This is a genomic window from Maribacter cobaltidurans (genome assembly GCF_002269385.1).
GTDB lineage: Bacteria > Bacteroidota > Bacteroidia > Flavobacteriales > Flavobacteriaceae > Maribacter > Maribacter cobaltidurans.
In genome coordinates this window covers 2,724,871-2,840,213 of the sequence record NZ_CP022957.1, presented here as the reverse complement: position 1 = coordinate 2,840,213, position 115,343 = coordinate 2,724,871, and the positions used below count along the sequence as shown (strand labels likewise).

103 protein-coding genes, 1 tRNA gene and 2 pseudogenes (2 of these 106 only partly in view) are annotated in these 115,343 nt (G+C 41.3%); 29 read left to right on the top strand and 77 right to left on the bottom strand.

All coding sequences use genetic code 11. From position 1 onward, the window contains the following. The 9 genes from CJ263_RS12585 to alaS all read right to left on the bottom strand — a co-directional run. Positions 1-1,966, bottom strand: the 5' portion of a protein-coding gene (locus CJ263_RS12585) for a T9SS type B sorting domain-containing protein (RefSeq protein WP_094997599.1). Its footprint begins 5,552 nt before the window's first position; 1,966 of the gene's 7,518 nt are visible here — the first part of the coding sequence; it begins with the start codon at positions 1,964-1,966; its stop codon lies off the left edge, out of view. Between the two features lie 319 nt (positions 1,967-2,285). Then, entirely contained in the window at positions 2,286-2,909 is a 624-nt protein-coding gene (locus CJ263_RS12580) for a DUF4230 domain-containing protein (protein WP_094997598.1), read from the bottom strand. 67 nt (positions 2,910-2,976) lie between these two features. Beyond that, a complete protein-coding gene (locus CJ263_RS12575; RefSeq protein ID WP_094997597.1) occupies positions 2,977-3,633 on the bottom strand; it encodes a response regulator in 657 nt (218 codons plus the stop codon). Continuing rightward, positions 3,617-5,611 (bottom strand): tetratricopeptide repeat-containing sensor histidine kinase, encoded by a 1,995-nt coding sequence (locus CJ263_RS12570; RefSeq protein ID WP_094997596.1) that lies wholly within the window; start codon positions 5,609-5,611, stop codon positions 3,617-3,619. The genes CJ263_RS12575 and CJ263_RS12570 overlap by 17 nt, the downstream gene beginning before the upstream one ends. 28 nt (positions 5,612-5,639) lie before the next feature. Beyond that, positions 5,640-5,876 carry a hypothetical protein gene (locus CJ263_RS12565; RefSeq protein ID WP_094997595.1) on the bottom strand — a complete coding sequence of 79 codons (237 nt, stop codon included), beginning with the start codon at positions 5,874-5,876 and terminating at the stop codon, positions 5,640-5,642. An 85-nt stretch (positions 5,877-5,961) separates the two neighbouring features. Continuing rightward, positions 5,962-7,029, bottom strand: a complete 1,068-nt coding sequence (locus CJ263_RS12560) for a hypothetical protein (protein WP_094997594.1) — start codon at positions 7,027-7,029, stop codon at positions 5,962-5,964. Positions 7,030-7,103: 74 nt separating this feature from the next. Beyond that, a complete protein-coding gene (locus CJ263_RS12555; RefSeq protein WP_308423261.1) occupies positions 7,104-8,066 on the bottom strand; it encodes a GSCFA domain-containing protein in 963 nt (320 codons plus the stop codon). After that, positions 8,063-8,695, bottom strand: coding sequence for an alpha/beta fold hydrolase (locus CJ263_RS12550; RefSeq protein WP_094997593.1), 633 nt, complete (start codon positions 8,693-8,695; stop codon positions 8,063-8,065). The genes CJ263_RS12555 and CJ263_RS12550 overlap by 4 nt, the downstream gene beginning before the upstream one ends. Before the next feature lie 45 nt (positions 8,696-8,740). Then, positions 8,741-11,356: an alanine--tRNA ligase gene (gene alaS / locus CJ263_RS12545; RefSeq protein ID WP_094997592.1), complete on the bottom strand. Its 2,616-nt coding sequence runs from the start codon at positions 11,354-11,356 to the stop codon at positions 8,741-8,743. A gap of 104 nt (positions 11,357-11,460) precedes the next feature. Between alaS and CJ263_RS12540 the strand changes: the two genes are divergently transcribed. From CJ263_RS12540 to CJ263_RS12515, 6 genes are all read left to right on the top strand, one after another. After that, positions 11,461-12,438, top strand: coding sequence for a M23 family metallopeptidase (locus CJ263_RS12540; protein ID WP_094997591.1), 978 nt, complete (start codon positions 11,461-11,463; stop codon positions 12,436-12,438). After that, positions 12,438-12,767 (top strand): MerR family transcriptional regulator, encoded by a 330-nt coding sequence (locus CJ263_RS12535; protein ID WP_094997590.1) that lies wholly within the window; start codon positions 12,438-12,440, stop codon positions 12,765-12,767. Before CJ263_RS12540 ends, CJ263_RS12535 begins: the two co-directional genes overlap by 1 nt. Positions 12,768-12,835: 68 nt before the next feature. Further along, the gene (locus CJ263_RS12530; RefSeq protein WP_094997589.1) at positions 12,836-13,435 is read left to right on the top strand and encodes a LemA family protein; all 600 of its coding nucleotides are present in this window, start codon (positions 12,836-12,838) and stop codon (positions 13,433-13,435) included. Between the two features lie 7 nt (positions 13,436-13,442). After that, on the top strand, positions 13,443-13,880 hold the full coding sequence (locus CJ263_RS12525; RefSeq protein ID WP_094997588.1) for a TPM domain-containing protein: 438 nt from the start codon (positions 13,443-13,445) through the stop codon (positions 13,878-13,880). Next, the gene (locus tag CJ263_RS12520; protein ID WP_094997587.1) at positions 13,861-14,643 is read left to right on the top strand and encodes a TPM domain-containing protein; all 783 of its coding nucleotides are present in this window, start codon (positions 13,861-13,863) and stop codon (positions 14,641-14,643) included. The genes CJ263_RS12525 and CJ263_RS12520 overlap by 20 nt, the downstream gene beginning before the upstream one ends. 60 nt (positions 14,644-14,703) lie before the next feature. Beyond that, on the top strand, positions 14,704-15,162 hold the full coding sequence (locus CJ263_RS12515) for a hypothetical protein (RefSeq protein WP_094997586.1): 459 nt from the start codon (positions 14,704-14,706) through the stop codon (positions 15,160-15,162). A 110-nt stretch (positions 15,163-15,272) separates the two neighbouring features. Here the strand turns inward: CJ263_RS12515 and CJ263_RS12510 are convergent, their stop codons facing one another. From CJ263_RS12510 to CJ263_RS12490, 5 genes are all read right to left on the bottom strand, one after another. After that, complete coding sequence (locus tag CJ263_RS12510) at positions 15,273-18,059, bottom strand: outer membrane beta-barrel protein (RefSeq protein ID WP_094999236.1); 2,787 nt, start codon at positions 18,057-18,059, stop codon at positions 15,273-15,275. A gap of 135 nt (positions 18,060-18,194) precedes the next feature. Further along, complete coding sequence (der, locus tag CJ263_RS12505) at positions 18,195-19,499, bottom strand: ribosome biogenesis GTPase Der (RefSeq protein ID WP_094997585.1); 1,305 nt, start codon at positions 19,497-19,499, stop codon at positions 18,195-18,197. A gap of 56 nt (positions 19,500-19,555) precedes the next feature. After that, a complete protein-coding gene (locus CJ263_RS12500) occupies positions 19,556-20,269 on the bottom strand; it encodes a NeuD/PglB/VioB family sugar acetyltransferase (RefSeq protein ID WP_094997584.1) in 714 nt (237 codons plus the stop codon). Between the two features lie 194 nt (positions 20,270-20,463). Next, on the bottom strand, positions 20,464-21,348 hold the full coding sequence (era, locus tag CJ263_RS12495) for a GTPase Era (protein ID WP_094997583.1): 885 nt from the start codon (positions 21,346-21,348) through the stop codon (positions 20,464-20,466). Next, positions 21,335-22,699, bottom strand: coding sequence for an alanine/glycine:cation symporter family protein (locus CJ263_RS12490; protein ID WP_094997582.1), 1,365 nt, complete (start codon positions 22,697-22,699; stop codon positions 21,335-21,337). Before CJ263_RS12490 ends, era begins: the two co-directional genes overlap by 14 nt. A gap of 145 nt (positions 22,700-22,844) precedes the next feature. On the opposite strand from CJ263_RS12490, the gene CJ263_RS12485 reads away from it, so the two are divergent. Next, a tRNA-Met gene (locus CJ263_RS12485) sits at positions 22,845-22,917 on the top strand. Positions 22,918-22,959: 42 nt separating this feature from the next. Then, complete coding sequence (locus CJ263_RS12480) at positions 22,960-24,240, top strand: tyrosine-type recombinase/integrase (RefSeq protein WP_094997581.1); 1,281 nt, start codon at positions 22,960-22,962, stop codon at positions 24,238-24,240. A 73-nt stretch (positions 24,241-24,313) separates the two neighbouring features. On the opposite strand, the gene CJ263_RS12475 is transcribed toward CJ263_RS12480, so the two are convergent. From CJ263_RS12475 to CJ263_RS12375, 20 genes are all read right to left on the bottom strand, one after another. Next, a complete protein-coding gene (locus tag CJ263_RS12475; RefSeq protein WP_094997580.1) occupies positions 24,314-24,511 on the bottom strand; it encodes a hypothetical protein in 198 nt (65 codons plus the stop codon). An 8-nt stretch (positions 24,512-24,519) separates the two neighbouring features. Continuing rightward, positions 24,520-25,554, bottom strand: coding sequence for a relaxase/mobilization nuclease domain-containing protein (locus CJ263_RS12470; protein ID WP_094997579.1), 1,035 nt, complete (start codon positions 25,552-25,554; stop codon positions 24,520-24,522). Beyond that, entirely contained in the window at positions 25,551-25,892 is a 342-nt protein-coding gene (locus tag CJ263_RS12465) for a plasmid mobilization protein (protein WP_094997578.1), read from the bottom strand. Before CJ263_RS12465 ends, CJ263_RS12470 begins: the two co-directional genes overlap by 4 nt. Before the next feature lie 172 nt (positions 25,893-26,064). After that, entirely contained in the window at positions 26,065-26,550 is a 486-nt protein-coding gene (locus tag CJ263_RS12460; protein ID WP_094997577.1) for a hypothetical protein, read from the bottom strand. Next, positions 26,547-27,335 (bottom strand): hypothetical protein, encoded by a 789-nt coding sequence (locus CJ263_RS12455; RefSeq protein ID WP_094997576.1) that lies wholly within the window; start codon positions 27,333-27,335, stop codon positions 26,547-26,549. The genes CJ263_RS12460 and CJ263_RS12455 overlap by 4 nt, the downstream gene beginning before the upstream one ends. Positions 27,336-27,948: 613 nt before the next feature. Beyond that, a complete protein-coding gene (locus tag CJ263_RS12445; protein WP_225621182.1) occupies positions 27,949-28,977 on the bottom strand; it encodes a nucleotidyl transferase AbiEii/AbiGii toxin family protein in 1,029 nt (342 codons plus the stop codon). 11 nt (positions 28,978-28,988) lie between these two features. Beyond that, positions 28,989-29,591, bottom strand: coding sequence for an AbiEi antitoxin N-terminal domain-containing protein (locus CJ263_RS12440; protein WP_094997573.1), 603 nt, complete (start codon positions 29,589-29,591; stop codon positions 28,989-28,991). Between the two features lie 635 nt (positions 29,592-30,226). Then, complete coding sequence (locus tag CJ263_RS12435; RefSeq protein WP_158657149.1) at positions 30,227-31,027, bottom strand: PRTRC system ThiF family protein; 801 nt, start codon at positions 31,025-31,027, stop codon at positions 30,227-30,229. Then, positions 31,017-31,727 carry a hypothetical protein gene (locus CJ263_RS12430; RefSeq protein ID WP_094997571.1) on the bottom strand — a complete coding sequence of 237 codons (711 nt, stop codon included), beginning with the start codon at positions 31,725-31,727 and terminating at the stop codon, positions 31,017-31,019. The genes CJ263_RS12435 and CJ263_RS12430 overlap by 11 nt, the downstream gene beginning before the upstream one ends. Next, entirely contained in the window at positions 31,727-32,770 is a 1,044-nt protein-coding gene (locus CJ263_RS12425; protein ID WP_094997570.1) for a hypothetical protein, read from the bottom strand. The genes CJ263_RS12430 and CJ263_RS12425 overlap by 1 nt, the downstream gene beginning before the upstream one ends. 2 nt (positions 32,771-32,772) lie before the next feature. After that, a complete protein-coding gene (locus tag CJ263_RS12420; protein WP_094997569.1) occupies positions 32,773-32,988 on the bottom strand; it encodes a PRTRC system protein C in 216 nt (71 codons plus the stop codon). Positions 32,989-33,000: 12 nt separating this feature from the next. Continuing rightward, on the bottom strand, positions 33,001-33,486 hold the full coding sequence (locus tag CJ263_RS12415) for a hypothetical protein (RefSeq protein ID WP_094997568.1): 486 nt from the start codon (positions 33,484-33,486) through the stop codon (positions 33,001-33,003). A 319-nt stretch (positions 33,487-33,805) separates the two neighbouring features. Further along, positions 33,806-35,005 carry a hypothetical protein gene (locus CJ263_RS12410; RefSeq protein ID WP_094997567.1) on the bottom strand — a complete coding sequence of 400 codons (1,200 nt, stop codon included), beginning with the start codon at positions 35,003-35,005 and terminating at the stop codon, positions 33,806-33,808. Beyond that, positions 35,006-35,836 (bottom strand): serine/threonine protein kinase, encoded by an 831-nt coding sequence (locus CJ263_RS12405; RefSeq protein ID WP_094997566.1) that lies wholly within the window; start codon positions 35,834-35,836, stop codon positions 35,006-35,008. A gap of 5 nt (positions 35,837-35,841) precedes the next feature. Next, on the bottom strand, positions 35,842-36,543 hold the full coding sequence (locus CJ263_RS12400; RefSeq protein ID WP_094997565.1) for an AsnC family protein: 702 nt from the start codon (positions 36,541-36,543) through the stop codon (positions 35,842-35,844). Positions 36,544-36,919: 376 nt separating this feature from the next. Then, on the bottom strand, positions 36,920-41,935 hold the full coding sequence (locus CJ263_RS12395) for a helicase-related protein (protein ID WP_094997564.1): 5,016 nt from the start codon (positions 41,933-41,935) through the stop codon (positions 36,920-36,922). A 6-nt stretch (positions 41,936-41,941) separates the two neighbouring features. Continuing rightward, the gene (locus tag CJ263_RS12390; RefSeq protein WP_094997563.1) at positions 41,942-42,307 is read right to left on the bottom strand and encodes a hypothetical protein; all 366 of its coding nucleotides are present in this window, start codon (positions 42,305-42,307) and stop codon (positions 41,942-41,944) included. Positions 42,308-42,319: 12 nt separating this feature from the next. Next, positions 42,320-42,634, bottom strand: a complete 315-nt coding sequence (locus CJ263_RS12385; RefSeq protein ID WP_094997562.1) for a hypothetical protein — start codon at positions 42,632-42,634, stop codon at positions 42,320-42,322. Positions 42,635-42,637: 3 nt separating this feature from the next. Next, complete coding sequence (locus tag CJ263_RS12380; protein ID WP_094997561.1) at positions 42,638-43,897, bottom strand: hypothetical protein; 1,260 nt, start codon at positions 43,895-43,897, stop codon at positions 42,638-42,640. A gap of 10 nt (positions 43,898-43,907) precedes the next feature. Continuing rightward, positions 43,908-44,702 (bottom strand): M23 family metallopeptidase, encoded by a 795-nt coding sequence (locus CJ263_RS12375; protein WP_094997560.1) that lies wholly within the window; start codon positions 44,700-44,702, stop codon positions 43,908-43,910. A 98-nt stretch (positions 44,703-44,800) separates the two neighbouring features. Between CJ263_RS12375 and CJ263_RS12370 the strand changes: the two genes are divergently transcribed. The 8 genes from CJ263_RS12370 (at position 44,801) to CJ263_RS12335 (ending at position 53,095) form a co-directional block, all read left to right on the top strand. Next, positions 44,801-46,012, top strand: coding sequence for a hypothetical protein (locus tag CJ263_RS12370; RefSeq protein ID WP_094997559.1), 1,212 nt, complete (start codon positions 44,801-44,803; stop codon positions 46,010-46,012). 119 nt (positions 46,013-46,131) lie between these two features. Beyond that, complete coding sequence (locus CJ263_RS12365) at positions 46,132-46,944, top strand: hypothetical protein (RefSeq protein WP_094997558.1); 813 nt, start codon at positions 46,132-46,134, stop codon at positions 46,942-46,944. Between the two features lie 214 nt (positions 46,945-47,158). Next, positions 47,159-48,451 carry a hypothetical protein gene (locus tag CJ263_RS12360; RefSeq protein ID WP_158657148.1) on the top strand — a complete coding sequence of 431 codons (1,293 nt, stop codon included), beginning with the start codon at positions 47,159-47,161 and terminating at the stop codon, positions 48,449-48,451. 45 nt (positions 48,452-48,496) lie between these two features. Further along, a complete protein-coding gene (locus CJ263_RS12355) occupies positions 48,497-50,962 on the top strand; it encodes a type IV secretory system conjugative DNA transfer family protein (protein ID WP_094997556.1) in 2,466 nt (821 codons plus the stop codon). After that, on the top strand, positions 50,962-51,360 hold the full coding sequence (locus tag CJ263_RS12350) for a hypothetical protein (protein ID WP_094997555.1): 399 nt from the start codon (positions 50,962-50,964) through the stop codon (positions 51,358-51,360). Before CJ263_RS12355 ends, CJ263_RS12350 begins: the two co-directional genes overlap by 1 nt. Before the next feature lie 240 nt (positions 51,361-51,600). After that, the gene (locus tag CJ263_RS12345) at positions 51,601-52,275 is read left to right on the top strand and encodes a ParA family protein (protein WP_158657147.1); all 675 of its coding nucleotides are present in this window, start codon (positions 51,601-51,603) and stop codon (positions 52,273-52,275) included. 2 nt (positions 52,276-52,277) lie between these two features. Further along, positions 52,278-52,742, top strand: a complete 465-nt coding sequence (locus tag CJ263_RS12340) for a hypothetical protein (protein WP_094997553.1) — start codon at positions 52,278-52,280, stop codon at positions 52,740-52,742. Continuing rightward, positions 52,739-53,095, top strand: a complete 357-nt coding sequence (locus CJ263_RS12335) for a hypothetical protein (RefSeq protein ID WP_094997552.1) — start codon at positions 52,739-52,741, stop codon at positions 53,093-53,095. The genes CJ263_RS12340 and CJ263_RS12335 overlap by 4 nt, the downstream gene beginning before the upstream one ends. Positions 53,096-53,167: 72 nt before the next feature. Here the strand turns inward: CJ263_RS12335 and CJ263_RS20965 are convergent, their stop codons facing one another. After that, complete coding sequence (locus CJ263_RS20965; protein WP_158657146.1) at positions 53,168-53,341, bottom strand: hypothetical protein; 174 nt, start codon at positions 53,339-53,341, stop codon at positions 53,168-53,170. A 45-nt stretch (positions 53,342-53,386) separates the two neighbouring features. On the opposite strand from CJ263_RS20965, the gene CJ263_RS12330 reads away from it, so the two are divergent. The 9 genes from CJ263_RS12330 to CJ263_RS12290 all read left to right on the top strand — a co-directional run bounded on the left by CJ263_RS12330 (position 53,387) and on the right by CJ263_RS12290 (position 64,499). Next, a complete protein-coding gene (locus CJ263_RS12330) occupies positions 53,387-53,710 on the top strand; it encodes a DUF4133 domain-containing protein (protein ID WP_094997551.1) in 324 nt (107 codons plus the stop codon). Next, positions 53,695-56,301: a TraG family conjugative transposon ATPase gene (locus CJ263_RS12325; protein ID WP_094997550.1), complete on the top strand. Its 2,607-nt coding sequence runs from the start codon at positions 53,695-53,697 to the stop codon at positions 56,299-56,301. Before CJ263_RS12330 ends, CJ263_RS12325 begins: the two co-directional genes overlap by 16 nt. Further along, positions 56,298-56,927: a hypothetical protein gene (locus CJ263_RS12320; protein ID WP_094997549.1), complete on the top strand. Its 630-nt coding sequence runs from the start codon at positions 56,298-56,300 to the stop codon at positions 56,925-56,927. The genes CJ263_RS12325 and CJ263_RS12320 overlap by 4 nt, the downstream gene beginning before the upstream one ends. A gap of 8 nt (positions 56,928-56,935) precedes the next feature. Continuing rightward, on the top strand, positions 56,936-57,841 hold the full coding sequence (locus CJ263_RS12315) for a type IV secretion system protein (RefSeq protein WP_158657145.1): 906 nt from the start codon (positions 56,936-56,938) through the stop codon (positions 57,839-57,841). 8 nt (positions 57,842-57,849) lie between these two features. Next, a complete protein-coding gene (locus CJ263_RS12310) occupies positions 57,850-58,476 on the top strand; it encodes a hypothetical protein (protein WP_094997547.1) in 627 nt (208 codons plus the stop codon). A 64-nt stretch (positions 58,477-58,540) separates the two neighbouring features. Next, positions 58,541-59,509 carry a conjugative transposon protein TraM gene (gene traM / locus CJ263_RS12305; protein ID WP_158657144.1) on the top strand — a complete coding sequence of 323 codons (969 nt, stop codon included), beginning with the start codon at positions 58,541-58,543 and terminating at the stop codon, positions 59,507-59,509. After that, on the top strand, positions 59,506-60,489 hold the full coding sequence (locus CJ263_RS12300; protein ID WP_094997545.1) for a DUF4138 domain-containing protein: 984 nt from the start codon (positions 59,506-59,508) through the stop codon (positions 60,487-60,489). The genes traM and CJ263_RS12300 overlap by 4 nt, the downstream gene beginning before the upstream one ends. A 90-nt stretch (positions 60,490-60,579) precedes the next feature. Further along, positions 60,580-61,131, top strand: coding sequence for a conjugal transfer protein TraO (locus CJ263_RS12295; protein ID WP_094997544.1), 552 nt, complete (start codon positions 60,580-60,582; stop codon positions 61,129-61,131). Positions 61,132-61,142: 11 nt separating this feature from the next. Beyond that, entirely contained in the window at positions 61,143-64,499 is a 3,357-nt protein-coding gene (locus CJ263_RS12290) for a TraQ conjugal transfer family protein (protein WP_094997543.1), read from the top strand. A 43-nt stretch (positions 64,500-64,542) separates the two neighbouring features. On the opposite strand, the gene CJ263_RS12285 is transcribed toward CJ263_RS12290, so the two are convergent. The 6 genes from CJ263_RS12285 to CJ263_RS12260 form a co-directional block, all read right to left on the bottom strand. Then, the gene (locus tag CJ263_RS12285; protein ID WP_094997542.1) at positions 64,543-65,028 is read right to left on the bottom strand and encodes a hypothetical protein; all 486 of its coding nucleotides are present in this window, start codon (positions 65,026-65,028) and stop codon (positions 64,543-64,545) included. Between the two features lie 279 nt (positions 65,029-65,307). Further along, the gene (locus CJ263_RS12280; protein ID WP_094997541.1) at positions 65,308-65,793 is read right to left on the bottom strand and encodes a phosphatase PAP2 family protein; all 486 of its coding nucleotides are present in this window, start codon (positions 65,791-65,793) and stop codon (positions 65,308-65,310) included. A gap of 24 nt (positions 65,794-65,817) precedes the next feature. Next, the gene (locus CJ263_RS12275) at positions 65,818-66,624 is read right to left on the bottom strand and encodes a M90 family metallopeptidase (protein ID WP_094997540.1); all 807 of its coding nucleotides are present in this window, start codon (positions 66,622-66,624) and stop codon (positions 65,818-65,820) included. 85 nt (positions 66,625-66,709) lie between these two features. Continuing rightward, positions 66,710-67,354, bottom strand: a complete 645-nt coding sequence (locus CJ263_RS12270) for a GNAT family N-acetyltransferase (RefSeq protein WP_094997539.1) — start codon at positions 67,352-67,354, stop codon at positions 66,710-66,712. Between the two features lie 82 nt (positions 67,355-67,436). Next, positions 67,437-67,655, bottom strand: a complete 219-nt coding sequence (locus CJ263_RS12265; protein WP_094997538.1) for a heavy-metal-associated domain-containing protein — start codon at positions 67,653-67,655, stop codon at positions 67,437-67,439. Between the two features lie 23 nt (positions 67,656-67,678). After that, entirely contained in the window at positions 67,679-69,937 is a 2,259-nt protein-coding gene (locus CJ263_RS12260) for a heavy metal translocating P-type ATPase (protein WP_094997537.1), read from the bottom strand. Between the two features lie 335 nt (positions 69,938-70,272). Between CJ263_RS12260 and CJ263_RS12255 the strand changes: the two genes are divergently transcribed. After that, on the top strand, positions 70,273-71,538 hold the full coding sequence (locus CJ263_RS12255) for a thiolase family protein (RefSeq protein ID WP_094997536.1): 1,266 nt from the start codon (positions 70,273-70,275) through the stop codon (positions 71,536-71,538). 131 nt (positions 71,539-71,669) lie between these two features. Here CJ263_RS12255 and CJ263_RS21400 read toward each other — a convergent pair whose 3' ends face one another. From CJ263_RS21400 to CJ263_RS12085, 35 genes and pseudogenes are all read right to left on the bottom strand, one after another. Beyond that, positions 71,670-72,185: a PQQ-dependent sugar dehydrogenase gene (locus CJ263_RS21400; protein WP_308423258.1), complete on the bottom strand. Its 516-nt coding sequence runs from the start codon at positions 72,183-72,185 to the stop codon at positions 71,670-71,672. A gap of 3 nt (positions 72,186-72,188) precedes the next feature. Then, positions 72,189-72,959 (bottom strand): PQQ-dependent sugar dehydrogenase, encoded by a 771-nt coding sequence (locus tag CJ263_RS21395; protein ID WP_308423257.1) that lies wholly within the window; start codon positions 72,957-72,959, stop codon positions 72,189-72,191. A 55-nt stretch (positions 72,960-73,014) separates the two neighbouring features. Next, positions 73,015-74,352 (bottom strand): MBL fold metallo-hydrolase, encoded by a 1,338-nt coding sequence (locus CJ263_RS12245; protein WP_094997535.1) that lies wholly within the window; start codon positions 74,350-74,352, stop codon positions 73,015-73,017. A gap of 119 nt (positions 74,353-74,471) precedes the next feature. After that, positions 74,472-74,984, bottom strand: coding sequence for a DUF305 domain-containing protein (locus CJ263_RS12240; RefSeq protein WP_240467933.1), 513 nt, complete (start codon positions 74,982-74,984; stop codon positions 74,472-74,474). Between the two features lie 133 nt (positions 74,985-75,117). Continuing rightward, positions 75,118-75,348, bottom strand: a complete 231-nt coding sequence (locus tag CJ263_RS12235) for a heavy-metal-associated domain-containing protein (protein WP_094997533.1) — start codon at positions 75,346-75,348, stop codon at positions 75,118-75,120. A gap of 406 nt (positions 75,349-75,754) precedes the next feature. Further along, a pseudogene (locus CJ263_RS12225) lies at positions 75,755-75,886 on the bottom strand (helix-turn-helix domain-containing protein); the annotation flags it as partial. A gap of 18 nt (positions 75,887-75,904) precedes the next feature. Continuing rightward, positions 75,905-76,774, bottom strand: a complete 870-nt coding sequence (locus tag CJ263_RS12220; RefSeq protein WP_229702449.1) for a DUF4249 domain-containing protein — start codon at positions 76,772-76,774, stop codon at positions 75,905-75,907. A 5-nt stretch (positions 76,775-76,779) separates the two neighbouring features. Further along, positions 76,780-79,182 (bottom strand): TonB-dependent receptor, encoded by a 2,403-nt coding sequence (locus CJ263_RS12215; RefSeq protein ID WP_094997530.1) that lies wholly within the window; start codon positions 79,180-79,182, stop codon positions 76,780-76,782. Positions 79,183-79,334: 152 nt separating this feature from the next. After that, the gene (locus tag CJ263_RS12210; RefSeq protein WP_094997529.1) at positions 79,335-80,087 is read right to left on the bottom strand and encodes a methyltransferase family protein; all 753 of its coding nucleotides are present in this window, start codon (positions 80,085-80,087) and stop codon (positions 79,335-79,337) included. A gap of 72 nt (positions 80,088-80,159) precedes the next feature. Further along, complete coding sequence (locus CJ263_RS12205; protein WP_094997528.1) at positions 80,160-81,209, bottom strand: helix-turn-helix domain-containing protein; 1,050 nt, start codon at positions 81,207-81,209, stop codon at positions 80,160-80,162. Between the two features lie 92 nt (positions 81,210-81,301). Further along, a complete protein-coding gene (locus CJ263_RS12200; protein ID WP_094997527.1) occupies positions 81,302-81,868 on the bottom strand; it encodes a helix-turn-helix domain-containing protein in 567 nt (188 codons plus the stop codon). 262 nt (positions 81,869-82,130) lie between these two features. Further along, positions 82,131-83,950 (bottom strand): annotated as a pseudogene (locus tag CJ263_RS12195) (efflux RND transporter periplasmic adaptor subunit). Positions 83,951-83,987: 37 nt separating this feature from the next. Further along, on the bottom strand, positions 83,988-84,134 hold the full coding sequence (locus CJ263_RS20960; protein WP_158657143.1) for a hypothetical protein: 147 nt from the start codon (positions 84,132-84,134) through the stop codon (positions 83,988-83,990). A gap of 26 nt (positions 84,135-84,160) precedes the next feature. Next, positions 84,161-84,871: a PepSY domain-containing protein gene (locus CJ263_RS12190; protein ID WP_094997526.1), complete on the bottom strand. Its 711-nt coding sequence runs from the start codon at positions 84,869-84,871 to the stop codon at positions 84,161-84,163. Further along, positions 84,871-87,393 carry a heavy metal translocating P-type ATPase gene (locus CJ263_RS12185; protein ID WP_094997525.1) on the bottom strand — a complete coding sequence of 841 codons (2,523 nt, stop codon included), beginning with the start codon at positions 87,391-87,393 and terminating at the stop codon, positions 84,871-84,873. Before CJ263_RS12185 ends, CJ263_RS12190 begins: the two co-directional genes overlap by 1 nt. A 1-nt stretch (position 87,394) precedes the next feature. Continuing rightward, complete coding sequence (locus tag CJ263_RS12180) at positions 87,395-87,688, bottom strand: phosphoribosylpyrophosphate synthetase (protein WP_094997524.1); 294 nt, start codon at positions 87,686-87,688, stop codon at positions 87,395-87,397. An 11-nt stretch (positions 87,689-87,699) separates the two neighbouring features. After that, entirely contained in the window at positions 87,700-88,926 is a 1,227-nt protein-coding gene (locus CJ263_RS12175; RefSeq protein ID WP_094997523.1) for a permease, read from the bottom strand. 86 nt (positions 88,927-89,012) lie between these two features. After that, complete coding sequence (locus CJ263_RS12170) at positions 89,013-89,591, bottom strand: DUF2911 domain-containing protein (protein ID WP_094997522.1); 579 nt, start codon at positions 89,589-89,591, stop codon at positions 89,013-89,015. 6 nt (positions 89,592-89,597) lie between these two features. Continuing rightward, the gene (locus CJ263_RS12165) at positions 89,598-90,074 is read right to left on the bottom strand and encodes a YybH family protein (protein ID WP_094997521.1); all 477 of its coding nucleotides are present in this window, start codon (positions 90,072-90,074) and stop codon (positions 89,598-89,600) included. Between the two features lie 132 nt (positions 90,075-90,206). Beyond that, positions 90,207-90,764 carry a potassium channel family protein gene (locus CJ263_RS12160; RefSeq protein ID WP_094999235.1) on the bottom strand — a complete coding sequence of 186 codons (558 nt, stop codon included), beginning with the start codon at positions 90,762-90,764 and terminating at the stop codon, positions 90,207-90,209. Positions 90,765-90,900: 136 nt separating this feature from the next. Further along, entirely contained in the window at positions 90,901-91,500 is a 600-nt protein-coding gene (locus CJ263_RS12155; RefSeq protein ID WP_094997520.1) for a DUF4136 domain-containing protein, read from the bottom strand. 120 nt (positions 91,501-91,620) lie between these two features. Further along, positions 91,621-93,069: a ferredoxin reductase family protein gene (locus CJ263_RS12150; protein ID WP_094997519.1), complete on the bottom strand. Its 1,449-nt coding sequence runs from the start codon at positions 93,067-93,069 to the stop codon at positions 91,621-91,623. Between the two features lie 74 nt (positions 93,070-93,143). Continuing rightward, positions 93,144-93,695 carry a YceI family protein gene (locus CJ263_RS12145; protein WP_094997518.1) on the bottom strand — a complete coding sequence of 184 codons (552 nt, stop codon included), beginning with the start codon at positions 93,693-93,695 and terminating at the stop codon, positions 93,144-93,146. After that, positions 93,688-95,214, bottom strand: a complete 1,527-nt coding sequence (locus CJ263_RS12140; RefSeq protein ID WP_094997517.1) for an FMN-binding glutamate synthase family protein — start codon at positions 95,212-95,214, stop codon at positions 93,688-93,690. Before CJ263_RS12140 ends, CJ263_RS12145 begins: the two co-directional genes overlap by 8 nt. 10 nt (positions 95,215-95,224) lie before the next feature. Continuing rightward, entirely contained in the window at positions 95,225-95,899 is a 675-nt protein-coding gene (locus CJ263_RS12135) for a DUF2231 domain-containing protein (protein WP_229702448.1), read from the bottom strand. 12 nt (positions 95,900-95,911) lie between these two features. Next, the gene (locus CJ263_RS21120) at positions 95,912-96,052 is read right to left on the bottom strand and encodes a hypothetical protein (RefSeq protein WP_188669468.1); all 141 of its coding nucleotides are present in this window, start codon (positions 96,050-96,052) and stop codon (positions 95,912-95,914) included. 171 nt (positions 96,053-96,223) lie between these two features. Continuing rightward, the gene (locus tag CJ263_RS12125) at positions 96,224-96,763 is read right to left on the bottom strand and encodes a hypothetical protein (RefSeq protein ID WP_094999234.1); all 540 of its coding nucleotides are present in this window, start codon (positions 96,761-96,763) and stop codon (positions 96,224-96,226) included. A 151-nt stretch (positions 96,764-96,914) separates the two neighbouring features. Continuing rightward, a complete protein-coding gene (locus CJ263_RS12120; RefSeq protein ID WP_094997515.1) occupies positions 96,915-97,481 on the bottom strand; it encodes a DUF3347 domain-containing protein in 567 nt (188 codons plus the stop codon). Between the two features lie 22 nt (positions 97,482-97,503). After that, on the bottom strand, positions 97,504-97,959 hold the full coding sequence (locus tag CJ263_RS12115; protein ID WP_229702447.1) for a heme-binding domain-containing protein: 456 nt from the start codon (positions 97,957-97,959) through the stop codon (positions 97,504-97,506). Beyond that, positions 97,960-98,613 (bottom strand): DUF3347 domain-containing protein, encoded by a 654-nt coding sequence (locus CJ263_RS12110; protein WP_094997514.1) that lies wholly within the window; start codon positions 98,611-98,613, stop codon positions 97,960-97,962. A gap of 53 nt (positions 98,614-98,666) precedes the next feature. Continuing rightward, positions 98,667-101,105, bottom strand: a complete 2,439-nt coding sequence (locus tag CJ263_RS12105; protein ID WP_094999232.1) for a multicopper oxidase domain-containing protein — start codon at positions 101,103-101,105, stop codon at positions 98,667-98,669. 8 nt (positions 101,106-101,113) lie between these two features. After that, positions 101,114-102,913 (bottom strand): efflux RND transporter periplasmic adaptor subunit, encoded by a 1,800-nt coding sequence (locus tag CJ263_RS12100; RefSeq protein ID WP_094997513.1) that lies wholly within the window; start codon positions 102,911-102,913, stop codon positions 101,114-101,116. A 130-nt stretch (positions 102,914-103,043) separates the two neighbouring features. Next, a complete protein-coding gene (locus CJ263_RS12095; RefSeq protein WP_094997512.1) occupies positions 103,044-104,267 on the bottom strand; it encodes a TolC family protein in 1,224 nt (407 codons plus the stop codon). 1 nt (position 104,268) lies between these two features. Beyond that, entirely contained in the window at positions 104,269-108,105 is a 3,837-nt protein-coding gene (locus CJ263_RS12090; RefSeq protein WP_094997511.1) for an efflux RND transporter permease subunit, read from the bottom strand. Positions 108,106-108,211: 106 nt separating this feature from the next. Then, the gene (locus CJ263_RS12085) at positions 108,212-108,592 is read right to left on the bottom strand and encodes an HYC_CC_PP family protein (protein ID WP_094999231.1); all 381 of its coding nucleotides are present in this window, start codon (positions 108,590-108,592) and stop codon (positions 108,212-108,214) included. Between the two features lie 294 nt (positions 108,593-108,886). On the opposite strand from CJ263_RS12085, the gene CJ263_RS12080 reads away from it, so the two are divergent. After that, the gene (locus tag CJ263_RS12080) at positions 108,887-111,121 is read left to right on the top strand and encodes a TonB-dependent receptor family protein (protein ID WP_094997510.1); all 2,235 of its coding nucleotides are present in this window, start codon (positions 108,887-108,889) and stop codon (positions 111,119-111,121) included. A 63-nt stretch (positions 111,122-111,184) separates the two neighbouring features. Here CJ263_RS12080 and CJ263_RS12075 read toward each other — a convergent pair whose 3' ends face one another. Next, positions 111,185-111,769: an RNA polymerase sigma factor gene (locus CJ263_RS12075; RefSeq protein ID WP_094997509.1), complete on the bottom strand. Its 585-nt coding sequence runs from the start codon at positions 111,767-111,769 to the stop codon at positions 111,185-111,187. 115 nt (positions 111,770-111,884) lie between these two features. Here CJ263_RS12075 and CJ263_RS12070 point away from each other — a divergent pair, with 115 nt between their 5' ends. Together CJ263_RS12070 and CJ263_RS12065 are read left to right on the top strand one after the other, a co-directional pair. Then, complete coding sequence (locus tag CJ263_RS12070; RefSeq protein WP_094997508.1) at positions 111,885-113,036, top strand: FecR family protein; 1,152 nt, start codon at positions 111,885-111,887, stop codon at positions 113,034-113,036. A 104-nt stretch (positions 113,037-113,140) separates the two neighbouring features. Further along, positions 113,141-115,343 carry the 5' portion of a SusC/RagA family TonB-linked outer membrane protein gene (locus CJ263_RS12065; protein ID WP_094997507.1) on the top strand. 1,061 nt of this gene lie beyond the right edge of the window, so 2,203 of the gene's 3,264 nt are visible here — the first part of the coding sequence; it begins with the start codon at positions 113,141-113,143; its stop codon lies off the right edge, out of view.

The following is a 115,343-nucleotide window of genomic DNA, read 5'->3' as shown; positions in this document are numbered from 1 at the left end:
GTGTTAATGAAGTACTGAAAGCATTTTCGCTTGGTAATATCCGTAGCTTACCTGTAGAAGTAATAGTATTAGCTGAGGTCGTAAAGGTTATACTATTCGCTATTAAGTCGATATCAGCCGATGATGCCGCCAAAGGCGTAATACCTTGAATAGCTGTTGCAGAAGAACGTAAACCTAAATCCGTATTTCGAAATAATTGACCACCATTAACTCCAGTACCTGTTATATCAATCTTACCACTTGCTGATAGTATTTGCATATTATCCAAAACAATACCTTCATGCAGGGTTGAAATACCTGCGATACGTATTCCTCCCGTTCCCTCTGATTGCATAAGTGAGCTACCATTCCCTAAATTAAAAAATCCCCCATTAGCTGTTGCCGTAGTTGAACCATCAATAGAAATAGCAGTTTCAGCATTACTGGCCGAGCGAAGTGCGATATTTTGATTAGTAGAACCAAAACCCAGTTCAATTCCATTCCCAGTTTCTGAGGTACCCATAATCGAGATTGTACCACTTCCGGAATCAATCACTAAATTTTCCTGCGTTAATAAACCAGGATGACCCGAAGCATCACTCGTTTTTCCGCGTAGCAAAATGTCACCTCCGTTTGATAGTAGACTTATCAATGCAGGCCCAGATATTGCGCCCTCACCAAGAGATAACCCACCAAAATCAGGGTCACTTGTCTTTCGCCATGCGTAGCCGTCTGGAATACCGTCATTTGCTACACCTTCATTTGCACCATCATCAAGACCACCTGCCAAAACCAAATTTCCACCTTGTGTTGTTATGGCACCACCGGCATTGACGGTAATAAACCCACCATCAGCATTACTATCTGCCCAAAAAGTCACATCGCCACTATTGGTAGTTATCGACTTACTGCTTGCTATAGTAATATTACCTGTTCCTCTAAGTAAAATATCACCAGCAGCAGTACCTGCTGCTGTGTTTAGGTTTTCATTTACTGTAATATCACCCCCATAAACGGTAATAGGACCCGCTATGTTGGTATTACTGGAAATGGTTACTGGAGAACTATTATTGATGTTTACCCCACTCATACCATCATAAAAGCCTAAGCTTAACCCAGAAACACTAGCAATATTATTGATAGTGATATCATCAAAGGTACTGCTCATATTAAGGTTAGTACCGCCACCATGTTGCCAAGTAATAGTACCTGAATAACTACCACCATTTGGTGCCAAAACCAATTGCCCCGAAGTATTCAATGTAAGTGCCCCTACAGAATTAAAATTATCGGAAATAAGAATGATATCACCGCTACCCGTACTAATCGTTGATGAAGTATGAGGTTCGATACCCGCCAGGCCAGTACCCGTGCCATTACCGGCCCAAAACAATGCATCGCCACCTCCTGTATTTAAACTTACCGAATGGAAATCAAGGGCATTTTGGTTTGAGCTTGAAGCATCTACACTCGGCCCATTACCAACGGTTAAACCATTCCAAGTTGCTGTCCCTGCAGGTGTTGAACTACCTCCTGCCCAAAAGTGACCTCCATTGGTATCAATATTTGAAACAGTAGAGCCAAAAGTACTTCCTCCACCATTCGTATTATTATAGTCTGACCAAAAAACAAGATTTAATTTGCCTGAAGTAGAAACATAGTTTGCCGTATTGTTTATTCTACCGGAACCCTCTGAGCGAATCGTAAGCGTTGCATCCCCCCCAGCCGTTTTTTCAATGTCCCCTGTCTGAGTAATCATACCATCGGTGGAACGCACCAAAACGCTCACACCTGTATTCAAATACCCTTCAATAACAGAAGTATTAATACTGGCATTACCCGTCGCGGAAATCGTAACGGGATTAGTACCTGTTGTCGTCCAGTTGGTGCCCGAAGTACCTGTTTCACCCCCATTTTCAATAGTTAAGGTTTGTGCACTGGTAATTAAGGAAAACAAACCTAGGAAGATCACTGCTATTTTTTTCATGTGGTTTTTGATTATAAAAGGTTTTTACCCAAATCCAAGAATACTCTAAAACTTGATGTAAGCACCATCGCAAGTTTTAAACAATTGGGTCAATCGAGAAATGGCAAATTTTTAAGTTTAGGGTTATTAAAAATTAAGAGATCAAAAATGTAGGATTTAACTTATAAAAAATAAATTATGTTGTGAACTGATAACAACATGTGGTAATTCCTACATTTAGTAGGATTTATATTGTTAAAAAACTTTATCGAATAGGTTTATCAACTCTAATTTTGAAGTAAACGAAGAAATATAGAATGAAAAATTTCCTGGATGGCACTTAGGGCACTAGTGTATCCATTTTTTGTAGTTGACTTGCAGTATCTATTTTCTCACCTCTGTAGGTTAACTGCCAACCCAGTGAATTCGTAAGAATATAAAACTTTTGCAGTTCACTGATCAACCTATTCTCGGCGTTGGAAAGTAAAGAAGAGGCCTCTACCTTTTTCATTAAGGAATTGGTCACGGTCTTTTTTATTTTATTATAATCTGCTTCATCGAACTGGTTGAGATAATCAGCCGTTACATCGTAATATTCAAAATCGGGATTTAGTTTTATTTCGGGCTTAGGTATACTTTTTATCCGTAACGTTTTGGCTGCTTCATCAATTTCAAAATCGACTTTACTTAAATCAAAGGCCACGGTTACATCTGCATTTACCACTACCAAAGCTTTTTTTTCCGCCGTAAGCAAAGGCCCAAAAAGTTCCTTGGAATCCCTGTAATTGTATACCTCTGAAAAATGCCCTTCGGTAACGATCAATTTAGAAACATTCGCAATTTCTTGCTGTATGAGCATAGAATTTTCCTCAAGAATGGATTTGTTGTTTTTATCGGCCGCACAGGAACGGATTATAAAGACGAAAGTCAAAGTAATTAGGACACCGGCAACAAATTTTTTCATAGTAACGGATTCAATACATTGGCTTTATAGAAAGCTTATGTAATACCCAAAAGTATTGAATCTTTTATCAAATCAAATTGATTCGCTTCGCCTTTTCTATGGCCTCCAATTTATTATGTACCTGAAGTTTCGTGTAGATATGTTCAATATGCTTGCGCACCGTACTTGGCGAAACATGAAGATTTTCTGCAATTTTCGTATAACTCAAGCCACTGCTCAATTGCTCTAAAACCTCTTCCTCCCTTTTGGTAAGCACCACAGTTTCCTCATTGGGAAAATAATTTGTTACCATAGGATTTCTTAATAGTCTCAATGCCTTAAGCGCTATGGTCGGTGTCATAGCGGCACCTCCTGTCATGGTTTCGTGAATTCCCCGCATCAAACTTTCTGGATCAATTTCTTTCAACAAATAACCGTCTGCACCTGCTTTTATTGCATTAAAAATATGTTCATCATTATCAAAAACGGTTAACATGACAATTTTAATTTGGGGGTGTTTCTTCTTAACGATTTCGGTCGTTTCAATGCCATTCAAAATGGGCATCTCAATATCCATTAGAATCATATCCAATTGATGGTCAATAGCTAACATTTCTAAACATTTAGAACCGCTCTCTGCCTTCCATTTAATACTGATATTTTCAAAAAATGATAACTTATCCTCTATTGCCTTTATAAGAAAGGAATTATCATCTACAAGCGCCAATCTAATCTTTCTCTCCATATCGTGCAGGTATCTTTAAAATTAGGATAGTGCCCTTTCCGTCAGTCGCATTAATTTCCAATTCGCCATCAATCTCCTTGGCCCTCTTCTGCATATTCTTGAGGCCATTGCCCATGAGCACTTTTTCTTTGTCAAATCCAGATCCCGCATCCTCTATTTGTATATGAAAAAAATCATGGGTCCGGTAAATATGAACGGCTATCTTCCGTTGATCGATATCATCATCTTTAGTAAATGCATGTTTTAAAGCGTTGGTCACCGCCTCTTGAATTATTCGGTATATATGAATACCCTCATTTGCGGTAAAGGAATGGGTCTGATCAATGGCAGAGTCGACCACAAACTCAAAATGGACACCTTTTGAAGAGGTATCGGCCTGAGTCATAAACGAATTTATTCTGTAGTGCAAATCTTCGAAACTTATTGCCTCTTTATTCATGGCCCAAATCGTATCCCTCAACTCCTTAATGGTATTCTTTGCAAATTTGCTTAGCTGATCTAATTGAGACTTTACCTGTTGATTTCCATTTTTTAACCCGTAACCCACCGTATCAATTGTAGAAATGATAAACGTCAAATTACTCCCTATACTGTCGTGCAAATCCCTGGAGATATGTAAACGCTGATCCTGTAACCTGTTCTGCGTCTCAATACGCATTAAAGCTGCTTTCAGTTCTGCTTCCTTTAGCAACTGCTTGTTCTTGAGTCGCTGCTGACCGTAAAACAGATACCCGATAAGACCCAACAAAAAAGCAAGTGCCAAAGAGCCAAAAATGATGTTGTTCTTTCGTTTTATTTCCAACTCCCTTTTGGTCAATTGTTCGCGTTGCTCCAATAGCTCTTTTTCTTTTTTGGCCGACTCATATTTGGTTTCCATCTCGGCCAATGCCTTGGCATTCGTTTCCGAGAACAAAGAATCTTGCAAAACAACATACCTATCCAAGGATGCTCTTGCCATTTCGTTTTGATCGAGCATGAACAGCGTTTCAGCCCGGTTCAAATGGATATCTATGGCATACGTTTCAAGATTCGGATTTTCGTTTAAAATTCGTAGACCTTCTTCGATATAGTGCAAGGCTTTTTGGGGTTCGTTCATTTTATTGTACAGCGCAACCACATTATTATTGGTGCTCAATTCATCTCTAATATTGGAATGATTTGTTTTCCCGGCATTCAAAGCGGTAAGATAAGCTTCCAACGATTTTGGGAACTCTCCTTTCAATTGCAGCACATTACCAAGAGTGTCGTGCAACCTATAGAAATCCAAATAATTTCCAGAAGACTGCGCCAACTGAATCCCCTTATTCAGAACCTCGATCGCTTCATCTAACCTCCCTAGGCTTTTAAGACAAATCCCAATATTGTTCAATGAGGCTACTTGCTCTTTGGACATCCCATATTTTTCTCTTATTGCCAGTGCTTTTCGGTGGTATTTGAGAGCATCCTCGAACAAATACATTTCCAGATAGATCAAGCCGATATTGTTCAACGGATTGGCCGTTGCTTTTTCATTCCCCAAATCTTCATTCATTTTTAAGGAATCAAAAAAATAGGCCAAGGCTTCTTTGTAATTGGTTCTGTTCCAATGGAACATTCCCAAATTATTCAAGCATTTTGCTTCTATAAACGGAATTTTCTTTTCCCGACTTAGTTTTAGAGCTTTTGAAAAATAATAGTTCGCAGAATCTGATTTACCAATAACATCCATATAAATTCCATGGGTATTGGTCATTTGTGCAATCCCAAAAGAAAAATCATGATCCAAGGCAATTTGTTTACCCTCTTCAATTATTTTCTTTGCTTTTGATACATCTTTGAAAATAAATTCGAATGCAATTTTATTATAGGCCTCTATTTGGAGGGAGTCATTTTCCATTGCTCTAGTCGCACTTAACAAACTGTCCAGTTCAGACTTTTGAGCATAGATTTGTAGGCTACAAAAAGTAAAAACAAAATACAACCACGATATTTGCCTCATAAAACCATATGTTTAAGACAAGTATACATCAATTGGAATTAATCATAGGAAAAACCTCATCTAAATTATAAGTAGTGAAATCGTATCGATCCATACACATAAGCCGCTTCATCATTTTGTCTTTTAGCTCAACCATTTCCTCCAAATAAGATTGAGCCATTTCATTTTTCTCCATAAGAAAATTACGTTTCCAATTTACGAAAACCGAAATGGAGCCAATGGTGATCACCATTGTAATTCCAAGTATGAGTAGGGGTAGGTGCATCCACAAAATTTTATTATGAAAAAAAAGCCGAAGACCTTGAACGTCTCCGGCGATGTAAACTTGAACAAAAGAACGAGACCAAAAACTATTTCAATGCCTTGTTGAATTCATTTAAATGATATTCCAAGAATTTTTTACCTGCTGCCGTGACGCCTTCTATATATTTTTGAGGGTCCACATCTATTATAGTAGTTTTTGAAGATATTTTATTTTCAGCTCTATATGTCTTTCCAAAATAATTGGAGGTTCCTATAACATCTACAGCTCCTTGTGCATAACTTTGAATTTTCTTTTCATCCAACACTCCCCCGATGGTAAAATCCTTTTTTAAGGTACCGGTATACGTAGACTCTGCACTACCGCCTATCTTATATTTACCGGCTGCAAAATAAATACTGTTAATACCCGTCGCATACTCCACTTTCTTTTTAAACACGAAGCCCTTATCGCTTTTTGCGGAAACCGCTTCATTCGCTACCAAACTTAATTGAGTCTTGATTTTGATGTTCGCCGCATTCCCTTGAAAAGCATACAGATCTTTCATAAAGAACACATACAAATCAACATCTACAACAATTGCGTCGTCAAGATCTCTGGAAAGATTTTGCGGTGTTTTATCCAATGCCGCAAATTTATCCCCAAAAAACTTGCCTACTTTAGACTCTTCCTTGTAATAAAAGGAATAGCCTTCTGGGTAGGCGATAATCATACCCGGCATGGCCGAAATTTCAACCTTGGGGCCCGCATCCTTTGCCCAACCACTGTACGTTTCAGTTTTTCCGGCCGCCTCAGAAGATATAATTTCATACCCTTTACTATTAAGGTCGGCAACAAAGTCTTGATAAAGATTATTCGCAATGGTCTGGAAATCGGCTTCCGTAAGATCGCCCAACCCAACCATCAATTCTGCCGTGGCATCACCTCTTACTCCTTTGTCCCTAAACAAGGCACCTCCCTTTTTCGTCTTTTCCTTTTCATTGAACAATTGATAGTTTATGGAAAAATTAGAGATGTAAATCCGTTTATTGCTCGCTTTTAATTTCCCTAAACCAAAGGTCGCGTCTTTTGGCTTGAAATCTCCCAGTTGCTGTGCCTGAGCGCTAAAACCGATAAAGAGGAGAATACCCCAGATTAATTTAGAATTGATTTTCATTTTAGATTAAGTTTTATGATGGGCACAAAACTGACTAAAAAGAGTGCACAAGAAAATAGGGCAATTGCCGTATTTTATGAAAAATCAATAAAGGGTAATTTCTTCTGAAGCTCTTTAATTCTATTCTTCAGATTTTTTAAAAATAATTGATGCTTTTCCGAATCAGGAATAAATGGTCTGTGGGCCATACCCTGTCGAATACTCTTCACTTCCTGCATGGTTTCAAGGGAAGCTTCTGAAATAAAGACCTTTGAGAATTTTTCCCAGATATAATCCACGGCAAGCTCGTTTGGGTGCACCATATCTTTCTCGTAAAAGCGATAATCGCGCAGCTCATCCATCAGAATTTCGTACGAAGGGAAATATGCAAGTTCTTTCGACTGCGCTCGAGATGACAAAACGGAATGTATCGCAGTGATTAAATGCGCCTTGCTCCGTTGGTTTTCCACAAAACCATCTTTGATATGGCGAACGGGCGAAATCGTAAAGATAATTTGTGCATTGGGATTCACTTTTTGAATCAAGGCCATCACATTTTGAAGACTTAACTCAATTTCGGCTGGACTCAATAATTTTTTAGCGAAATCCTTTTGCGGAACCTTATGGCAATTTGCTACAATCGCATTCCTTTCCTTATGCTCATAGACCCATGAGGTGCCCAAAGTGATTATGATATGGGAAGACTCCTTTAGAGCCTTGGCGGTATGGAAAATAGCATCGTTCAAACCCTTTAACAATTCCTCTTTGAAGCCAGAACTTAATTCTGAATGCGCATCAAAGCAGCGCCAAATACCATCTCGTTCAAAAATCTCATCTTGCTGATACGCTTTTCCTTCAATGGTTCTTTGCACTAAATTTTCAATGGCCAAGGGATGAAATAAGATACCAAAGGGATTTTGGAACGTTTGAAATTTATAATACTCCAGTTTCTTTCCAATATTTTCCGAAAAACAAGACCCAAGCAAAAGTATTCTACTGGAATAATCTATTTGACCTGAAGCAGGTTCCAAAGAAATTTGGGTCTGGAGTTTCATCATTTTATTAAAGCAATCTTTTCATTTATAATTCGACTAATTTCTTTTGCCCTGTCAACAATCATGAAATGACCGCCTCCTTTTATAATTTCCACTTCTCCACTAGGAGGTATCAATCTATCGCTTGTTCCGTGAATTTTAATAACATTATCAATAGACGAATCATTTTTCCAATTAAGTAATTCATTTATCGCCCATTTTGCAAAAACCAAATCAGTATCTTCTAAGATATCCTTCAGCAGTTTAGTTTTTCTAGTTCCAAATAGATAATATAAAATCCAGTATGGGGGCTTAAAAAATTTTGTTGGAATTATCTGGGTTAATTTTGTTTTACCAAGAAATCTCAAAAAGGGACTTAATTCGTGTTTCGTTGCAACCGAAGAAATTAAAATCGTTAATTCCGGTTTTAAGAATCTGTTGATTTCCACAGCAACCAATCCTCCAAAGCTTACTCCTATTAAACAAAATTTTTCAGTTGTATCAATTATTTGGGACAACCTTTTTGCATATTCCGAAATAGATTCCTTTTTAAAAGGATCTATCCAATCTATTGGATAGAACTCCGAATCAAGGTCCAAGTATTCAAATACCCTTTTATCCGCTCCTAACCCACTTATTCCGTAAATTTTCAATCTATTAGTTTGGGTTAGCTATTATTGGTAAAATTAGGGTAATTGTTAATTTAAATATTCCTTGGCCTTTTCCAAAGCTTCCGGGATTCCTGCTGGATTTTTACCCCCGGCAGTAGCAAAAAAGGGCTGCCCTCCTCCTCCGCCTTGTATAAATTTGCCTAGCTCCCTAACTATGGAACCTGCGTTCAAATCCTTTGAGGCAACCAATTCTTTGGAAATATAACAGGATAGCAGGGCCTTTCCATCCTGCTCCGTGGCAAAAAGTAAAAAGAGGTCGGTTTGATTTTGACCCATTTCAAAGCTCAAATCCTTGATACCAGCGGCATCCAGATCGAGTTTTTTCACTAGAAATCGGACACCATTTTTCTCCTGCAATTCATTTTGCAAATCGCCTTTGAGATTTTTGGCCTTATCCTTCAAAAGCGCCGCTACCTGTTTCTTTAACTCAGCATTCTCTTCTTGTAGTTGACTCACCGCCTTAATGGTATCCTGTGGATTTCCCAATAACCCGACAATCTCATTTAAGGACTTATCGTTCTCGGCATACAAATCTTTCACGGCATCATTGGTAATTGCCTCTATCCTTCGAATTCCTGAGGCAACAGCCCCTTCCGACTTTATTTTAAAATGCCATAAATCCGATGTATTGTTGACATGTGTACCCCCGCACAATTCAATGGACTTTCCAAAACGAATGGTTCTTACGGTATCCCCATATTTTTCACCAAAGAGAGCCATAGCCCCATTTTCCAAGGCTTCGCTTACAGGTACATTGCGATGTTCCTCCAGGGGTAATTGTCCCGAAATCCTAGCATTTACAAAGTCTTCCACGGCTTCCAGTTCCTCTTTGGTCATTTTTGAAAAATGGGAAAAATCGAAACGTAGGTGCTTGGAATGCACCGCAGACCCCTTTTGCTCCACATGGGTTCCCAATACCTCCCTCAGTGCCTGATGCAACAAATGGGTAGCCGTGTGATTGGCCTCGGTTCTTCGACGTTGTTCACTATCCACGACAGCTTTAAAAGTACCCTCTAATTTTTTGGGCAAGTTCTTTGTAAAATGGACTATTTCATTGTTTTCCCTTTTGGTATCGATGATGTAGACCACATCTCCATCAGGAGATTCCAAATAGCCCTTATCGCCTACTTGTCCCCCACCTTCTGCATAGAAAGGTGTCAAATTAAAAACCAGTTGATATTGAACTCCTCGTTTTTTGGATTCGACCTTTCTATACTTTACAATTTTAACATCGGCCTCCAATCGGTCATACCCCACAAACTCCTGTTCTAAATCGGAATGTAAAATCTCCCAATCCCCCTTGGAAGTTTCCGAAGCCGTTTTGGAACGATTCTTTTGTTCCTGCATGGCAACATTAAAACCTGCTTCGTCCAATGAAAATCCTTTTTCATTCAAGATCAACGCTGTAAGGTCTATTGGAAATCCATAGGTATCATAAAGTTCAAAAGCCTTTCTTCCATCCACAATATCCCCTTTTGTTTTTTCAATGATGGAATCCAGGAGGACCAATCCTTGGTCCAAGGTTTTCAAAAAGCTGTGTTCCTCTTCCTTGATGACATTTTCAATAAGTTGCTTTTGCTCCCTAAGCTCTGGAAAGGCCTCTCCCATATTTTGGGTAAGCACATTTACCAAACGGTACATAAAAGGCTCTTTGGTCTCTAAAAAGGTAAACCCGTACCGAACCGCACGGCGTAATATTCTTCTGATGACATATCCAGCTCCGGTATTGCTCGGCAATTGTCCGTCTGCAATGGAAAAGGCCACCGCACGTATGTGATCTGCAATGACGCGAATGGCAATATCCGCCTCTTCTGTTTTCCCATATTTTGCATCGGTAATGATTTCAATTTCCCTGATCAAAGGTGTAAATACATCCGTATCATAATTGGATTTTACACCTTGCAAAGCCATACAGAGACGCTCGAAACCCATTCCCGTGTCCACATGCTTGGCCGGTAGGCTTTCCAAGGAACCGTCTGCCTTTCGATTGTACTGCATAAATACCAAGTTCCAGATTTCAACCACCAACGGATGATCCTGGTTTACCAAACTTGCGCCTGAAACCTTTGATTTCTCCTCATCGGAACGCAAATCCACATGGATTTCGGAACAGGGTCCACAAGGTCCTTGATCGCCCATTTCCCAAAAATTGTCCTTTTTGTTACCCATGATAATTCGGTCCGCAGGAACAATTTTGTTCCATATGGCATAGGCCTCGTTATCCTTTTCCAACATATCCGCATCCTCACTTCCCTCAAAAACGGAAACGTACAAACTGTCCTTTTCTATTTTGAAAACCTGGGTCAACAATTCCCATGCCCAGGTAATGGCCTCTTCCTTAAAATAATCCCCAAAACTCCAGTTACCCAGCATCTCGAACATTGTATGATGATAGGTATCTTTCCCAACCTCTTCCAAATCGTTATGTTTTCCACTTACACGAAGACACTTTTGCGTGTCAACCACCCTAGTATTTTTGGGTTCGTTAATACCTAGGAAAAACTCCTTGAACTGGTTCATTCCCGCATTGGTAAAAAGCAAGGTTGGGTCATCTTTTATGACCATAGGTGCAGAGGGTACAATTTTGTGTTTTTTACCTTCAAAAAATGCTAAGAACTGCTTTCGTATTTCCTTGGAATTCATCTAAAATGCTAAGCTTTTACAAATTTTAACTGTTTGTAGAAAACAATTTTTATATTTGTTTGTTATGTTAAAAATAAACTACAAAAATAGGATAAAATCCCTTCATGTCTAAAGTAAAGTACTATTACGATCCGGATACGCTTTCCTATAGGAAAATTGAACCAGAAAAATCCAAACGATTTAGAAACATTGGTTTTTTCTTTTTAGGTTCTCTCCTCTTTGGACTGCTTGGATTGATTTTACTTTTGAATACAAATATCATAAATACCCCACGCGAACTTTCCCTACAGCGGGAAGTAAAAAATTACGAACTACAATTTGAGCTTCTTAATAAAAAAATGGAGCAGATTGAAGATGTTTTGGCCAATATAGAGGATCGGGACAACAATATTTATCGCTTATATTTTGAAGCCAATCCCATACCCGAAGAACAACGACGTGCCGGTTTTGGAGGTATTAATCGATATAAATCCTTGGAAGGTTTCAACAATTCCGAAATGGTGATTGCCACTACCCAGCGATTGGACATTATTAAAAAACAAATGGCCATCCAATCCAAATCCTTGGACGAGATTACCAAGTTGGCAGAGGAAAAGGAAAAGCTTTTAATGTCCATTCCAGCCATTCAACCTATAAGCAACGAAGACCTTACCCGCATGGCATCCGGTTACGGATGGCGTTCCGATCCTTTTACCAAGGCTAGAAAAATGCACTACGGAATGGATTTTACCGCCCCCAAGGGCACGCCCGTTTATGCCTCCGGAGACGGAAAAGTAACTAGGGCGGACAATAATTCATCCGGATACGGAAAGCACATCCGTATTGATCATGGATATGGCTATTTAAGTCTATATGGACATTTGAGCCAGTATAATGTAAAAAAGGGACAGAAAGTAAAAAGAGGTGACCTTATTGGTTTCGTGGGTAGTACGGGGCGATCTGAAGCGCCACATTTGCATTACGAGGTATGGAAGGATGATGATCGCATCAATCCTATTAATTTCTATTATGGCAGTTTATCTCCAGAGGAATTTGAAAATATGTTGAAATACGCCAACCAAGAAAACCAATCCCTGGATTAATGCAAGTAGAACTTCCTGAAAAAAGATATTATGGAATTGGGGAAGTGGCCCGTGCTTTTGGGGTAAACACTTCCCTTATTCGGTTTTGGGAAAAGGAATTCGATGTATTGCAACCCAAGAAAAACGCAAAGGGAAATAGGAAATTTACTCCCCAGGACATTAAAAATCTGCAATTGATCTACCATTTGGTCAAGGAAAGGGGATTTACCCTGGACGGTGCCAAAACTCACTTGAAAGAAGAAAAACAAAAGACCTTGTCCAACTTTGAAATTATCCAAAAACTGGAACGCGTTAAGGCAGAGCTTATCAAAATAAAAGAACAGCTATAAAAAGCGTAACAAAACTTTTCTTTGGTATACTAACTATATAACCACCATAAACACTAAAACTATTGACAATGAAAAAAGGAATAATTGCTTTAATAGTACTGGGCGTTCTCGCCTTTGGAATTTATCAATGGGCAGTCAGTTTTAACAATACCGCCATTGCCCTAAAGGAAACTTCCACAAAAACGTGGGCGAATGTAGAAAGCGCCTACCAAAGAAGAAACGACCTTATTGGAAATTTGGTAAAAACCGTACAGGGTGCGGCAGACTTTGAACGCGGAACGTTAACCGATGTTATTGAGGCAAGGGCAAAAGCTACCTCGGTTAATATCGACCCAACAAATATTACTCCGGAACAATTGGCGAATTTCAACCAGGCCCAAAGTGGACTAAGCAGTGCCTTAAGCCGATTGTTAGTTACCGTAGAGCGGTATCCAGATTTAAAAGCAAATCAAAACTTTTTGGAACTACAGTCCCAATTGGAAGGAACGGAAAATAGGATCAATGTAGCGAGGGACCGTTTTAATGCTACTGTTGAACCCTATAACCTGCATATAAAAAAGTTTCCAAACTCCATTTTGGCAGGAATTTTCAATTTTGATGAATTGGCCTATTTTAAATCCGAAGCGGGTTCAGAGCAAGCTCCCGATGTAAATTTCGAATTTGACTGATAACCCAATGTCCAAAGTAGAGGATTTTTTGACCCAGACCGAAGAACAAGAAATTGTCGAGGCCATTCTGGAAGCAGAAAGAAATACTTCTGGGGAAATCCGTGTACACATTGAAGCCCATACAAGGTCTGACCATTATGAACGTGCCAAGGAAGTTTTCCATTTATTGAAGATGGACAATACCAAGGACGGGAATGGGGTTTTGATCTATGTTGCAGTAAACGACAAGAAATTTGTAATTTGCGGGGATAAGGGAATCAATAAGGTAGTTCCCAATGGTTTTTGGGATTCTACCCGAAATAGTATTGAGGCCCATTTTAAAGAAGGAAAATTTAAGGAAGGCCTAATTGCCGGAATTTTAGAAGCTGGAAAGGAATTACAGGACCATTTTCCTTGGCAACCTGATGATACAAACGAACTTAGCAATGAGATATCTAAAGGCTAGCCTTAGTTTTTTATTGTTTTTTAGTTTTCTTCATGTTTGGAGTCAGTTTGAGATACCTCCTAAACCTGATTTAGAAACAAGCGTTTACGATTACATAAATCTGCTACCTACGGGACAAAAAAGTTCTCTTGAACAAAAATTAATCCGATATTCAGATAGTACCTCTACCCAAATTGTAATGGCTATCATTGCCAGTACCGAGGGCGAAAACATTAACTATTTGGGTGCACAATGGGGTCAAAAATGGGGTATTGGTCAAAGTGGAAAGGACAACGGAATTTTGGTCATACTAGCCCGTGACGACCGAAAGATTGCCATCAATAACGGCTACGGCGTAGAAGGTTCCTTAACGGACGCTATGTCTCGCAGAATCATTCAAAATATTATCATTCCAGAGTTTAAAAAAGGTGATTACTACCAAGGCCTTAATCTGGGAGCGGATGCCATATTCGATGTTCTTACCGGCGAATTCAAGGAAGATAGGAGTTTTAATGAAAGTAAGGGGCCACCTTTCTCCACCTTTTTACCCTTTATTATTTTCCTTGTGATTCTATTCATCTTATGGAACCGTAAAGGAGGAAACAATGGTCGTGGAGGTAGAAGGCGTGGGCTTAGTCCGTGGGATGTTATCATCCTAAGCAATATGGGTAGAAGCGGCTCTTCCGGCGGAGGTTTTGGCGGTGGAAGCTTCGGAGGCGGAGGCTTTGGCGGCGGATTCGGAGGCGGCGGATTCGGAGGCGGAGGTGCTTCGGGAGGTTGGTAAAAAACTGAATTCCAAAGCAACCATAATCCTCAAATTACATCTTTCCTTCAAATTCCAATTATGAAAAAGTACTTTTTACTGCTTTTGGCCACAGGTCTATCTCTTAGTTGTGAAGAAAATAAAATTGATTGTAGCCTTGTTCTTTGTGAAGGCCCGCCAGTCTTTCTTTTTGAGGTTTTGGAGAATGGCGAAAATGTAATCGAAAATGACACCTATCCCATAGAAACTATTAGTATTGTTGGTACCGACTCTAATACTTTTATTCTCGAAATCCAAACTTGGCAAACCGGCGATGGTGAAAAAACGGGTGTAGTGGTCGATAATCAAAATTGGGAACCTAAATTATATGATATCGATTTGAACCTGGCATCGGATGTGAGTATCCCAATTCAAATAAATATGGGCCTTGGCGAAGCGGAAGGTTGTTGCGGGGGGATTCCAAGGGTAAGTGCCGTTTTTATTAATGGTGAAATTCAATCACCAAATAACCGCACTTTTTTCACCGTGGAAATAGACTGACACATTTAAAATTTAATCACCTCCATTGTCTAGTATAAATGAATCCTTATTAAGGTACTATTTTAGAACAATGGACCGGTCTACAATTATTTTTAGCCATTAGCTTTACGTTATAGCCTCATAAATTGTGGCCCTTTTTTCTCTGGTGGACCACTTCCCCCAAAAGAATCGAACTTGAGAGTAAAACTTGCCATAAAATATCTTCTGAGTACCGTTCCCTGATAATCCTGAATGAAATCCTGACCTGTGGTTCTTCGGGTGTTTATGTTTTGATTTAGAATATCATACCCCAATAATTTAACTGTGCCTTTATTTTTCATTATTTGTAGGCCCAGGCTCATATTCCAGAACACGGCATCCTTGTCAAATCCAGGGCCTACGTTCCCATTATAGGAGTACGTGATATCGTTGCCCCAAATGAGGTTTTTTGGCCAGTAGGTCGTTATTTTAAGGGCTAAGCGCTGCGTAATATAATTTATATCCTGCAGTCGGTCAAGGTTGTATTTGGTACTGTTAAACCCGTAGGTATATTCAGGTTCCAATTCCAGTTTTTCCTTGTAATTGAACGTTAAACCAATTCTTGGTGAGACCGTGAATTGATTAGCCTCCAGCTGGCTTCCGTTTGTAAAGCCGATATTTTTTTGGCGGTTTATATAAGGCCTTAGATTAATCTTCAAGGTATAAAGACTATCCTTTTTTATTTGTTTGGAATAGTTTATAGCCCCATAATGATTGTAAGCTCCATTAACATTGGCAAAGGTTGTGGTTCTTATTAAGTTTTCGTCCGTATCGGTAACGTTTACAATTTGATCCTGTATAAAGTTAAGGCCTGCATAGATGAAGAACCCCTCCCTATCCTTCCAGTTGAAATTATTGAAATTGAAGTAAATATTGTGATTTACCGTTGGAGAGAGATCTGGTTTACCAACTATTACATTTAAGGGATTTGTTACGTTTGGGACCGGCTGAATCTGATTAATGGATGGTATATTTAAATCTGAATCATAGGAAAGCCATAGACGGGTATTTTGTCCAAAAGTGTAACTAAGATTGGAATTGAACAACAATTTATTATAGTCCCTGGAAAAGGAAATGTCCTGTAAAAAGTCCCTATTTTTCAAATCTATCAAATTATACTCCGCACTTAATCTAAAACGAAGCTTTTTACCGTCAAGACGAAAAGCCATAGATGGGGTATGCTGACCATTAGTAAATTCAAAATCAGAACTTAACGTTTCATTGAATATGTCATAACGCCCTGTTATATCATCTAATCCATATACATATCTTTCATTCTTTTGGGTTCTATTTTCATAGTTATAATCCAAATCCAGAAAAACCTCCTTACCAATGGGTTGACGATACCTTACTCCTATTTCATACTGGTCGCTCAAGTTCTTAATGGTAGTTTCCTGATCTAGAATATTTTGGTCTGGGCTTACTCCAAAAAATTCACTTACGGATCTGAGGTTAGAAGTAGAGTTCCCCGCCCTATTATTATTTCTAAAGTTCAATCTAAAGTAACGTCCAAGCGTATCTAGCTTCTTCATGATTTCCATTTCGTTGGAAAAATTTCTTTGAAACCCATCACTGGTCTCTTCGGTAACATTAGTATTTATCAACTCCCCATCCTCATTGGTATTCAAGGTGTTTGAAAAATCCATGGAGTTAGTTCTACTTACATTCATTGTGGGTTGCGCCGTAATGCGAAGTGTTTCACTTAAATCGAACTCCAGATTAGCCGCGCCTTGATTGGAATTAGTACGGCCCGTAAAACTCGATTGTATGTCGGTAAAAAAACGATTGTCCGGTAAGAGATTCTCCCTAAAGGTTTTCTCTTTATTATAGGAGTCGCTATAGGAAAAGAAATAGTTACCATCCACCTCATATTCCTTTTCCTTTTTATTGGCATAACTGGCCCCCAATGTAGAAGATGTTATTATTCCTTGTCCAAATCCAAATGCCAGGTCACCGATAGAAAAAGCCCCATTGTTGTTGAAGCTCACTCCGCCCCTTCTTCCTGTGTTACCGACCATTTCATAAATTTCATCAAAGGAGAATCCAGAATTGTTAATATTATTACTACTGGCTAAAAAGCTTATTCTTTTCGTTTTATTGAAATAGTTCAAAAGGCCGTTGGCCTGATATCTTTCATCCTGGCCATATCCTCCTGACAATCTTCCCATATAGCCATCGGTCTTATCCTCCTTAAGTGTCAAATTGATTGTCTTGGTATTACCATCACCAGAATCTCCTGTGAACTCCTGTTCCTTGGTTTTGGAATCCAAAATCTGGATTTTACTTATGACTTCCTTTGGAAGGCTTTTGGTTGCAACCTTTGGGTCATTGCTAAAAAAGACCTGTCCATTAACCAAAACTTTATCAACCTCCTTCCCATTAACCGTAATTCTGCCATCACTATCAATTTCAACCCCCGGAAGCTTCTTTAAGACCTCTTCTACCGTTGCATCAGGCCTGGTCTTAAAAGAGTCCGCATTGAATTCCAGTGTATCTTTTTTAATCTGAATAGGGATTCTTTCCCCAACAACATTTACTCCTTTAAGTTCCTGTGCTTGTTCTTCCATTTTGACCAAGCCCAAATTCATAATAGGTTTTATATCAATCTTCCTAAGCAAGGTCTTGTATCCGTTAAAGGAAAAGAAAACATTCAATTGTCTATAAGCAGTATTACCCTCCAATTCAAAAGTCCCATCACTTTTGGAAATGGAATATGTAACCAAGGAACTGTCCCGAGGTACCTCTGCATATACCGTAGCCGCCTCCAATGGGGTGTCATCCAATACATCTACTATCTTACCGGTAATTTTAAACTCTTGAGCCTGTGAGATTGAAAAAAAAGAAATGCTAATGAGAATAGTTAAAATAACTTTCTTCATGCTATTGGTTAGTTTTTTGATTGATGAATTAATCTTTCCGAAGATACTCAATCAACTAAAACCTTAGTTAAGATTAACATAAGTTTATCATCCCTTTTGGCGACCAACCTAACCTATATATAATAAAGGGAATTGTTATTTCTTCCTCATAAAAACCTTAATAGGAACTCCCGTAAAATCAAATTCTTCCCTGATCTTATTTTCGAGATATCTTTTATAAGGATCCCTGACATACTGGGGCAGGTTGCAGAAAAAGGCAAATTGGGGATAGGGTGTAGGCAGTTGGGTACAAAACTTGATTTTCACGTATTTGCCTTTGTAAGCAGGAGGCGGGTAATTTTCGATTAAAGGAAGCATGACATCGTTAAACTCACGGGTTTTAATTTTCTTGCTTCTATTCTGATACACCTCCACGGCCGTTTCAATGGCTTTGAATATGCGTTGTTTGGTTAGTACGGATATAAAGAGAATGGGCACATCGGTAAAAGGTTCAATGGCCTTCTTTATTTTTTGAGTGTATTGTTTTATGGTATTGGTCTCTTTATCCTCTACCAAATCCCATTTGTTCACCAGAATCACAATACCCTTATTGTTTCTGGCCGCCAACCAAAAAATATTTTCAACCTGACCATCAAATCCGCGGGTAGCATCTAACAATAACAAGCAGACATCACAATTTTCAATGGCCCTTACGGAGCGCATTACTGAATAAAACTCCAAGTCCTCTTTAACCTTGGATTTCCTTCGAATTCCTGCCGTATCAACCAAATTAAATTCGAATCCGAATCGGTTATAGGTTGTATCGATACTATCCCGTGTAGTGCCAGCGATATCGGTAACAATATACCGCTCCTCACCTATCAATGCATTTATGAAGGAGGATTTACCGGCATTGGGCCTTCCGACTACGGCAAATCTGGGAAGTTCGCTTTCCTCCTTTTCGCCTTCCGGTAATTTCTCTACCAGAGCATCCAACAGTTCACCGGTACCACTACCATTTATACTTGACAAAGTATAATAATCACCCAAGCCAAGTGAGTAGAATTCAACCGCATCTTCTTCCCTCATGGAATTATCCACCTTGTTTACAGCCAAAAAAACCGGTTTATTGACACGCCTAAGAAGTTTGGCGACATCTTCATCCATACCCGTTACACCAGTTTCCACATCCACCATAAAAATAATGGCATCCGCTTCTTCTATGGCAAGTTCTACCTGCTTATCTATCTCTTGTTCAAAGATATCATCACTGCCCAAAACATATCCTCCGGTATCTATGAGCGAGAATTCCTTCCCGTTCCAATCGCTTTTCCCATAGTGGCGGTCACGCGTTACCCCACTCGAAGCGTCTACAATTGCCTCCCTTCGTTGAATCAACCGATTGAAAAAAGTTGATTTACCAACATTTGGCCTTCCCACAATAGCAACGATAGCACCCATAGCTTTAATTTGGCGCAAAGGTAGTAATTAAAGTATTCAGAAAAATGATAACAAGTTTATTGTTCCAACTTGTAAAGAGGAATAACGTCCATTTTATTTTTCCTGCCAGACATATATGGTTCGCCGATATCCCTAATCCTGATTTTCTTGGCTGGAGAACCGAAAGCGAGAATATTACTATCTAAATTACCCACTACCAAAGATCCTGCCCCAACAACGGTATGTTCCCCAATAGTAATGGAATCAATAACATTGACTCCCAAACACAAGGCGGAATACTTGCCCAAAATGAGATTACCTCCTGTACATGTCTTTGGGGCTAAACTAGAAAAATTTTGCATAAACCCATCATGCCCTAGTGAACTATTTGTATTTAAAAGGCAAAAATTTCCTATTACGGAATTCGCATTTACAATGACTCCAGGCATTATAACTGTCCCTACTCCAAATTGTACTTCCTTACCAACCTCAGCACTTGGGTGAACAACGGAAATGTAAGAAAAATTAGGTGAAATTTTATTAATACGTTCTACCATGGAATTTCGAATCCAATTATCACCAATGGCAACAATACCCCCACGAATATTATATTTATCGATTAGAAATGGCAAGTCAAATTCCGTGCCCAATATTGGATAACCATTTATGATAGTGCCTTTCTTTTTGAAAGAATCGATGAATCCAACCACCTTGTATTTTCCTTCCTTCTCAATACAATCCAGTACAACACTACCGTGGCCTGAAGCACCAAAAATGATTATATTTTGCATTTCATCGTATTTTTTTGCATTTCATCGATATTCAAAGATAAGTAAAGATCTCCATCATAACAGACGTAAAGCAATTTTTTCGATAAAAATTTTAATCCATAAAAGTGAAATTGATTGTTATGGTAAGTACATTTTACTCTTAAACGACTACTAAATAGAAAATTATAAAACAAGTAAAAAAATATTGACCAACATTAATTATTATACCCAAAACGTTTTAGCTGTCTACTATCGTTGCGCCAATTTTTGTTCACCTTTACATAAAGCTCAATATGTACTTGCTTGTCAAAAAACTGTTCCAAATCCTTTCGCGCTTCAACCCCTACTTTTTTCAATGCGCTACCTTTATGGCCTATAATAATGCCTTTTTGGGAATCTCGCTCGACCATGATTACCGATCGAATTCTAATTATCTCTTCATCCTCAAGAAATTCCTCGGTTTCCACCTCCACGGCATATGGAATTTCCTTTTTGTAATACAAGAGTATTTTTTCCCGTATGGTCTCGTTGACAAAAAAACGCTCCGGCTTATCCGTTAATTGGTCCTTGGGATAATAGGGTGGGGAGGCCGGTAGCAACTCTAAAATTCTTTCAAAAACACCCCGAACATTGAAGTTTTGTAAGGCCGATATGGGATGTATCTCTACCGTTGGTAACTGATCTTGCCAGTACTGAACCTGTTCTTCCAATAGCTCTTGACTAGCACCATCAATCTTGTTCAAAAGCAATAGCACAGGAATCTTAGAATTCTTGATCTTAGCAAAGAAATTTTCATCCTTTAAGGCTTTCTCTCCTATTTCGACCATATACAATAATACATCGGCGTCTTCAAAGGCTGACTTTACAAAATCCATCATTGAGGATTGTAAATCATAGGCAGGTTTTATAATACCAGGAGTATCCGAAAGAATAACCTGAAAATCATCTCCGTTTACAATACCTAAAATCCTGTGTCTTGTAGTTTGTGCCTTCGAAGTAATTATGGATAATTTTTCACCCACAAAGGCATTCATTAAGGTGGACTTGCCCACGTTGGGATTACCAATAATATTTACAAAACCAGCTTTATGATCTTTCATTCTTTAATTTTTCAAAATAAACCTTGGCGGCAGCATTAACCTTAGGAGTCAACAAAAGTACGGCAATCATATTAGGAATTACCATAAGGGCATAGGACAAATCGATAAGGTTTTTAACCAGTTCCAAAGAAGCAATAGCCGCAAAAACAATCATAATCACAAAATAAACATTGTACCATCTACCAATTTTGGCATTCGTCAAAAATGAAAGGCACTTAACTCCATAGTAGGAATATGTGAATAAGGTTGAAAGGGCAAAGGCTGCAACAATTACCATCAAAAGCTCGTCCCCAAACCCAAATAACGTTTTTTGAAATGCATTTAATGTCATTACTATACCACTTCCGTCCTCTAAATAAGCTCCACTTAAAATAATAACAACAGCAGTAAAAGTACAGACCAGTATTGTATCTATAAAAGGACCCAACATAGCCACCAACCCTTCACGTATGGGCTCATCGTTTTTAGACTGACCGTGGTACATGGGAGCGCTGCCCAGACCGGCCTCATTGGAAAACATAGCTCTCCGGACTCCAATAATTACAAGTCCCCAAAATCCTCCAGTAACAATGGACTTAAAGTTCCAAGCTTCCGTTATAATCATCTTGAGCGAAGGTATTACCTGGGATGCATTCATAAACATCACAAATAAAACAGCAACCAAATATACCATCACCATAAAGGGTACTATTGCAGTGGCCACCTTGGCTATTTTTTCTAAACCTCCAAAAATGACGAACGAACTAACTATGGCCAAAACAAAACCTATGGTCAATTTCCAGTTAAATTCACTCATTTGCATAATGGTTTCGGATGGATTTATAACACTCATGAATGTTTCCGTAAATTGGTTAGCCGTAAAAACACCTAAAAAACCAAAGAGTCCGGCTAGGGCAAAGAATATGGCCAAAGGTTTATATTTTTTACCTAGTCCATTGACAATATAGAACATAGGACCTCCCTGTAAATGACCTTCTGAGTCTTCTCCCCTGAACATTATAGAGAGACTGCAGGAGTAGAACTTAATACACATTCCTATCAATGCGGTCATCCAAATCCAAAAAACGACCCCAGGACCACCATCATGAATGGCAATGGCGACCCCTGAAATATTTCCAAGTCCAACGGTAGCCGCAACCGCCGCCGATAATGCCTGAAGGGAACTTACATCACCCTTTGCATTTTTATCGTCATATTTTCCCCGAGTTATTGCTAGGGCATGTCCAAAATAACGGTAAGGCAATAATTTGGAATACAGCATTAAAAATAGACCTCCTCCAATCAATAGAACAAACATGGGCCATTCCGTTGCGGAAATTGCCTGTATTAAAAAATCATTCAGTTGCTTCATGTGTTCTAAAGTAGCCAATAAAATTGAAAATATTGTTTTGGAACCTATAAGTGCAAGAAAGTCAAGATTTTTATTCCTTATTCAAAATGAAAGCGAATCATATTTGGAATTTACATGAAAACTATTGTATCTTTGTCGTCCATATCGCGGGATAGAGCAGTAGGTAGCTCGTCGGGCTCATAACCCGAAGGTCGCTGGTTCGAGTCCAGTCCCCGCTACTACATAACCCATTGATTAACAGCTTTTTAAAACTGTTGTCAATGGGTTCTTTTTTTGATATATTGCAAAGCGCATACGCTACCGCATACAAAAACGGATTGGAGAAGAAAAAATACACGGAACCGAAAATCTACCATGGCGGGGACAATTTTGACCTTTCCAAAAGGTGGTACGTCTATTTTGACTATGCCAGTCCGGACCTTTTTGACAAACTTGGAAATCCCGTGCTGGTCCGTCAAACGCCAGTAACAATGAGCGTCAATAAAAACTACAAGACAAAAAAAGAAAGATTATTTCATCTTGGGATAATCAAGGAGGTTTTGCTGGAAATGCTCAAAGAAGGGTATTCTCCTTACAAGGACAAGCTTAAGCTCAATTCAAAATCCCTGGAATATACGGCCGAAGCCGCATTGGATTATGCCTATACGCTAAAACTCAATGAACTTTCGGACACTTCCATCAAAGATTACAAAAGCCGATACAATCAGTTTAAAAAATACTTGAATAAAAAGAACTTGCTTGATAAAAGCATCCTTAGCATTACCAAGCAGACCGTCAACAATTATCTACAAAGTATAGTCAAAAAAAGCAGTGCAAGAAACAGGAACAACACCCGCATCGTATTAAGTTCCCTATTTGGTGAGCTTGAAGACAACGATATTATCCCGAGAAATTTTATCGAGAATATCAAAGTACTCAATACAAAATCGGTAAGCCATAAGACCTATTCGTTAGAAGTCCTGGAAGGTCTATTTGCCTTTATCAAGGAAAACGACCCACTTCTGTTGCTTTTCATAAAATTTGTCTCCTATAATTTTCTACGCCCCATTGAGGTATGCAGGCTAAAAGTCAAGGATATTTTTCTTGCTCAAAAGCTATTACGGGTTCAAGCAAAGAACAAACCTGAAAAGACCAAAATTATACCGGATATCGTCCACCATGAAATCAAGGATTTGGACTTCTCCGTACAAAATCATTTTTTGTTTACTCCTGCTGGTATTGGAGAATGGGAAGCTTCGGAATCAAGTAGAAGGGATTATTTTACCAAACGGTTTTGGAAACTTAAAAAGAAATACAACGCATATCTTCTGTCTCAAGGAAAAACGCTACAATTGGGCAGTGAATATACAATCTATTCTTTCAGGCATACTTTTATAACATTGCTTTTTAGGAAGTTCAGGAAAGAATTTACCTATACAGAAACTTGTGATAAATTGATGCTGATTACGGGGCATTCTACCTTAAAAGCACTTAAGTCTTATTTGAAGGATATCGATGCGGAACTCCCTGAGGATTATAGCGGTTTATTATCCTTAACCTAATTCAAGATTAACTGATAAAAAATACTATTGTAATAATTGAATTTTGTTTAGCTAATAACAGTGATTCCTATTTTTACAAGTGAAGCTTGCCCATGGAAATGAAGAGGTTTCTATAATGTTTTTTTAGTTTTTCTCTTTCAGTCATTGGTTTTGGTTTATGGTCAGCACATTCCTTAGCTATCTTCTGGGACATAATAGCTTGTAAATCTTCGACGGATAAGCTATCCACCAAGGCATTCAACAATTTATCGCTGACCAAGCCTCCCTCCATGATATATATTATAAACCCCTTTCTTTTTTCTTCTTCTTACTCCTGCGCTTCCTGCGGTCGAAATCTTCCAACTCTATCTTGAACGGAGTGAAGGATTCGTCATCTAGGCCATCCTTTTGAGTACCTCCCAAATCGTATTTTGATTTTTCACTAATTTGGATTGTCCCTCCCTCAGCATCTTTTGTTTCTCCGACAATGTTCCTTGATGGGCCTGAATCCGGAGCAACAACTCCTTTATTTCCTTGTTCTGCATGATTATTTTCGAGAATAACTGTACGGTCTCTGATTTGTTCATAATCGATTTGTTTTATGATGTTGTTCCATGAATATTTTCGGCCTAGGCTGCTGCCCTTATAAATCACTCCTTCATATTTGAAGGAGATACCGGAGACCCTTCCAGTGGTCTTGCTGATATTGAATTTTGGACGAATTTCTCTTGACCGTAATTGGTCTATAATCTCTTGTGTAGTAGCTGAACGTTTTAATGCCTCCCTCAATTGATGTTGAAGCAGGCTTTTAATCGGTGGGTTGCCCGTCCGGAGCGATTTCTCTATCTCTTTTTGGGTGAGTGCCGCCTCTCTTTCCAAGCTTGCGTCTGGCAGTTGTGAAAGACCATATTTCTTTTCCAGCTTTCGCACCAAGCGTTCGCTGCGCTCATAGTCTCTGCTATCACTGACCAATGCTCCGGATAGTTTTACCCTATTGGCAACGATATGGATGTGTTGGTGGCTTTGGTCATCATGGCGGTACATAATGTATTGGTTGTCATCGAATCCCATTCCGTTTAGATAGTCCAGTCCCATCGCAACGAATTCACTATCACGCATCTTATCGCCAGGCGGCAGGTTCAAGGAAACATGATAGACTGCTTTACCGAGCCTAGGGCGTAACTGCCGAATCAAATTGAACTCCTTGGTCATGTCAACAGAGCTGCCCAAATCTATATTCGCGTCCAGAACAACGGCCTGGCCCAGTTCCACCTTTTTTTGGTTGTAGGCCAACAGTCCATAAAAATCCTTTCCCTTTATCTGTTTGGCTATCATTTGTTGACAATTTTCGACTTTAGTTCCTGCAAAAGATGCTGTAACTCTCTTAAATGACTATATAGATTCTTAGGGGCGTGTATGCCCAAATGAGACTTTTTCGTAAGTTGGTTGATGTTGTTGCCGATCCGGCTCAGCTCAACGAACAATCTTCTATCCTCTGGCGTAACCTTGGTTCTTGGAAGTGGTCTGCCCGTTACCTTTTTTCGAATATAATCCGGTATGCCCATGCCTAAAGCGGCCGCATTTCCGGAAACGATAAGGTATTCATTGACCGTCATGCGTACATTGACCCGTATCGCCTTGAGTGATTCAATATCTTTTTTTGGCCGTGCCATAATTCAGGGGTTTGGGGAGGATCCCCAACAAGCCTCGCGAACAAAGTGAGCGGTTTTTGCTTGCAAAAACATGGCTTGCTACGTGACCTCCGATTAACTTAGGCCAAACCTAGAACATATCGCAAGTCAGTAAGGGCTTTGCCGTACACGGAGTGTTGTACGGTAAATGGATTTAGCAGAGTTCTACGTCCTCAAAAAGGATTTTGAGGGAGGCCTCCGCTTCAGGAACCTCAAAGTATCTATGGGATTCCAATACGAGATGCTTTAATGCGGATCTATAGCGTGCCTTGCCATGGGCGTTGTCCTCATAAAAAGTACAGGGGTCCTTGGGATGCACATCCGTAGGTGTGGTAAAGGATTTTATGTCCCTGTTCATATACTCGAACCGTTGGGATGCCCTTCTGTGGATACCTTGAAGGGTAAGATCTTTGGGATATTTAGGGACATTGTAATAAAGTTCTTCCAAGATTACGATAAAGGCCCTCCTGCGGGAAAGTTTCGGTTTCTGCGAAGCGATGCCGATGGCATTTTGTACATCGCGTACCAAACGCTCGGCCAATAGGACCTGTAATCGGGAATATTCCTTGCCGTTGACCTCGGGATGTTCCTTCTTGGCCAAATCTTCCAGATAGCTGAGCAGTTTTTCCGATGGAATCATAATTTAGGGCCGCCCCTGCGTCTGTTTATGGTTGGAGTTCGCTCTATAGCATTTACCAAAGCGTTGGCAAGTTTTTCGGACCGGAGGGAGAGGCCCAAAATGTGTTGTTGTGTTATCGAACCCGCCAATAAATAATCGGCCATGGTAGTCTTTTTTGGCCAGAGCTTGGCCTTTACGATAAGATGTAGCAGTAATTGTTCGTGGGCATCGAGACCATAGCGGGCATTTTCCAATTCCTTACCAAGACTTTTGAGATAACCTTCGGGAAGGAGCTTCTTTTCTTTCACGGTTTTCTCCATACTTTCCCATCCGACATGCTTCGATAAATGAGCGGCCATGTAAACTACGGAGAATCGGCCATATTCCCATTTCCGGTACGAGGTGGTCTGATCCAAGAGTTCCATTTCTACAAAATCCACTAGCGGTTCATTGGACAATGGCCGTTTAAAGTCATATTCGATATTTTTTAGTGCTTCCATCTGTAATTTCGCGGAATTACCCAGGTTGTTCATCAGATGTCTTCCAAAGGTTTGGGACAGGTCAAACAGCGGTTGTTTATCTTCCAGAATTGCCTTTAACAGCAGTTCCCTTTGCTCTTTGGGGACTTCGTCATAATGAAGTCCATACGTAAAGATGGCCGCGATAAGGGTTTTCAGTTGCCCTTCTGAAAGCGCAGACTTTTTGTGGGAAGGGGAATGACCATCCAGTTCACTAATGACTTCCCTGAACGACTGTCGGCCTATCGGCCGACTGAAATCCAGTACTTTATATAGGGTTTCCGACATGGTATAAATTTAATCAATGTAACGGAAAAGATTCAAATAATACATCACTTCGTTCTTGGCCGTATCCACCCTTTTGAAGAGAACATAAATAGCAGAAACTGATTATCGCAATTACCCTCCAAAAGATAGTCTATAACTTCTTCCTTATAAATGGGAAGACCGTACAAATCCATCAAGGTATTCTCCTTGCTATTTTGACTTTACCTGTATGGAAAATTCGTCTTCTGGCATTCCTATTCGTTTTAATTGCCTATTTGTACTTTTTTGGTTTTTCGAAAGAGAATAAAATTAACGGAACAATAATCATTAAAGTAATCATAACGAAAGTGAATGTTCTTATCATGTAGACCACTTTAATCTCATTAACCTCTAATTCAAAAACAAGTGGTGCGATCCAAGAACACAGCGACACGGACATTAATAGGGCGAATATCCTTAAGAAGGTGTCCGAATTAAATTTTTTAATTTTTCCCATAACTCATTGATTCTTTAATCGATAACAAAGATGATTAAATTTAGGTGTTCATATCAAACATCATCCATTATGGATTCCGATTATATAGTCTTTATTCCTATTTGATTCGTTTATATGGTTGTCCTGCCCAAATTGATCTCAACTTTTGGGTAAGGGAAATTCCACTCCCATTCTCCAATCCAAAACATTCATCTTTTCTAAAAATCCTTGGATTCCCTTGACCAAATTTTCATAGGCTGGGGAATCCCCATAAATCATTTGCTCTTGCATGGTTTTATAATCTGCCTTCCAATCGTCCTCATACTCAGGGGGTGGGATGGGCCGTATATCCTGAGGTCGATGCAGATTATAATCGACCCCACCAAGTTTTGTGAATACATATCTATGATTTACAATGGTTTCATATAAACCTTTGTCGTGGATGGCATTGACCGCAAATTCCGTTTTCGATAATTGGAAAATATCGTACAAATGACGGCTTAGCCTATCCACCCTTATCTTTTCCTTGGGACGTTGGAATTCCTCATGCAATAGAAAAAGTTTTTCTAAAAAAGTCCTTTCAGGGGTTACGGATGGAACCTTTACTGGAGGCGCTACAAATTCGGCATCGGGATATTCTTCGTCCACAAAGGAGCTTATCGGTTTTGATTGAAATGGTTCCCTTAGAGAACGACAGCCAATTTCAACTTGTACCCTTGGTTGGATGTATCCGGGGGATTTGGTCAGAAATGGATAATAGATTTCTATGATACGAGGGTCTTGGTCGCTTGATTCGGCCGGAATGATATTGAAACCCACATCCTTAAATCCATTGCTCTTAAATCGCTGCTGCAACTCTGGATAAAATTTCCCTGAAATATAGGAACTCGTTTCTTTCCTCAGCTTGGTCAGCTGTTTTTTTGATAGCTCCCCTGAATATCCAAAAAATCCCCGGTCAACGGCAAGGTCGATATCTTCGCTAAATCGATCGATCAGTTTCCAAGCCTTGCTTAGCGACGTCCCGCCCTTAAAGACCAAATGTTCCGCTATCCCCATTTCAAATATTATTCCCAATGTACTGACGACCCACCAGTCCTTTTCAACCGCAAAATCTGGTATTCCCGTTTTGCCTTCTACATTTTTAAAGATGGCAAGCCTATCTTCTTTGGGTATATCGTAAAATTTCATTTTATTCATTTTTATTCATTGTCCAAGCTCTTTTCCATAATTTTCCGAATCCATGCCGGGGCCAGTGCTATATCGTGAAGCAGGTCTTTTTGGTCTTCTTTTTTCAAGAGGGCTATTATTTTAGATTCTTCCTCGTCCGTTACTTGTTCCTTTCCAATCTCGCGAAGGGCCTGTATGACAAGTCTGCTTATCTCTCCCTTGGCCGATAAATTCTTGGGAGTGGTCTTCTTTAGTTTTATGCTTCGTTTCCCCAATTTTATTTCCCGGGGAGCTCCATCGGTAAGAAAGACAAGTTTCATGGGTACCTGTGTGCTAAGCCCCAATGCACTTAAAGCATATACCCCGGTAGGTACCAACCTGATCTTGTCCCTTTTGGCTATGGCCATGGCAATCTCCTCTGCCGTTGGCAATACCTCTCCCGCATATTTACTTATCTTGGGACGGACATAGATTCCTTGGGCCACTCTTTTTATATAACCTTCTTTTTCAATCCTGTGGAGGGCCAACCGTATAGCTTCAGATGAACCTAATCCCCGAAAATCATCGGGGAACACTAATTCTCCCCGCTCCTTTTTGGAAATGGATTTTTTTATTTTGGACTCAACACTCTGCATAACACATTCATCTTATCTGTAACAAATTTAGTAAATTTTTGTTACAAAATACTTTTGGGATAATTATTCTATTCCTACCATAATTGCGTTCCAACTTGTTTACCTAAAAAAATCGGCCAAATATCTTACACACAGAAATGGATGGTAAAAACATTGAACAAAAATCTTATACGAATGGAACTACAAAACACGTTCCGCAAAGGTATGGGACCCCGATAGGGGCTTCCATACTTTTGCATCCCGTTTCGAGGGGGTTGAAAATCAGTAGCCGGAAAGACGACCGAATGCGAGCCAGCGCAGCGTGCTCGCTCGGTCAGGCTTGAAGGTGGAGGGTTTTCAATTCCCGCAGAAACCATGGGGAGGGAGAGAAAAAGACGAACCAATAAGAACGATCATTCCAATGGTAAGATCAGGAATATGGCCTCGGCCATCTTTTAGCGATATAATATCCCCAGACCGATAGTTCCATTGCACCGAAGAGCCATACCAGATCTTTTATAAATGGAATGCCGACCATGATGAAAAGAAAAAGTAGAAACGGTATTCCCAAAAAACGTTTGAGCCTGAGAATTCCCTGTAAAATAATCCATATAAAAATAATGAATCCCAAAAAGGGAAGTTTTTCGTAAAGAATTTCAAGCGATAGCATGTATATTGGATTTTATGGGAAGCGGATTCGTCCTGCCCGTTTCAAGGTTTACGAATGCCCCGTGATATTTGATTTTTTTGTTCGTTAGTAGTTCATAAAGGCAATGGACGGCCATCGATGACAGGGCATCATTGATGAACAGCGATTGTTCCTGCAACTTGTCCGCATAGCTACATCCCATTCCCTGTTCGACCTCTTTTTCCATCGCCAATAGGTCGGGGAACAAATCAACGATATGATATAACTTTTGGTTTTGCACCTCCCCATTCGAAGGCCGATCATTGTGTTGCAGATTTCCGAGGACATACTGACCAAAGTATTTTCCGTTGCCCAGATCCAACCAATAATGTTGGTTCTCATAGGGATAGGAACTTGAGTGTGGGTGTTCCAAAACCTTTGCCAGTTCCAACCGAAAATCGGCACCGTCCACACAGCTAATGATCAAATTGGCGTGCAATCTTTTATCGTCCGCACCTATCCGTTCGGGAACGGCATCCCATTGCAGTCCGAAGGTATGGTTGACCTTGGTTACGGCACAAATGGCCTTGTTGCCCCCAACGTCCTGTGGGGCATAGAGCTGTCGGCCCACGTTCGAGGGCTGTACCAAGTCCCCGTCGAAAACGGTCACATAGAGGCCTGGATGCCCCAACTGCACCAAGGCATGGTCGAGCCTTGACAAACGTGCCAATATAAGGGAACCGTTGCCCCCTGCCCCGACCAATGCAATGGTAATGGGATGTGTGGGAGCGAAAAAATAATTCGGGGCGTAGTGAAAATCAGTTTTCATAGACATGCTGTAAAAGTTGGTGGTTCGCGAGTAAAAGGGACTCCTCGAAATTCTGTATTCCCTGCATTTGGAGCATTAACTCCGTGTAGTTTCCGTTGAGCAGATGGTCGTGGTTTGTATGGGTAAACACGGACAGGAAAAATTGCTTTTCCACAAAGGCCATGATGTCCTCATAAAAGTCCAAATGGCGATATTGCAACATCGCATCGCCCATGCACACCTTTCCAGAGGCATAGACGTTCATAAAAGGGGCATGGTAGAGTTCCGTGCCGTCATGGATCGGCTTTTTTCGTGTTATGGCAAAAACGAAAAGCGATTCCCCCGAAAGGGAAAATACCAATTTGGGTATGGGATATGTTCCCGTAGGTATGTCCAATTGCTCCTTAAAAAGAAGCCTTTCCGTGGTTCGGTCGCAAGACCAGACCAACTGCAACGTCCCCTTGTCCCTGAAATAGAGCAACTGTTTGGGCAACCGGCCCTTAAAGGAAAACTCACTTTGGTCCACATCGACCAATTTGAGCATGTCCCTTACCATATCCATGGTAAGCGGGGACCCTACCCCCAATTTCCCATTTCGAACGGTATGCCTTGAAAAGTAACATTCGTCCCGTCCGTAATACCCGTTTATGGCCTCATAACCTATGATGGCTATTTTGGGTTCAAAATGAAATTTCGGGTTGTGAAGGGTGCATTCTTCCATCAGAGTTTTTTTAAGAGTTCGTTCAAAAGATCCATAAAATTGAAAACGGCATTTACCTGCCCTTCCTCTCGCATTACAAAGGGTTTGATATCGTTCCCAAGGGTAAGGGATGTGTCGTAGATGGTATGGGAGTAGCCGTACTGTGCGATCTCGTTTACAAAGTTGATATAGCCATTCTCCAATTGGGAATCCTCCCTATCCAAAAAGACGATCAGGTCGTCCACTTCCATATCCATGTCATCTTCCAAAAAACATAGGTTGGCAAAGGCATTGAAATCAATGATAGGGGCTTCCAAAAGCAAATCCCGTATCATTTTGAACAAGGTGTTCTTTGGACGGTAGCCACGCATACAGGCCAGCCAATCGAAATCCTCGTACTCCGCATAATCGGAAGCATGGGCCTCGATAAAGCACAGGACGCATGGCCCCTCGGCACAACAGTCTGTCTCGGGGTCGGATTCGGATTCCGAAACCCCCAACGACCATTCGAACAAGCATTCCAAGAGGTAGCCCATCCGCTTGAATACATTGTCAAAGGGCAATGAATGCACAAAGGACAGCAGGCTAGCGAACAATTTTGGACTGCGGATTCGCAGCGAAAATATGGGGGCCATTGGAATCGCCCAAATATGGTGTGCCTCAAAAACGGGTTTCATGACAAGGATGCCATCATTTCCCTCTTGTGTACATACCTCCTTTACCAGTGCATCGGGAATTTCCATGTGCAATCGTTGCAATTGTCCGAAGAACCGCATTTCAGGCCTCCCTTCCGTCAAGGCGGATGCCTTGCCCGTAAGCGTATCCAATGCATTTTTCGTCAGGGTGCCTAGCATGTCCCATCGATTTTCGTCCCCACCGTCGAATACCTCGAATCGAGGCAAGATCGGAATGGTCAGGTCAGAAAAAAACGATCCCCTTGTTGGACGTGTTTGGCTCTTCGGGTTCCCGATGATGGCTTTGTCCGTGAATCCAGAATGCCGAACAAGGCCTTGTGGAAGTGCGACAGTTCCCTTTTTGATGGTATGTGCTTCTTTTTCATTCATCGCTATCCTTTGGTTCCCGCTATGGTCTTGAACATAATTTCATGACGCCCGTCGACAATGCCGTTATCCACGATCTTGGCGTTGGTCAGTTCGGGATACACCGAGGCATAGTGATCTTTGATCCGCTCCGGTGTCCAATTCAGGTCGATGTCGTCCAAGACGGATTCCCCCGAGACGTTTTTTATCATAAATTTTCGTTCCAATCCTAATACTTCCATAATGCTTGTGGGTTAAAAAAAGGTGGGTTGTTGATAGGCTTTCATATCCTCGATGGTCTTTTTTGCCAAAGCGTCGTTTTCATCGAGTTCCAGTACTTTGTTGGCCAGATTCACGGCCTTCCTGTGTTCAGCCATTGGGTTAAAGTTCTTGTCCTTCACCAGTTCCTTTAGGTCGGACAGCGCCTTTTTCTTTTTCTCCTTGCGGTCGTTCGCCATTTTGGTCTTTTCCTCGGCCTTTTTCAGGTTACTGAGATAGCCGTTGGCATTGTCGAACAGGACTTTTGTTTCCTGCATGGGTTTCCCCAACCGTTCCAAAAAGACGGTATCGATTTCCTCGATGCTGCCCTTGAGCGTGAAGGGCCGTATCGCTTTTAGGGCGTTATCCCCCTCCGATGCCTTTGGGAGTAGCGAGACCGCACAGTCCGTACCGTGAAAGGAGACCGATATGGAGAATTGCCCGATGCCCGTCTTGCCCAAAGATTTAAAGAATGTTTCCATAGATTTTGCTTTTAATTGTTGTTACAAGATACCCTCAAGAATCTTCTAATCATTGAAAATTAAGGATTTAAACCACAATCGACTTCTTCTTCCCCTCACCACAAAATACGCCCCGAAGGGGCGTTGGAACCGGTGTCCGCTTATTGGAGGCGGGCGGGAATCATTGCAAATTTTTGGATGGACTTTAGGTAACCGTAAAAATTTTTGCGGAAGTAGTTTACGGTATCTATGGCAGGCTGTGTTGCATACGAAGTAGGGCTTTCGTTAATTCATGCGCTTTTCGTAGTTGATAACTGAGATGTATAAATCCATAGGAAATTTAAATAGAATCCCATTTGTGACTTAAGACCATTCCTCTTAATCTGTGAAAAACATTTAAAGCAGAAAGGTTGGAGTCTACAACATCCGAAAAATCCCTGTCTTTTCCTCGTATTCCATTGTCATTAAAATATTTGGTAAGTCTATCGGCTCCTTCCAGTCTTAATTTAATGGATTCCTTAGTCTCAATATAAGATTCTTTCACGCTATTTTGGGCTTGCATTCGTAAACATTGTAGATAGTGCCGGAAAGACTCTCGGTCGCCATATTTGACAGTTGTTGGTTGCGCACCAGAAAAGAGAATATCGGCATAACCAGAAAGGTTTTCTGTATCCGTTCTTAAATCACTCAAAATACCCAAACGTCTCGCAATATCTAAAAACGGTATTTGATATTCCGATAGGCTCTGAGGACAATAGTACCATGTTGACCTCCTACTAACAGAATCCTCCGGATTGTTGAACTTATTGGCATTAAAGCTCCTAACATTGAGCCAATTTCCGGATGCTATTGCATCGGTTTTCGTAAGTGCCAAATTGAGCATTTGATGATTGGCGTAGCCAACAACAACCTGTTTACCTTGAAGTTTTAAACCTGCGGTTAAATCCATTAGATTGACAAGCCAATTTGGGTTGTCAACCAAATAGCGATTGTTAGATGGTTCTGGTACCACATAGCAGCCTTGCACATTCCAAGTATCCATATATTCTAAAACATCGTGAATTGCCTCCTCAGAATTCATAGCTTCTTGAGATAAACACAAAGTGAAATAAATGTTTTCATGAACATTTAAATTCTGTGCTTCATTGATAATTAAAGTATGGTAGTTATACCAATTATCATTGATTTCAGAGCTTCTGCTTCCCGGTAGGATGAAAAATGGCGTTTCATAAGGGCTATTATACTCGTCCCTTAATACTGCGAGCATTCTTCTGACGTCGACCGAATTAAAAAGAGCTGTTGAATAATCCGATGGCCAAAACGAATGGGATGTCAATCTTCCATGGTCAGCGTGCGGCACATAAAATTGAGGATCAAAGACAACTTGACCACCTAGTTTATGTATGTCCGGAACAAAACCGTTCATTTGATCTATGTCTTGATCCCTTGGACTCAAAATTACAGTGCCTGATTGCCAGTTCTTAATAAGGTGCTTGCAATGCGCCATCATTCCATATCCAAATTGAAGGTATAGTTCCATTTAATTTAAAGTAAGTGTTTCCTTTAAAGTGTCAAAAACAATTTTTGCCTCATTAGCCGTATTCGGCCTTCTATTTCTTCGATGGTCTCCTAAAAGACTAATAAAGGTAGAGAGTTGGAATTGTCCATCGCCTTCTATTCTCAGAGGCGGTAAAGATATATTCTCCAGTTTTCTAAGAACCTTAAAAATATCATTATCGACATCGACCATATAAAAATTTTGCCCCCTTAACAATTCATAACAAACCACCCCTATTGAAAAAAGGTCTGCGCGTATATCAATATCTTTTTTATAGTTTCTAAATTGTTCTGAGGATGCGTAACCCACTGTAAATAGGCCAAAGGGGTCATCAGACTTGGTTATGGATTCTAGATCAAGGTGTCTTGCTATTCCAAAATCAAGAAGCCAAAAGTTGTCATCATCGTCGAGGATAATATTCTCTGGTTTAATATCCCTATGCACCAGTTGTTTGTTTTCGGAATGAACAGCTATTTCGAGCATAGTGTCCAAAAACCGAACAATATCATTTATTAGGAACTTTCTGCCGTCATTTATGGCGTCCCTTAGATTTTGCCCTGAAATGTACTCTTCGACAATCCAAATAAATTCTGGGTCAGCTTCTTCGCAATTATGAGCGATGATTCTAGGTATATTCGGAGATTCGTCTAGTACGGATACCGCTCTTATTTCCCTTTTTGTTCGCTCTAAACTGTCAGAATTTGGAAAAACTTTCTTGAATACGATTTGACCATGTTCATCATGTGTACCTTGGAAAACTTCCTTTTGCCCCCCTTTTTTGATTAGATTTAAATCCTTTAATTCTTCTATCATAAAACTTACAAAGCTGATGCCAATTGACGGCCTATATATTCATTGATAATCCAAGAGAAATAAGACCCAGGTAGTTTGGCTTTTTTTGCCCTTACCTTCAATTTTGCGCCGTCTTCACTTTGAGATAAAATTCCAAGGTTGCCATTGATCGAAGACACTACATTCTCGGTTATGGTTTTATCAGGAAGCAACACATAAGAATGTGAGGAAAAGTTTTCATTTAACTGTGCTTGCTTAAACGCATTCTTCCAATCACTCATTTTAGCTTCGATGGAAATGATTTCACGTACAAAAAAGGAATTTTCAAAATCCTTTATTCTGGCAGTCATTCCGTTAAAGAATATAAGCTCTGCTTGCACCAGCTTTTTAAGGGATTTCTGAGCGGATTTTTCGGAGTACCCAAGTTGTTGAAGTATTCTTTTAAAACGGATACCTCTTTTACCATTTGAAGAAATATGGTGCAGGATTTTAATGTCTGTTTTATCGAGTTTGTTTCGCTTTGGCGACCAATCACTTTTATTAACATCTTCCCATACCACAATCAGAATATCTGGGATTCCTGTCTCAGCATAAACTTCCTTCAATATTTTAAACTTGTAATTTTTCTTCTCAAAGTTGTGAGTGTATTGATTTAGAAAAGTATTGACCAAGTCATTTTCAGGGCCTTCTTTTTCTTTCCTAAAGTTAAATTGCAAGTTATTGAGCATATAAATTTTGTTTTGAACAAAGATAACAACCTAAAGATAATTCCTTTTTTGTATTTGAACAGGATAATAAAAATAAAGAGTTTATCGCTCTTTGTTTTCAAAGAAAGTGCTAATAATAGGTTCTGAAAGGGTTAAATGAAATTTCTCCCTATTATATGCCGGACAAACAACTCCAATTTAATTTGAACTTCACAATCTCAGGAATCTCTGTAAGTTGCTTTTTAAAACAACCGCATAGCTATTGCCTAAGAAATATCCATTTTAAAGGGGCTAACTGTCAACATTCAACTACTTATTTATAAGGTAGTGTGGCTATATCTCACTTTAGGTGTGTTTACATTCTAAATTGGAATTTACGAAATAGTCTTTGCCGTGGTTAGACTTTGACTGCCCTTTTTCGTTTGAGCTCTTTGATATCCTGTCTTAATACCTGCATCTTGGCCGTTTTTTCCGGAGGGAAGCCAATAGCCGTTTTCTTTTTATGGGTTTCCATCGAACGCAGGTTATAGTCCAGATCGAATTTCTTGGAGCTGATTTCCCGTTTTACCTTTTGACATAGCTTGACGAGTTGCAGGGCCACTTTTTCCGGATCGAACCGTTGCTGTTTTCTGCCAGCGATGTGGATATTCCTGAACTCTAGCCGATAGCAATAGAGATAATTGTGGTTTGAGGGAACATATTCCGCTTGAAAGACCAAATTGGCGTTCAGGGTTTGCAAGCGGGCAACTTGCTTGTGCTTTTGTATGTTCAGGTTCAAATTCGACCGTTCGACCATCGCCAGGCCCAATCCTTTGAAAAATGTTTTGGGTTCCCTTATGTTATGGACACTCGATTCGAGTTCGGAACCCGAAACGAGACCTAGCAAACTTCTTTGCAACTGGCCCATGTCCTCGGGTTCGATTTCATCCATGGGCAGGTTCAGCTGGCTGATCGTATTTTGCGCCCTCTCCAAATCGGCCACTTGGGAAACAATATGTTTGTTTTCCTTTTCGATGCGCTCGATGGCTTTGAAGGAATTGGCCTTGTTGAGCTCGTGCAACCGCTTTTGCGATTGTAGAAACTTTAGGTCATCCGAAAGCTTGACGAGTTGAAACTGGTCCATATCCCCAATCAACGCGGCCTGCATCTGTTCATAGGACAGGCTCTTGTCATCGGGAACGAGGTCGTCATAAATGCGCTTGTTCGGATCGGCCTCCCTGATTTGTTCCCGGAATCTTTCTTTATGGGTATTCAACGAATAGGAAAAGATGTCCGTGGAGTCCTTGATGCCGTAGAATCGCTCCACCACCGAATTGCCGTAGATTTGGGCCACTTCATTTCCCTTGCGCAAGCCCCGTCCGGCCCGTTGGTCGAAGGCATCGGGGGAATAGGGAATGTCCATATGGAAGATGCCCACGACCCGTTTTTGAATGTTCGTGCCCGTACCCAATACCTGTGTACTGCCGAGGGCTACCCTAATCTCGCCCTTTCGTATCCTTTCCTGCATACGATCTGTTCTGTTCCTCGCCTTTTCCTCTTGGGCCAGGGCAATTTCATTTGCGGGAATCCCATAGTCTTCCCGGAGGATTTTGCGGACCGTTTCATAGGAGTTGTATTGTCCCGGTTTCCAAACGTTCAGGTCGGAGAACACTAGGCATACCCCTTTGTGTTCCGATGTTTTTTTATAAAGCCCCACAACATCCTGGCACAGGCGTTGAAGTTTGAACTGATCGAGTTCCGAAAATTCGATGGCGAGATTGTCCTTTGCCAAAGGGTCGATCAAAAGGGAGCGGTTGATATTGAGTGCTGTTATGTGTGCGGACTTCATTTGGTCCTCGTTGTAAATGGGAACCTTGAACAGGGCATTTTGGTTACGGTCCTTGGTAAACCTGAGCGAGGCCTGTTTGAGCTCTTCATAGGCCGGTGTCGATTCCAAAATGATAAATTCCCTGTCCACCTCAAGGTCATGGGTCCTGAAATGTTTGTCCCTGCAGATATGGGTAAAGGAGTTATACATCTTGCTCAGTTCGGGCAGGTTGGTGTAGTACCGAAATCGAGCGTGCATCCTCGGATCGCCAAAAATATTCGGTTCGATGCTAACGCTCTGCTTCAGGAAAATCGAGGCCCAGGCATCGAAATTGAAGATGTTCTTGCGCTTCAGTGCCGCAGGGGTAAGGTAGCGCTGGTAGGCATACAGTTCGGTGACCGAGTTTTTCAAAGGGGTACCACTATAAAAAAAGATATTTTTATCGGCACCCATGCGGTGATGGATGGACTTTATACTGATTTCGAGGTCCAGGTTCCTTTGACTGTCCGAATGGTTGTTGAGACCGGATACATTCTGGTGCCGGGTCGTGAAACCGATATTTTTGAAATAATGGGCCTCGTCGATCATCAGGGCCTCGATGCCCAAATCGGTCAGGGTCGTTTCCGTTTCCCCGGACCGTTCCTCCAATTTTTTTAAGGTCGTCTGTAGCTTGTCCTCCAAATGCTCCTTCCTTTTGATCAGGCCCTTGATCAGTTTCTTGGATTCCTTGATATTTCCATATTCCCTTGCCGTTTGTAGGTCCTGTTCGATCATATCTATTTTTTCGCCGAGGATATCCAGGACGAACTGCCTTGATTTGGGAATCTGCTTTAAGTGGCCGTGCTCGGCGATGATCAGGTCAATGGCCCTGTGGTTTTTAATCGTTTTCAAGGTCTTGGCCCTTTTGCCCTTGGCCATGTTCTTGGAACTCAATCGGAGGATGTTCAGTTGGGGAAAATTGGCCCTGATCTCGGCCTCGATCTGGGGAGCCACGCTTTTTAAGGTCAGTAGCAGGGTTCTCCTGCTCTTCCCGTGCTGTTTCAGTTTATGGGCCAGCATGGCCATGGAGAGGGTCTTGCCCTTGCCGACCTGATGATCGTTCAGGGCACTACCCCTAGTAAGACCGAAGAGGGTGGAGTCAATCTGATGTTGGTAGGGCGGGTAGACCAAGGTATCGGGAAAGGTGAGCCATCCCTTGGGCACCGTGATATTGACATCGGCCAAAAAGGCCTGGTAATAGTTGTTCTCAATGGTGGCCTTCAACTCTTGCCGCCCTTCGATAAAGGACTTGAAGTGGAGCTGCAGCTCCTCGTAAAGATTTTGGGCCATCAAGGTGGCATCCTTGTCCAATTTCCTAATGGTCTTTCCCGATCGGTCCTTGTACGAAGTGAAAATGACCGGATACCTATTTTCCGCGAAATGTTGCAATATCCGTTTATAGTTCGCCTTGACCTCATGGTGGAGCACCACACTGAAGCGTTCGTGGGCCTCTTGGTTAAAGTCCCTTGGGAACATCAAGGTCAAGGTGGAGTTGAACTGCGCCATATTGATCTGTACCTTCTCGCCTATGAGTTCCTCCAAAAAGGACTCTTTTGCGGAAATAGGAATAAAATGGCTTTCGAAATTGAACTCGATATCGTCCAGGTCCAACTTTGCGGGAAGCAGTTCCGTCAATGCCCGTTCCATTTTTTCCGTTTCGATTTCGAATGGTGGAGGATGGTTCCCGACATACTCGATCTTATCCTGGATATAGCCACTCGAAAATAGGAAATAGGGCACCACTGCATAGCCCGTTTCGGATTCCCTATCGGGCTCTAGAAAAAGGGAGCGGGTTTCCAGCCCGTTCAGCAACAGTTCCTTTTCGTTGGTCTTAAAGGCTCTTGTGATGGCTGCTATATCGAGCTGTCCGTTATGGTCAAATTGGTAGCGCGCCATTTGTTCGGGATTCTCGAATCTGGGTTCCTTTGAGTCGGATGTATCTGTGCCAATTTCAGCAGAAGCGGTTTCATCGGGTTTGGTTTTGGCGCGGGGAGCCTTTAGAAATCGTTTCAAGGTGAACGACGGATTTTTGCCATAGCCCTTTCCATCCTCCTTTTTCTCAAACTGTTGGCGGACCTGCTCGAAATAATGGTCGTCCTTCAGAAATATGAGATGCCCCTTTAGGAATCCCCACTTAAAATGGAAGGTGTCCAATTGGTAGTCCAAGTCCTGGAAGCGTCGGGCAACTTCTTGCTCCGGAAGTTCCCTTTTTTCGATATTGAGGTTGAGCAGTACGAGCTCGTTCCGCATACGGGCATAGTCCGCCACCAATTCCCTGATTTTATGGGGTACCTTTCTTGTGCGCTGTGGGTCGGTGTAAAACAAAACTTCGCCCTTCTTGTTAAAATTGTAGGTACCAAAAAACAATCGGGAGTATTGTTTGGCTTCTTTATCGTGCAAGGCAATCGGAGGTAAAACCGTATCGACGATAGGAGGCGTTGGTGGTGCTGCCGTTTGTTCCTCGGCTATGGCCTCCTTTGGCAAGGGTTCCGGTTTTTTCGGTATATCTAAAGGTGCCTGACCGACCTCGAACTTGAAACCATCGGATTGTCCTTCCAGAAAATTCGACAGGGATATTTCGTTAGGTTCAACAATAATGCTTGGCCTGTTGTGGAAAAAGCCGAGCTTGGGCGTACCGTGAACATTTCCCGGATTGTTCTTGAAAAAACGATTGGTCAGAAAGGATTGACCTTCCAGTTCAACGGCTTCGGTTTCCGCAAAATCCATTTCGTCGGCGGACAGCGTTTTTTTGTTGGAAGTCCTACGGTACAACAATAGATCGGATACGACCTTGGTGCCCTCGTTGGTGAACAAGTCCGTGTTGAAACGGTTGGCCAGGAGCAAGTCGTTATCCAATAATATAGACTCCCTAAAATCATTGTAGGCACTTCGCTCGGCAAAGGCGGAAGAGGTAACCAAGGCCGTGATTCCCCCATGGCGTACCATCTTTGGGGCATAAAAATTAAAATAATTGCCCACATTCTTGAGCGGACCTTCCGTCAGGTAATCGTGTCGATAGGCCTTGGTGATGGGAATGTCCCCAAAAGGGATATTGGTCATGACCAGATCGAAACGGGTCTTTTCCCCTTGATCCAGAAAAAAATCCTCAAAAGTGGTGTTCAGTACGGTTACACGGTCGTCTTTTTGGTTATTGGCCTTAAGGATTTCAAACGATAGGATATCGGGTTCCAAAGCCGTGATTTGGGCTTCGGGAAACGCCTTTTTCAATTCCTGCACATAGGCCCCATTGCCCGCCGAGGGCTCCAGTATGGTCTTGGGTTCGAACCCGTTCTTTTTTAGAAGACCGATTTTATATTCGATAAGGGTCTTGGGGGTATAGTAACTGGTCAGATGGTACCGCCGCAACGAAGCCAGAATTCCCCTGAAGGTCTCCGGGAAGGCCTGTTCAAGGGTTTGCAGCAATTGTTGCCCCTGTTTTTCCTTCCCAGATGCAGGATAGAACAACAGCTCCCCCAACTTGGCAAGTCCGGAATTGTTGATATAATAGTTTTTGGGATTCGATGCCTTTATCAAGGCAACGATCTGAGCCAAATGTTCCTGTTTCATCCCGAATTATTGAAGCGATTTCAGGATGGCCGCCTTTCCCTCGGGGTCTTTTTCGTTCAAGGCCCGATAGATATCCGACAGGGCTTCATTGGCATGCTCCAGCGCAAGGGGCCCAATGTGGCCGTCCTCAAGAAACTGCCCCTGTAATTTGGCGTGCAGGATATAGGCATTGATGGCAAAATCAAAACGGTATTCCGCAGCATCCAAACGGGCGGTCAGGTTCGGATAAGCCTCCAACGCGTAAAAACAAAAATGAAGGTCGGGACCACATTCCCCATTGGCAAGCTGGCGCTCCCAGTCCTTGATCGTTTCCGGATGTTCAGTTCGGAACCTTTGGGTTTCCGAAGTAAGTAAGAGTTCTTCCTGTGTCATGGATTGTATTTTTTAAGGTTTGTTTGACAGTATAAAATCAATTGTGCTTTCAATGTTTCGATTTGGAGTTTCGTTCAATTCGATAAGGTGTTCGTACAAGGCGTTCTTGAACAGTATCACGCCGTCAAGTGAATCGAAGCGATGGAAAACGTGTCGACCCTTTTCGCAGCGGATGAAAAGCTCAAAGGCCTTTTTCTCGGTGCTTTGGCTCAATGGTTTTAATACTTCTGAGGTAAAATCCATCAATGTGGTAATACTTTCCATAAGGAAAGCATCCCGTAGTAAGGGACGGCCATTTGTGTCCAAAATCGTTATCTCAAAAAGCATGGTTCAAATGGAAATTTTAATTTGTCTTTTTTTCTTTGTCCCCAATGGTTCCAAGACATTGGTACGGTTCATATATTCCCTATAGCTATGGTAGTATTCGGGATGTTTACTTTTTAGATTGGCAATGGGCCTATATTCCTTGAGTTCTGGTTTCTTGCCGTTTTTCGACAATGCAAAGTAGGTTTTGCCCGAACCGTAATGCTTTTTTAGCAGTAGGGTATCGTTGGTCTGCCGCAAGGGAATCTTGTCCACATCTATGAGATAGTCCTTCTTCTCAATAAGGTTTTTGACGACCTCGTACTTTAACCGTTTCGGGACGTTTTTGGATTCCAAAAAATCATCCAGCAATGTCCATTGCTTTAAAACATCGATACCTCCCACACTGTCCGTAGCCTTTAGGAATAATCTGTTCCCATGAATGCCTAGGGAAACGCCGTATTTGGTCTCGGCCAAAAAGGTTATTGATTTTTGTCCAAGTAATGTGCGGAATTCGCCTACCGAGAGATATAGGCGATTTTTTTCATTGGCGACTTTTAGATAGGGCACCAGTACGACAACGTTTTTTCCTAGGGTTGCAGGAACGAAAAGTCCATCCAAACCTTGTTCGACCTGAATAGGCAATGTTTTGGATAATTTCGGTAGTTTACCGACCGGGGGCACCATAGGCCGGATGCCATTTTGCAGATGCCGATTGTACGAGTACATATTTCGTAAAGTATCGTTGAAAAGGTGGAGCAGCCTGTTTTTGGTCTGCATATCCAAATGGTCGACATCCCTTTGGAAATACCTGTGCTTCATAAACAAATGATCGGATCTGGAAGGATACAGGTGTTGAACCCTTTCCTTTAGTAGCGAAATGGTATTGTTGTGCCAGACCGGACAATTGTTCACATGGGTAAAGGATATATAAGTCCTATTTTCTATCTTATGATATCCCAATAATAGTTTCATCAACTTATTTTCGTTTTCATGGATGGAAATCCGACCAACGGGGGTTATATTCCGGTCTTTTTGGAACAGCCGGTTTTCACTTTTTAAAAGGGCCAATTGCTCTTTCAGTGCCGTATTGATAAAACCCGATTCGGCCAATTTGAGATCGCGTACATATCGCAGTTTTCTGAGATCGTTCAATTGATCGGTCGGAACGGCCTTAAATTCAAATTCTTTAAATGTACTGAAGTCGGGATCCAAAAATTGAGACACCAAATTTTTGACCCTGTGGAAGAGTTTAACGAAATTGCGAATAGTACGGTACGATTTCATGGCTATCGTTTCAATCGATTTTTAAATTGGAATACACCTCATATTTCATATTGAAGGAAGGTGCTGGATTTATTCTGTTTCCGTCCTTAATGACCTCGTAATGCAGATGTGTCCCAGTGGAAATCCCCGTACTCCCAACGGTTCCGATAAAATCGTGGGCATCGAGTGCTTCCCCGAGTTCGACCGCCACGGATTCCATATGCCCGTATAGGGTACTGAAACCATAGGCATGTGAAATGATAACGTGCAGGCCATGCCCGTTGGGATCATTTTCGATATGGGCCACCCTTCCGGCAGCGGTACAATAGATCGGGGTATCCTTTTCCGCCGCCAAATCGACCCCAAAATGTTTCCTTGTGACCCGATGGATGGGATGGTGCCGGTTTCCATAGGAACTTGAGAGAACATAGTGCTCCCGGAACAGGGGAACCGTCGAGGGCACACTGTCCAAGATTTCCGGGCGCAAGGGCAAAAACGGTTTTAACCGGTCCATTTGCTCGAAATTTTCCAAGTCGTGCAATAATTCGTTGAGCCGTTGATAGATCAGGTCTTCCCTTGATTCCTCGGTCATGGGTTTCTTTATTTGCCTTGTTAGCTTTCCAAGGTCTTTGGTATTTTGGGGATTATTGTAAAAAAATCGATTGGCGGCGATACAAAGAAAGAACACCCCGACAAAAATCCAGTAACTGCTGTTCTGTGGGGTAAAATGACCGCTATCCGTGGAATTGGTGATGCCGCCCACTTTTTGGGCGTATCCCTTTATCCAACCGATCGAAGATTTTTTAATGTTCTTCCATGTGCTCATAACGAATTTATTGCGAAGAATCTTGACAAAATTTTGATTGTTACAAATTTTATTTATATTTGTAGTAATTATTGCAAATATATGTAATTTTTACAAATATGAATAACACATGGCGAAAATTTGATGCAACGCTGGATCTACCGGCCCTAATGGATTATTTTGGACTTGTGGTGCAGCGAAAGACGGGTACCTTTATATGCTACCAAATCGGGAAGGAGCAGTATATCGTCATAAGGACCGAGCTCGGATATCGATATTACAAACCGAGCGGACCCAAGACAAAACTGACCGCTTTTGACTTTATATTGGAACGGCTTTCCCGAACGGATGCAGAGGCGAGAACGGGTCTGTGGGCCAAAATCGAGGATTTCTATACAGAGCTTGAAAAAAAGCCGGAATTTTTTCTAAATAACGGCTCCAAAAATTCACTTGAAATTGTTGACATCGGTTTCAACCATTTTGAAACGCTCAACGAGGAACTTTCCCTAAGGCCGAAAAGCCTAGGGGGCGACAGTTCCGACATTTTCCAAGATCGTATCTACGAAAATGCGGAAGGCCAGTTGTATTTCCCTTATCGAAACTTGGCCAACGCCCTTACAGGGTATGCCATGGACAAGGATGGGAAACTTTCCCTGATAGCGGAAAGCGATATTTCCAAATCGGTTTGGTTCAGTAAGGTACCCGATACCATCAAGCATTTGGTGGTACTCCGCAACCCTATGGAGGCCATGGCCTTTCATCGAAGGTTCCGATTGGAGGATGTGGTCTATCTCACGGTATCCAACATCAATTATGACACCTCGAAATTACTGGTACAGATTCTGAAGCGTACGAAACTGAAAAAAATGGTGCTCAGTTTTACCGGATCATCCAAGATCGAAGGTTATATCCATGACCTTATGCTCATTTCCTTTATCAACGATTCGCGTTTTTTGTTTAGGGTGGGCAAGGACCATTTGGCCGTTCGGTTCGATCCCGAAGGGCAGAAACCGTTGGCCAAGCTGCACAATGAGGTACTGAAATACAACGGGAGCTTGGCAAAGGAGTATGTCAAATACAACAAAGTTCCCGACCAATCCCTTTTGAACAGGAAGAGCATCGTGTTGACCAAGGAAAAACAATGGGTATCCTGTCGCATTCCCTTTGAGGTCAACGCACTTCGCTATTTTCTCTGGAGCTATTACCGAAACTATATGGACAAGACCGTTGAGATCGTTAAGCCCGTACACGCCAATTGGAGGTTGGAGTTCGAAAAGAACGGGGTCTATGGTGGAACCGAAAAATTAAAGGCCTTTAGGATGGCCGTATAAATAAAGGGGGCGCTCCCGCCCCCTTCAATCCTTAATTCCGGACATGAAAAATGGAAATGTCATATCCAGAATTACAAAGTTAACAATTGTTTATTAATCCTTAATTTAAAACTTGAAAAATGGAAAAACAAGCAGAGAAGGTTTTCGTAAAAGTGAACCAACGGTGGCAGCGAGCGACCGTAACCGGAGAAAAGGACGGAAAAGTATCCGTTATGACCAATGATGGGCAGTCGTTCAAACTGACGAGAAACAAGAAATGGTTTGAACCCATCGAATCCATGGACCAGAAATTCGCCTATCGGGATGTCAGGGAACAATTGGAGGGGCAGTACATCAGTTATAAGAAGCTCGCCCCGAATGTACGCACGAATCTGACCGAGGGACAGGAGTATTTCCACGAGTCCACCTATATCTCCGAGGGCGAGCTCAAGGAAAGTGCCAAAATGATACAGATGGTCTATGACCGGAACTTGGGTACCAGATTGGACGTCCAGTACCGTAGAAATGAAAAGGTAACCTTGGACGATGCATGGGCCTATAACCATAGTTTCAGTGCCGATGAGTTCGAGCGCATGGTGGACAAAAAGGAGTTTGTCCTGTTCCAGGGAAGCACCAACGACGGCGAAGTGTTCCAAAAACTGGCTTATTACGAGCCAAAGCTAAAGGATATCCGTACCAAACCGGCACTTTCTACGAACACCAAATTTTATGGGTCAAAGTTGACCGCAAAACAGGCCGATGCGCTGAACAGAGGCCAGGAACTAGAAATGGTCATCAAGAGCAAGGTCCACGGGAACAAACCGTATTTGGTATCCTGGACCCCTCGCAGGCAGACCTTTATTACCAAAAAAGTCGAATTGGAAAAGGCCAAAAAGCTTGAGGTCAACCCCGGCGAAAAAAAAAAGTCACGCAGCCGAGGCATGAAAGTCTGACCGATTGACCAAACAAATGGCCGTCCATTACGGACGGCCTTCTTTTCATCTATACTATCCACTAAAGTAAACAACCTCCTGGGCAACCCTATGAGGCATTCGCTATGAAACGACTTGCAGACTTCGAGACAAGCCTCGAAGCTTTTAAATCTCGATTACCGAGCAAAGTTTGGGACATATCCGCATGGAATCCTCCCAGAAAACCCATGCTTATATGAAAAACTATACCAAAAATCCGGAGCACTACAAACGGTTGATCGCCCAGATCGATCGTGAGGTCGATTTTCCCGGATACCTGATCGCACAGGGCTACCAATTGCTCAAGAAAAGTTCGGGTTCACAGGAATTTGGCAAGGAGGCGGAACGCCTCGTCCTACAGACAAAAAGAGATCCCGTAACCTATTTCAATCGCAACGACTCTTCGGACAAGGGGCGATTTTTCAAATACCTCCACAAACGCTCCGCCAATTTTTACGAAGCCGTAAAACAGGGACTGGGCATCATCCAAAGGGATTATCCCGAACCAACCACCGTTAAGGTGAGCCAAAAGAACAACAAGCGCATCAGCTTGGAAGATCGTTATCGTATCGGTCCCTTAACCAGACCGAACTATTTAATGGAAGGTCGCGGACTCTCCATAAACACCCTCCAATCCGAAGCCTTCAAGGGCAGGATCTTCAATGCCTTCCACGTCAGTGACAACAAGGGCCGCATCGCCAATATCGCCCTTCCCAAATATGGATTGGACGGTAACATCAAGAACTATACGCTTTATAATAGGCCCTATCGGGACAGAAAGGACGGAAAGGTGAAAAAGTTCCGGTTGTTCCTCAACGAGCGTTATGAATACCTTTTCGTTTCCAATCCAAATATCAATGCGGAAAAAATAGTTTGTGTCGAGAGCGGTTTCGATGCCATGGCCTACCATGAACTACACGGTTGCCCAAAAATATTCTACATCTCCATGTCGGGCCATATCGACGAGCGGAAACTCGAACAGTTCCTCCAATGGAACCGTACGGTAGACCCTTCCCATACGCTCCCTCTTCTTTTGGCCTTTGACCATGATATCGAGGGGATGCGCTACGACCTTATTCTTTTGAGCCATTGGATCAATCGAAAGTCCAACCGGGTATTCATCGAAACGGATTGGAAACGCCCCGTGATGCGTTTGAAACTAAACTATCTTTCCAAATCCATTGCTATCATGGAACGGGATACCGATTACATTAATGAACGGATTTCCAGAGGTTCCCACGGAATGCCCGAAGGTCTTCTAAAAGCCATCTGCTATCGCGACAAGGTGCTTTGGGAACTGGATTTGGAAAGGATAGTCTCCCTCCCCCAACATTCCAGAACCTATTGGGGGCTGGCAGTGGAGGCACTTTCAAAATGCTTCGCATCGGGCATCCTGAAAATGGACAAATGCCCCACCATGAAGGATTGGAACGAGGAACTGATCTCGGTAAAAAAAAAGTCCAGTTGTCGGCTAGTGAATCTACTTTAAAGACTGTCATGGACAGACCGAGGAAAACCCAAAAAAGAAAAGGGCATGCAAGATAAGAACAAGGGCTATATGGGCATGTACCTATCCGCCTTCCACTTCACCATTATCCTGTTCCGGGAGCAATATGCCCTATACATATTCCACTACGGGCATCAGGGATTCTTGGATAGCATCCATTCCTTTCTGGTACGGTCCGGGCTACCGTCCCAAGGCATGGTCGCCCGTCTGCTCTTGTTGGGACTTCTGATGGGCGGTATCATGATGTACCGTCCGGTCAAAAAAGAGGAAGTCGGTCGCAGAAAAAGTATTACGGGCTTTCTCGTTTCCTTGGCCTTGCTGTTCGTTTCTTGGTGGTGCCACGGTGTTTCCGAGCTGGGGATGTGGGCCTCCATGATATTTCTTTCATTGGCCTACTTGGGATTGATGACCTTCGGGATGCGATTGTTCCAGTTTTTGGACTTCATGAACTTGGCAAAAAATGACCCCTTTAACGATACGAAGGAAACCTTCGAGCAGACTGGGGAGCGTATAGATACCCCATATTCCGCCAATATCCCATATACCTATTCGCACGATGGGAAACAACGGAAAGGATGGATTAATTTTGTCAATCTTTTCAGGGCGTTGTTGGTCATCGGCACTCCGGGGAGCGGCAAATCCTTTTCCGTTATCGAGGAGATCATGGCCCAGTTCATCGACAAGAAATACGCCATGGTCATCTACGATTTTAAGTTTGATACGCTGACCCGCAAGGCGTACGGTTATCTACAGGAGGCCATAAAAAAGCATGGGAACGATTCCGAAATGCCTTTCCCGAAGCTCTACCGAATCTGTTTTGATGACCTTCGGATGACGCACCGGAACAACCCCATGGATCCCTATGGGCTGGTCAATCAGTCGGATGCCATCGATACGGCCACGACCCTTATGAAAAACCTGAATCCCGAATGGATAAAACGGCAGGACTATTTTTCACGTAGTGCCATCAGTTATACAGGGGGCTGTATCTGGTATCTCAAGAAAAAATCGGAAGAAACGGGCAGGTATCTCTGTACCCCGGGGCATTTGGCCATTCTGACCACCGTAAAGATCGATATATTGATGGAAATCATGACCAAGGACGTAGAGGTACGCCAAATATTGGTTCCTTTTCGGGACGCATTGGAAAAGGAGGCCATGGAACAACTGTCTGGCCAGACCAGTACGGTCCAGATAAGCCTTTCTAGTATTGCGACCAAGGAAATTTTCTATGTGATGTCGGGCAACGACTTCAGTCTTGAGGTGAACGATCCCCGGTATCCCAAAATCGTATCGCTACAGAACAATCCCGAACGGAAGGAAGTCTACTCCGCACCCTTGGGCCTGTACATGAACACCATTCTCAAACGGGTAAACAAACCGGGCAAGCGGCACATGGCATTGCTTATCGACGAGGTACCCACCCTGTTCATCATGTTGTTGCGGACCATAATCGATACCGGGAGGGAAAACAAGATCGCCACCATTTTGGGGCTTCAGAGCGTCGGACAGCTGATCTTGGACTACGGCCGGGAACTGGCCGATGTCATCTATGACAACTGTGCGAACATTATCTGCGGTGCGGCCAAGGGCGAGACGGCCAAACGGTTGAGCGAGCTTTTCGGAAAGATCCATCAAGAAAAGGTCTCGAAGAACACGAGCAGTTCGGACGTAAGTACCAATCTGAGTACACAGATGATGGAGCTCTTGCCCAGGAGCAAGATCGCATCCATGTCCACCGGACATTTCGCAGGGTTGGTGGCCGATACTTTCGAGCATCAGATCAAGGAAAAGAAATGTTATGGCCAGTTGCTCCCCGACATCGAAGGCAAGCGAAGGGCCATGAAGCACAAGTTGCCCGTTGTCAACGATTTCAAACCGGAGAATTTCGGGGAACTTTTCCAAGCACAGATGAAGCTCATAGAGGAGCTGGATTTACCGAAGAATGTCTCGGGCCTGTTTACCAGGGAAATTGGGTACATCGAATTTTATGGAAAGCGTCTGGAAGAAACGGCCAAAAATGCATTTACCAATGGTACCAAACGCCGAATTTTTAAGGATGTGGTCAAGGAGCTTCGCCTGTTCGATTTCAGGGAGGATATTCTGGAACTGCTGAATACGGGTGTTAGGGACGCCGATTGGCAAAGGTTATTGGCCTATATTGTGGAGGAATTTTTGGTACGTACGGAAATGGACCGTGTGGCCCAGGCCGAATTCGACAAGATCATTAATGAAGTGGACAGCTTGGTCAAAGAAGAGTATAAAGCCCTTACGGGAAAAGAGCTGAAGAGTGCCATATTTGACGAAAAGAAAATAAATGGTGAAATTGCAAGATCAATCGACAACTCCGAGGCGGCCGTGGAAAAGTTCATGGACGATTTCGGGAAGGAACTTGATGAGTCCCTGTCCCAAAGTTTGGCAGCTTGGCAGGAAGAGACGGAGTATAATTTTGAAGAGGAATTTTCCTCGTATCCCATAGAAAATTTTGAATAATGGACAATGAATCGATCATCAATCTGGACTCCAAGGATTTGGGGTATATCGGGGAACGCTTAAAGGAAATACGTCTTGAACTGGTGGAATTGGACGATGTCGAGGACAAAAGGTTCAGTCAGTTTTCGATGACCAACCTAAGCGATTACCTGAACATGGACCGTACAACTTTGGCCAATGTGGAGCGCGGTTCCTCAATGGTCAATTCAATCAAGATCATCCTCTATTTCTACAGCTTGGGCTATAACCCCATTTGGATCCTGTTGCCCGATAACGAGTTCGTGCAAAAGCGTAATCTCGGGGAAAATATGGTCTATCAAGAAGGACTTCGCGAGAAATACCTTGAGCTGGAGGAACGGGTTTCAGAGGCCATGAAGGATTTCAAATCGTCCTTGTAAATTTTGCATTCGAAGTAATTTCTTGCCGTTAAAAAGATTTAGGTTCAATATCCCCATTATTGTCCGCAACAATCTACCTATGCTTTGTTCAATTGCTGTATAGCAATGTCCATAGCATTATAATCATTGCTATATAGCAACGTATAATGCAATAGATATTCAATGCTATATATGGATATAGTTTCAAATGTTCATAGTGTCATATGGCCATATGATACTATGGTTTTAAAAAGTATATTTATGGAAACAAAAATAATTTCATGTACGGGGGAAAAGGGCGGTTGTGGCAAGACGACCCTGAATATCATCTTGGCCACCAACCTTTTCCACTTGTACGGGAAGAAAGTAGTATTGATCGACATGGATAATCCCCAGTACTCGGTTTACAAAAAGAGGAACCGAGATCTTGGACAGGTAGGTTCGACCGAAATGCCGATGTTTCCCGTGGAGCGGGCAACGGTCCAGACCTTGGAACCGTTGATTAAAAAATATTATGGTACCGTGGATTTTATCATCGTCGATTTCCCCGGAAACCTTAACGAGGAAATGGTAAGGGGGCTGCTGTACGTCGAACATATCTTTATTCCCTTTTTCCTTGACGAACTGGAAATCGACAGTACGGCGGTGTTCTACAAAACACTGCAACGGAACTATCTATGGAACGAAAATCGGGTACTGCGGTCCGTCAACCTGTTCTTCAACCGCTACGAACTGGTCAAGGTCAATAAGTTCGATGCGGTGAGGAGAACCTTGGCAAAGGCGGGAATGCCCATGATGGAACAGGTCGTCATGGAACGGACCGTGTACAGGGAGCGATACCGGAATACCCTGATTCCCATTCCCCCGACAAAAGAGAACGGGGAACTGGGGCTAAAACGATTTTTGGAAGAGGTCATGAGAATTTCAAAAAATTAAAAATGGGCAAAAAAGTAAACGTTAAGGACTTGCTGGAATCGGCCATCCTAGAGAATACGGATACCAAGGAAGAGGTCGAGGGACTTAGGGAACAACGGCACGGCACGGTCGGAAAAGTTGGAAAAAGTCCAATCCGGAAAAACAAAAGAAACGATGACTACGTTAGAGATGGTAACACGCGTGGGGCCACGGGACGTACATTTCCCTTGGCAAAGTTAAGCCGTAGGGAACAAAAGAAGGTAACGGATTTCGAGACGTTGCTGAAGCAAAACAATTATATCGACAAAAAGGAGCAATTTATCTTTAGATTGAGCAAGACCTGTTTCGAGGACTATGAGCGACTGGCCAGCGCATGCAGCTACAAGTTGGAAAAAAAGGTCTCGCGCAACGATATCATGCGAAAGGCCTTGGAGCTTTACCACCAAGAAAACATTCGGGAACTTCAACGAATTATCGACAAGATTTGAATTGGCAGTGGGAACATATCGTCTATGCCGTCATCGGTATCCTGTGCCTGCTGTGGTACTTATGGATCTTTGTCATACTTAAAAAATCAAAAAACGAAAAAAATGTTCAGGAAAATGATTCATATATGCAAAAATCACATATATTTGTAAAAAACACATCTTCAAAGGATAAAGATATGGGCCAGTTACTCAACCGTGTCGATGAGAATGAAACCAGCTCCGAGCTGTTGGATATTTTCAATGCGTCCGATAAAGATGTTCAGAATGAATCCTTAATTCCAGAACATGAAAAATTCAAGATTATCAAAAACTCCGAGTCCCCTCCGGAACCGGAGGTGGACGACTCCGATTAACGTCTTCCTGACACTATTCCTTATTGTTGCTTTCCATTCGGCCGGCTTTGCCCAGATCGATGAACTGGTCGATCAGGTCAACGAGGCGGAACAGGGTACGGCACAGATAGGGAACAGTATTTTCCGTATCATCAAGATTGCCGCGGGCGTACTTCTGGCCATTGCGGCACTGGCCTTTCTCATCATTAGGGAACAGAACCAGGACATGGCCCGTAAAGTGGGCAACGCCATTGTGGGGCTGGTCATTTTCTACGGCCTTATCGAAATCGGGGAAAACTTGGCCAACTGATCATGGAAAACAAGCTGGTCAAAATTCCAAAGGCCCTGCAAAAGGACGTTTCCTTCTTTGGGCTTCGCGCCAAATATGTGGACCAAGCCTTTAAGGGCTCGTTCCTGTCCCTGATGGTGGGACTGTTCCTCAGTACGGTCATCCCGACCTTTCTTAGCCTTTTGCTCTCCTTCTGTACAGCGGCACTCTATATCGCACTCATGCTTTTCTATTCAAAGGCTTATGGGGAAAACGGTTTTATCAAGTCCCGAGCGGACAGAAAGGGGCCGGATACCATTAAGGGCCATGTCAACAAAAAAAAGCTGGTGCTATGGAAAAAAGATTGAATCTTCTGGATGCCTTTCCCATTTATGGCTATGAGGCACCGATCTTGGTATCCAAGGAACGGGGTTGCCTGAGCATTCCGCTGCAATTGGAACTTCCCGAAACCTACACTTTGGACAGCAAGGATTATCTGAACCTGAACCGGATGGTCTCGGGTATCTTGGAAATCCTGGGCGAGAACTGTCTTTTGCACAAACAGGACCTGTTCTTCGGGGAAACCTATTCCATGGACCGGCAGCGGTTGGAACGGGATTTTTTCGAGACCGAGGACGAATGCTATTTCAAGGACAGGCCTTTTTTGGAGCACCGGTGCTATCTGGCCATCCACAAAGTACCCAAAAACTATATCGGCCGAACGCCTATCGGGGCCAATTCCTTCCTAAAAAAGGAGCGCCGGTTCTATGGCCAAAGCTATGTTCCCGAAGAATACCTCGATGGGGACACAATGGCGGATTTCGAGGCCAGGGTCGGTGCCGTCAACGACCTTATCAACGATTCGGGCCTGATGAGCTCAAAAATCCTTGATTCCGAGGGGCTGTTTGGACGATCGGGCTATTACGATAGTTATCTGGAAGCGGGCTACGGGGAAGGTACGGGTAGGGATATCGACTTTTCCGACCACGGGCTGCGGGTCGGCGACAAACAAGGGCAATACTTCACTTTGGAAAATCTGGACCAGTTCTCCAAGGAGGATATGGCCTTCCACGAGTATTTCGGAAAATACAGTACAGGGGACAACCTCTTCCCCATAGGAAACCTGTTTTCCTTGGGGTTCAGGATTCCGCAGGAACATATTGTCAACCAATATATCTATATACCCGAAAAGGAGAAGGCCATGGCCAAACTTCGGTCGAAGGCGAAACGACTTGACAAATATGCCCGGAACCGCAAGGGGGACAAGAACAGCACCTACCGGGACCAAATCTATGAGTTCCAGCAGCATATCCTGAACGAGCATAAGGAACTGGTCTATTATCACTTGAACGTATTGGGCATTTCCAATTCCAAAAAGTCCTTTAGGTCGATGTGCAATTCCGTCCGGTCGGCCTTTCGGAAGCTGGGTATTCATGCCAAGGAAAATACCGTGGATCGGAAAAACCTCTTTTTTGGGGGTATCCTTGGCAACGGCATTGGGTTGAGCATGGAACTCTTCAGCCCCTTTTCCTCGGAGATGGCGGCCAGCCTTTGGTATTTTGAAGGGGGATATCGAAACAGGATGCACGGCCCCCACGGCCTGCGCATGGTCGATAGGGCCACGGGAAAACCTTTATTGGTAAGTCTCTACCGCGATCCCGAGGCAAAGGACTGGATCTTTAACCGGGGCATGCTCATCGCCTCCGGTTCCGGTGGCGGAAAGACCTTTTTTGCCAATGCCTACCTGTTCTCCGAATATCGCGAGGGAGCGGAAATCCTCATTCTTGAGAACGGGAATTCCTATGACAAGTTGCTGGACCATCTGGACGGGGTCGTCATAGAGAACGACGACAAAAATCCCTTTACGTTCAACCCCTTTATGCTGGATCCGGGGGATATGGTAGAAAAAGACGGCCAAAAGATGCTTACCGAGCACAAGCTGACGCAGCTTATCGCATTGGTCTATCTTCTATTGGGGCGAAAGGATACTACAACGGACGACGGTCATGACAGTGCCGTAATCCAGACCATTATCGAATTGTTGGTACAGGGATATTATAGGGACCAGTTCCTTAAGGATAATCCCGATAACTCCTTCAATACTTTTTATGGGTATTCGGAAAGGCATTTGGAGCGGCTTATGGATTCCAAGGGCATACGAAAGGAAGTCTTCGACCCCAATCTGTTTTTACTGCTCTTGGGCAAATATGCCCACGATGGCCCCAGGGCATACCTGTTGAACAGTAGGGACAAAAGGATAGCCCAATTGGGTCGTGAAAGGTTGGTATACTTCAAACTCGAAAACCTGATCGAAAACGAACAGCTCTTTCCGATCCTGGCGTTCCTAATGATCGATGTGTTCGACAAAAAACTGAAGGATCCAAAAAAACTTTCCCTAAACAAAATATTGGTCGTTGACGAGGCGTGGAACCTGTTCGACAATCCGATAATGGCCAATTATTTTGACGCCAAATCCAGAATGGCCCGGAAATATGGGGGCCAGCCCATTTTTATCTCGCAAAAAGTAAGCGATTTTGTCAAATCCAAATACATAGGCAATACCATCGTAGTCAACAGCCATATCAAGGTATTGCTTGACCTCGGCGAGTTCGGCAATTCCTTTGGGGAGATCCAACGGTTATTGGGCCTGAACGAGAAACAAAAGCAACTGATCCTATCCATCAACAAAGATTTGCCCATAGGCCGAAAGTTGCGGGAAATGGCCATTTGTTGGAAGGACCGCGTCAAGGTGTTCGGATTGGAGACTTCGTTGCCGACCAAATGTCTGTTCGAGACCAATCCCAACGAAAAAGCAAAGATCAACCGTCTCCATGAGAAACACGGTCGTGTTTGGCAAAGAACGGCCAACGCCTACAAACAGCTACAAAACGAACTGGTGGAATCCGGTTCTGGGAATTTGAACGGCATAGATTATAACCCTAAAAATAAAAAACGATGAAGTACTTAAAACCAAAAATTGTTTACCTAAGAATTTTAATCGGGCTACTCCCTTATTTCGGGTCCGCTCAGATTCCCGTGACCGATGTGGCGGCCAATGCCCAACTGGTAATCCTCAATCAAAATGTGGCCACATTGAATTCGCAACTGGTCACGTTGAACTCGACCATGGGCAAGCTTTTGGCACAGATGGAACGGAACGTTACCGCCAATTCCAGTGCCTCCAAGATCCTGAGCCAGGACCTTACGGCAAAACGGACCCCTGCCAGTTATGTCATGGGAAGTCCCGAAATGACCGAACTCTATAACCTGAAGGACAAGATCGTGGAAGCCTATAAGGGTACTCAGAAAAATCTGCGCTCGTTCGCCAATCTGGAAAAGGTGGAAAAGGAACGGGCGACCGAAGCGTTGGCCGATGCCCTCGTGCAGGTTACCTCCTTGGTCTCACAAGGGTCGCATATCGCCTCCACGGGCGAGATCATCGAATCGGCCGACCGGCTTTCGGCACTACGGTCGATCTTGGACAAAATGGACAGCGTGCTGGAAACCATCATAAAAGTCAACACCTCCCTTTTACAGAAAAACGAACACCGCAAAGCGGTCTATTCATTGATTAAGACCAATTGATGTACGTAATGCAATCGGATACAGGTTTTAGGGTAACGGTCAACACGATATTCGACCAATATATCGATGATGCCTTCGCGAATTTAGGCCCTACCTTGGGCATTGGCTTCCAAATGGCAAAGATCGGGTTGGGCATTTTCGCCATCATGCATTTTGTGGGCAATGATCGCGCCGATGTGTTCAAGGCCCTAAAGTGGTTTCCCTTGATGTTCATCCTTTTCAACTACTCCGAGTTTGCACACGCCATCTTTGAATTTTATAACAACCTCGGCTCCTCATTTGTCAGTACCCAAAAGAACTGGGATACCATCGGGCAAAAGGTGGCCTTGGCCCAAATCGATGTGGCAGCCAACAATGTGGTAGAATGGAACATGTTCAGCATGGATATCGATGCGCTACAATCCTTTGCCCTTACGGGTCTGGCAGGTTCCATAACGGCCTTCGCACATATTATCTCTACGCTGATTTTCGTGGGCATCAAGGCATTGGCCACCATTTACCTGTTCATCCTTATCATTTTCGGGCCGATCAATATCGGGCTTTCGTTCATTCCCGCCATTTCGGGCCTTTGGAAAGCATGGTTGCAAAAGTTCATGAGCCTCTGTCTTTGGCTTCCCATGTTATATGTAGTGGATATGTTTATGGTCAATCTTGTCGATGCGCTCGTGGACCATTTGTTGCGTAACAGTGCCTACGACCTCGGATTGATTTTGAGTTCCTCCCTCCTGGTCTTGATGACCTCCTTCTTCTATATCAAGGCCCCTACACTGGCCAACTTTGTAGTGCAGGGACTTAACATATCGGGTGGGGGCATCGTCTCCAAGCCCAAGCACTATGGCAAAAAAGCAATACAAACGGTCATCGATGCAAAGAGCGGCGGGGCCACAAAAGCGGTTAGGACACTTACGCAATAATTAGGATTATGAAAGGAAAATACGAGATATTCAATGATATCGCCCAAAGTAGAAGGCACAACAACAGGCTCGTCTATAGCTGCCTGATCTTGATGATAGCGGTCTTCGCGATCGCCATCTATTTCGTGGTATCGGCCCATGAGCGTGCCAACAATAACGCCTATGTGCTGCACGGGGGGCAACGCCTCCCCATGGTACCGATCAGGGATGCCAAGGAAAACCTCGAAATTCTTTGCGAAGGTCACGTCCAAAACTTTCATGAACTGTTTTTCTCGTTGGAACCCGATCTGAACCTGATCAAAAGAAACATAGAGGAAAAAGCCTTGTTCATGGTCGATTGGTCAGGCAACCGTTTATATGCCCGTTTGGTCGAAAAAAAATACTTCCATGATGTGGTAATGCGTGACTATCACTACTTTGTGGAACTTGATTCGATTCAAATCGACTATGCAACCTATCCGTTTCCGTTTACTTTTTACGGCAAACAGGCCATAGAAAAAGGCAAATCCACAACGTATAGGAACTTGGTCACTAAGGGGCACCTGAAAAAAGCGGGCATTACCCCAAACAACCTGAACGGAATCAAGATTATCGACTTTGAGGTCGTGGACAATTCCGATCTCGAGCGTAGGTAACATGAAATTCAGTGGCAACATAAAACGTTTGAAGCGATGGGTCGTAAGGCACAGAAATTTTGCTATGGCCCTACCTTTTATTCTGGTACTGACCAGTTTTTTTGTCATTGAGAACGTCAAGGATTTTCAAATGGGGTTCGGCGACACTACCGATCCTACGAATGGCTTCAATCCAGAACTTCCCGGCAAGGTTCCGACCTTGGAATCCGAAGCTATCGCCGAGCCTTGGAAATTAAAGGACTCAACTGAAAAGAAAAAGGTAGGGAAATCTTCGTCCTTACCGGACATGACCCAAATGAATGATTCGCAAAACGATTCTCTCCAGAAGATCTTGAAGCGATTGGAAGGACTCTCCCTGGATGCTAAACCACAGGAAACGGTGCAGGCCGAAATCCCCGATGGAAAGAAAACCGTGGAGAGGGAAAAGAAGAGCGCAATGACCGCTGAAGAGCAGAAGCAAAAATTCGTCGAGAACCGCTTGGCCTACCGTGAGATGCTGCTGGAGGGAAAAAAGAAAATAGTCGGGGAATCCTTGAGAGGGAACCGCAGGCCCCAACAGGAACGGATGCCCGTTACCAAAAAGCCAATCTTCTTTAGGGCCACCGTATATGGCGACCAATTCATCTTGCCCAATGAGAACGTAAGGCTCCTACTCATGGAAGATATGGTCCTTAGCGAAAAACGATTTTCCAAAAATACCTTCATCTACGCTATGGCTTCCATACAGGGAAACAGGGTGTATTTGGATATAGACAATATCGAGCACCATCCGGTCGATATCTCCGTCAGGGACTTCAACGATGGCAGGGAAGGAATCTACAACAAAAGGGCCGGGGAACTCTGGAGGGAGTACAAGGCCGAAATGGGAGGCGATGCACTACGAGGGGCCACCGACGAAATTACCAGCGGCGCACCGGATGTTTTAAAAGGCATCGCCCAAGGGTTGGGGACTTTCCTTCGAAAAAAAAGGTTACGGGAAAAAGAAAAAATCCTATTGATGGATGATTATGAACTCTTATTGGCAACACAATGAAAATAAAAGCTGTACTTACAATAATTGGGCTATTGGGGTCTCTATCGGTTATGGCGAAAATGGACACCATTCCGGTTTCAAGGAACTATAAGACCATTCTGGTACTGCCCGCCCCTTATGATTTTTCCATCAATGGGAAGGAGCTGAATTTTTTGGAGTCCTTCCCGACGAAAAATGCTTCCGCAACCTCAGAGCGTATCGTTTTGCTTATCTATAACGATGTGGCGCCCGACACCTCCGATTTTACGAACTATACCATTTATACCCGTGACGGTCGTGCCTATGATTTTATCCTGCAACTTGTGGACATCCCCGCCAAGAAGCGATGGACCATAACCACCGATATGGTCGATAACCTCGAAGAGCTATCCCATAAAAAAAGTGCTACTGAATTGGATGAATCCGACTTTGCCTCACATCCTGACATAAAGGACACTTTAGCAACTACCAAAACAGTTGGGGAAAAATTGGAGATTAAGCTCGAAAAGGAAATCGATGGGGAACCCTTGCCGCTTACCAAGGAATTGTATGTCTTGGATAGAATGGAATATATACGGCGGAGATGTTATTACAACCAGTTCAACAAGGGCAAGATCATCCGATATTTTTCCAAATACGATGATGTATTTCTCTGGCTGGAGAACGTGTACTATGAGAATAACGAAATATACCTACAGTTTCGCTTGGAGAACAAGGAACATATAGACTATGATGTCAATTTTATAAAGTTCAGCATCGCCACCAACTACAAGAATAGTTCGAGCAATGTCAAGACGGAACACAAGCCCTTGTTCAGGTATAAAGTTCCCAAAAAGGTCGAGGGGAATTCCGAGAACTATTTTATGGTGGTCTTCGATAAGTTTACCCTTGACCGGAGAAAGTCCCTCGTAGTGGACCTAGATGAAGAAAAGGGCAATCGAAACCTATCCTTGGATATAGATCAACTTGTCATCAATAACCCATCAGGATTTAAATTATGAAAGGCCATAATGCGCATTTATAAGATAATGACCAACTCCAACCGATAGAATAAAACGATTATCATCACTGGTTGGCTAAATTTTAAATAGATGAAAGCAAAGTTATTTTTCATTACGGTGTTGTTTTGTCTTGCGGGTTCAGCCGTTTCAGGCCAAATGCGGGGGAACCTTGCCTCTTCGGTCGGAGTGAGCGGTGGCTATGTCGAGGATGGATACGGCATTATGGGAACGTTCAATTTTCATCCCAATCGGTTCCAATATTTTCAGATAAGTGTTTTGGCCGCAATTGCCGAGGACAAGGGTGCCCAATATATTCCCTATAATATTTTCACTATTCAGCCGGGGCTGTACTATCGTGTATTCATGGCGCCTCGAAGAAAAAATTTTAGCCTTTTCCTCGGTGGCGGTGGGCTGTTCGGATACGAGGTCATCAATAACGGAAGCAATGAACTGCCCACCGGTGCCCTTATCAATGGTAAAAGCCAGTTTATTTATGGCCTGTATCTCGGTGCGGAAATGGAAATAGGCCTGAGCAATGATTTTTCGCTATTGGTCAAGGCCAACGAATACTACCATGTCAATTCGGACGTGGGAAATTTTTATCCGTATGTCGGCGTCGGCCTACGGTATTTTTTGTTTTAAAAAGCGACGTTATGAAATTCAATACCCCACAACGCATAGTCGCCATAGGTTCGCTATGCATAATATTTATAATTGCCTGTAGCAAGGACTTTGAAGGAATAGTGCAGGATCCCTTCGATTTCACCTTTGATGGTAACAACGAGGAAAACGGTTTTGTATTTGAAGCTGCAAGAACGGATTTCAGCTTGGAACCAGAGCGGATGGTCTCCACCGTTTCCTATTTCATGAAATATAATATCCTTGACGGAAAAGGCTATTATTTAGGTACGGAAAACGATACCATCCGCGAAAATGACACCATTTTGGTCAAGGACTTTGACCTATCCTACCGGTATATGCCCATCGATACGGGTATGCATAAAGTCAAGGTATTGGCCTGGGATTCAAACCAATTGCAAAAGGAGTTGGAGTTGGCCTACAATGTCAAGTACGCCAGTTTCAGCTTTCTCTTGGGAAAGGGTACCGGGGATTTCATTATCAATAGTCGGAATCCCGTAAATGTAACCTTGCTACGGGACAAGAACACGGTAGCTCCGGATGGGGAATCGACCGAGGAATTTGGGATTACCTACCAACTGGAAGATGGTTCTGGCAAGCTCCATTTGGACGATGTTACCTACGATGCGGGAACCCCGTTCAAGTTGCCCAAGGGCATTACCGAATTTGGCTACCTTCCAGAAACCTTGGGCGAGCATAAATTGACCATGGTTGCCAGGGCTCCCGATGGGGCGTCCCTGACGAACGAGCTGCTGCTGACAGTCGGAAATGTCAATTTCACGTTCAGGGCGACGGCGGCATCCTCACAAGTGGAGCTGGACACCAATCTAGCAATCAATATCGATTTGCAGACACAGGACGGGGAAAGCGAAGTTACCTATGATATTAGCCATTCCTTTTCTTCCGATAGCCAAGGCGCGGGAATCGTACGGGACCAAAATGGCGGGGTCATGGACCCCGGGACTTTTCGCGGCATCGATCCCGGCAATTATAACTATACTTTTGAGGACGATGAATTGGGGCAGCGCAAAATCTATTTTGATATACGAGACAGCAATGGCCAGAGGAAAAGGGACAGTGTCGAGATCGAGATTGCCAACATTCCCTTCACGTTTAGCGGAAATTCGGAAAGCAACCAGGTATTCGTAAACCAACGGACACAGCTTAATTTCAACATCAAATCGAACGGCAACACATCCAATATCGATTACTTCCTGACCTATGACCTAGAAGAAGGAAACGGAAGGGTTACTGGGGTCAATGGAAATACCATTCAGAACAATACCGATTATCCGGTCGACTTGGGTAATTTCCCATTGTTTTATACGCCCGAAACCTTGGGCCCGCATCGCATCAATTTTCTCGTTACGGACAATTACGGGCAAGCGGTCGGACCCGTCGAAATCGATCTGGATGCCAATCCACTTGAACTGGAATTCAATGCCTCGGCCAATAGCAACGAGGTATTGGTAGGCCAGCGTGGTACAATTTCATTAAGCCTTATCGAACAAGGGGATTACGATGGGGTTTCCTATGAGTTGAACTACTTCATTTCAGGTGGTGACGCACAATTATACAATGGAAATTCGCCAATAATCCCTAGCCAATATTTTTCGGTAAGTCCGGGAAGCTTTGCGTATGATTTCGTCGGGGAACAGGCAGGAACCTACGAAATAACCTTTTTGCTTCGTGACAGCAACGGTCAGATCCTTGAAGATAAGGTTACCGTCGTTGTCGGGAATAACGACTTTACGGTCAATATGACCCCATCCAAGGCTACGGAATTTTCCAATATTCCGGTAGGTATGATCGTGGATATCGACGAACTGCCCGAGGGAGCGAACGACAGCTACATAGCGTTCTTCTCCTCCAGCCAAAACGGGGCGATGTCCGTAAATGGTATAACCTACGGTCCGGGGGAACAATTTCCCTTGGGCGCCGGGGTCAACAATATTTCCTATACCGGATCGGAACCCGGACAGCACAATATTGTCCTCAGTGTCGAATCAGGATCGGACGTTACCCGCACGGCCAACTCTACCATCACTTTTGACCAGGTCGATTTTACCTTTACCGGGGGCACCCAAAAATCGGATATAACCGTGGGGGAAACCACCGGTCTCAATTTCAATATTTCGGAAAGTGTCGGGTCTTCGGATTACACCATGCGTTTCAGTATGAACGGGAATGCGCTTATCAGGGACAACAATGGTATAGAGGTAAGCCCAGGAAACAGTTACGATGTCAATACGGGCAACTTTAACTGGACGCTCGAAGGAACCAGTGAAAGTACGGTTCGAATGGCTTTCACGGTCCGAAACGATACGGGATTGGAGAAAACTGTGGATATTACGGTAAACGTGGCGGCCAAGGATTACACCTTTACCGCATCGGGCACATTGCAGCAAGCCTATACAGGGGAACAGGTGGATATGAACTTCAATATTTCCGAAATCGGAATCGGTGGGGATACCTACGGGATGTATTTTTCGGCAAGCGGCAACAATGGTTCTTTTGAATATGAGGGCACTAGCTATTCCGCTGGAGAAAGTTTTAATGTACCTGTGGGGGCATTTTCGGGAAAGTATGTCGGAACGACCGAAGGCAGTCATGTCATAACGTTTACGGTACGCTCTTCATCGGATGTGGAGAAAACGGCCAGCGTCAACATCAACTATGAAAGGTACGAGGAACCATTCGAGTTGACCGTTAGTCAGGCTCCAGGGGAACGTTTGGAAGAAGAACCTTTTAACATCACGGTCATTACTAATGCCATAGGCACTCATGACCCGGCCGTGACCTATCAAATGACATTTTCTTTCAATGGAAACCGTGTCGGTTATTTCTTTTATGGTGGGAATAGATATGATGAGGGGGAGACAATTCCGTTGAACTACGGGAGTACCAACCTTACTTTCTATCCAGAGACCTCAAATACGTTTACCATTGATTTTGAGGTGGAGAACTCAACGGGGCATTCCAAAAGCGGAAGCACATTTGTTGACACTTTAGGAAGGCCCGTGGCATTGGTCAAGGGGGAAAAGCACAATGTCAGTTGTGGGGGATTGAACGGTTGTGATTATCAAGTCAGGATCTATACCTGTTTTGATATCGAGTGTTCGGAGGCCTATGGCGGTGCTACGTTGGATCAAGTGGAAATCAGGATATTCAACCGGAGTACCAATCGGTGGGATACCCGCTTATTCAATTACAATGAAGCCTCGGGCGATGGGGTGGATAGGTATTTCATGTTGGAAGAGGAAGCCCGTGAAAGCCGTTTAAAATATCTTGACCAGGACTTTGAGGTCAGGGTCAGGGATACCAATGGCCAATGGAGTGACAAAGTAAGGGGAAGAGTGGTCAGAGTTTGATGTCAAAGGCACTTTTAACGCGCTAAGCTAAGCATAACTAAAACTAGCTTCTCTTGAAAGTGTAGGTAATCACTACATCCTGATCATCCAGAAAATCCTCTTGGTCAACGACCAATCGGTTTTTGGTAAACTCCACGATAATCCAATCGTTGCGGTTATCAAATCGTATGATCCAGTTGTCTATTAGTTCGTACCTATCGTCCTCGACATTTTGAAATGCGGGCACTTCCCCACAGGACAGTCCGTTTTCATTAATGGAAAAAGCACCTTTTTCTTCAGCTCCCCTAGAGCTGAAGAAAGTGAGATTATCCTTTAAACATTGACGTATTTCGTTGGTATTGAACAGGTCTACATTGACCGTACCGTCGCCATTGATGTCCACGGCTGTATTGGAATCAATAGATTCATACTCCCACTGGCCCAACAAAGCTTGGCTCCTATCCGATTCCGCAACGCTGTCGTCGTCGCTATTGCACGAAAAAAATAGCAGCATCGGGAATGCAAAAAAGATGAAAATATTTGGTTTCATTGGAACTAGCCTTGAATTACTACAAATATATCACTAAGGATTACATATTTTAAACAAGAATTTTCGAAATTAATTGTGCTTAGGCAAGATAAATGCATGGAGCACTTTTTTTGTGCCTCCATGCTTTTATGCGCGGTGCTGAGGATGTTTAAAAACCGTAGCCGGAAAGACGACCGAATGCGGGCCAGCGTAGCGTGCTCGCTCGGTCAGGCTTGGAGGCAGAGGGTTTTCAACTTCCGCAGGCACAGGGGAGAGCAATATGAAAATGATCTCTATATTTCAAAAACTAAACATTATCCCCAAAGTTGTGTAACCTTCCAACTGACCTGTAACAAATTCAGTCCTCATGCTTTCTGGTTTTTTCCAACCCAAACCATCGTTTGTATCGATTTTCTTGATTCGTCGATTGGCCGCCGCCTTGCCTACTACATAACCGATAAAAAGACCCAAGGGATAGTCCGAGGCCCAATGTACCCTGCTGCTCATCATTTCGAAGGCCATGATACCCATTAAGGTATAGCCAACGGGCTTTATCCATTTTATCTCAGGATAGTTCGTAGCAATGACGGTAATGGTCGCCATAAAAGTCGCCACATGGCCCGAGGGCATGGCATCGTAGTTGGACGTTCTTGTTTGATATTCCTTGATTCTGAGGAAGAGTGTCCAATGTCCGCCGGGATTTCCGCTATCTATGGCGGGGCCTGGACTCTGCCTTCCAGCAAACCTCTTGATGGTCTGTGTGATGACGCCGATCATACGTGCCATTTACAGCACCCATAGCCTTATTTGTTAGTGGACCTTAACTTTTTGCAATTGTTTTTCTAAAACTACTGGTTCCTGCCTAAAACATTCCACCAGCATTTTATAGAGTTCAGGATGCTTTTTCTTGAGTAAATCGGGCCGTTCAAAAAAGTATTCAGAAGCCACTGCAAAAAACTCGGCTTCGTTGGTGCCGCCATACTTTCGGATATCGGAATGATTATCGCTTATGGCTTCCATTTCCTTATGGATCAACTTTAGCCATGGGATTGCATATTGATGTTTCAATAACCGTTCTGGCACTCCATCGGTCACATCGTCTATTTTATCTATCAGGTGTGCAAATTCGTGAATACCGGTGTTGCTTTTATCAGTCGTATTGGCAAAGCCATGATACAACGCTTTTTTTGATAAAATCATCTGTTTTTCGAACCTTCCGTTACCGACCAATCCGCCAATATTTCGCAGTAGTCCTTTGCTGTCAAATTCTAAATCTTCATTAAAATGGTCGGGATATAAAAGTATACCGCTTAAATTAGTGTAATGCCATTCTTCAAAACCAAAAACGGGAATCACGGCACTTGCGGCAATCAATATTTTGTCCAGTTCCTGTAACTCCAGTTGTACTCCGTCGATGGAAACCTCGCTTAAAAACTGCATCATTCGTTGTTGAAAAACTGCCTGTTCACTTTTGGGAAGTTTCCGGTAAAAGAGTACATGATCCATCAGCAACGGATGCCAATGATTTGGGAAGGGCTTTACCTTTTTTTTTCCTATTCCGGAAAAATAATAAACGGCAAGCGCCAATATCAATCCGAATATAATCGTATAAATCATAGTTGATGTAGCGGATAAGGGAATATCATCTGATTTTAATTTTTCCCAGAATAACCACCATATAATAACAAATTATCCGGTTTGATTATTTGGAATAGTCCTTCAACAGAAAATTCCAATGGTATCTTTTTAACAATCCTATGTACAAATAGAGTTTCAACTTTTGGGCATTCAATTTTTTATTGACTTTTATTGATGACGTATTGAAGTAGGAGACAATACTGTAAAGTTCTTCTACGCAATAGTTTTCAAGAAGTTCAAAGCAATGATAACGTAAGTAGGTAGCCAAGTTCTTACCTCTATACGCCTGAAACGTGTAAACATTCAAAAGGTAACCTTCCTTATCTTTTATTTTGAAGGAGCGGCCTTTAAACACAAAATCCTGCAAATCAACGAATAATAGGGCGGCAATCTCTTTCCCTCGCTTGAGACCGATACATATCTGCCCCATACTTAAATTCTGCTCTAATTCCTTGGTTGTAAGCCCCATGATGTTATTCATTATCCCAATCTCGTCCAAACCTATATAACATAATTCATAGTCTTTGAAGCTATCTCGAATCTCAGGTTTTTCGGCTCCATTTTTTATTTCCCTATACCAATAGTAGGGTGCGATGTCCAATCCTATCCGGGTCAGAGCATTTCTAAGGGTGAATAAAAATAGTCCATGGCGTATTCGGTGCCACAATAACTTCGTTTTATAGAATTTGCTTTTTTCCGCTACCTTCATTTTCTTTTCATTTGACTTAAGTCAGTACTGACAGAACGATATCTTTTAGATTGGATATAAATTTATTATAGGCGTTTGGTGATTAACGAACATCAACACTTTCCGCGCTAAACCCAATTTTCTGCAAAGTAGCTTTTACATCTTCTTCTGAAGCACCATCGCTTTCTATGGTCAAGATTTTATCAGCATTAGTAGTGTCCACTTCCCAACTTTCGACCCCTTCTTGTTTGTTTAAAAAGGGGGTTACTTTAGAGATGCAACCGCCACAATTGATATTTGTTTTGAATTTTATAGTTTTCATAGTATTTAAATTTATGATTAATCTTAAAGTTTTACTCGTTTAAGCCTTAAGCTATTTAGAACGACAGATACGCTACTGAATGCCATTGCTGCTCCCGCAATCATTGGGTCCAATAAGAACCCATTTATGGGATACAAAACGCCCGCCGCAATCGGTATTCCAATGATATTATATATGAATGCCCAAAATAAGTTCTGACGGATACCCAAAACCGTTTTCTTTGATAGTTCCAATGCTTTTGGGATGGATTGCAAATCTGAAGTTATCAAAGTCATTTTTGCAACATCCATCGCTATATCAGAACCTTTACCCATCGCAATACTCACATTGGCTTGCGCCAAGGCGTGGGAATCGTTGATGCCATCGCCAACCATAGCTACTATTTTTCCATCAGCTTGCAGTTTTTCTACAAAAGCTGCCTTGTCCGAAGGCATTACTTCGCCTTGGTAATTTGTTATTCCAACCTGTTGTGCTACTGCAGCTGCGGTCTTATTGTTATCTCCGGTAAGCATAAAGACCTCGATGTCTCTTTCTTGAAGCGTTGCTATGGCTTTCTTTGAAGTTTCCTTAATTTTATCTGCAATGGCGAGTATTGCCAGTACTTGTTCATCATTTCCATAGAATATGACTGTTTTTGCTTGCTCTTCGAGGCTTTCTGCTGTTTGCATTAAGGAAGCATTAATTTGAATATTTTTCTCAAGCATTAATTTATGGTTTCCCACATAGTATTGTGAACCATTTTTTGCTTGAGCTTTTACACCCATACCTGTAATACTTTCAAAGGAATCTATTTCAGTTTGTTCAATATCTTCTTCTTTCAAAAGGTTGACCACCGCTTCCGCCAAAGGGTGTTCAGATTGTGCTTCAATTGCTAAAAGAATTTGTTTGTATTTCTTCGTGTCTTTATTATTCTCAGACCAATGAATATCCGTCACTAATGGTTTTCCTTCGGTAATGGTACCCGTTTTATCAAGAATGACCGCATTCACTTTATGTCCTAGTTCTAAACTTTCGGCATCTTTTATTAGGATATTGTTCTCGGCACCTTTGCCAATCCCCACCATTATAGCCGTAGGTGTAGCCAATCCCAATGCACAGGGACAAGCGATAACCAATACTGCTACAGAGGTCAATAAGGCCTGCGAAAATGCATTATCGTCTCCTACCGACATCCAAACAATGAACGTAATGATAGATATACCCAAAACGATAGGAACAAATATTCCAGCAATTTTATCGACCAGTTTTTGAACGGGTGCCTTGCTTCCCTGGGCTTCCTGAACCATTTTGATGATTTGGGATAGCAAGGTTTCCCCACCTACTTTTTCAGCGGTAAATTGAAAACTTCCTTTTTGGTTTACCGTACCCGCAAATACTTTTCCACCACCTGATTTTTCCACGGGAACAGGTTCCCCTGTAATCATACTTTCATCTACATACGAGCTGCCTTTGGAAACTTCCCCATCCACAGGAATCTTTTCTCCTGGACGAACTAAAATAGTTTGACCTACTTGAACCGAGGAAATAGGAATTTCTTTTTCTTCCCCATGCTCAATGATTTTTAGTGTTTTGGGTTGTAATCCCATCAGTTTTTTAATGGCCGAAGAGGTGTTTGATTTGGCCCTTTCTTCCAATAATTTTCCAAGGGAAATGAATGTAATAATGACCGTGGCCGCTTCGTAATAGACGTGTGGTTCAATACCACGGCTCAGCCAAAATTCAGGAAAGAGGGTGTTGAAAACACTGAACAGAAAAGCGATTCCGGTACTCAAGGCGACCAAGGTATCCATATTCGCCTTCCCGTGTTTGGCCTGCTTGAAAGCATTGATGAAAAAGCTACGACCGAACCAAAATAAAACAGGAAAAGTCAATACCAAGGATATCCATTTTCCAGGTTCCCAATGCATAAAAAACATTCCCAAAATGAAAATGGGAAGGGTCAGAATCGCTGACCAGATAGTACGGTTTTTTATATCATAATAATGCTTTTGCCGAAGCTCCTCTTGTACCTCCGAAGGGTCTTCAGCATTTATGATAATGTCATAGCCCACCTGACGTAAAGCGTTTTGCAATTTTTCTTCGGTAACGTTCTCATCATAATCTACGAGTACCGAGCTGCTCGCAAAATTAACAATGGCATTATTGACACCTTCAGTATGCGACAGGATGGATTCAACACTTGATGCGCAGGCCGCACAAGTCATTCCCGTGACCGGAAACGATTTTTTGATATCTGATTTCTTGGTTTTATCCTTTTGCTCCAAAACAGTTGTGGTTTCCATGGCTTTATCTGAATTACTTTATGCAAAGTTCGGAATTGTTGCCGCCAACCGTGTTACGAAATTTGCTGAAAGAGTTGTAGAATTCTCGGAAGAAACAACTGACCATCGTGCAAAAATCTACATAAAGTTTTTCGCCTCTTGACCACAGGCCTCGACCACTCTTATCAATGGCTGTGACAGGTAAATAGAGTACTCCCTCTTTCCAGCGATAGTAGAAGTCTCTGCAAAGCTTTACTTGTTGCATTAAAAAGTTGCTTACATACAATAATCTTATGCTTTAATTATTTTTCATAGGACCATTTTTTCCTAATTTAAGGCTTAATAGAATTACTACTATGAAAAACTCTAAAAGTGAAATTTGGTTGATCGCCGGATTGAGAACACCTTTTGCAAAGGTTGATAAAGATTTTAAAGATAAAGATGCCCTTCACTTGTCTATTCCCGTTGTCCAGGAAATGATAAAAAGAGACTCTTTATCCCCCAATCTTTTTATTTGGGGTTCAGTAGCGCCAAATCTAGGTTATAGCAATCTTGCACGTGAGATACTTATGGATGCAGAATTAGATCAGAGTATTCCTGCGTTGACCACGATTATGGCCTGTAGCACCAGTATGATGGCAGCCATTGAGGCTGCTGGATTGATAAGCGAAGAAGAGGTTGCCTTGGTGGGCGGCGTTGAAAGTATGAGTCGGGTTCAACTTGGATTGAACCAGAATTTTTCCGACTGGTTACGGCGGTTGTTCCAAAGCAAGACCCTTGCGGATAAATTTTCAAAATTGAAAGATTTGAGTTTTGGGGATATACGTTTGTTTATCCCGAGTGTTACCAACAGAACTACTGGTTTGAGTATGGGCGAACATTCCGAAATTACCACAAAACGTCTTAATATTGATAGAGAGCGGCAAGATGAGATAGCCCTTAACAGCCATCAAAATTATATCAAAGGAAGAAATAATGGATTTTTTGATGATTTGATTTTATCGTTGGATGGAGTTGAAGAGGATAAGATTCCTCGGGAAAATACCAGTTTGGAGCAGTTGGCCAAACTCAATCCGGTATTCGATAAGGAGTCGGGCAACGGTTCATTGACTGCCGGAAATTCTTCCTTATTGACCGATGGTGCCGCAGGTTTATGGGTATGTGGTTCAAAGGCAAAAGAGAAATTTTCCGATGAATCCTATGCTGTTCAATTAATAGACTGGGAAATTGCCGCCGTAAATATTGAAAAAGAAGGACTGTTGATGGCCACTACATTTGCAATTCCCAGATTAATGGCCAGGCACAATTTACGCTATGATAATATAGATTTATGGGAGGTGCACGAAGCCTTTGGGTCACAGGTGGCTGCTAACGTTCAATTGCTTGAAGATAAAAATCACCTTAAAAAGGTGGGTGTTTCATTCGACTTTGGAGCGTTCCCTTGGGACCATCTCAATCCAAATGGAGGTAGTATTGCTATTGGTCACCCTTTCGGAGCGACCGGCGCAAGAATTATTAACCAATCAATCAAGGAACTGGCACAAATGGGACCCGGCAAGAAAGCGGTGGTCAGTGTCTGTGCCGATGGTGGACTGGGAACGGTGATGTTATTGGAATCCTGACTAATGTGTTTGGTTTATATCAGCGTATAAATAAAGGATACTCAAAAGATTTCTCAAATCCTTTACCGGAGGTTGTGCATCTTCCATAAATAAAAATACTTATTTAACGGCAAACCCCCATTGAGAATCGCTCACATACCGCGTTTACCGTCCCAACTGATTCTCCAGATGGTATTGGTCACATCATCGGTTATCAACAGCGATCCATCGGGTAGTATGGCGGCACCCACGGGTCGGCCATAGACCTCATCCTTTTTGCCGTCAACAATAAAACCGGTTAAAAAGTCTTCGGGTTTTCCAGTTTGCCCTCCATTCATGAATGGCACGAAAACCACTTTATAACCTGATAAAACCTGTCTGTTCCAAGAACCATGCTGCACGACAAAGGCACCGTTCCGATACTTGTCAGGAAAGGAATCGCCCGTGTAGAACGTCAATCCCAAAGATGCCGTATGGGAGCCAACGTTCACATCGGGCAGCAGTGTATTCTCCACTTGGGCCGAAGGCACCCATTTTACCCTTGGATCTTCATTTTGCCCATAGTACACATAGGGCCAACCATAAAATCCGTTTTCGCGGACACTGGTCAAATAATCTGGTACGAGGTTGTTGCCCAATCCGTCGCGTTCGTTGACCGCCGTCCACAAGTCTCAGGTAATGGGGTTCCAATCCATACCCACGGCGTTTCTTAATCCGGAAGCAAAGACCCTTAATACGGAACCATCGAGGTCGATCTCCAGAATGGCCGCCTTCATGAATTCGGCCTCGGCCCCTTTCTCCCCGACATTTGAGCCACTACCGACCGCTATGTATATTTTTGAACCGTCCATGTTGGCAATTATATTGCGTGTCCAATGTCGATTGGCCTTTCCTGCGGGCAAGATGGTAATTTTTTCCGCTCTTCCCGATAGTTGCAATTGACCGGGCTTGTAAGGAAAACGTAGCAATCCGTTGGTATTGGCCACATAGAACCAATCATCCAGCACAAGCATTCCGAAGGGTTGATCGAGTTCCTTTTCGAGAAATACGGCGCGTTCATCGGGAGACCCATCCTTGTCTACATCGCGGAGCAAGGTTATCAAGTCGGCACTGTTCTTAAAGCTTTTCGACTTTGATGCCCCGATGAACCATGCCCCGATTTTTTTCCAAAGAGGATAATTCGAATTGCTTTGCGCCACAAGTACATCGCCATTCGGTGTAACGTATATCCACCTTGGATTCTCAAAACCGTCAGCATATTTTGTAACGGTAAAACCTGGCGGGGCTTTAGGGGTCCTTCCATTTTTCCAGCCAATGACATTGCTATAGTTGGAATAGGATTTGGAGGCCGATATCGGCGGTAGCGAATCGACGGTCTGCGCATTTGTAGTTGCCAATACTAAGAGTGAAATGATTAAACCTGTAAAAAAACGTCTTCCCATGGCCATTTAAAATTTTGTCTTACATCTTCTGCCCATTAAAAACTTAGCTTCTTGGTTATTTGAATTTCTCAATAACTTCCCCTAGGTCATATACTTTTACGTCTTGCAATTCATTTGAAAGTATGCTGCTTCCGATCGCGCTTCTATATCCACTGCCACAATGGACAATAATGGGTTTGTCGTTAGGAATGTCCTGAATTGAATCCCTTAGTTCGTGTAGGGGTTGGTTCAGGGCACCGTCAAAAATTTTCTTTTTTCTTACTTCATCCGTATTTCTGACATCGACAATGGTGTAATTATCCAGATTTTGCACAAAATGCTTGAAATCCAATCGCTCGTTTTCGACAAAGCTTTTCTTCGAAAGGGTAATTATCGCCTTAAGCTGATTTTCAAACCCTATCTTCGCCACCCGCCGGGCGATGGTCTTTACACTTTTTGGAGAATCAACAACCAGATGAAATTCCTCATTTGGTTGGATTATAGTACCTAACCATGTTTCAAAAGAGGATGCTTCGCCACCCTGCATAATATTGATACTCTGTGGCCAATGACCTTGTTTAAACTCGTTTTCATCACGACTATCGACAATTAAGATATTTTCTTTTGGTGTTTCGGCATTAAGATGAATAGGGATTTTAGCGGTTGCCATATCAATCGATTCAACTTTCTTTTTGTTCATAGCTACATCATGTTTGAAATAGGCCGGTATGAATGGTTGGTCTTCAAGGAGTTCTTTGACAAACTCGTCTTCATTTTGATGGCCAAATGCCCAGTTATCCTTTCGCTCCCTACCTAATGTGCTACTGCTATCTGCCGACATGCTTTTGCCGCACAGGGATCCCGCCCCGTGGGCGGGGTAAATAATGGCCTCATTCGGTATTTTTTTGAATTTAGTTCGAATTGTGTTGAACATTTCACGGGCCAGTGCTTGCTTTTTTTGCTCTTTGTCATTTTCATTTCCGCGCAGATCCGGGCGTCCGACATCCCCGATCAATAAGGTGTCCCCCGTAAAAAGTGCAACCTCATTTTCATCTGTGGCAAGAATGGAAATACTATCGTATGAATGCCCAGGAGTATTTATGGCTTCTAGTTTGGTATTGCCCACGAAAATGGCACTGTTCCCATCAAAACTTTCGAAAGGGTATTCAGCTTCCAATCTGCTGCTGTTATAGATCGTGGCACCAGTTTCTTTGCTAATTTGCCAATGTGAGCTTACAAAGTCTGCATGGGAGTGGGTCAATAGCACAACTTTGATCTTAGCATTTTCTTTATGCGCAAAGTTATAATAGTGCATCGGGTCGCGATCGGGATCGATTATCGCCATCTCCCCTCCGCTCAGCAGTACGTATGAATAGTGGGAAAGTGGTTCATATTCAAATTGCTGTATTTTCATAAAAATTTTATGCGTTTATAATTTAACGTCCGAAATGCCTTCGTTTATTCTCCTGTATTTTCGTTTTTTCCTTTCGAAAGTAAAAACTGTTATTACCTCCTGACATTCACTTTTCCGTATCAGTCAAGGTTTGTTGTTTCTTCGGTAAGCGATCCTTCAAATTTGGGAAGCGGACGCTTTTCCTTTTCTTCTTCTGTTTCTACTATCCCATTTTCCTTGATATCGTTAATCAACCATTGCATTTCCATTATTTCCCGACGCTGCGCTTTGATGATTTCATCGGCGATTTCCCTTACCCTGATATCTTTTATTTGAGATCGTTCACTAGTTAGGATAGCGATGGAATGATGAGGAATCATACCTTCCATATAATCAACACCGGTAACCGTAACCTGACTCCTGACCAGCCATATTCCGCCTGCAATCAGCAAAACGCCCAATGCCAGGATGGCAATATTCTTATTGCGGTCTTTGTACATTTGTAGCATATACAGCAGCATGATAATAACCATGGACCCGCCCATGATCAACGTCATAAAGAACCTGGTTTCACTATACCAGAAGTGATCGATAATCTGATAGGAGTGCGTGTACATTAAAAAGAACATCGCGACCATTGAGGTGCCAATCATTGCGAAGAACTTTAAATACTTATCTGTTTGTTTTTCCTTGTTTTCCATCGTAAAATTGTTTTTTGGTTATTATTAGAATTTCAATTGATTGTAGCTATCATACAAATTACCGCATAACTATATAGGCATTGTTTTAGTTTTGTTCAACGCTATTCATAGGTTGTATTTTATATTGACCGTCGGTATTTTTCAAGGCCTTTTGCAAATTTTCCAAAGGCACTTCAAATTGAGATTCAACCGTCGCTTCGGCATCTTTCAAATCGACCGATACATTGGCTACTCCTGCGACATTTAGAATTGCTTCTTCTACATGGGTTCTACAGCCGTTGCATGTCATTCCTTTTATTTCATACTTTTTTTTCATGACGTATTTTATTTTAGTTTCTTTCGTGAAACCGGAAATTTTCCGATTTCGTAAGTATTTATTACCTTTTAATAGTTTTCTGCACGCCAACGGCTTTCATAATTTTTTCGCGAAAAAGAATTTATCACTTTTGCCAACAGGCGATAACCAATTTGGTTATTCTATTTATGGTTTTGAGTTATTCTTTTGTGCTACACCAAACCATTAAATAAGAACGTGCAAATGGACATTAGTTAAAAATAAAGCTTACAGTAAAGATCATTTGTTTCTAAAAAAACAAACATTGACCCATTTGAAATTGGGACATTTGTTTCAAAGCAACCAATATGAGGGCTCCTTTGGAAGCTTATCGTAGAAATTATATATCATCCAACGATTTCCTGTTCTTATCTATACTATTTTTAAATTATGAGGGAGTCATTCCCGTTACCTTTTTAAACTGGTTGCTTAAATATGCTACACTGCTATAGTTAAGTTTAAAAGCTATCTCGCTCAAGCTTGATTTATGGTACACCAACAACTCCTTTATACATTCAATTTATTGGTTGATGATTTATTACTCAACGAAAGTATAAACCTCATTTACAAATTCTGTAATCCTAAAGTACCCAAACGCATAATTATCAGGGTTTTCTAAATTTTTATAATTGCCCCTTAGCCTTGTTGGAACAGTTGCAAAAGGATCTCCTGCATTATCAGATTGTTCTATTAATCTATGTAAAAAATCATAGTATTCTTCGGATATGCCATATAGGTTTATGTCCACCATATCTCCAGGCAAAATTTCGTCTTCCGCATCCGCTTCATCTTCTTCGTATAAAAGGGACATTTCATTACCATTTGTAAACTCATCAGACATTATTTCTCTTGTCGGAAGCAGATCTTCTCCTTCTAAAAAGGTGATGTAATAAAAATTCACTTCATTTGCTGGATCATTGAAGTATATTGTGAGATCTAACTCTTCTGGGTCCGAACCGAGTTCACGAGATTGCTCTATTCTATCTATTTCTGGGACAGGCATTAATGTTTCTTCAGCAGTATAGGTCTCATTATTATAAATTACCTCTAAGTTATAGGTGTTGTTAATCATTGGTTCGAAATCTGAGGTTGTGTAACGACCATCTTGTTGGTCTTCAAAAATAAATATATCGCCATTTGTGATGTTTTCAACTCTGACTGATGCACCTGCTACAGGGTTTGGTGCTGTATCATAATAAGGTGTGGTAAGGCTCAGTTTTATGGTTTGATTATTTCCTAAAGTACCTTTTTCCCAACCTATAGATGCTTCAATAACCAATCGTGGAGATTCGGTAGGTACAGATAGGTCTATAGCTTCTGTACAAGAAAAAATAATAATGCTTAATCCTAAAAGGCTTACAATTTTAATCTTATTTTCTATTTTAAATATATTTTTTAAGGACATCATGTTTTTTAAAATTTAAAGTTATAGGTTACTGAAGGAATAATGCCAAATATTGTAGTTCTCAAGGCTTCGTTTACTCCAGTGTTATAGTCTTGGTTAAATGATATGGAGGCTGCATTTTGCCTGTTATAAAGGTTATAAATACTAAATACCCACTCACCTTTCCATTGCTTATTGGGATTACGGTTGGGCTTATAGGTCGCTGAAACATCTAACCTATGATAAGCAGGTAGCCTGTCGGCATTTCTTTCATTATAAATTACAACAGAGGATCCGTCATATTCAAATTGCCCGGTTGGATAGGTGACTGGACGACCGGTTTGGTAAATAGCATTTGCACTAAATTTCCATTTATCTGTTAATTTATAAACTCCTGTAATAGAAATATCGTGTGTACGATCAAAAGGTGCATTGTACCAATTACCATTATTGATTCCAGGGCCTCCAGCATTTCCGCCAAAAGAACGTTGCTCAGATTTAGCCAATGTATATGATAGCCAGCCTGTAAAACGCCCTTTATTTTTTCTGAGCATTAATTCTAAACCATAGGCTCTTGCCTCACCATTCAAAATTTCGGTTTCGATTGTATTATTCCCAATTAAATCCGCTCCGTCAATGTAGTCAATACGATTATCTGTAGTTTTATAATAAGCTTCGGCTTCAAATGAATATGCATTGCCATTGAATTTCTTATAATACCCTAAAGCATATTGGTTAGAAAGCTGAGGTTTAATATAGGTCCCACTAGGTGTCCAAACATCTAATGGGGTAACAGATACCGTATTAGACAGTAGATGTAAATATTGTGCTGTACGTGTGTAACTTCCTTTTATTGAAGAGTTGTCTGTTAGCAAGTAAGACAAGCCTAAACGCGGTTCTAAATTTCCAAATTGTTTAATTGTTTGGCCTTTTGAATAAGCTGTTTCTCCTATGGCTTCGCCATTTTGGTAGATGCCTAATCCTTGGTTATAAACTACTGGCTGATTATTTGCATAATTTGTGATGGCCTGCCCGCCCAATCGGTTGAATGTACTGTAGCGCAAACCATATCTTGCAGTAAACTTATCTGTAAGTTTATGTTCTACACTGGCATAAGTCCCTGCTTCAAAAGCTCTTTTTTGATCTAATGTCAATGGATTAATAGGAGAGGTTGGCGTTGAAGGCATAATTTCTCCTGGATTTAGATTATAAGAAATGCCACTTAGTCCAAAATCTATTTTTAGTTTATCACTTGCATAATATCCAAAATCGTATTTTAAGTTATAATTTGTGATGTCAGATATCCAATCCAGTTGTTCAAAGTCCAGTATTATCTGATAATCGTATTTACTATATATAAGCGATAGGTTAGAGAATAGCTTATCATTGAAAACATGATTCCACCTAAGATTTGCAGAGATGTTTCCGTAATTACTATTTATTAAACGTGAAATATTAAAAACATCTCGCCCAAAATAACTGGACAGATATATTTTATTGTTTTCATTAATTTCATAATTGGTTTTTAGGTTTACATCGTAAAAACTAATATTACTATTTGCCAAATCGTCCATCAAACCAGAAAAAAGCTGAGCATAAGTTGTTCTTCCTGCTAAAAGAAAAGAGCCTTTCTTTTTGAATAATGGTGCTTCTACTGCAAGCCTACTTGAAATTAATCCAATACCTCCATTGAGTTCAAGCCGCTTATTGTTACCGTCTTTTTGCCTTACATCTAAAACTGAAGCTGTCCTTCCGCCGAATTTAGCAGGAATATCACCTTTATAAAGTTTTACATCTTTAATTGCATCGTTATTAAATACAGAAAATAATCCAAAAAAGTGAGACGTATTGTAAATGATGGCTTCATCTAAAAGCACCAAGTTTTGGTCTACTGCTCCACCTCTTACATTAAAGCCTGCTGAACCTTCTCCATTATTTGAAACCCCTGGCAAAAGTTGTATGGTTTTAATAAGATCTACTTCGCCTAATACAGCAGGCACTAATTCAATTGTTTCTGCCTTTAAGGTAACAACTCCCATTTGTGGTTTTCTTACATTTAGATTTTTTACGCCTTCATCTGCTGTAATTACGACTTCATCAAGTGTGCTAGGATCTTCTTTAATTTCAATGTTGAGTTTTGTGTCTTTATTAAGAAACACCTCTTTTTGTATTTCTTTGTATCCTAAATACGAAACAACCAATGTGTATTTTCCTTCTGGTGCTGTTATGGAGTAAAAGCCATACTCGTTTGTGGTGGTGCCTATGGTGGTGCCTTTTAAATAAATCGTTGTGCCAAACATGGCTTCGCCGTTTGACTCATCGCTAATGGCTCCTCTCAAGGTGTATTCTTCTTGGGCAAATAGCATGCTGTTAATTATGATGAAAAATAATGGTAAAAAGGATTTCTTGATTGATTGACTTAAATGTTCCATATATAATTTGATTGTTTTAAAATAGATTCTTTTTGTAATGTCTAAAGTTTTGATTGAGTTTTACTCTTGGCCGAGATGCAAACCAGTCTTTGTAGAAGATATTATGAAGACTATGATTATCTTATTACTGTATCTGCGGCGTTGTGAATATATTAGCGATTGATCTCATCCAATAATTTTTGTTTTTTCATAATCTTTAATACTATGTATATTATTGATGAAGCCAAAGCACCATAAAACCAGAAGTCATATTCAAATTTGATAGCCTGTAGTTTTATCATTTCGCCGATAAAACTAAAAACCCAAAATATTAGAAACACGGCTGCCAAACCGTTTTTCTCTTTTTTTAATGCCTTTTTGATACTAAACGGATATTTAGCTTTTTGATAATACTTAAATGAAGGCATAAATGCAGGTGTTTTTTTGGCCCAATCAAGATAGATATTACCAAATTTTTGTCTTAAAAAACTTTCTTCGGCATACATTATACGTTCGTAGTAAAATGCGTAGAACAAAACGAAGGTTATCACAAACCAAGTGTTATTAGTGAGCATTGCCACGCCAAGCCACATAAAGAAATTGCCCAAATATAAAGGATGCCTAACTATTGAATAGATGCCCGTAGTGTTTAGCTCTTCAGCAATTTGCCCCTCTGTTGTATTTCTTCCAGATGTGTTTTTTGGTGTATGGGCTACTGTAACCACTCTTATATACAAGCCGAATAAACTAATGCCAAGCCAAATGTAGTCGAAGAATTCAGGTAACCAATTGTCTATTGCTTCACTGTTGTAATGTTTTTGATAGATAAATACCAATAAACCAATAACTAAAATAATCAATGGTAAATAACTTCTATTTTTAAATAAAAAGTCGCCTTGTGTTTTCAATTCTTCTTGTAATGCCATGCTTTAAGGATTTAATTCCCCCAAAGAACGAAACAACAAAGCACAAGATTATTTGCCTGTTGTCCAGAATGCTTATTCTGTACCTATTACCTTTTTCTGGGCAATAGAATTCCTGAATTGCGTAGGGGTTATTCCTTTGACTTTCTTGAATGTAGCATTAAAAGAAGACTTGGAACTAAAACCGACTTCTGTGGCCATCCCGAAAAGCGTAAAATGGGCATGTTGGTCGTTTTGTAGGTTTTTTACAAATGCTTCAACCCTATATTCATTGACAAAATCTTGAAAACTTTTGTTTAAATGTAAGTTTAGAACTTCAGAAATATACTGTCTAGGAATATTCAATTTTTTTGACACACTATGGATTGATAACCTGTGGTCTAGATAAAGTTTTTCCTTTTCCATTATTTGTATTAAAGCGTTTTTATATTTTTCAATCAATTCGGGCGTTAGGTTAGACGATTTGTACTTGGTGACCTCAGCATTTGGTATGAGTTCTTTGGGCTTACTTATCATATAAAAGGTAATAAAATAGAACAAGAATGCGACAACAAGAAGCAAATAGGAATTAAAATCGTCATCACTGGAAAAAACAATAGGCGCCAATTCAAACAAATCTAGAAGACCATTTATATACGAAATGCTCAATATTAAAACAATAGGGGCAACAAAGTAAAGAATCCAATTAGTCCTTTTAGTTTTAAGTAAGTTGTATAAAATATAGATTAAGTAGCACAAAAACACGAATTCTATTAACGTCTCTATTATCTCTAAAAAATCGTTTTCCCCATCCGAAATCATTTCCAATGTTTCACTTAAAAACAAAAACATACTGGGTAAGAAAAACAAATAGTCTCTTTTCAAAAAAACCTCTTTGGCAGAATTAAAGTACTTGAAGTATAAAAAAAGAAATGTTAGAAATAACGAGCTGTCAAATAAGAACCAATCTGCGTCATCTATAAAAAGGTTGTTATCATCATCACCAATTATGTATAGCAGTATGGATACAATGCTTCCAAAAAAGAGCCAAAAAGTTGTTTTCCTGTAATTCGCTCTACTTCTGTAAAAAATGAATAAAATAAAAAGACCTTGTAGTAAGGCAACTATTTGTATGATTTTAAGCATCGATTAAAAGTTTAATTATATTATGAAGTATTGAGATGGTCTAGTTGCCTTGGACAGCTTTCTTGATAAAGTGAACTTGCAACAAAAACTTCTTAAACATCATCCAAAAACTTTCTATTCTGTATAGTACTCTTCTTAAATTGTGTAGGTGCCATACCATTGATTTTTTTAAATTGATTGCTTAAATAGGCCACGCTGCTGTACCCCAGTTGATAGGCAATTTCGCTCAAGGTAAGTTCGTCATACACCAATAATTCCTTTACCCTTTCAATCTTTTGGGTGATGATATACTGTTCAAAAGTGATGCTTTCCACAGATGAAAAAAGGGAACTTAAGTACTTGTAATCAAGATGGAGTTTTTCGCTTATATAGTCCGCCCATTTAATATCCAATCCATCGGAAGAATGATGGATTTTGTCCACGACCAAGGTTTTCATCTGTTCTATAAGTTGACTTTTACGGTCGTTTATCAAGCTGAATCCGGATTCCTGAAGCTCTATGGACAAGGACAATTTTTTCTTTAAAGCAAGTGTTGCAGGCAATTCCACTTCTCCCAATTTTATAGATACATATGGAATCTCCAAATCTTTCAAAATATTGGATACTGCCGCTATACATCTGGGGCAGACCATATTTTTTATGTGGATGATGTTGCTCATGTTATTCCAGTTTCAACTTCTATCATAAGGAAAGTTACTATGAAAATGCATTGATAATAACTAATATAGTGGCTATAAGAAATAATAGCACTATCGCCAGTATTCCGTAAATTTTATCTTTCTTATCGATATTGTTTTGCGGTTTTTTTCTCTCTTTCTTTCTCCTTTTCCTTCTGTTCTCGCTCATCGTCATCCAACTTTTTTAAAGTAAAAAAGCGGAACTTAGTACCTATTGGCCACATCCGCCTTTTACGGAAATTAATTATTCCAAAGTAGCTTTTACCTCTCCACAGGTCATCATCGCTTCTCCATAATATGGGTTTCGAATCTCCTTTTCCAGGCTTAGCCAATTGGCTCCCTTATTGCTATCTGCCATCGGGCAAAAGCTGTTGTACACTTTTTGATTGACTCCAAAAAGCTGAACACCGCTGATCATGTGGGCCGATAAATGTTTAAAGTGGTCTCTTTGCCCCTTGACATCCGAAGTGCTGGCCATTGCATTGGACGATGCTTTGAGCTCTTTTTGAATGGTCATCCAATGATCATGTGCCTCTTTGTCTTTTAGCAACTTCATATCGACTTTGGCCAAACTTTCTTCCATTTGTTTTGCTTCTTTTTGTGCGGCCGCGCCATCATCGTTTACCAAGGCATCCTTAACATCTATATAGGCTTCGAAAATCTGCTTCAACTGACCTTGAAACTCACTTGATACTTTAATCCTTTTTTTCATATTAGAATGGTCGGTGCCCGTACTTGTTGAGGGTTCCATTTTATCTCCTTCCTGCATACCCAAATGACCCTCATGCCCGGTCATGGTTTTGCCTCCTTCTGCGTTCATCATCGATTTTTTACCCTGTAACTGTGCGGCCGCATCAACACTAAATGTTCCGTTGGTCACAATTTGATCCCCGTTTTCAAGCCCGCTGATTATGGTATAGGTATCGCCATTGGTATTTCCAAGGGCAACTTCGCGCATTTCGAAGACAGGCTCATTGGGATTGGTCTTTACATAGACCACCGACCGTTCCCCCGTCCACATCACGGCGCTAGCGGGGACAATAACCGCGTTATCCATTGGCATTTCGGCAGCTTTGATTGTACCTTCCACGAACATACCCGGCTTCAAGAGATTATCCTTATTGTTAAGTATTGCCCTTACCATAACCGTTCTTGTAGAAGAATTAAGTAACGGGTCTACAAAGGATATTTTAGCCGTAAATTCTTCATTGGGATAGACATTCGTCGTTATCTTGACCTCCTGACCCTCCTTCAACGATGCTATCTGATTTTCATAGGCATCGAATACCGCCCAAACGGAATTTAAGTTGGCAATTTTGTACAAAGGCTGCCCTTGTTTTACATAATCTCCTTCTTCAACCATGATATCGGTAATCGTTCCTGAAACTGTGGCATAGACTGGAAAGTTTTCCTGCACTTTGCCCACTTCTTCTATCTTATCTATTTGATTGTCAGAAAGCTTCCATAATTTTAATTTATTGCGAACGGCATTGTATAATGCCGGTTGCGATTCCTTCATGGATGCGGCCGTCAACAGCTCTTGTTGTGCGCTTACCAATTCTGGGGAATAGATGGTTGCCAAAAGTTTGCCCTTGGCAACGTTCTCTCCGGTATAATTCACATTTAGCCGTTCAATGCGACCCGCAAAATATGTAGCTTGGGTAGCATTGGCTTCTTCGTTCTCGCGAATCTTTCCTGAGAGCTTAAGTGAACTCCCATCCGAACCACCTGTACCAACGGTAGAGGCCCGTATATTGGCTAATGCCAAGGCGTTGTCCGTCATCCTTATTTCGTTTGGCCCAGCCCTTCTCCTCCGGTTTCAGCGGGAATGAGATCCATACCGCAGATTGGGCAGTCTCCCGGTTCGGGTTGCATGATCTGTGGGTGCATGGAGCAGGTCCACATCTGATTCTCGGATTCTCCGGAATGGTCATGGCTATCGGACATATCCGAAAGATCTTTTATGGCCAATTGATCGGCCTCAGCATTTGAGAAAATAAAATATCCCCCCAATAAACCGACCGCTAACGCAGCCACTGCAATGTAAATGATGTTCTTGTTCATGATATTGAAAATTGAAATGTTATTGTTTCTTAAAAATTTATATGGATTCACTAATATTTTTCAAAACCAGTACAATGAGCGTATGTACTATTAAAAGTATGATAATGACCCATAAAATATAAGCACCTTCCTTTTCAAATGGCATTTTTCTAATCTCGCGCTTACTTAGGTTTTTTCTTTTCATATATTGCGTCTCCACTCATTCAAAAATTACCTTCTTGATTTGCTTTTCATCCTTCGTACAGATGGTGATGAAATATACCAAAGCAAAAAGCCGCTCAATACCGTTATCAAGCCTAAGAGCGAAAAGGCTCTTAAAACAATGGTGTTGAAGTTATCCCTCGTGTCATAATCCATTGTGTGGGTCATCCATAAAAAATCGAACCAGCGCCAATCGCGATGACGTACTGTTTGAAAAGCACCATTCTCAATCGCCACGTAGGCTTTTAAATTTTCATCGGTTTTATATGAAATCTCATAAGCAGGTAATGGTCGTCCGCGGTACTCGTGGTGGTTTCCGACTTCTTCTATCCTTTTTATTGCGGCAATTTTAAGCTCTGGAAGCATATATCTTTGTGCTACCTCTTGCGCTTCTTCTTTAGTGATACCTTCCTTTCCCTCTCCTGTTTTGGCATTATAAAGCTTTGCTTCGTTTATCCAATAGTAAGGTTCTTCTGCTATTTCCAATAATTCCAGCGATTGGATGGGTTGCATACTATTTAATTGACCCGTACCCAATAAATCTGAAAAAACCATCTGTTTTGGCTCCTGTTTTTTGAACTGGTCGCCGTGTATTTCATCAATATCCGTCCAGCTAAAATACATCCCGCTAATCGTCCACATCAGGAACTGAATACCCAGGAAGATACCCAAGTAGCGGTGGGCTTTTCGAATCCATTTTGCTGTTTTTCTATTGACCATTAGCTTTCGATTTTTTTGGTACGTAATCGTAAGGCATTTGCAATAACCGATACGGAACTAAAACTCATTGCCAAAGCTGCAATCATAGGTGATAATAACAAACCGAAAAACGGAAATAGGACTCCAGCCGCAATGGGCACACCTAAGGTATTATAGATGAAAGCGAAAAAGAGATTCTGCTTGATATTTCGCATAACCATATGGCTTAAATTTTTAGCTTTTACGATACCGTGCAAATCACCTTTTACCAAGGTTATCATCGCACTTTCTATGGCTACATCTGTACCTGTCCCCATAGCGATTCCCACATTACTTTTTGCCAGTGCTGGTGCATCATTGATGCCATCACCTGCCATTGCGACCACCTTCCCTTCATTCTGCAATTTTTCAACTTCCTGCAACTTATTTTCAGGTAACATACTGGCTTTAAAGTCAGCAAGGTTTAGCTCTGATGCTACGGCCTGTGCTGTATCGTGGTTATCGCCCGTGAGCATTATCACGGCAATCCCCTTGTCCTGTAATTCCTTGATGGCCTTGGCGCTTGTTTTCTTGATTTTGTCGCCTATCACGACATAGCCTGAAACCTTACCATCAATAGCTAAATACGAAACGGTTTTCCCTTGTTTTTGAAAGGATTGTGCTTCATCTTTCATAGCAGATGAAATAGTAGCCTTGGCATATTCCATCATCCTATCGTTTCCTAAATCGAGCTTCTTGCCATCAACAGTACCTTCTACGCCTTTTCCCGTTATTGCGCTGAAATTTTCGGTTTTTGATAGTTCAACATTCTGCTGCTTTCCGTATTTCACAGTAGCTTCGGCCAATGGATGCTCGCTGGAACTGTTTAGGGATGCAATAAAATGTAGAATTTCGCTTTCGCTAAATTGTTTATCATCAAAAGAACCTACCTTCTCAACCGTAGGTTTTCCTTCAGTAATGGTTCCAGTCTTATCCACGATAAGGGTGTCCACCTTGTCCATTTTTTCCAGAGCTTCGGCATTCTTGATTAGCACACCATTTTGTGCTCCTTTACCAACGCCAACCATAACGGACATAGGTGTGGCCAACCCCAAGGCGCAGGGGCAGGCGATTATCAGTACGGCAATGGCATTCACAAACCCATAGACATAAGCGGGTTCCGGACCCCAGATTGCCCAAACGATAAAGGTTATGACCGCAATAAATATGACTACTGGCACAAAATAGCCTGAAACCGTATCGGCCAATTTTTGGATGGGCGCACGACTGCGACTGGCATCGTTTACCATTTTGATGATTTGGGAAAGTAATGTGTCGCTACCTACTTTTTCGGCCTCCATCAAGAACGACTGGTTGCCGTTTATGGTACCGCTACTTACTTTGTCATCTACAGATTTATTAACTGGAATGGGCTCTCCCGAAATCATCGATTCATCTACGGTAGTTTCTCCTTCGGTAATTTTGCCATCAACAGGAATTTTATCTCCTGGCTTCACCCGTAATATATCTCCTTTCTCTATCTGGTCGATGGAAACTTCCTCCTCATTTCCATTGACTACCTTAATGGCTTTATTGGGCGCAAGTTTTAAGAGTTCCTTGACCGCAGAATTGGTCTTACTATGCGCACGAGCCTCAAGTACCTGGCCGAGTAGCACCAGCGTTAAAATAACTGTGGTCGCCTCAAAGTACACAAATACAGTTCCTGATTCCGTTAAAAAGTCTTGTGGAAATATCTGAGGGAATAGCATACCGAAAACACTAAAAACCCAAGCCACTCCGGTACCTATCCCAATGAGCGTAAACATATTTAGGTTCCAGGTGACAATACTGCGATACGCACGTTCAAAGAACATCCACGTAGCATAGAAAACCACGGGAAGGGAAAGCACAAACTGAGCCCAGTTCCAGTATTTTATTTCGAGAATACTTTCCAAGGGATTGTTTGACAGCATTTCTGACATTGCTATAAAGAATATAGGCAACGTAAAGACAACCGCTATCCAGAATTTTTTAAGTAATTTTTTATAGGTCTTTTCTTCTGCCGATAGGTCTGGTTCCATCGGCACCAGGTCCATCCCACAAATAGGGCAGTCTCCAGGTCCGTCTTTAACAACTTCAGGGTGCATAGGGCAGGTCCATTGCTCGGAAGTGGTGGCGGTTAAATTTTGTTCCTCGACTAAATCCATTCCGCAGACAGGACAGTCGCCTGGCTTGTCGTAGGTTTTATCTCCTTCGCAATGCATTGGACAGTAGAAGGTTCCTGTTCCTTTGCCTTTGGGTTGTGGTTTTTTCGCTTTCGCGGAAGCGGAATCCTCTTTATGATGATGCTCGCCCGGTTTGTGGATAGAATACGTACCGCCGTCATCATTTAATACCTTTTGAAAAGTCTCGATAGGAATGTGAGATTCCATTTCGATGGTGGCTTCTGCCTTTTCCAAATTGACCGATGCACTGGTTACTCCCTCTATATTGGAAAGGGTTTTTTCGACGTGATTCTGGCAACCTTTGCAGGTCATTCCGTGTATGTGATAGGTATGTTTCATTTTATCTTAATTTTTTTCGCATTGCTTCAGAAATATTCTCTGCATAGACACCATAGGCATCGACCAATAATCCTTTAATTCCATTTTTTGATGAAATAGCGTAAAGAACGCTGTTGTCATCGGTACTGCTCATTCCTTCAAAACGATGCATCTCATCTACATCGAAATCCTCTGGATGTAATTTTAGCTTTAGCGCATTACATTCAATGTGTCCCGAACATAAATTAAAATCGTAGGTATAACCTTGCTTTTGCAAGTGGGTCATTGTTTGGGAAAGGGTATCGAATGTTTTCATAGCCACTAATTTTAGTTGATTAAAAAATTTACAATCAGTCCTCCTGCAAGCCATATATAACAGATGAAGGCTGCATATTTTAAAACACTTTCCAACAATGGACTTTTGGGTGCCATCTCGCTCATTGAATGTTCTACATCTTTTTTCTTGAAAAAACCCAGATATACGAGATAGGCCGAAATGATGAGAAAAGCAACGTTCAAGAAAAAGGTATAATCAATCTTGAAAAATTCGCTATCCTGAATCTTCACTTGTGATGAACCTGGTAGCATATTCAATAAATCAAATCCATAATGAAGTGCCAATGCCGTACCAATTAATGCTGTAAATAATAAAAACAAGATAAACAATGACATTTTCCAACCATAATACTTTGCATTGATTCTCAGTACTGGAAAAACCACCAAATCACTAAAAATAAAGGCCATTACGCCAGCAAAACTCACGCCTTTTCCGAATAGTAACGCTGCTAACGGAATGTTGCCCATTGAACCGATAAAAGTCAAAAATGCGGCAACTGGACCGACCACAATATGTTCCAGAATTTCGAGAAATGTGAAATCTGTATTGCCTTGACCACTATTTATAAATAAGGTCTGAAAGAACGAATCTGGCACAAAAGCTGCTGTTATACCTGCAATGGTAAAACCTACGGTTACATCCTTCCATACCATTTGCCATTCCATCTTATATTTTTTGGCAACGCGCGCCCAACTGTCTTCGTTCTTGATTTGTTTCTTCCAATCTTTGGAACCGTCCATCTCATCATCATCTTCATTTTCGAGATTCTTACGGGCTTTTTCGATGAGTTTTTTAGGATTGATGAGTCGTATCAGAATCCACGAAATACCAATCAAGAGAATACCACCTACATATTCGCCCACCACGAACTGCCAACCTAAAAAGATGGAAATGATAATCCCCAATTCTATGACGAGATTGGTAGATGCCAACAGAAAAGCAATGGAAGACACAAAGCTTGCCCCTTTCTTAAAGATGGATTTTGTACCTGCCAAAGCCGAAAAACTGCACGAGCTGCTTATAAAGCCGAAAAACGTGCCCAACAGCACACTTTTGCCTTCGTTTTCGCCCATTGTTTTTTGCATCCTCTTTTCGGTCACGAAAATCTGTATCATACTACTGATGATATAACCCAAAATGAATGCCCAAAGCGCCATCCAGAAAAATCCGGTAGTCGTATAGGCGGCTTCGCCCCATTGTTTTAAAAATTCGTTCACGGTTTAAACTGTATTAGTTTTTTATTCTTTGATGATACACGTTTTTTTATATTTTTTATCATCGTACCCTTGTTGACCCTATCTTGTTATTTTACTTTGAATGGAATTACTACTTTAACTTTTTCCCAAGCTAATGTTATCTCACCTTCCGTATCACTAATTTTCTTGATATTATATTCTAAGTGTTCTTTTAGACTATCTGCAATAATCGGTGTTATCTTAAATCGTATTACATCATCTTTTTCGTCATATTCATCCTTTCCGTGCTGGTTCCAATTGGAATTTAAAATGATGGTCCATTCTTCTTTTGTAGGAATGGTAAAAAATCCATATTTACCTGCTTTCAGTTCCTTACCATCTATTTCTATATCCGTATCTGTCTCTATCCACGTAGCCATATGTGCCCCAGCTTGCCAGACTTGGTCATACGCCAGCAAACCACCAAAAATCATCCTGTCCCTAACCCCTGGCGATGAATAATCAATATGGATGTGCGCATTACCAATGGTCGCCATTGCAGAGGTGTGTGGGCTTAGCTCTTTTTTTGGCGGTTGGTCTGTGGTTGCTTCTTTTGACTGTTCTGGCATTGGCTCGGTTTTCTTCTCTTTACAACTGGTAATAAGAAGAAGACCGAACACTATACTTATTGAAATATATCTACTCATCGGTTGTTATTTTGTATTTCTTGAAGATGAATGGGTTTTTATTATTTTCCATTTTCCATCTATTTTTTTAAGGAGTGAGGTTGCTACCCCTTTTTTCTTTATGGTCCGACTATTTCCCTTGTCGTCCGGATTGAGGACAATGGTATATAGGTACGTTTCGGTAGTAAAGGCATAGGGTACATCTACCTTTACATCGATTTCATAATCTGAAAATTCGAATTTTTCAAAATGACCCAATTCCGGTCCTAAATGATGTTCTATATAGTGGCTGTACGTACCCTCGACGCCTCCCGATTCAAAAACCTCGGAATCCTCGGTAAATAATTCGAAAGTACCATCGGTCGTAAGATTTTGTAGGGCATCCTTATAGCTTTTCATTACTGTAAGCACTGCTTCTTTTTCTGTTTTTGCATCTTGGCTAAATAATGGGCTTGTCGCCATAATTAATAGCGCTACTAAAGTTGTTAATTTAAAGGTTTTCATCTGTATAAAATTTTTAATTTTTTGAAAATTAATGTCTTAAAAATTTTAAGACATTCAGCAATTCGCATATCTTAATTCGTATTTGCGACGAGTTTTCGGTCATGCTCATTTCATAATTTTAGTTTTAAAGGGTTATTTGTTATCGACGTGTATTCTATTTATATTGGCAATGCCAAAGACAAGGACCAAAAAGCTCAAGAAAATCTCCAGAATCACCAGTATTTTTCCCGAAATGGAAATCGGCACGATATCGCCATAGCCCACCGAGGAAAATGTGATCATACTGAAATAGATAAACTCAAAAAACTGTACCAAAAATGAACCATTGAGTGCTGTGCTCGATTTAAAATTTCCGGGGTTCAAAACATATAAAGCGTGATAATCTGCCGTGAAAGAAAAAACAATCAATACAATCAATACCGCAAATAAGGTGAGGACGTGCGCAAGCTGATGGCTTTCGCCAATTATTTTGGCCAACTGCGTAAACGTAAGCCTAACAATAATAACGGTCTTTATTAAAGCCAAACCGACAATAAGAATATGTTGCCAAAGGATGTCGGTATCAGCTTGTGCCCAAAATATATAACTCAATGATATGGCAATAACCGCTGTTGCGGTAAGCAATACTTTTTTAAAGAGCTGTCCGTAAAACCCCTTGCCGGTTGATATAGTTTTTATTGTTTCTTCCACTATTGTTATTGGTACATTTTCAATATAAAAGTTTTGCAAACACAGTACATTTGTCTGCTTAAATCAGTACTTGAAGATGGGATATGAACTATCAATCAACAAAATCATCCATCTCCCAAAATCAAGTTTTTTTAAATTAATTTTTTACAGTCTTTCCAAATTGATATTTCGCGAATATCTTCGCTACGGCCTCCCTGATTTCCTTTTGTTTATCTGTGGTATCTGCGTGGAGTACATCGGGCGCAAACCCTTGCCAGACCAATTGCCGTCTGTTCATATCTATAAGTTCGATAACGACACCACCTTCCTTATGTTCTTCAGTTGATTGGTAACCGCCATAATATCCATAGCCATAAGCACCAAAGTGTCCGAAGCCGTGACCATAAGAAGGGAAGTAGGGGTAGCCGCCACTGTTGTAGTTCATATTCCTTGTCTGGACCACAACACGGGAATCTACCAGTAAATCTGGATTGTTCTTATCCAAGACATAGCCTTTATTTTCCATTTGTTCTTGTATGGCGGCTTTTAAGCGTTTCTTTATCAATGTGTTAAAAAAAAGCGGCTCGTTTTCCTTATTGCTGTCCATTTGAAAATCATCGCTCCAATAAAAAGTTTTGTAATTTCCAAATGGTACCTCTCGGTCATAATCGGTAACGATGGCCGAAGAACTGACCGAGCAACTGACTGCGGTAACACCTATTATAAGGCAGACTACCATTTTTATTAATGTTCTCATAATTATTTATTTAATTCAACAATCTTTTTATTTACTATTTTTTCCATTTTTACATTCCATCTTGATTTAGCTTGGTTTCATTTTTTATATTGGACAATATCAAAGTACCATAATCTCCTTTTAATGCATTGCCCCAAATAATTTCCAGCCCGACCGAAGCCCTGCAAATAAAATGACCAGTACCAATAAAGCAAGAACAATAAGCCTGGAAACCAATTGGGCTTGTTTTTTATGATAGGTAATGGGCGAGCCAGATTGCGCAAGCCCAAACATTTCACTGTGTATTTTATTTAGTGGCACTTGCAATTGTCTCAAATCCTTGATTACAACCTCGATCATAAGTGGAGGGCCGCATACATAATAATCATTCTGCGAGAGCGGGGCAGAACAGTATTTTTTCAATAATTCCATATCAAACCGTCCTTTTTCACCTTCCCAATCATCCTGTTTGCTGAGTATATGCACTACTTTCAGTTTTAGGGAGGTGTTTTCTGAAATGTGGCTTAACTCTTCTCTAAAGGCAATGTCCGATTCGGTGGCATTGGAATAGAACAGCATTACTTCCCGCTCCTCACCTTTATCTGCCATATACTGCAACATACTCACAAAAGGCGTTATTCCTATGCCACCCGCAATAAATACTATGGGGCCCGAGTGCGATTTTTCTATATGGGACATCTTGCCGAACGGCCCTATGATTTTAACCTTATCACCTTCTTGAAGTTGATGGATTTGACTGGTAAAATCGCCCGATGCTTTAATTGTGGATGCCAAATGCAATTTTTGGCTTGGGCTTGAGGATATGGTAAATGGGTGTTCTTCAGATTTTATATGCCTACAATCTATAAATTTGATAAAGTGGAACTGCCCTGGGTTATGCGAATAGGGCTCATTGCCATTTATAGGAACAAACTGAACGCTGTATGTGTTGTTGGCCTTTTTTACAACATTTAGCACTTTATATTTGGGTGCGAACGTGAACAAAAAGTACCGTTGCCATATAAAAAACGCTATGGCAGTAGGGGGGAGAATGAACCATAATACCTGTAATGGCAACAACTCCAAATCGTCCCCAGCATAAAAACTGTGCACGAACATCAATAGAAGAATGCCGATGGCAAATACATCGTGCATAGCACGCCACCGTTCATAGTTTATTTTTATTTTCCTGTGGCCGATACTTACTACAACCTGAACTAACAATATTAAAAACGCAATTTTGCCCAAATTGATGAACCAAGGTTCGTCATAGCCCAAAAGCATATCAAAAGATTGCTCTGATAAGGTAAGCAGCATAAAATGGGCCACAATAAATATAAATGCCCAGATACCCATTCTTCTATGAAAATCGATCAAGTTGTTATAGGCGAACAATCGGTCCAACCATTTTATTCTGGCAGAAATGATAAATTGAAAGAACACCATCATTATACCTGATAAACCCATTAGCATCCCAATTTGCGCAATAAACCCCTCTTCAGTAGTTGGCATTAAGCCATATACCATTAGCAATGGGATGGCCATCGCTATGAAATAGGTGCTTACTGCAAAGATGTGTTTACTGTTCATCAACTTAATTTTATAGTTTTAAAGCTTCATCGAAATAGAATTATTCAACTTTCTGCGACTATAATTTTACTTCATTACTGTTTTTTCTGAAGAAGCGCATCCACACTCAAGTCGTGCCTGTCATTAACTTTTATAAATGTAAAACTGGGGCGTTCTAAATTATAATCGGTAATCAACAGGGACCAAGAAACTTTTAACTGAATTGTTTCTTCTGAAACAAGTTTCAACTCAATAGGAATTGTTATTTCCCGTGTAACTCCCGCAAGGGTAAAGTCGCCCTTTGCGGTGAGCGTTTGCGCCGCTTTTTCGTCAAAATCAAAATCGTCTTTAAGCTTTCCTTCAAAAACGACATTGGGATTTTTTTCCGCTTTTACCAACTCGTACATATGTCCATCCCGTTTTTCATTGTCTGTCTTTATGGATTTTACAGGTACCGAAAAGTTCAACGCACCGTCCTTAAAATCAATGGTGCCCTGTAAATCATCAGATTTACCGATATAGGAATTAAGGGGCATTTTTGCCTTAAAGGATGCGCTTCCTTCCTTTACTATAAAGTTTTGGGCGTTCATAGCCACGTTGCCAGAAAACAACAGTATTATTAAAAAATACATTGCATTTTTATCCATTGCTTTTTATTTTTCGACCATTCAATCCGTTTGAATATAATTCTTGGTATGTTTTTGTCCCGTTTTCATTGATTCGGCGGACAATGAACTTCTTGTCGATACCTTTTCTACTTTCAAGCCCCATTGATTTTAGCAGCTCCTTAAAAGCTTCCATGGTGTTTTTATGGTAGTTGGCTACTTTGGTCTTTTTATCTTCTACTACCAATGATGCGACCCTTGAAGGTACCATTGTGGTGATTCCCGTAGGGCAGGTATCCAGATTGCATTTTAAGGATTGTACACAGCCCAGGGCAAACATCATCCCCCTTGCGCTGTAGCAGGCGTCGGCACCAAGTGCCAACATTCTATAGATATCAAAAGCCGATATTATTTTTCCTGCTGCCATTAATTTTATCTCATCACGTAGCTTATATTTCTTTAAAATGGAATGTGTAAAATCTATGGCTTCAATTATGGGGAGTCCGGCCCAATGCAGCGATTCCATATGCGCAGCACCGGAACCACCCTCTGCACCGTCTATGGCTATAAAATCTGGATAGTTTTGCTTTTCAGCGAAAATGCGGACCATTTTTTCGAATTCGTCTTGCTGTCCGATGCACATTTTTATCCCAATAGGCTTTCCTCCAGAAAGTTTTCGTAATTTTTGTATAAAGCCAATCATTTCCGAATCATTGCTAAATGCAGCGTGATGTGGTGGCGATAGAATTTCGGTTCCTTTTTCTACGTCCCTGTACTTTGCGATTTCCTCGGTATTTTTTTTGGCAGGAAGAATGGCACCAAAACCGGGTTTTGCACCTTGTGAGACTTTTATCTCAATCATTTTGATCACCTCATTGGATGCGATTTCTGCAAATTTTTTAGGGTCGAAATCCCCTTCTTCTGTCCTACATCCAAAATATCCAGTACCAAACTGAAAAATAACATCGGCTCCATATTCCTGATGGTAGGGGGTAAATCCACCTTCGCCGGTATTTTGGGCAAATCCTGCGATTTTTGCACCGCCGTTAAAAGCAAGGGTCGCATTTTTGCTTATGGAACCATAGCTCATTCCAGCCAGATTGAGGATGCTTGCCGAATAGGGTTTTGAACACTTTGAACTTCCTATGGTAACCCTGAAATCATCTTTGATTTCCTTTGCAGGATACGTGGAATGGGTAAACCATTCGCGACCAACTTCGTCATACGGAATCTGCGTTCCAAAGGGTTGGTTTTTGACCGCATCTTCGGCACGTTTATAAACAATTTCTTTCTGTATCCAATTGAAAGGTTTTCCCTCTGTTCTATTCAATAAAACCGTTTCTTGAACGACGTGACGTTGTTTTTCCAATAGAATGGTAATTCTTCCCAGCAAAGGATAGGTGCGTCTTATATTATTGGATTTTTGAAAATAGTCCTTAGTGCCGAGAAGCATAAAAGGTGCGATCAACAGCGCAAGCCACCATAAATGAGGCTTCCACATTATAAGTCCTGCAAGTACAACTAGCAGCGTTATCGACGATATTAAAAATATTCTTCTCATGCTTTATTTTTTAATGCGAATGGCTTTCTTCCTCTGGCGTTTCAGTTTCCAAATACTGGCCCTGTGGGCCAACGCCCTGAATATAAACGAGCTGAGCGCCATAATGTCCTGCTTGTGAAACGGAGAACGCCGAAAAGGCCATAACAAGGAGAACGGCTATTTCAAAACCTCGATTCAGTTTTATCCAAAAAAGGCTGATAACCTTCAATACTGCGGCCAGAGCGCTCGACCAAATGGTCCAATCTGCATATTTATCATGGTTATCCAATACTTTTTGGGCTATATCCGTAAGGCCATGGGTATGCGGGTGTACAAAAGTTCCCGCTACGTAGGCCCCAATAAAACCAGTACCAATAAGAAACAAGATAACCCAGTCCAAGTTCCTTTTAAGGACGAACAGCTGAATACCTTGGAGCAATGCCGCAAACAAAAGGAGTACGATAGGAAAATGCACCACCAACGGATGTAAATTGTCGAATTCATCCAAAGCCACCTCCTCCTTGTTTATGGGCTTTTCAGCGTGGCTTTCGGTATGTTGCTGTAGTTTTTCGGACAATTCAAGAGCATAAAAGGTTCCCAAACTATTCGCCGAATATCCCGAATTGTTCCCAATGGACTCAGGGGCACTTGCATGAAGCGACATTAGGCTTAAAAGCAGTACTAAAAATGAAACTGTTTTTTTCATAATCAATCGTTTTTATGATGAACTATTCATAATCTGTAAAATAAGCGCACCTATAACAATAGTGCCTATAATGATGAAAATGGTATAGTTGAACCACTTTTTCCAACCTTGTTTCCCTGACTTTTCCGGGCCATTTTTACAACAATCTTTCATTTCAATCCTAATTTTGTTTATTGTGCCTGTCAAGGGAAGAGCGTTAAACACCAACCATTGATTAACCAATATCCCCTTCCCTAACAGGACTTAATAATATAACACGAATCTGGGTGGACATTAACTATGTCAAACAAACAATCCAAAAACACATTCCCGACCGACCCAGATTTACTTTTCCAAATTCCCTTCGTTTATAAAGTTTTTACCAATCACAAAAATTAAATAGGGTAACAATGCAAATTGTAGTAGCGGCGACAGTCCCACATTAACCCATGGTACAATAGGCATTGCCTCTGCATAAGCCCAATCGCCCCGTGATGTATGCCAAATTTCTCCCAAAATTGCACCAGCACTTCCGATAAAAATCAACGGGAATATTTTATTGATATCCATTGAGCTTGTCCAAAAGACATTTTTATAAACCAAACCAAATCCGAAAAGCAGGATAAGCACCATCAACATATCAGCTACAGATGCGAGGGCACAAAACGATATATGTTGCCAATCGTATTCAAAACCTTCATAGAGCAGACCTTGTGCCAGCTCCCAAATAAAATTGAACGAAAACGCTATTACTGCAATACCGATGATATAGTTGTTATAATTTTTTTTGTCCCGTACCTGTTTGGCAAAATAGAGATATAGCAGAACGACCACGGTCAACGCAATGGTTGGTACTATAAAAATGTCAAGGCTCAATGCTTCCATTTTGGTTTTGCTTACGTTAAATCTTTTTTTGCATTTTATTTTATTAATACTCGTAAAGCTGTGCTCAGCAAGAATCAACTATTAATGCCTGAAAAGGGGAAGCATTGTAAACATTAACCGCTAACTTTATCTCCCCTTCCCTTATTCAGGCCTACATTTCTATAGTTTGTGTAACCTTTCCGCACGTCAACATTTTACTACCGTAATATGGATTCTTAACGTCCTTGCTAGCACTCAACCAATTACTGCCACCATCATACATCGGGCAAAATTGCTGATATAGCGTGTTTTTTGTTCCGGTAATGGCCACCATATCGGCTATATCCTTACTCAACGTTTTAAAGTGCTCGCGTTGATGGTCGATATTGCTTTTGGCAATATGTTCTGCATGTTCAATAGCGTCTGCTATAATATCTACCAGTTCCTTTTGCTGATTTGCTGTATAATTTGACTTGTCAAAGGCTTTTAGTGAAACCGCCAATTTAGCACCTGTTTGGGCTGCCTTTTTGGTGTCATCTGCAACTAGGGCATCTTTTAGACTGAAATAGTCGTTTAATATTGCTTCAGCCTTTATGTCTTGCATTTTTTCCATGTTCATTTTCATCCCATCCATGTTCATTTTACTATGATCCATGTTCATTTTTTCTTTTTCCTGTGCGTTGGTGAAAGAAAGGGTTAACAATAGCATTGCTGCCATACTCATTTTTAGATATTTCATTTTTATTGTATTTAATTGTTGTTTATAATTTATTTTTAAGTTCCGTTAAAAAGTTGATGATGTCCTGTTTTTCAGTATCCGTAAAAACGGCGTCCCTGTGGATAAGAGTATAAGAGGCTAGAGGCATTTCGTCATTTTCTATCTGACTAATAATTGATTTTATTTTACTTGCCTTTCTTCTACTGCTCAGGGAATCCCACTCGTTAAAGTTGAGTTCGGCCTTTCCTTCCTTAACATGGTCTTCCAATAACCAAGCCACCGGTTGCACTTTATTGTACCACGGATATTGAGTGTTGTTACTATGGCAATCATAACATGACACCTGTAACTTCTTCTGTATAGTTTTAGGAACATTATATACTAGCATGAAGTCCGTTTCGGGTACACTATCACTTTGATTGGGTTGCGTGGGAATAAACTGAATTCCCACTAACCCGACCAAAAACACTAGTGCAATGATTTTTACACTTTTCTTCACTTAGTTGATTTCCTTTTGTACACTCCCGCAGCTCATCATTTTAGCCCCGTAATATGGATTCTTTATTTCCTTGGTAGCGCTCAGCCATTGTGCCCCCTTGTTGTTATTGTACATGGGGCAAAAATCCTGATATAACTTTTCTTCCGTCCCTGTAATGGCGATAAGGTCTATCATATCTTTGCTCAACACATCAAAATGTTCCCTTTGGTGGTCGATTGGGCTTTTTTCTATGTGCTCGGCGTGTTCAGTAGCATCTTCAATAATATCCTTCAATTCTTTTTGTTGTTCTGAACTAAAAGAACTGGCATCAAAACTATTTAAAGCCGTTACCATCGTGCCCCCGGCTTTCGCCGCACCATCTTTGTCGTCGGAGACTAGTGCATCCTTTAGGTCTAGGTAATTGGCAATAAGTGTTGTTGATTTTGATGCATGCTGTGCGTTGCCCATCATTTTATCCGACGATTCCATATCGCCATGATCCATTTTGCTATGGTCTTCTTCCATTGCGCCATCCATATGACTATTGTCATCCATTTGTTCCGAATGGTGGCCGTCTTCGTCGTTATGCTCTTTTTTAGCGTCTTTACATGAAGTGGTTGTAAGGGCTACCAATGCAATTGCCATAATACTTGTTGTTACTTTTAAACGTTTCATTTTGTTTTTATTTAGATTAATACTTGTTTTTATTTGACTTATATATTGAATGATTAAAATCTCACGGATAGCCCACCACCTCCACCAAAACGGTTGTCATAGCTGCCCATAAGGGATACGTTTCTCGATAAAAAATATTCTGCACCTGCACTCCAAACTGTTTCTGAAGTGAAGTCTTTATTTGCAGGTAAGTCATTTACAAATCCTAAATCTATTTGGTACTCATAATAGCCAAAAACGGAAAATCTTGGGAACAGCATAATGCTTCTCCCCAATCCAATTCTCGGTCGTAATTCATTATCAATTCTGGCATCGAGTGCAAATAAATAAGGTGTTAAATAGCGAACCCCAACCACTGCGGTTGTTTTAAATTGGTCAAGACTTTTACGGGTTTCATTTTCAATATTTACACCTCCAAAAACACGTAAATAATCGTGTAGGTAATATTCGTAGGTTGCCTCGGCCTCTAAATTTTTGTTCCATCCATATTCAAAAGAAGCATTAAATTGATTTCTAATATTGGAGCTTATAATATTGAGAGCCGTTGTATGCGAAGCAGCATCAACCATACCCCAAGTATAGTATTTGTTAGTTTCGGCTATCAAATTTGAAACTGGATATCCTTTCATTCTTGGGTCTCTTGGTGTATCATAAGATACTACCCTTGCCATACCACCCATCATGTGATATAAAATATGACAATGGAAAAACCAATCACCATACTCGTCGCCATTATTACCATAAAACTCAATGGTTACCTTTTGCATTGGTGGTACATTTACCGTGTGCTTTAATGGTGAGTACTCTCCATTTTCATTAAGTACTCTGAAGAAATGCCCGTGCAGGTGCATGGGGTGGTGCATCATGGTAAGGTTATTGAATATTATACGGGTAACTTCCCTGTTATTTATTTTTATTTTATCCGCCTCAGACAATGGCACCCCGTTCATGCTCCAGATATAACGGTTCATATTTCCGGTAAGGTTCAGCAATATTTCCTTAACTGGAACATCCTTATCATAGGTGGTTATTTCGGGCGACTTCAAATAATCGTAATTGTATTCTGAAAACAAATCCATTCCTTCCATTTTCATCCCAGCCATGGTATCCATTCTGATGGTATCTTTTTGCATATTCATTGCCATACCTTTCATTTTCGTATGGTCTATGGCCGTTGTGTCCTTTGGCATTTCCATGTTCATGTCATCCCTTTTCATGCCTTCCATCTTGTCTTGTTTTATGGAATCTTTCTTCATCTCCATGCCCTGCATTTTTGAATGATCCATATTTTTCATATCATCATCTTTCATTTCGGAATTACCCATGTCCATTCCTTGCATCTTATCCATCTGCATCCCATATTCTTCCTTCATTTTATAGCGTTCATCTTTTTTAGGGCGATATTTTAATGCATGTGCACCCATTTTCATGTCCATCTTTGCCATTTTCTGCATCATGCCAATCTTATCTGGTCTCGGAACAATCTCTGCAGGAAGCACGTCGCCGGTTCCAAGAAAGGCTGAAGCCGTACCAGAACCATCCTGTGCCGTAATTCTAAATTCAATTTTTCCTTTTTCTGGAATGGTTACAATAAAATCGTAGGTTTCTGCAATACCTATGAACGTTTTGTTCTTTTTAACAGGCACAACATCAAGACCATCAGCCGAAATTAAAAGTGGGTCTCCTCCTCCAAAAGTCATCCAAAAAGAGGTAGAAGCCCCTCCATCTATAATCCTTAATCTAACTTTCTCACCGGGTTTAAATTCAGGATACTCAATACTTTCTTCGCCGTTAATTAAAAAGGCAGGATAATACACATCGGCTATATCGGCACCTTCCATTCGCTGTCTCCAAAAGTTTAATTGCGCTCCCATGGCACCTCGTTTAATTACTCGGTTCAATGGGGTAGCCGTTCCTTTTCTAATGCCGTACCATTCATTGCCTCGTTTAAGATTGCGAAGTACATTCATTGGTTTTTCGTTGGTCCAATCAGACAACATCAAGACCAATTCTTTGTCGTACTCCAATAGTTGTTCTTTTGGATGAATGACTATAGAACCATAAACACCACTTTGTTCTTGCAACATTGTATGTGAATGGTACCAATAGGTTCCAGATTGTTTTATAGGAAATTCGTATTTCTGTGTATGCCCAGGTTCTATGGGTGGTGTTGTTAAATAGGGTACGCCATCATAAAAATTAGGTAATAACAAACCATGCCAATGCACAGAAGTTTCTTCGCTCATTTCATTTTTTACGTAAATAACCGCGTATTCTCCTTCAGTAAATTCTAAAGTTGGCCCTGGGATAGTACCGTTAACGGTCATTCCCATAACATTTTTTCCTGCTTTATTTACAGTTGCTTCACGCAAAGTTATAGTATGTTCTCTAACAGGAAGGTTGTATATATTACCTTCTGCTACTTGCACTACTTGTGCAAAAACACCAGTAGTTATTGCAACTAGAAATAATAATGTTAATTTTGTTTTCATTTTTGTTTTCATTGTATTTCTTCTTTTACTTCTCCACAAGTAAGCATTGCTTCTCCGTAGTAGGGATTCTTTACTTCTTTTGTTGTACTCAACCAATCGGCTCCCTTATTGTTGTTCGCCATTGGGCAGTGCATCACATATAACGATTTGTTATAAGGACTAAATGTCTTTTCCAAATCAATCATAGTACTGGATACCTGTTGGAAAGGTTTTCGAATGTCTTCCAGCGTTTTGAAATGCTGAACATGTTGAAGCGTGTTTTTTAAATCGCTGCTCAACCCCATCCAAACATTGTGTGAATCTCCTGTGTACAAGGACATGTTAACCCCTTCCAAAGTCTTTAATATTTTTGCTCCTGCCGTTTTTGCGCCTTCCATATCATCTTTGGTTAGAGCCTCTTTCATATCAATGTAATTTGTAAAAAGAGGTTGAAGCGCATCTTTTGCATTCTGCCCAATTGTTATTTTTTTTAGAACTGATTTTTTAGACTCCACTTTAGAATTAGGAGTGTCACCCATATTCATACCCCCATGATTATGCCCCGTCATTGCAGGACCACCCTCAGGATTCATCATACTAGGCTTACCCGCTAATTGTGCTGCGGCATCAATACTGAATGTTCCGTTAATGGCTATTTCGTCCCCATCATCCAAGCCTTTGTTTACCACGAAACCATTCCCCAAACCGGGTCCTAAAGTTACTTCGCGCATCATAAAATTCACACCTTTTGCAGATGTATTCTTAACATATACTACAGAACGCTGTCCTGTCCACATCACAGCGGTTTTGGGAACTACGATAGCATCTGATTTTATCGGCAATTTCGCTTCCACCGTGCCAGAAACGAACATTTCAGGCTTTAGTTTTAAACCTTTGTTGTTGATTTCCACCCTGGCCTTTGCTACCCTTGTCATGGGATTGATTACCGGGTCAATATAAGAAATGCGACCTTTAAAGGTTTCCCCTGGTAAAGAAGGGATAGTAAAACTTACCTCATCATCCTTTTTTACCCAAGCCATATCCGATTCATAGACATCGAATAATACCCAAATATTATAAAGATTTGCAATTTGATATAATGCTTTGCCCTTGTTGACATAGTCGCCAAGGTTTACCATTTTTTCGGTTACATAGCCCGAAACATCGGCATGTATGGGTAGTTCTTCTTTAACAATACCAGATTCGAGGATTTGTACGATTTGCTTATCAGATAGTTTCCAGTTTTTTAATTTTTCCTTTGCGGCATCAAAAAGCTGTGGCTGGGTCTCAACAATCTTTCTCGCTTCAAAAAGCTCTTCCTGGGCGTTTACCAAATCTGGGGAGTAAATGGAAGCAATCACCTGCCCTTGGTTTACATTCTCACCTGTAAAATTGACCATAAGTCTTTCTATACGTCCAGGTATATGGGATGACTGGGAATATACAGACCGCTCATCGGCTTCAACCTTGCCGTTTAATTTAAGCAACTTTATGGGCTTGGTCTTGCCCACTACGGCTGTTGAAACGTTGGCAAGCTGCATGGCTGTTGGCGACATGCTTATGACCATGGGATCCAATTCTGAATCATTATCGTCTCCCAAAGGAATTAAGTCCATCCCACAGATGGGGCAGTCACCTGGTTCATTTTGTCTGATCTGCGGATGCATGGAACAGGTCCAGATGGTTTCTCCAGCTATTTCTTCTTCCGTATGTTGGTGCTCATCTGTTTTATTGTTTTCTGAACCTCCAAACAATAGCCACCCGAACAACAAGCCTAAAACCAGGGTAGATGCGGCCACTTTTATGATTTTTTTTGTTTCTGTTTTCATCTGTATAAAATTTTTAATTTTTTGAAGATTAATGCCTTAAAAATTTTAAGACATTAAGTAATTCGCACAAATTTTATTCATCCCAGTAGGTAAATATGTCGATGAAAAAATTTATGCTCATTTCATTTGTTTATTTTTTTGCAGTGATATAATTTAATTTAGCCAATGCTATTTTATATTGTTTCAATGCGGTTATTTTTAGTTTATCGTACTTTAACAATTGTTGCTGCATTCTCAATACCTCTTCGAAGTCCTTTCCAGAATTCCCATAGGACGTAAACAACAGATTAAGTGCCTGTTCCGACTCTGTTATTTGTTCATCGAAAAGTGACACCAACTCGGTTTGTTGTTCAATATCAAAAAAGGCCATTTCGTAATTTGATAATAATGAATTGGTCATTTCTGTCTTTTGTAGCGAATAACTTTCCTGCATTAATTGCGCTTCCTTTACGGCTGCCTTATACTTTTTCCTAAAAATAGGCAGGCTTAGGGTTACCATTGGCATTAATACATCCTTGCCATTGTCAGGCACAACCATATCGGTACGTTTATCTACCATTACATAGTCCAAGCCAAGGCCGATTTTTGGGAAACCTTGTTTAATAGCCGCCCGTTCAGAGGCCTCTACAGCCTTTACCTTCAATTCCAAAGAATTTAAGAGTGGATGATCTACCAAAAGGGAATCTTTACCATTATCAAAGGACAACATGTCAATTTCAAGGGTTTCAGAAATAGATACCGGTTCAAATTCACCACGGTTTAATAATTTATTGAAAGTTGTTAAAAGCGGGCGTTCCTTTTTTTTCAGTATTTCCAGATTTGTCTGTGATTCCTTTAAAAAAATATCTACTCTCAAGACATCCACCAAGGTTCCTACACCATTTTTAAATTTTGAATTGGAAATGGTCTTATACGACTCTAGAATTTCAATATTCCTTTCTTCAATTTTCATCCATTCTTGGAGTTCGTACAAAGGAAAATAAGCCGCTGAAACCTCATAGTACAATTTGTTCTTGGCATCCAAAAAGGATTGATACTTGGCTTCTGCCATAAGTGCTGCGGCATCACCTTGTGCTTTTAAAGTTCCAAACCAAGGGAACATTTGGGTCAATGAAAACCTAGCTTTTTGTGGTCCAACCCTGGTTTCCACCGGTGAAACAAAATATCCAAAAGAAAGCGAAGGATCTGGCAAGGTGCTTACCTGCGGCACTTTTTGCAATACCGCTTCAAACTCCTTGTACTGCGAAAGCAATCCCGGATTGTTTTCTGCCGCTATCTTAAAGTATTCCTCTAAAGTCTGGCTATATAATCCCATACTTATTAAGACAAGTATTATTGTGAATACATTTTTCATTTTATTGTATTTTTTTCAATTTCTTATTTTGATTTTTAATGACCGTTTCCCTCCAATATGCCTGTAATACAGGTACTACAAACATGGTCATGATTTGAATGGCCATCCCCCCAAAGGTCGGAATTGCCATGGGAATCATTATGTCTGCCCCTTTTCCTGTTGAGGTAAGCACAGGCAAAAGTGCAATAATGGCCACCGCTGCCGTCATCATTGCCGGACGGACTCTTTTCTTTCCAGCCTCCAGTACTGCCGCCCTTACATCTGGAATGGTTTGTGGGTTCTTTTCCTCAAAAACCTGATGGATATAGGTTCCCATAATCACACCATCATCTGTTGCGATGCCAAAAAGGGCAATAAATCCTACCCAAACAGCAACACTTAAATTGATGGTATGCATTTGAAACAGGTCGCGCATATTAACACCGGATATGGCGAAATTCATGAACCAATCCTGTCCATAAAGCCACAACATGATAAACCCTCCTGCAAAAGCAACAAATACACCCGAAAAGTGAATGGATGATGCTATTACTGTTTTAAATTGGAAGAACAGCAGCAGGAATATAACAATTAAACTGATTGGTATAACAATGGACAATCTTTTCACTGCCCTGATTTGGTTTTCATAACTACCAGAAAATTTGTAACTAATTCCCGCTGGTACGGTTAATTCCCCTGTATCAATTCTTTTTTGAATGGCTTCTTGCGCGTCGTTCACAACATCTACTTCTGCAAAGCCATCGCGTTTATCAAAAAGAACATAGCCCACCAAAAAGGTGTTTTCACTTTTGATGGCCTGTGGCCCTCTTACATATTCAAAATCAACTACTTGTGATAGTGGAATTTGAGCTCCTACTGGGGTGGGAATCAATATTTTACTTAAAGACTCTGGATCATCCCTTAATTCCCTTGGATAACGCACCCTTACAGGAAACCGTTCCCTACCTTCGACTGTAGAAGTAACTTTCATACCACCAATGGCGGTTTCAATGCTTTGCTGTACATCTTCCACGTTAAGTCCATATCTGGATATTTCATCTCTATTAATATTAAGGTGCAAATAGGGTTTTCCAACAATTCGGTCCGCAAATACGGCCTCTGCTTTTACTGAAGGAACTTCTTTTAAAATACCCTCCAATTGCATTCCAAATTCTTCTATTGTTTTTAAATCTGGCCCAAATACCTTTATCCCCATGGGAGCACGCATTCCTGTTTGCAACATGACCAACCGGGTCTCAATGGGCTGTAATTTGGGAGCCGATGTTATACCAGGAATTTTTGTGACCTTAACAATTTCGTCCCAAATATCGTTCGGCGATTTAATCTGTGGCCTCCAGTTGCGGAAAAATTCGCCATTGTCGTCCTCTATCAAATCTTTTTTGGTAATTCCCTGTTTTAAGGCTTCTTCATTGGTCAGGGTGTCCTTTTGTTTGGTAATAAACCTATCTTCCTTATCCACTTTAAAATGGACCCTATGACCTTCTTCATCTAAAATAAATTCAGGCTTGTAATTGATGATGTTTTCAAACATGGAAATAGGTGCCGGATCGAGTGCCGATTCTACCCTACCTAACTTACCCACGACCAATTCTACTTCGGGGATATTTCCCAACAGCATATCCAGCTGTCCTGCTATATTCTTATTATATTCTACCCCAGAATGTGGCATTGAGGTAGGCATCAATAGGAACGACCCTTCGTTGAGTGATGGCATAAACTCCGACCCTATACCAGGAAATCTATTTGAAGCCGCCTGCCAACCAGAGGATTGCCGAACGCTTTTCCATCCTACGGATTCAAGGCCTTTGGCAACAATTCCGAAAGAACTGTCGAAGCCAATCCAAACCAAAACCCCGAAAAACAGCGTCACAAAAGGTATTAGCATAAATTTTCCTTTGTTCTGCAAACACCATCGTAATACCGGGGTATAGAAATGTACAATGGCTAATAACGCCGCCAAAATAATTCCGATCAAAAACAGCACAAAAATATAGTTTATGATGATCCCGTTTTGAGGTCCTAATGGCATCCACTCCTCTGTAAGGAAAAAAGAAGCGATGAAAATCGTTAGTCCTAAATTGATATAATTGGGGTACAATTTATATTTCTCTGGCCATTTAGGCTCCAATAAATTATTCAATCCGATCAGCGTTATAACCAACGGCAGCCACATATGGGCATAAATAGCAAATACAATACCTGCAACAATCAATAATATAGACCAAAAACGGCGTACGCGTTTTTTGTCATAATTCACTCCCATTACAAAATGGGCCAGTGCTGGCAATACAATAATACCTAAAACAAACGCACTTAACAACGCAAAGGTCTTGGTAAACGCTAAAGGCCTGAATAATTTTCCTTCGGCCGATTGCATGGCAAAAACTGGCACGAAACTTACAACCGTAGTGGCCAATGCTGTTGTAATGGCTGAAGCTACTTCTACAGTTGCCTTATAAATTACTTGCATAAGCTCTTTCCCTTTAACGCCATGATTCTCTGGCATTTCCAAGTGCCTAATAATATTTTCAACAAATACGATTCCCACATCCACCATAACACCAATAGCAATGGCAATGCCTGATAGAGCAACGACATTGGCGTCGACACCGGCATATTGCATGACGATAAAGGTCATCAATACCCCAACGGGCAACAGGCTTGAAATAATAATGGAAGCCCTTAAATTGAGGACAAGTACCAATACAACAATGATACTGATTAAAATCTCATGGGATAAGGCATTTTCGAGCGTGCCAATGGTTTCATGTATAAGTTGAGTACGGTCATAAAATGGCACAACAGTCAATTGGCTTTCAACACCATTGGCCAAGGTCTTTTTTGGTAACCCAGGTGCAATTTCTTTTATTTTATCCTTGACATTGTTGATAACCGCCAAGGGGTTGGAACCGTAACGGGCCACTACAACACCCCCAACAACTTCTGCACCCCCTTTATCAAGCACTCCTCTACGCGTCGCTGGACCTAAACTGACCACTCCAATATCTTTGATACGTACAGGAACGTTATCCTGGACAGCAACAACCGCTTTTTCTATATCTTCAGTTTTCTTGATGTACCCCAAGCCCCTTACCAAATATTCCGCCTGATTGACTTCGATGGTTTTTGCGCCTACGTCCCTATTGGATTTTTGAACGGCTTGCATAACCTTATGCAAGGGAATGTTATAGGCTTTAAGGGCATCAGGATTTACATCTATTTGATATTCCTGTACATAACCACCAATCGAAGCTACTTCTGAAACACCTTCAACAGCATTTAAACCGTATTTTACATAAAAGTCCTGTGCGGTGCGAATTTCATGCAAGTCCCAACCACCAGTGGGATTGCCATTTTTATCCCTACCCTCCAGCGTATACCAATATACTTGCCCTAATGCTGTAGCGTCAGGTCCTAAAGCTGGGGTTACACCATCGGGCAACAGGCCTGCCGGAAGAGAGTTCAATTTTTCCAAAATCCGGGATCGGGACCAGTAAAACTCGGTTTGCTCATCAAAAATAATATTGATCATGGAGAATCCGAATATGGAAGAACTACGAATGGTTTTTACCCCTGGTATACCCAACAAATAGGTAGTCATAGGATAGGATATCTGATCCTCGATATCCTGTGGGGAACGCCCTGGCCATTGTGTGAAAACGATTTGTTGGTTTTCCCCAATATCGGGTATAGCATCGACCGGTACGGGATCTTTTGGGAGAAACCCTGTATCCCAATTAAAAGGAGAAGTAACAACTCCCCAAGTAATTAAAGTTATTAAAATGAGAACAGTAACTAGTTTGTTCTCTAAAAAGTATTTTATGATATTATTAAGCATATTATGTAATGTTAGGTTGGAATTAAATGAGATGTTCCAAAGGCAATAAATATATGAACCACACTATATCAATAGCACAGCCATACTTCAACAATACAATACGCTTTTATATAAGGAAAATTTGATCCAGAATGTGAATATCCTTAACGAAAAGAAGAGATGAGTAGCAACTGAAAGGAACTACATTTTCTTGTAATCCCTCAAAAAGGTTTAAATAACTGTAAACGAAAGAAGCAACGAAGTGTTGCTGTTCAAAACTTAATTTTTCAAATGTAAGTTTCAAGTCGTGTTGCCCGTTTTTTGAAAATGTAATATCATCACAACAATCATTAGAATCAAAATTGTCATTGTGTGAGTTCTGAGTTTGTCGTATCTCCATTCCGCAAGATTCGACTTGGCCAAAGAAGGAGAAATCAACCAGATTGTCACAACAATAATGTTGTTCAACCGTAAAAGAAAAGGTTGAAAACAACACTACTAGTGCCATTATAAAAGACGCTATTTTATTAAAATCGCTTTTCATCAATACTGCAAAAATACATAAAATTTAACATGCCCTTAAAATTTAACAAAATTTTAAAATCAAAATTATTCAATATGCAAATCTAATTGTTCGTCTTTCGAAAATAGATGACAATTATCAAACTTTGGCATAAGGCAACAAACTTATAGTAATATTATAATTGGAAATTATTTAGAATCTTTCTCAATAAGATTGCGTCAATTCTAAAAAAAAAATTATATTTGCATTTTATTTTTATTCAATCTAAATAAGTATAATATGAAATGGTTTTTAACTGTATTTTCAATAATGCTCCTGACAGCGAATTTAGGATTATCACAGGAAAGCAATGATGGCAAAGATTCAACTGTCCTGAAAACGGAAGTTTTAAACGAGGTCATAGTCAATGGAAGTGCAATTCTAGGGAGTAAATTTGAAGCCATGAACAGAACGGGTTCCGCAAATTATATATCGGCGAAAGAACTTCAAAAATTCAGTTACAACGATATTAACAGGATATTGAGAAACGTGCCCGGGGTCAACATATACGAGGAGGATGGTTTTGGATTACGGCCCAATATCAGTTTAAGGGGTACTTCTCCGGAACGTAGTGCAAAAATCAATCTTATGGAAGATGGGGTACTTATAGCCCCTGCCCCCTACAGTGCCCCTGCCGCATATTATTTTCCCACCATCGCAAGGATGCAGGCCGTGGAAGTATTGAAGGGAAGTAGTCAGGTCCAGTACGGGCCAAATACTACGGGTGGCGCCATCAACATGATCTCTACCCGGATACCGGACCGGTTTACTGGAAGAGCGACCTTATCGGCCGGTAACTTCAATTCAAAGAATACGCAGATCGTAATAGGCGATAGTTTTAAGAACTTCGGATTCGTAAGCGAATACTATAACTACAATTCAGACGGTTTTAAAAATATTGACGGAGGGGGAAATACGGGTTTTGACAAATCGGACTATTTGGCAAAGTTTCGAATGAATACCGATGAAGGTGCCAAAGTCTATCAATCCCTTCTCTTTAAAATCCAATTTTCCGAAGAAAGGGCCAATGAAACCTATTTAGGGTTGACCGATGCCGATTTCAATGAAAACCCGTACCGTAGATACAGGGCATCCTCGGAAGATGTGATGGACGCGGAGCACCAACAATACCAATTAACACATTTTCTTAAACTTTCCCAGACCCTGTCCATTACCACCACGGGATATGTGAACAAGTTTAAACGCAACTGGTACAAATTGGACGATGTAAATCTTGGGGAGCGCGTTGGAATAAACAATGTGCTCACAGATCCGGAAACCTATGCCATGGAATACAATGCCTTGTTGGGAAACACGGATACCCCGGAAGATGTGTTCGGCATAAAAGCGAATAACAGGAGGTATACCTCCCAAGGAATACAGTCCATTGCCCGGTTGCGATGGGGCGCTGACTGGTTACAAAGCCTGGAGCTGGGTATTCGCTACCATGAGGATGAGGAGGATAGGTTTCAATGGGTAGACAGGTATGGTTTTCAGAACAATGAACTAATACGCACAACGGTCGGCATCAAAGGGGCGGATGCAAACCGTATCGGCAACGCAAAGGCAATTGCCGCGCATACCTTGTACAAACTAAATTTGGGCAGGTTTACATTGACCCCAGGTATTCGGTACGAGAATATTACCTTGGGCAGGATAAATTACGGTACCAACGATGCAACGAGATCGGGTACGGACCTTTCCGAACGTGAGAACCAAGTGGATGTTTGGATTCCGGGAATTGGGGCAAATTATACCTTTACCGAAAATCTTTCCGTTTTTGGCGGGGTGCACAAAGGGTTTTCCCCTCCCGGCAATACCGAAGGCCAAGATGCGGAAAGCAGTATAAATTATGAATTGGGTACCCGTTTTAATTACCATGGAATTCAAGGCGAAGTGGTAGGCTACTATAACGACTATCAAAACTTGTTGGGGAGCGACCTTGCGGCTACAGGTGGTACGGGCAGCTTGGACCAATTCAACGCTGGCGAGGTAAGGGTCAGCGGTGTAGAAGTATCGTTGAACTATAACCTTTTGAATAACAGCTCGGAAAAGGTCCGCTTACCGTTAACGTTTAACTATACCTTGACCGATACCGAGTTCCTTAGTTCATTTGACAGTGCCAACGCTATATTCGGGGAAGTCTCGGTGGGTGATGAGATACCCTATATCGCCAAGAACCAGTTCAATTTGAACCTTGGCCTGGGGCATGAAAAGTTTGGCATTGACATGGGCGCACGCTATATCGATGCATTCAGGACACAAGCAGGAACAGGGACCATTCCCACAAATTTAAGGGTGGATTCCAATTTTGTCGTTGACATGTCGGGCCGCTATTTCTATAATAGCCACTTCACCTTTTCCGCCAATATCATTAACTTGTTCGACACCACCTATGCGGTGTCAAGGGTTCCTGCCGGATTACGGCCTGGGCATCCATTCGGGGTTAACTTTTCAATAACCTATGGCCTTTAAAAGAAAGAATCATAATTTTTAGACCATGTCAATTGAAAACCGATGTAAGGACATTTGTCCTTTTTACCTCACATGGCCAAGAATTAAAAACAGCACCTGAATTTTTTCTTTTAATTTTTCCCTTAAAATTTTGAGGGCTTTGGTAAGATGTCCTTCGACCGTTTTGATGGAGATACCCAAATGTTCCGCAATCTCAGTATTGGTTAGCCCTTCTTTCTTACTTAACTTAAATACTTGGTTGCACTTCTTTGGAAGCTGTTCGATCTCTTTTTCAACTAGTTCCACCTTATGTTTTAAGTCTTCTTGATATTCTCTTTCAATTACAAGGTCCAAAGTTTCGGCATAGGTAGTCTCGAAAAAATAAGTTTCTTTCTTATACTTTTTTACATGGTCCAAAAAATTGTTTCGGACAGACTTGTAGAGCCATCCCTTTAAGATAGTTCCCTTTTTTATATTATCCCTTTTCTTCCATAGTTTAAAAAATGCTTCCTGCACCAAATCTTTTGCCAAAGCTTCGTTACGGCTTAAACTTTTTGCATACCAATAGATTTCATTATAATAGAACTCAATGACTGTTTTGAAAGCCTTCCTATCCCCTTTTTGGATTGCTTCAACATTAATTTTTTCATCTAAGTTATTTGAATTCATAGGCTATTTTAACAAAAAAAAATCAATATTATAGATTATTGACAATAAAAAGTAAGGGTATTGTATAGTTCAATCGTTTACATAATATGAATTGGGACTTTCCTAAAAATCATCGATGAAAAATAAGAAAATAGAAATTATCATACACAAATTTTTGATCAATACGGCAACTTTGGATGAGCTTGATATTTTGGCCAAATGGGTCGATAAAAATAAATCTAGCTTTCAGGAAGAAGTGGAACTCCATCATCTAATAACCGGGGCTGGAGAAGAAGAAAGTACAGAACACCTAAAGAAAAATCTGATATCGGCTTTTAATCACACTAGACTCGTCGCAGGCAAGGTCAAAAAAAGGAACTTACTACTCAGGTACGCCGCGATTTTTGTCGGCGTTCTTATGTTAGGTATTTATGCTTACGAGCAACGTAGTCCTGAAGTAATTCTTGAAAAAGAAGCCACGATTACTTTTGAAGATGGGTCTAAAAAGGAAACCTTAAATGACAAGGCAACCGGAATAGTGTCTACTACAAATGCCTATGTGGTAGAGCAAGAAGGCACTAAAATTACCTATAAAAAAGTAGCATCGAACCAAAAAAAGGTGAATCGGTTGGTTTTCAACACCTTGGATGTGCCTTATGGAAAAAAGTTTCAGTTGTTACTATCCGATGGTACGGAAGTATACCTTAATTCGGGTTCCTCAATTACATACCCAGTGATATTTTACGACGAAGGTCCAAGGAATGTTGTTCTTAGAGGGGAAGCTTACTTTACCGTTGCTTCAGATTCTTTAAGGCCATTTACGGTCAGCACACAACTTCTTGATGCAAAGGTCCTAGGGACGGAATTTAATATTTCCAGTTATCGGGATGACGAACATATTCAAGTGGTACTTATTGAAGGTAGTCTGTCAGTCGGTCGGAATAATTCTATTGGTTCGGGAGATGTAATCCTAAAACCGAATCAGCTGGCTTCCTATTCCTATTCCGATGATGAACTATCCACTGCCAATATAGATGTTAGCAGTTACATTGCTTGGAAAAATGGCATATTGTTGTTCAAGAACGAAGACTTTTATCATATCGCAAAAAAACTTGAAAGGCACTATGATGTAAAAATCGAGATAAAGGATATGCAGGTAAGCAAAGAAAGATATACAGGAAGGTTTAAAACGGAAACCATTGAGGAAATACTACAGGCTTTTCAACGGATTAAAAGTTTTGATTACAACATTGAAAACAATAACATTAAAATTAACCTTAAAAACTAAGCGTATGGAGTGAACCTTAAAAGAATCAGGGATTGCTGGAACAATCCCATGATTCCAAACGAATTTAAAAACTATTTGACCAATTTCTAAACTCTCTCAAAAGTATGAAAAACACACTATGTAAAAGGTATTTTACGATTAAAATAGACCTGAAAATGAAAATTACCATGTTGTTTCTTTTGGTTGCCTTTTTTCAACTTCAGGCAAATAACACGTATTCCCAGAAATCCAATATTTCTATGAACATGAAGGATGCTACGATAGCGTCAATATTTGAAGAAATAGAGAAAACAACCGATTTCAACATTCTTTATAAGAATTCCACTTTAGACATCAATAAACGTATTTCCGTAAACGTTGACAAAGTCAAGATAGATGAACTGATGGGTATAGTTCTAAAGAAAACCAATGTTTCTTTTGAAATTAGAAAAAAACTTATCGTGTTGGTTGAAAACGGCAAAAAGTTGAATTCCGGTACTAGTCCGGCCTCATCCAATCCTCCAAAGGTTCCGGGTCAAACCATGACGGTAACTGGCACGGTAACCGATCAAGACAATATTCCCTTAGGTGGAGTGAGTATTGTAATCAAGGGCTCCACTAAAGGGGTTTCCACCAATTTTGATGGGGAATATGAAATAGAAGCTTCTGAGGGCGATATTCTTGTGTTCTCCTATATTGGCTTTTCCTCACGTGAAATCAGTGTAAAACAAGCAGACGTAATTAACGTTGCCATGATGCAAAGTTCAATGGATTTGAACGAAGTAATCGTTACCGCAACCGGTGCGCGCCGTAAGGTTGAGATGGGAAATTCCATTGCGAATCTCAACGTTGCCGATGACGTAAAGCAGCGGCCGATAAGCAATGTCTCGGACCTACTTCAGGGGCAGGCGACCGGCGTTCAGATTTCAAGTAGTGGAGGTTCTACAGGCATGGGCTCGCGCATTAGGATCAGGGGTTCGAACAGTGCATCCCTTTCCAACGAACCAGTAATTTATGTTGATGGTATTTTGATTAATAACGAGGCAAATTCAATCTCTTTTGAAACAGGTGGGCAATCCCCTTCCCGTTTAAATGATATCAACCCAGAGGATATTGAGTCTATCGAAATCATCAAGGGTCCTTCCGCGGCAACATTATACGGATCTATTGCGGCCAACGGTGTAATTCGTATTACCACTAAAAAAGGTAAACAAGGAGAACCAAGATGGTCTGCATTTTTCGAGAGCGGTTTGGTAGAAGATGTAACAACCTATCCCAAAAACTATCAGGCACTTGACGCAGCAGGCAATCCCGGTTTCAACTTTGAAGCGGCCGAAGGCACTTTTGTCCACAGTACGGTCAATTCTTTTCAGCCCTTGAACGACCCGCGTACCTCGCCTTTTAGAACCGGACAGTCTTATGGCGGTGGGTTGAGCGTATCGGGAGGTTCGGAAGTACTCACCTATTTCCTTTCGGGAAGTCTTACCGACGGTGAAGGCGTGTTGCCCGTCAATAACATAAAAAGAACGAATTTCCGGGGAAATTTCGGAGCCAAGATTACTGATGACCTTAAGGTAAATTTGACCACGGGCTACACCAACAGTAATCTGGAACTTCCCTTGAACGATAATTTTGCCCTCGCATTAATGAGTCAGGGCCTAAATGGTACATCGACCATAGATGTCAACAACGGTTGGGGTGAATTTACACCCGATGAACTGTTTACCATAGACACCCGGCAAATAATCAATCGTTTTACCAGTGGTCTTGAACTCATTTGGCAACCCTCTGAAAAATTGAACCTAAGAGCCTCCGGAGGCCTAGATTTTACATCCCGTTGGGACAGTCAGTTTTTCCCCACGGGTGAAGCCCCTGATTTTCTAAACTACGACGAAGGTGCCCGGTTCTCTAATAGGTTCAACGATTTTGTCTATACTTTGGATGCCGTAGGTTCTTACAAAACAGATCTTTGGGAGGGCATAAATTCCAGAACTTCCCTTGGATTCCAATATTTACAGAATCTTTCGCAAGGCACCTTCGCAACCGGTCTTCAGTTGGTTGCGGGTAGTAATTCTATTGCGGGGGCAGCAGTAACACAAAGTAACGAACAGACCATCGAGTCGCGTACCGTAGGGGTCTTTGTGGAGGAACAGATCGGTTTTAATGACAAATTGTTCGTGACAGGTGCCGTACGGGCCGATCGCGGGAGTTCTTTTGGTGCCTCGTTCAATTCGGTATTTTACCCCAAAGTGAGTGCTTCTTGGCTGATTTCGGAAGAAGAATTTTTCAATGATTCCGACAAATATGGCATAAGCTCGTTACGGCTTA

Bases quoted from the DNA above. Each gene is read 5' to 3' on its own strand.
- CJ263_RS12465 (WP_094997578.1), bottom strand. From the start codon at position 25,892: ATGGCACGGCCAAAAAAAGATATTGAATCACTCAAGGCGATACGGGTC.
- CJ263_RS12360 (WP_158657148.1), top strand. From the start codon at position 47,159: ATGAAAAACTATACCAAAAATCCGGAGCACTACAAACGGTTGATCGCC.
- CJ263_RS12310 (WP_094997547.1), top strand. From the start codon at position 57,850: ATGAAAGGAAAATACGAGATATTCAATGATATCGCCCAAAGTAGAAGG.
- CJ263_RS12570 (WP_094997596.1), bottom strand. From the start codon at position 5,611: ATGAGGCAAATATCGTGGTTGTATTTTGTTTTTACTTTTTGTAGCCTA.
- CJ263_RS12405 (WP_094997566.1), bottom strand. From the start codon at position 35,836: ATGATAGAAGAATTAAAGGATTTAAATCTAATCAAAAAAGGGGGGCAA.
- CJ263_RS12140 (WP_094997517.1), bottom strand. From the start codon at position 95,214: ATGAGAAGAATATTTTTAATATCGTCGATAACGCTGCTAGTTGTACTT.
- CJ263_RS12400 (WP_094997565.1), bottom strand. From the start codon at position 36,543: ATGCTCAATAACTTGCAATTTAACTTTAGGAAAGAAAAAGAAGGCCCT.
- CJ263_RS12340 (WP_094997553.1), top strand. From the start codon at position 52,278: ATGGGCAAAAAAGTAAACGTTAAGGACTTGCTGGAATCGGCCATCCTA.
- CJ263_RS12540 (WP_094997591.1), top strand. From the start codon at position 11,461: ATGTCTAAAGTAAAGTACTATTACGATCCGGATACGCTTTCCTATAGG.
- CJ263_RS12345 (WP_158657147.1), top strand. From the start codon at position 51,601: ATGGAAACAAAAATAATTTCATGTACGGGGGAAAAGGGCGGTTGTGGC.
- CJ263_RS12460 (WP_094997577.1), bottom strand. From the start codon at position 26,550: ATGATTCCATCGGAAAAACTGCTCAGCTATCTGGAAGATTTGGCCAAG.
- CJ263_RS12355 (WP_094997556.1), top strand. From the start codon at position 48,497: ATGCAAGATAAGAACAAGGGCTATATGGGCATGTACCTATCCGCCTTC.
- CJ263_RS12560 (WP_094997594.1), bottom strand. From the start codon at position 7,029: ATGAAAATCAATTCTAAATTAATCTGGGGTATTCTCCTCTTTATCGGT.
- CJ263_RS12290 (WP_094997543.1), top strand. From the start codon at position 61,143: ATGAAATTCAATACCCCACAACGCATAGTCGCCATAGGTTCGCTATGC.
- CJ263_RS12110 (WP_094997514.1), bottom strand. From the start codon at position 98,613: ATGAAACGTTTAAAAGTAACAACAAGTATTATGGCAATTGCATTGGTA.
- CJ263_RS12210 (WP_094997529.1), bottom strand. From the start codon at position 80,087: ATGGCATTACAAGAAGAATTGAAAACACAAGGCGACTTTTTATTTAAA.
- CJ263_RS12255 (WP_094997536.1), top strand. From the start codon at position 70,273: ATGAAAAACTCTAAAAGTGAAATTTGGTTGATCGCCGGATTGAGAACA.
- CJ263_RS12350 (WP_094997555.1), top strand. From the start codon at position 50,962: ATGGACAATGAATCGATCATCAATCTGGACTCCAAGGATTTGGGGTAT.
- CJ263_RS12530 (WP_094997589.1), top strand. From the start codon at position 12,836: ATGAAAAAAGGAATAATTGCTTTAATAGTACTGGGCGTTCTCGCCTTT.
- CJ263_RS12075 (WP_094997509.1), bottom strand. From the start codon at position 111,769: ATGAATTCAAATAACTTAGATGAAAAAATTAATGTTGAAGCAATCCAA.
- CJ263_RS12245 (WP_094997535.1), bottom strand. From the start codon at position 74,352: ATGAAAATACAGCAATTTGAATATGAACCACTTTCCCACTATTCATAC.
- CJ263_RS12380 (WP_094997561.1), bottom strand. From the start codon at position 43,897: ATGAAATCGTACCGTACTATTCGCAATTTCGTTAAACTCTTCCACAGG.
- CJ263_RS12420 (WP_094997569.1), bottom strand. From the start codon at position 32,988: ATGGAAGTATTAGGATTGGAACGAAAATTTATGATAAAAAACGTCTCG.
- CJ263_RS12300 (WP_094997545.1), top strand. From the start codon at position 59,506: ATGAAAATAAAAGCTGTACTTACAATAATTGGGCTATTGGGGTCTCTA.
- CJ263_RS12390 (WP_094997563.1), bottom strand. From the start codon at position 42,307: ATGACACAGGAAGAACTCTTACTTACTTCGGAAACCCAAAGGTTCCGA.
- CJ263_RS12150 (WP_094997519.1), bottom strand. From the start codon at position 93,069: ATGAACAGTAAACACATCTTTGCAGTAAGCACCTATTTCATAGCGATG.
- CJ263_RS20965 (WP_158657146.1), bottom strand. From the start codon at position 53,341: ATGACCAGCCCCACAATGGCGTTGCCCACTTTACGGGCCATGTCCTGG.
- traM (WP_158657144.1), top strand. From the start codon at position 58,541: ATGGCCCTACCTTTTATTCTGGTACTGACCAGTTTTTTTGTCATTGAG.
- CJ263_RS12165 (WP_094997521.1), bottom strand. From the start codon at position 90,074: ATGAAAACCTTTAAATTAACAACTTTAGTAGCGCTATTAATTATGGCG.
- CJ263_RS12120 (WP_094997515.1), bottom strand. From the start codon at position 97,481: ATGAAATATCTAAAAATGAGTATGGCAGCAATGCTATTGTTAACCCTT.
- CJ263_RS12145 (WP_094997518.1), bottom strand. From the start codon at position 93,695: ATGGATAAAAATGCAATGTATTTTTTAATAATACTGTTGTTTTCTGGC.
- CJ263_RS12500 (WP_094997584.1), bottom strand. From the start codon at position 20,269: ATGCAAAATATAATCATTTTTGGTGCTTCAGGCCACGGTAGTGTTGTA.
- CJ263_RS12425 (WP_094997570.1), bottom strand. From the start codon at position 32,770: ATGAATGAAAAAGAAGCACATACCATCAAAAAGGGAACTGTCGCACTT.
- CJ263_RS12125 (WP_094999234.1), bottom strand. From the start codon at position 96,763: ATGGAAGCATTGAGCCTTGACATTTTTATAGTACCAACCATTGCGTTG.
- CJ263_RS12435 (WP_158657149.1), bottom strand. From the start codon at position 31,027: ATGAAAACTGATTTTCACTACGCCCCGAATTATTTTTTCGCTCCCACA.
- CJ263_RS12190 (WP_094997526.1), bottom strand. From the start codon at position 84,871: ATGGTCAATAGAAAAACAGCAAAATGGATTCGAAAAGCCCACCGCTAC.
- CJ263_RS12100 (WP_094997513.1), bottom strand. From the start codon at position 102,913: ATGAAAACAGAAACAAAAAAAATCATAAAAGTGGCCGCATCTACCCTG.
- CJ263_RS12280 (WP_094997541.1), bottom strand. From the start codon at position 65,793: ATGGCACGTATGATCGGCGTCATCACACAGACCATCAAGAGGTTTGCT.
- CJ263_RS12535 (WP_094997590.1), top strand. From the start codon at position 12,438: ATGCAAGTAGAACTTCCTGAAAAAAGATATTATGGAATTGGGGAAGTG.
- CJ263_RS12580 (WP_094997598.1), bottom strand. From the start codon at position 2,909: ATGAAAAAATTTGTTGCCGGTGTCCTAATTACTTTGACTTTCGTCTTT.
- CJ263_RS12135 (WP_229702448.1), bottom strand. From the start codon at position 95,899: ATGAAAAAAACAGTTTCATTTTTAGTACTGCTTTTAAGCCTAATGTCG.
- CJ263_RS12080 (WP_094997510.1), top strand. From the start codon at position 108,887: ATGAAATGGTTTTTAACTGTATTTTCAATAATGCTCCTGACAGCGAAT.
- CJ263_RS12440 (WP_094997573.1), bottom strand. From the start codon at position 29,591: ATGCAGAGTGTTGAGTCCAAAATAAAAAAATCCATTTCCAAAAAGGAG.
- CJ263_RS12325 (WP_094997550.1), top strand. From the start codon at position 53,695: ATGGAAAAAAGATTGAATCTTCTGGATGCCTTTCCCATTTATGGCTAT.
- CJ263_RS12455 (WP_094997576.1), bottom strand. From the start codon at position 27,335: ATGTCGGAAACCCTATATAAAGTACTGGATTTCAGTCGGCCGATAGGC.
- CJ263_RS12370 (WP_094997559.1), top strand. From the start codon at position 44,801: ATGAATAACACATGGCGAAAATTTGATGCAACGCTGGATCTACCGGCC.
- CJ263_RS12365 (WP_094997558.1), top strand. From the start codon at position 46,132: ATGGAAAAACAAGCAGAGAAGGTTTTCGTAAAAGTGAACCAACGGTGG.
- CJ263_RS12205 (WP_094997528.1), bottom strand. From the start codon at position 81,209: ATGCTTAAAATCATACAAATAGTTGCCTTACTACAAGGTCTTTTTATT.
- CJ263_RS12320 (WP_094997549.1), top strand. From the start codon at position 56,298: ATGAAGTACTTAAAACCAAAAATTGTTTACCTAAGAATTTTAATCGGG.
- CJ263_RS12260 (WP_094997537.1), bottom strand. From the start codon at position 69,937: ATGGAAACCACAACTGTTTTGGAGCAAAAGGATAAAACCAAGAAATCA.
- CJ263_RS12295 (WP_094997544.1), top strand. From the start codon at position 60,580: ATGAAAGCAAAGTTATTTTTCATTACGGTGTTGTTTTGTCTTGCGGGT.
- CJ263_RS12520 (WP_094997587.1), top strand. From the start codon at position 13,861: ATGAGATATCTAAAGGCTAGCCTTAGTTTTTTATTGTTTTTTAGTTTT.
- CJ263_RS12170 (WP_094997522.1), bottom strand. From the start codon at position 89,591: ATGAGTAGATATATTTCAATAAGTATAGTGTTCGGTCTTCTTCTTATT.
- CJ263_RS12515 (WP_094997586.1), top strand. From the start codon at position 14,704: ATGAAAAAGTACTTTTTACTGCTTTTGGCCACAGGTCTATCTCTTAGT.
- der (WP_094997585.1), bottom strand. From the start codon at position 19,499: ATGGGTGCTATCGTTGCTATTGTGGGAAGGCCAAATGTTGGTAAATCA.
- CJ263_RS12090 (WP_094997511.1), bottom strand. From the start codon at position 108,105: ATGCTTAATAATATCATAAAATACTTTTTAGAGAACAAACTAGTTACT.
- CJ263_RS12275 (WP_094997540.1), bottom strand. From the start codon at position 66,624: ATGATTTATACGATTATATTCGGATTGATATTGGCGCTTGCCGTTTAT.
- CJ263_RS12330 (WP_094997551.1), top strand. From the start codon at position 53,387: ATGGAAAACAAGCTGGTCAAAATTCCAAAGGCCCTGCAAAAGGACGTT.
- CJ263_RS12445 (WP_225621182.1), bottom strand. From the start codon at position 28,977: ATGAAATTTTACGATATACCCAAAGAAGATAGGCTTGCCATCTTTAAA.
- CJ263_RS12490 (WP_094997582.1), bottom strand. From the start codon at position 22,699: ATGAAGCAACTGAATGATTTTTTAATACAGGCAATTTCCGCAACGGAA.
- CJ263_RS12155 (WP_094997520.1), bottom strand. From the start codon at position 91,500: ATGAGAACATTAATAAAAATGGTAGTCTGCCTTATAATAGGTGTTACC.
- CJ263_RS12470 (WP_094997579.1), bottom strand. From the start codon at position 25,554: ATGATAGCCAAACAGATAAAGGGAAAGGATTTTTATGGACTGTTGGCC.
- era (WP_094997583.1), bottom strand. From the start codon at position 21,348: ATGAAAGATCATAAAGCTGGTTTTGTAAATATTATTGGTAATCCCAAC.
- CJ263_RS12475 (WP_094997580.1), bottom strand. From the start codon at position 24,511: ATGGAGGGAGGCTTGGTCAGCGATAAATTGTTGAATGCCTTGGTGGAT.
- CJ263_RS12070 (WP_094997508.1), top strand. From the start codon at position 111,885: ATGAAAAATAAGAAAATAGAAATTATCATACACAAATTTTTGATCAAT.
- CJ263_RS12430 (WP_094997571.1), bottom strand. From the start codon at position 31,727: ATGGAAGAATGCACCCTTCACAACCCGAAATTTCATTTTGAACCCAAA.
- CJ263_RS21395 (WP_308423257.1), bottom strand. From the start codon at position 72,959: ATGGGAAGACGTTTTTTTACAGGTTTAATCATTTCACTCTTAGTATTG.
- CJ263_RS12285 (WP_094997542.1), bottom strand. From the start codon at position 65,028: ATGAAACCAAATATTTTCATCTTTTTTGCATTCCCGATGCTGCTATTT.
- CJ263_RS12220 (WP_229702449.1), bottom strand. From the start codon at position 76,774: ATGATGTCCTTAAAAAATATATTTAAAATAGAAAATAAGATTAAAATT.
- CJ263_RS12575 (WP_094997597.1), bottom strand. From the start codon at position 3,633: ATGGAGAGAAAGATTAGATTGGCGCTTGTAGATGATAATTCCTTTCTT.
- CJ263_RS12555 (WP_308423261.1), bottom strand. From the start codon at position 8,066: ATGATGAAACTCCAGACCCAAATTTCTTTGGAACCTGCTTCAGGTCAA.
- CJ263_RS12525 (WP_094997588.1), top strand. From the start codon at position 13,443: ATGTCCAAAGTAGAGGATTTTTTGACCCAGACCGAAGAACAAGAAATT.
- CJ263_RS12270 (WP_094997539.1), bottom strand. From the start codon at position 67,354: ATGAAGGTAGCGGAAAAAAGCAAATTCTATAAAACGAAGTTATTGTGG.
- CJ263_RS12265 (WP_094997538.1), bottom strand. From the start codon at position 67,655: ATGAAAACTATAAAATTCAAAACAAATATCAATTGTGGCGGTTGCATC.
- CJ263_RS12105 (WP_094999232.1), bottom strand. From the start codon at position 101,105: ATGAAAACAAAATTAACATTATTATTTCTAGTTGCAATAACTACTGGT.
- CJ263_RS12375 (WP_094997560.1), bottom strand. From the start codon at position 44,702: ATGAGCACATGGAAGAACATTAAAAAATCTTCGATCGGTTGGATAAAG.
- CJ263_RS12240 (WP_240467933.1), bottom strand. From the start codon at position 74,984: ATGATTGGCACCTCAATGGTCGCGATGTTCTTTTTAATGTACACGCAC.
- CJ263_RS12185 (WP_094997525.1), bottom strand. From the start codon at position 87,393: ATGAAACATACCTATCACATACACGGAATGACCTGCAAAGGTTGCCAG.
- CJ263_RS12410 (WP_094997567.1), bottom strand. From the start codon at position 35,005: ATGGAACTATACCTTCAATTTGGATATGGAATGATGGCGCATTGCAAG.
- CJ263_RS12395 (WP_094997564.1), bottom strand. From the start codon at position 41,935: ATGAAACAGGAACATTTGGCTCAGATCGTTGCCTTGATAAAGGCATCG.
- CJ263_RS12235 (WP_094997533.1), bottom strand. From the start codon at position 75,348: ATGAAAAAAAAGTATGAAATAAAAGGAATGACATGCAACGGCTGTAGA.
- CJ263_RS12385 (WP_094997562.1), bottom strand. From the start codon at position 42,634: ATGCTTTTTGAGATAACGATTTTGGACACAAATGGCCGTCCCTTACTA.
- CJ263_RS12085 (WP_094999231.1), bottom strand. From the start codon at position 108,592: ATGGCACTAGTAGTGTTGTTTTCAACCTTTTCTTTTACGGTTGAACAA.
- CJ263_RS21120 (WP_188669468.1), bottom strand. From the start codon at position 96,052: ATGAAAGATTGTTGTAAAAATGGCCCGGAAAAGTCAGGGAAACAAGGT.
- CJ263_RS12480 (WP_094997581.1), top strand. From the start codon at position 22,960: ATGGGTTCTTTTTTTGATATATTGCAAAGCGCATACGCTACCGCATAC.
- CJ263_RS12215 (WP_094997530.1), bottom strand. From the start codon at position 79,182: ATGGAACATTTAAGTCAATCAATCAAGAAATCCTTTTTACCATTATTT.
- CJ263_RS12180 (WP_094997524.1), bottom strand. From the start codon at position 87,688: ATGAAAACATTCGATACCCTTTCCCAAACAATGACCCACTTGCAAAAG.
- CJ263_RS12315 (WP_158657145.1), top strand. From the start codon at position 56,936: ATGCAATCGGATACAGGTTTTAGGGTAACGGTCAACACGATATTCGAC.
- CJ263_RS12415 (WP_094997568.1), bottom strand. From the start codon at position 33,486: ATGGAAACATTCTTTAAATCTTTGGGCAAGACGGGCATCGGGCAATTC.
- alaS (WP_094997592.1), bottom strand. From the start codon at position 11,356: ATGAATTCCAAGGAAATACGAAAGCAGTTCTTAGCATTTTTTGAAGGT.
- CJ263_RS12095 (WP_094997512.1), bottom strand. From the start codon at position 104,267: ATGAAAAATGTATTCACAATAATACTTGTCTTAATAAGTATGGGATTA.
- CJ263_RS12200 (WP_094997527.1), bottom strand. From the start codon at position 81,868: ATGAGCAACATCATCCACATAAAAAATATGGTCTGCCCCAGATGTATA.
- CJ263_RS20960 (WP_158657143.1), bottom strand. From the start codon at position 84,134: ATGAAAAGAAAAAACCTAAGTAAGCGCGAGATTAGAAAAATGCCATTT.
- CJ263_RS12565 (WP_094997595.1), bottom strand. From the start codon at position 5,876: ATGCACCTACCCCTACTCATACTTGGAATTACAATGGTGATCACCATT.
- CJ263_RS12510 (WP_094999236.1), bottom strand. From the start codon at position 18,059: ATGAAGAAAGTTATTTTAACTATTCTCATTAGCATTTCTTTTTTTTCA.